Below are 115,343 nucleotides of genomic sequence, written 5' to 3' on the forward strand. Positions count from 1 at the left end.
ACTCTGGTGATTTCGCAGAACTAGAAGGTTTAACCTTTGAAGCAGCATTTGATGCCGTTGAAGCTAAATTAGTCAGTGAAAATAAAGGTAAGCGTCAAGTTAACTTCCGTCTACGTGACTGGGGTGTTTCTCGTCAGCGTTACTGGGGTGCACCAATCCCAACATTAACACTGGAAGATGGCACAGTTGTACCTGTACCAGAAGACCAACTACCTGTTGTATTACCTGAAGATGTGAAAATGAATGGTATTACTTCACCAATCAAAGCAGATTTAGAGTGGGCAAAAACAACTTACCAAGGTCAACCTGCGACACACGAAACAGATACTTTTGATACCTTTATGGAATCAAGCTGGTACTACGCACGTTACTGTTCACCACAAAGTGATGATCAGATGCTTGACCCAGAAAAAGCAAACTACTGGTTACCAGTAGATCAATACATTGGTGGTATTGAGCATGCTATTTTACATCTTCTATACTCGCGTTTCTTCCACAAGTTATTACGTGATTTTGGATTAGTAAACAGCGATGAGCCATACAAAAAGCTATTAACGCAAGGTATGGTTCTAGCAGACGCTTACTACTACGAAGACGAAAAAGGCGGTAAAGTTTGGGTTGCACCAACTGATGCAATCACTGAAACCGATGACAAAGGTAAAGTGATCTCAGCGAAAACAGCTGATGGTCAAGAATTGGTTTATGACGGCATGAGCAAGATGTCTAAATCAAAAAATAACGGTATTGACCCACAGTTGATGATTGATAAATACGGTGCGGATAGCGTACGTTTATTCATGATGTTTGCTGCACCATCTGACCAAACACTTGAGTGGTCTGACTCTGCATTAGAAGGTTCTTTACGCTTCCTTAAACGTTTATGGAAATTAGCATTTGACCATGTTCAAGCTGGTGATGTGGCTGAATTAGATGTGAAAGCATTCAATGACAACCAAAAAACATTACGTAGAGAAGTACATAAAACGATTGCTAAAGTAAGTGATGATGTTGGTCGTCGTCAAACATTCAATACTGCAATTGCTGCGGTAATGGAGTTGATGAACAAACTAACTAAAGCACCAACTGCTGACGCACAAGATCGTGCTATTTTACAAGAAGCATTAGTGGCTATAACTAAACTACTTTCGCCAATCACCCCGCATATTTGTGCAGAATTGCACACATTGCTAGGATCTGAAGATGATATTCTATCAGCACCTTGGCCGACAGTGGATGAATCAGCGTTAGTTGAAGATTCAAAACTGATTGTAGTACAAGTAAATGGTAAATTACGTGCGAAACTAACAGTGCCTGCAGATGCTTCGCAAGAACAAGTAGAAGCTCAAGCAAACGCTGAAGAAAACGTAAATAAATTTACTGAAGGTAAAACGGTACGTAAAATTATTTATGTACCTGGTAAGTTACTGAATATTGTAGCTAACTAGTTTGTTAGGCTATTGGTAACAGTAGCCTAACCACTCAAGCCATAAATCGTTTTTAAGCGGTTTATGGCTGTTTAACTTTATTCAACACATCAACCTGTTTGATTTTATTAATTGTCATAGACATTACAAAAGGCTTTTTTATGTATTCTCTTCGCCCTCAAGCTTTTTATCGCCGCTTTATGTTATTTGCGACTTTGGCAATGACTGTAGTGCTTTCTGGTTGTGGATTTCACTTGAAACACAGTGATGGTTTAGTTGAAAAGTTTCCAGAAGTATATGTACAAACAAATAACCCTAAAGGCGAACTTGCACGCCTAGTTAAATTGCGTCTAGTGGGTGCTAATATCAAAGTATTAACGACACCCAATGAAGAGACTGCAATCATAAGATTGATTTCAGAAAAACAAAGTAAACGTACTATCTCTCTATATGCAACAGCACAAAATGCGGAAAAAGAGATTGGTTACATTATGAAATATTCTCTTAAAATGCCAAATTACACGCCGAAAAACTTCAGCGTAAATTTATACCGAGACTTTTTATATGACTCGACTCAAGCATTAGCGAAATCTCGTGAAGAAGAGCAATTAATCGAAGAGCTACGTGTAGTAGCCGCAGATCATATTATCTCAACCATGCTAAGTATCGAAAACAATTCTGCAGAGTAACGGTTAATGCGCATTTATCCAGAACAGTTATTAAAGCAGTTGCAACAATCACTACCTAGCTGCTGCTTAATCTTTGGTGATGAAGCTTTATTAACCATTGAAGCGCTTGAGCAAATTCAAGCGCAAGCTAAGCAACAAGGGTTTTTAGAGCGTTTTAGCTATAGCCTAGATGGCAGCTTCGACAAAGACCAAATATTCAGCCAGTTCAATACCCTATCTCTTTTTTCTGAGCGACAGATCATTGAATTATCCTTGTCTAAAACGACTAAAGATAATACCGATTTTATTAAAGAGATCACTCCGCTATTAAACCCTGATACTTTGTTAATATTAAAAGGACCTAAGCTCACCACCCAACAACTGAAAAGTACATGGTTTACCAAATTAGAGCAGCAAGGTTTATTCGTTTCCACTAATGCATTACTGCCACAACGTTTTCCTCAATGGTTGTATCAACGCTTAAAAGTAGTTGGTTTAACTGCGGATAATGAAGTGATTGATTTTCTGACCTTGCATTTTGAAGGTAACTTGCTAGCAGCTAAGCAGGAAATTGAGAAGCTGTCTATTTTGTTTCCTAAACAGCATTTACACCTACCGCAAGTTGAACAAAGTATTACTACTCATAACCATTTCAGCCTTTTTCAATGGGTTGATAGTTTGTTAGCTGGTGACAAAGCTCGTAATGCTCGAATTATTAAACAGCTTAATGCAGAAGGAACTGAACTACTTTTGCTCAGTGCTACCTTGAGTAGTGAAGTGCAAAAACTACTTAATTACGCTTATCAATTAACGACTATGCCATTGAGTCAGTTACTTGCCCAACAAAAGCCTAAGTTATGGCCTGCGAAACAAGCTTTAATTACTCAAGCTCTTACTCGCTTACAAATACCCCAATTAGAAAATATTTTAATTGCTTGTGCCGATTTAGAAGTTTCAGTTAAAGTAGAAAACCGATCTGATACTTGGTTACAACTTGATGCCATCTGTTATCAGTTTTTCAAATAAAGGAATTGAATGAACAAAAAACACGAGTCTGCGATTGGCTTTCTGGGAGGGACATTTGATCCCATTCATTTTGGACACTTACGTCCTGCATTAGAGATCCAAGAAGCACTGCAACTCCAGTCTTTATACTTAATGCCAAACTATATTGCGCCGCACAAGGCAACGAGTTTAGCGAGCACAGAGCAGCGCATTGAGATGGTTAAATTAGCCATTCAAAACACCCCTAGCCTACAATTAAATACAAAAGAATTATTACGTGACTCACCTAGCTACACTGTTGAAACCTTAGCGTTATTAAGAACACAATATCCAAATACACCGATTTGTTTCATTATGGGGATGGATTCACTGATTAATTTTGATAGTTGGTACCGCTACCAAGATATTTTAAAATACTGCCATCTTGTTGTGAGCCACCGACCAAGCTGGTCACCACAATTTAACGAAACTGTCTCAACAATGCTCGACGAGCACCAAACAACAGATGCAGCTGCACTTCACTCATCTCTTAATGGTTATATCTATTTTCAAAGTACCACTCAGTTGGATATTTCTTCATCGCAAATTCGTAAGCTATGCGCCACTAATCAAGGCATAGACTTTTTAACACCCCACCCTGTCTGCCAATACATTAAGGAGCAAAACTGTTATACCTGACTTTTACCTTCGATAATAAATCTACACAAAAATAAAGGAATAGTATTATGTTAGATCTGATCAAAAATAAAATAGCTAAGCCTATTAGCTTATTAGTTGTCTCCACTTCATTTTTATTAACTACACCGGCAATACATGCTACAACCAACTCCCAACCAGCTATATTTAGCCAAATGGCTATTCATCATCCAGTTTGGGCAAAGAGTGGCATGGTGGCAACGCAAGAAGCGATAGCCACTAAAATTGGTGTTGAGATCTTAAAACAAGGTGGTAATGCTGTCGATGCAGCTGTTGCTGTAGGTTACGCACTTGCAGTCACTTTGCCGAGAGCCGGTAACCTTGGCGGTGGTGGTTTTATGCTGGTTTATTTAGCAGACAAAGAGCAAGTAATTGCCATCGATTATCGAGAAAAAGCGCCAGCAACGGCATCTCGTGACATGTATTTAGATGAAAATGGTGATGTGGTACCGGGTCTATCTAAATTCCATGGTTTAGCAATTGGCACACCAGGCACTGTGATGGGCTTAGAGCATGCTCGTAAAACTTATGGGACGCTTTCAAGAGAAGCATTAATCGCCCCGGCAATTAAATTAGCAAAAGATGGCATTATCGTTACGCCTGATTTAGAGAACTCATTAAACGCGATGCAAGAACGTTTAAGCAAATGGCCTAATACCAGCAAAATATTTTATAAAAAAGATGGTTCAAACTACCATGCTGGTGAGCTACTTAAACAAACTGACTTAGCTAAAACACTTTCTTTAATCAGCGAGCAAGGTGAAAAAGGGTTTTATCAAGGTCCAGTCGCTGAAGCTATTGTATCGAGCATCAAAGAGGCTGGCGGTACAGTTAGCCAACAGGACTTAATTGACTACAACTCTGTTGATCGTAAGGCCATTGAAGGTACATACCGAGGTTACCAAATCTTCTCTATGCCACCTCCATCTTCAGGCGGTGTACACATTGTACAAATCCTTAATATGCTAGAAAATTACGATATTAAAAAGATGGGGCACAATAGCGCTCAACATATTCATACCATGGTTGAAAGCATGCGCCGTGCCTATGCTGACCGAAGCTTGCACCTAGGTGACAGCGATTTTGTTAAAGTTCCTGTTAAAACGTTAACCAGTAAAAAGTATGCAAAACAGCTCGTTGACGGTATTGACCCAGGCAAAGCCACACCAAGCTCTGAGATTCTTCCTGATGCAGACTTGCCCTATGAAAGTAACCAAACGACTCACTTTAGTATCGTTGATAAATGGGGCAATGCAGTAGCTAATACTTACACTTTAAACTATAGCTATGGCTCTGGCATTGTCGCCGAAGGTACCGGTGTTTTATTAAATAATGAAATGGATGATTTCTCTTCAAAACCAGGTGTCGCTAATGGTTATGGATTGATTGGTGGTGAAGCAAATGCCATTGAACCGGGTAAACGCCCACTGAGTTCAATGAGCCCAACAGTTATCCTAAAAGACAATGAGTTATTCATGGTAACTGGAACACCAGGTGGTTCAAGAATTATTACCACGACTTTACAAGTCATCTCTAATGTTATCGATTTTGATATGAATGTTGCCGATGCAACCGCAGCGCCACGAATTCATCATCAATGGTTACCTGATTACATCCGTATGGAATCTGGATTGAGCTTGGATACGATCAAACTACTGGAAGCAAAGGGACACCAACTAAAAGTTGAATCTGCAATGGGAAGCACGCAAAGCATTATTAAGTCTGAAACTGGCTTATATGGCGCGTCTGACCCACGTCGACCTTCTTCTCTTAGTGAAGGTTACTAATACCAATAAAAACTAAGCAGTTTACCTTCAGATCATCGATAGGATTCAAGGTAAGCTGCTTTATTGTTAATCAGTAATGGAATAAAGTTATTTTTGTAAATAGTGTAAAAGTAACTGCTGAATTGCAGATTGAACATGTTCAGGGGAGGTAAATACTAAACCATACTGTACTTCATCATTAACACCTAGTTCTTTGCAACTCTTTAACGCTACTGATAATGAAACTTTTGAACTACCATCTCCTAGATCAATCAATAATTGATAAATTCCACCCATTGAAAGGCTAGTCTGCTTTTTACAAACAAACGCACAGCCTTGAATAGAGACATCAATCAATACTCCATTTGCTAACACTGTATCGCTTTCAGAATTGACTATGGCAGCTTCAATGCTCACATCAACACGCCGATGTTTACGCAAAGGTACTGATTCTATGCTTTTAGGATAATCCAACACTAGCCAACGTCCTGTAATGGTCATAATTTTTTGAATTGAAGTACGAAATGCAGTGATATTTGCTTGCTGTTGTTCACTATTCATAAAGCGGACAATGACATCATTAGTTTCTTTAAGGTGAGGTGAGGCTTTGATCCAGGATGCGTCATTTCCAAGTGCTAAAATAACAGACATGTTCGGATCGATGCCTATTAAGCGAGTTTTTAAACGGATAGGTTTAGTGGGTGTAACCACTTGAAGATGCACAACTTCACCACAATTAACATGATTTAAACGAGTCAATTCTCGATTATCAATCTTAGTCACTCACCTTCCCCTGTATTAAAATCCTGTCCTTTAGCATTTTATGTTACCACGCTTCAAAGATCATAGAAGTGTCTTTATAACAGGAATATCAATTATTAAGTCTATATTCATTGTAATACTGGATAAGAAAAGCGAGTCAACACCGCTATTTATATGGATTTCTGCGACAAATCGCTTCTGAGTAAACAGTTTAACCAGAACTGAGGTTATATTAATTTAAAAAGGTTGGCTTAGGTGGTGATAGGGGAATTGATCAGTTATGATCTCAGTTAAGTTTAATCAATGAGAAAAACCATGACACAACCAGTTATCAGCAAAAAACAACTTACCGATACCTTGACGCTTTGGCATCAAAAGAAAATCGATAATGAACAATTACAAGATTGGATGGTGACACATTTTGATCCACCAGAAACATTAATTGGCGAAGATGAGCCTGAATTAGTTCAAGAAGCAATGCACGTGATCATGAATGAATATGAACTTGCAAAGTTAGATAAGTTTAAGGAACAAGGCTACGAGTTTGCGATGCAATTTCTACAATGTAATGAAGACAATTTTACCCAGCTTAGACAGCAATTTATCCATCAAGGTTTCAGCGATTAACCAATAAGATCAAGGCAGTTTAAATCAACTGCCTCAATTTTAATTAATCTAAAAATGACGAGCCATTTTATAATAAGCGACATCACTTTTATAAAATAACTCCCCTTCCACTTCAAAACCAAAACCCTGATAAAAAGCTAAAGCAGACTCCCTTGCATCAAACCAAAAGTAAGTCATTCCTGCTTCTTTTAGTTTATCAAGGATAAATCTTAGCATTAAGCTACCAGCACCTTGTCCTTGATAATCAGATAAAGTTGCAAACTTTCTTAATCGAACACCATCAGCATCACGATAGATAGATGCGACGCAAATCAATACTGCGTTTAATTCGACGGCATAATGTGTCGCTTGTTGATCACCTTCGACAATACAAAACTCAGGCGGCTTATTTGGCCATAAGACTTGATGACGAATAGCAATTGTCTGTTGCCAATCAATTTCGATAATACGCAAATCAACTTCCTATCAGCGACTTAATCCTAAGATGGCTTTGCATGCTGGCATTGCCAACAAAAATCAAAAGATGCGTCATTACTTTCATTACAACAATCACAAACCCAATCAGCTGCTTGTGTATCTTGTTGTGCTTGTGTTGCTATTGCTAAAGCTTGTTGATGATCATTATCGTCAAACACCCAGATTTCAGGCCAACTATCTATGGCTGACGTTTCCCCCATTGCACCTTGCGTAAACTCATTCTTAATAAACGTTTTTATACCTTGTGCTTCTATCAGATTCTTTATATTACCGACAATAAAATGGTTGTCATGGCTGTACACTAGTTTCATTATGGCCACCTAGTTATTGATTAATGGTAAATAGACCGGAATTAATCGACATATATTTCCATCTCTTCACCAATCTTTTTGCGCATCTCCATTAGTTTAACAGCCGTTTCATGTTGTTTAATATCTTCATCATTTTCTGGTACCCATTGCGGTACAAGCTCAGATTGACCATTTTGGTCAACGGCAACCATGATAACAATGCAATGTGTTGTAGTACGTTTATTTAAAGATTTAGGGTCACAAGCATTAACCTCTAGCGCAATATGCATTGAGGTTTTCCCGGTATAAACAACTTTCGCTTTTACTTCGACTAAGCTACCGACATGGATCGGTGCAACAAAACGTATACCACCAGCATAAGCAGTAACACAATAACGACCACTCCAACCAGCAGCACAAGCGTAAGCAGCAAGGTCAATCCATTTCATTACTGCGCCACCGTGCACCTTCCCACCAAAATTAACATCCTGTGTTTCAGCTAAAAATCGAAGTGTTATATCACGTTGTGGTTTTTTCATTATTCTTCTCAATAAGTAATAGGTTATTTGAATTTATATCGTAAACAGTGGCTTAGCAAATATTTAATCGTTTATTAATAGCCAACTCAGATTAGTTTGTTATGCCAGTTCTTAAAATTTAATCTATATATTTCAATAAAATACTGAAGTCGGGCTGATAAAAAAAATTGAAAATAATTTATTTATCTATCGCATTTTTAAAATAAAACTGACCAAGGATCATAAAATACTCATATATTGGTAGTGTTTGCTGTTAAAATAGTACGTAGAGTTACGTTAATTATTAACTCGTTTCGCCAAAACTATAACTGTTAATAATATAATTGGACTTTTATGCAGGTAAATATTAACCAACTTCATACTGCTATCTGGATTTATGATATCGATGCTTATGCCATAATATGGGCGAATCCTGCCGCATTAATATTATGGGACAGCCCGAGTATTGACGATCTATCAAAACGTGACTTTAAAATAGGTCAATCTGAAGCGATCTCTGAAACCATTGAACAATATCGAACTGCATTTAAAAACAATAAAACAGTGTTAGAAAATTGGTATTTCTCACCTAAGGGCAATGAAACCGAAGCCTTATGTCAATTTTCAGGTATCACCCTAGAAGATGGGCGATTAGGTATGTTAGTCGAAGCTACTTCTACTTTACCTCACACAAATATACACTTTAAAAGTGCAACCATTATTTCCATGTATAGTTTAAGTGGCAGTTTTTTAAGCGCAAATACGCCTTTCTCAAAAAACGTTAGTCGCACCATATCACATTTAAATGACCTATTTTGCCACCAGGAAGATGCGCTTAATTTACTGCAAACAATTAATCATGAACAACAGTTTGAGTCAGATATTTTGATGAAAACGAAGCAAGGTGATAATTGGTTTAGAGTCATTGCTAATAAAGTTAAAAACCAAGATAACTCTGCACATATATTGTTAAACCAATATGATATTCATGAAAGTAAAATTGTTGAACAAGATTTGCGTCAACAAGCTTCGGCCGATCCATTAACCAATTTAGTAAATAGACGTGGCTTAACCGATACACTAAAACCAATGTTTGAGCAGCAGACTCCTTTTACCTTGCTATATATCGACCTTGATGGTTTCAAAATGGTAAACGATTCATTGGGGCACAAACAGGGTGATGATATTTTAATTAAAGTCAGTGAGCGATTAAAGGAACATCAGCAACAAGGTGATATTATTTGTCGTTTTGGAGGTGATGAATTTATATTTATAATTGAAAACACCTCTATTCAAAGCGATATCTCTACTACCTTACGATGCCAAGCAATTATTGATTCCCTGAGTGAACCCTATCAAAGCTTTCACGGGCGAGAGCTTTTGTTATCAGCCAGTATTGGCGTTGCAGACTATCCGAATGATGCAGAAAACTACGAGAACATCTTAGCCTACGGTGATGCTGCTATGTATCACGCTAAAAAACATGGAAAAAAGCAATGGGTACAATACAAAACGGGAATGGAGAATAATCAAAAGCGTTTAAGTGTCATTGCCCAACAATTATCCTTTGCGTTAACTAATAAGGAACTTAGTTTACATTACCAACCTGTAATTGATTATTCTACTGGTAAAATTGCTTCCTTTGAGGCCCTGTTAAGATGGTACAACGACGAGCTAGGTTTTGTCTCACCAGAAGAAGCGATTAGTGTCGCAGAAGAAACAGGCTTAATATATGAAATTGAAAATTGGGTATTAGACCAGGCATTACACGACCTGCTCATTTTCAAGGATCTATTTCATACTAATATCACTATGGCAGTTAATTTATCAGGGCTGCATTTAGTTAACCCTAATTTAGTCGATACCATTTTATACATGCTCGATAAACATGATTTGCAGCCTCATGATTTAACCATTGAACTGACCGAAAGTGTTTTATTAACAGATGTTAACCATAGTAACAGCCCTATTAATGCATTAACCAGCCGCAACATAAAAGTCAGTATTGATGATTTTGGAACAGGTTATTCTTCTTTAGCGTACCTACACACTATTCCTGCTACCACGGTAAAGGTCGATAAATCATTCTTAGAAAATATCAATAGCACCTTAACTCTTGAATGTATTCAACGTTTAGTTACGGATCTATCCATGCTTAACTTAATTGAAGGAATTGAAACGAGAGAGCAAGCTGAATTATTAAACTCATTAGGCTACCACTTACAACAAGGCTATTACCATGGGCGCCCGAAGCCAATTTCATACTACTTAAGTGCAGATACACATAGGCAGTCTGGTGTTTGTGATTGTTGACACTGCTCCACCAATGTTAATAGCTGACTCTCTAGCTTTTCTAGTTGTGTTATTTTTTTTCTTACATCAGTTAAATGACTCAACACAATCTGATGGGATTGATGGGCACCATCAAATTGGCCATTTTGTAATTTAATTAATTGTTTAATCTCTTTGAGACTAAAACCTAACGCACGACTATGGCAAATCAAATGTAAACGATCACAATGCATTTGGGTATATTGTCGCTGATTACCTGCACTACGTGATGCTTTATCCAATATCCCAATCTCTTCGTAATAACGAATAGTTGGTATTTTACATTGTGTTGCTTGACTCAATTGACCAATCGAATAAATCATATTTTATCCTCTATTTATCAAAATAAAGCTTGAACCTCTAGTTACTAGAGCTTGTAGACTATCTTATAGTTTCTGAGTTCATTTATCAAAGAGGTATAAACTATGGCTGGATGTTGTAATCACAAAGCAGACTTCACAGGAATTGATCCTGTTTACAAGCGTATTTTAATCGCCGTAATTTTAATCAATGCGGTTATGTTTTTAGTAGAGATGTTCGCTGGTGTAAAATCTAACTCGCAAGCTCTTCAAGCCGATGCATTAGATTTTTTAGGGGATACTCTGACTTATGGTATTAGCCTTTGGGTTATTGGTAAATCATTAAGCTTACGCAGTAATATTGCCCTTATAAAAGGCGTTAGCTTATTGTTGATGGCAATATATGTATTAGCGTCTACATTCTACAAACTTTGGTTTTCTGTCACTCCTGATGCCAGCATTATGGGTAGTATTGCAATATTAGCGTTCGCTGCCAATGTGCTAAGTGTTTTATTATTAATGAAATATAAAGACGGCGACGCGAATGTCCGCTCAGTATGGCTATGCAGTCGTAATGATGCCATTGGTAACTTAGTAGTGTTATTAGCAGCATCAGGAGTATGGGCAACGGAAAGTGCATTACCCGATCTGATTGTCGCAGCTTTTTTAGCCACTCTCTTTTTAAGCTCAGCAAAACAAATTATCCAACAAGCAAGAGAAGAGAAAAAACAAGCCCTTAACAATAATAGCTGCTCATAATTTTTCGCTAAGCGACTACCTTTAGTCGCTTAGCTTTTATTTCCCAATTCATAACAAAAGCATAAAAAAGTCCAGAAAAGCGATATAAATAACGTAAACACCCTTTTACAAAAATTTAGCCTGCCCTTATGATGGAGAATGAAACAATTAATTATCATTCATCATTGGGAATTGTTATGCAGCCTATTTTATATTCTTTTAGACGTTGCCCTTATGCAATGCGAGCAAGGTTGGCAATTGCCGTTAGTCAGCAAACAGTTAGGCTACGCGAAATTGTACTTAAACATAAACCTAAAGAGTTGTTAGCTATCTCGCCTAATAAAACCATTCCTGTTTTACAATTAAACGATAACAGTGATAACTCAGTATTAGATGAAAGCTTGGAGATAATGGTATGGGCACTATCTAAAAATGACCCTGAGCAATGGTTAAACGCAGATCTAGAAAAAATGTTGGCATTAATCGATATCAATGATTATGAATTTAAAGCTTGGTTAGATAAATACAAGTATGCAGATCGATACCCAGAAAACTCACCAACTTATTATCGTCAACAAGCAGAAGATTTCATCGCCTTATTAGAAACTCACTTAATTAAGCAACAGTACTTATTTTCAAACAATATCACGCTCGCTGATATGGCTATTTTTCCTTTCATTCGCCAATTTGCAAGCGTCGACAAACCATGGTTTGAACAAACTGGTTATAACAATGTCAAACTGTGGTTAAATAAATTAATAGAAAGCGATATTTTTACTCATTGCATGAAAAAATATCCAACCTGGTTAGTTTCCGGCGAAGAAATAACTTTTCCTTAATAAACACGTCTTATTAAAAGAACGGCTAGCTTCACTTGAAAAGAAATTGTTAATGATATTTGCGCATGGAAGATATGATGAAAAAATATAATACGCCTGCAAGATTATTTCACTGGGCTTCAGCAATAATAGTTGTTGGTTTATTCGCAGCTGGATATTGGATGGTAGACTTAAGTTATTATAGTGAGTGGTATCAAACAGCCCCGCATTGGCATAAATCTGTTGGTTTATGTTTTGTTGTGCTAACACTCGCCCGGTTTATTTGGAAGCTCATATCAAATACACCAGCAATTGAAGGCTCTGAAGTTGAAAAGAAGGCTGCGAAAGGTGCTCATCACCTCGTTTATTTACTCTTATTAATTATGTTTTTATCTGGATATTTGATTTCAACTGCTGATGGTCGAGGTATTGAGGTTTTTAATTGGTTTACGGTACCTGGTTTAGGATCATTTGTTGAAAATCAAGAAGACTTAGCGGGTCAAATACATGAGTATGCTGCTTACATATTAATAGGTTTATCCAGCTTACATGCTCTTGCAGCATTGAAGCATCACTTCATCAATAAAGATAACACCCTAAAGAAAATGCTTTAATTACTCTACAACCTGTTCAACATTATATTTACTCAATAAGGAAGCACCATGAAAAAAGTACTGATCGCATCAGCGTTAAGCGCAGTTATGGCTTTACCCGTGAGCGCAATAGCAGCAGATTACAAGATAGATACGACACATGCCTTTGTTAACTTTAAGGTCAGTCACTTGGGTTATAGCTTTATCCAAGGCCGCTTTAATAAATTTGAAGGTAACTTTAGCTACGATAAAGCTGATGTAGCAGCTTCATCAATCACTTTTGAAGTCGATACAACCAGTTTAGATTCAAACCATGCTGAGCGTGACAAACACTTAAAAGGTTCGAAATATATTGGTGCCGACAAATACTCAACTGCTACTTTTGTTAGTACAAGTATCGCTGAAAAAGCAGATGGTGGATTAACCGTAACGGGTGATATGACCTTCCACGGAGTTACAAAACCAATTGTTGTTGACGCTAAGTTAGTTGGTGAAGGTGATGATCCATGGGGCAACTACCGAGCAGGTCTAGAGGGAACAACTCGCCTAGAACTAGCTGAATTTGGTATGGATGTAAAAGGTGCTTCTACCTATGCTGACTTAGACATTGTGTTTGAAGGTATACGCCAGTAACATTTTCGGCATTAATAGGACTCAGCTCCTAAGTATGTCGTCGATATTTTGTATTAAAGAAATATCGACGACATTTAAAGAGAAGTTAAGTTAGACAATTGCTCATTTTATTTAATCTGCACTTAATTAACGGCCTTTATTAAGCAGTAAAATTTACCACCTACATTTATCTGTTGCCTGTCCGTGAAAAAATTTCAATCACCAGATCCAAGCCTCCTCATTGTTAAAATATAAAACTTCAATCACTTAGCTATATTTTTCATCCTAAAAACAAGCTACACTTTTTATGTGATTAGCAAAACGAGGGTGAATATATGACTTTAGAGACAAACACAATAACAACGAATAACCTGCAAGAAGCTAACGACACAGAATTACATTTAGACCAAAAAAAGTCTGCTCTTAGTGTTTCAGATAGTTGGCTAGAACGATTAACAGCAGAGCCTAATAAAAATAGACGTTTAGACCAGCGAAGCGCATTCCAGCGAGATAAAGCTCGAGTATTACATTCCGCAGCTTTTCGCCGACTACAATCTAAAACGCAAATTCACAACAATGGGCTAAGTGACTTTTATCGTACTCGATTAACTCACTCCTTAGAAGTGGCACAAATTGGCTCTGGTATTATTGCTAATTTGAAACTTATTCAACCAGAATTTCGTCCTTTATTATCAGGCTACAACTTAATAGAGACTATTTGCCTAAGCCACGATATCGGCCACCCGCCCTTTGGACATGGTGGTGAAACTGCACTTAATTATATGATGGCTAAACACGGTGGTTTTGAAGGTAATGCACAGACTTTTAGAATACTGACTCAACTAGAACAATATACCGAACACAATGGCATGAACCTGACTCGCCGAAGTTTATTAGGCGTTTTAAAATATCCATTATGCTTAAGTGAATTAAGCATGCCTTATCCTATCGATAACTTACGAAATTTTCGTCAATTGAACACCGAAGAGTGGATGCCAGCTAAAGGGATTTATGACCACGACAGACATTTATTAGAGGCCGTATTATCGATATTATGTGAAAGTGATCGAAGTCTGTTTGCCAGTACTAGGACGCCAGATGCAAAGGCAGAAAGTAAACAGCACTTGAAAACAAAATATAAATCCTTTGATTGCTCCATCATGGAAATAGCCGATGATATAGCCTATGGCGTGCATGACCTGGAAGATGCGATCGCGATGGGGATTATTAACAAAGCGTTATGGCAAGAAAAAGTAGTACCGCAACTAGCTGCAATAGAAAATTTTTGCTTACATGAAAAACTTCAAGAATTGACCGACAACCTTTTTTCTTCGCAGCACTTTAAACGTAAAGATGCGATAGGCTCTTTAGTGAATGCGCTTATTACTTCTATTACTATTCAACGTGTTGATAAACAGTTTAAAGAGCCATTACTGGCTTATAATGCTTATTTAGATACTGCTATGTTTAAAACCTTAGAAGTATTAAAGAAATTTGTATTAACCTATGTTATTCAAAGTCCAGATTTACAGATCCTAGAATACAGAGGACAACAAATTGTTATGGAGTTATTCGAAGCTTTTGAATCAGGTCCTTTACGTTTTTTACCAGAAAGAGCAAAACACTTATGGAAGTTGCATGAGGGAGATGTATCACGCCAACAACGTGTAATTGCTGATTATATTTCAAGCTTAACCGATAATCATGCATTACGATTACACGCTAGTTTATTTAGCAGTAACCAAACGGCACCAATGATCGGTGAACATGCTTTTTAATAACTAGGCTTTTAATAAGTATACTTAATAAAACGGTGCTTAATAGCACCTTTTTTGTTTAATTAAAAACTCGACTTACTGACATTGTTTTCTTATAAGTTATTGGATACTCTAAAATAAACTTAAATGAGATTTGAACAATGAAAACTATTCTATGCTTTGGTGATTCTAATACTTGGGGATACTCCCCTTCTCTCACTCGTCGTTATAATGAATCAGAACGATGGACAATGTTACTGCAATCCCAATTGCCTAATGAATATCGCATCATTGAAGAAGGCTTGAATAGCCGCACTACCGTATTTGAAGACCCCATTGAAGCGGGTAAAAAAGGATTAGATTACCTTCTTCCTTGTTTAGGCAGTCATCACCCTGATTTGATTATCATTATGCTGGGCACGAACGATGCTAAGTCGAGATTTAATCTCACTGCAAGCGACATTTCTAAAGGTGCGGCACGTTTAGTTGAGGTTGCTAAAAGCTTTAATCCTGGTTTTACCAAAAAAGCACCGGATGTTCTTTTAATTTCGCCAGCACAGATATTAGAGTTGGAAAATGGTAAAGAAGGCTGGGAAGGCGCTCAAGCTAAATCCAAACAATTTGCGCACTATTATGAACTCCGTGCAACCGAGTTAGATTGCCACTTTTTAGATGCAGCTAAGTTTGTTGAGCCGTGTCAAAAAGAAGGAATACATTGGCTTGAAGAAGAGCATAAAAAACTAGCTAATAAACTGAGTGAATTAATCCCTACAATTTTGCCATTGGATGGGTGAAACTTAACTTATAAATGCTAAGCAACCTAGACATTAGAGTTTATGAAGGCCACCTATTCTGTATTTATAAATATTAATACCCTATTTTATATTTTTATTCTCACACATCTAAGAGACATACTATCTTCTAATGGACCACTAAAGCAGAGGCTTCCCTTAACTTTTTTCGGGCGCTCTTGTCCGTAATATGGATTTTTAAAATTTTCCATTTTTTGATCAAAATGATAGATTTGATTAAAAAGTGCCAACTTTGCTTCTAAATCGAAAAACCTAGCAGCATATTCATCGAATGATGGTGATGCGATTCCCAATAATATATTACCGGTATAGTTTCTTACCATGGAAGAACTTGGTCTTAAAGCACTCTCAACTTCAATATATTTTACAAAATCATGTGGAGGCATTTTTGTTAGGGATTCAATTTGTTGATACATAGGAATGGTTGCATTGATTGTCATGTTTGGCTTATACAGCATACGGATCACCCACCCAGGAAAGTTGCTATCTTCCTGAAAAAAATCTGGGGCTTTATCTAAGTCTAAGAATGAATAATAACCTATTGCAAACTCTCTTGCCGCTACCATGTAAAAACTTTTTTCTGAATCAGTTAAATTAGGGAGTTCATCGGTATTCAGGCCTTCTTTAGATAAAACAATACTATAAACATCTATAATTTCTGAGAGTTTTGAAAGGTACACAAGCTTTCCAATCATGGTATCTTGCAACTCCATGGCTTTTCTTAGCTTATTGAATTGAGTTAATAATAAATCAATAGCCTTATCTGTCTCTCCATTTTTAAATATTGATATCGCTTTAAGTACTTTAATACGTTCAGCCTTACTAATATATTGATATGGGGGAAATAACTCAGTAATTGTTGGCTTTGATAACGTACTGTATTCATCAAACTCCAAGAATCTATTCGAACGAGAAATTAAAACTCGATGTTTGTCTAATAGCTTTTCAACATTAACCTTAGAAGAAAACATGAATGCTAAGCAACCCTCTTCCCCTAAAGTACAAAACTCATCTCCTTGAGGTAAAGGTAACTTTTCTGATTCTGGATAATCAATGACTTGGTAATTTGTATCGATATTCAGTTTCTGGTATTCCTCTAGAATATTTTTACCAGTCTTTATCGGGTCTTCATTTTCTTTTGCAAAAATCCCATAAAGATATAGGAAAGATTCGCTATTCCTATCAGTATCAATACGATTAATAAAGTTTTTAGCATCATCACTTAGTTCATCATCTATTTGACTTAACAAAATAAAAATAATGAAAATGGAAATAAGAATATAAACGACTTTCTTCATGAATAAATATAATCCTAGCTAATAAGCATAAACACGTAATAAGCACTAACAAAAAGAATTAGCTTTAATCATCAAAAGCACCCAACTGAGATAGTTCTCAAGTTACTTTAAATATCAGACAACAAGCCTTTAGGATAAAACTCGTTATTACCTATAGGGTTAGACAAGTTAAATAAGCTCACCACTAAAGCGGCTTCAAAACACCAATATCCAATGTAGTAATCTGTATAAACAAATTCACAATCGCAATCATGATTTTCGTACCAATCGGCCTCTTCTAAACTGTCATACCATTCATTAATAAACTTACCGAGTAACGCAGGCTGCTCCAGAGGTGAAGCTGTAATTGCGTCATATAACGACTGATAAGTTTCTGGATAGTATAAATTATCAGGACAAGCCGTGTTAACACGCCCTAATTTACTCGTAATACGGGCTAATAGCGCATCATTTTCATCAACACAAACAAGCTCTAGCACACTATCAATATGTGATTGTTCTACATCACAGGCAGTTAACAACGTTAGCCACCACAACACATAAATATAACGATTAATATTAGCAGAGCCACAAGCCTCGCCCCATTCACCCAATTTTTCAAAGTCATAACGGTAACATTGGTGTGCAGATGGCAATTTATCGGCCGTAGTCGATAATTGACGGCGGTAATCCAATATTGCTAATACCGCGGTTTTAATCGTAGCAAGCTCACTACCGGCAGAATAATGCGCAACCGCACGCATAATGGACAATTGAAACAACTGCTGGGCTGCATCAACTTGCAGAGAAATAGAGGTAAAAACCTTATCATCCAAAGCCTGCTGTGTTTCTTGCAACGCAATATCTAAATCAATCAACAATTTGTTGAAATAAGTTACATCTCGACGACTATCTCTAATCACTGCTCGCTCCAATGTACTAAATCTTTCGGGTAATATTCATGGTCAATGAATAAGCTGTCGTCAATTCCGTAAAGTTTAGTGACCAAAGCGGCTTCCCAACTCCAGTAACCATAATATGAGTCATTAGTCATTACGTGAAACTGAGGGCTACCTTCTAATTTATACCAGGCATCCAAATACGCTAACATTAATTTAGGTCGTTTATCAGGTGCGGCCTTTATTACTTTATAAAGTTTATTAAAACGCGTTTTATATAATAATGACTCACTAACAGATCGTTCAGTATCACCAAGTTGTACGGCGATTTCATCTAATAAAGCATCTTGCCCTTGATTAGCGATTAAATCGAGTACTTGTTTATAATAAACTTCCCCCATATCGAGGCAGTAAGCAAAGCTTAACCATTTAAGAAATAGATTACCCATATGATCCTTTCTAATTTCTTCCCAGCCGATACGTTGCTTTTGTTCCTTAAGTGGTAATGCATCAGCGCATTGCTTTTGTTGGATACGGTAAGAAAGCAATGCTTGAAGTTCGGCTTTCAAATCAGATACTTCATCGCCACGGGTATAACGCTGATGTATTAAATACATTACATCTTCGATACATCGATAAGCCGCTTCCAGCCTTTGGGCGGAAGTATATTGCTCTGCTATTATTCTAGATGCCCATTTATTAACATTCGAGACTGACTTTTCAACTCTTGTATTAAAATAAGTTAGATTTTTTATTGTATCTCGTAACATATCATTCTCTTTTGTGTGGGATCTTGAATCACTGTTTATGACAATGTACTAAATCTTTAAGATAAAACTCATTAAATCAAAAACCTATATTACTGGTTAAAATTAAATGCATTAATTTGACAAGGTAAAATAAAAATATTTATAACACATAAAAATCAAACAATTAAGGCTTTCGATTACACTTTAAATCTATGACAAATAAAAATCACTTATTAACAATAAAGATGAAATATGAGCTGCGCAGACTGTTAAAACAGTTTGAAATAGTAAAGACAATAAACAAAAAAATCCCATGACTTGTTAAGTCATGGGATTTTTATTTGAAGCTAGGTATTCGATAAGCTTATTATCTAAACGTAAGACACTTCTTCTTGCTTGATATTACGATAAGCTAAGGCAATCGGATAACCGCGTTCTTGGGTATAAACTTCAGATCGTTGTGTAATCGCTTCATCATTAATCGAGTCAGTGATTGGGAACAAACGAGCACCTACCTTCTGTTTATCGACAAAACCTAGTTCAGCTAACTTTTCAGTTAATGCATCAGCACAGGTTAGTACCGAAGAAGCTTTCACTATTTCACAACGCGCATAATGATTACCTTCAAAAGAGATACCTGCGGTACGTAACGTTGAGTCATCACCTGGTATTTGCTGCGCACCAAATAAAGGCTTACCTGCAACGCTAGCATTTTTAAAAGCAGGTATATACTGTGATAGAAAATCTATCGACAACTGTCCTCTTGCAGTGATTTCTTGCTCTAACCAACCTTTATCTATTTTTCGTAAAAACTTAGCATCTAGCTGGGGCTGAGAGCTATTTTCAGTATTTTCAACTAAACCGTCTTTAAATAAAGTAATATCCTCAGTCATGCCATGCAATTGCACTAGATTACCCGGGTATGGGGTAAATTGAGCCATCCCCTGAGGCGTGCCACGTGTGCCATGAAAAATAACTTCAGGCCAGAAGCCACCAGTACCTTCCCAATGCGTAACGTAAGCGGCTTTAAATTCTACTAAACGATCTCGATGAAATCCTGCTAAGTCATCAATTTCACCGGTTCTAAAACCAGCAGCATTGATCACATAATCAAATTCATACTCGCCTTCTACACTATCTTCAGTGTAATTTAACTGCCATTTTTCTGATTGCTGCGTTAATTTGGTTACCTTGCTGTTAAGATGAATTTGACAGTTACTATTCTTCTCTAAAGACAACGCAGCCGTTGCACCTAAACGGAATACATTCCAGCCAAACTCTTGCACCAGTACGACTGGGAACTTAAGCAAAGATAAGTCAGTATGTTTAGCAAAAGGAATCAACCATTGGTCAGCAGTAGTTGGAACCTCTTGCTCCTCTAGCGTTGCAAGGTGCTCTAACTCTTCTAACTCGACTAAACGGTAGTATTCATTTACTTCGCCTAATACTTTATTACCACTGTCTTTATCGATCAGTTTTTGATACTCATTCTGTAATAAAGTTAACCTTGGTAATAGATCCAATGGTTGCCCAGGATCATGCTTAGGTATTGCAATTACCGTTGGTCGATAATCAATAGAATCAGGATACAAACGTAGCGCTTCAATCGATTCCTCTAATAGAGTAACGCATTGTTCGTCAGGTATCTCTCTGTATAGATTGCCGCCCGCATGTAGGTGACAAATTGGTGGACCATTGACTAGGCTTGTACCCTTTTCAAATAAATCTATTTTTAAGCCAATTTCACTCAAGTACAGAGCAATTGATGCTCCTGCAATGCCACCGCCTATTACTGCAATTTTTTTATCAGACATATCGCTTCTAGTCACTATTAAACCGTTCATATTTGCGTAAAAAAGAGGGAAACCAATCAGTTAAATTTGATTAGTGTCCTAAAGTGTAGCAATGATATTTGCAAAATCATCAAAGCTAACATCAGGCCCATGCTCGTTAATATCTTCGCCGTAGTTATAACCATAAGTTAAACCAATACTCTGCATATTCGCTGCATTAGCGGCTAAAATATCGTTTTTAGAATCACCTACCATGACACACTGCTCTGCAGTTACACCTAATTTCTCACAAGCGTAGTGTAAAGGTAGTGGATCAGGTTTACGTTTTTCTAGGGTATCTCCACCAACTAATAACGAAAACAGTCCGTTCAATGATAAACCATCAAGGATTGGCTGTATAAAGTCATAAGGTTTATTGGTCACAATTGCAAGTTGGTAGCCCTTGTCTTTCAATGCGTGAAGAGATGAAACCACATTAGGATATATCACTGTATCAACACAAAGGTTTTTAGCGTAAAAATCTAAGAAAATGGCTAAAGACTTTTCTAATAATACAGGATCTAAATCTGGGTCAATTTCAGTTTGCCCAGATAAACCGCGTTGTACTAAAACGCTTGCTCCGTTACCTACCCAAGAGCGAATAATAGCAGGTGATATTTCCTCTCGACCAATACTGGTTAACATGTGGTTGATAGCTAATGCTAAATCTGGTGCGCTATCAATTAAAGTACCATCTAGGTCAAACAAGATTGCTTTTTTATCCGTGAATTTCAAAAATAACTCCTACAACATTTTTATTTTTTAGTGTGTGTTCATCTAAGCAGAATGTGTTTAAGAACGCCAATAAAATTTGATATTTATCACAATTATTCATTATTTGTGCATCTTATAAGTGATACGCAGACTCGTTAGATTAAGTTCACTGTTTTTTAGTTTATTTAAATAGATTTAATCAATGACTTAGTTAGTTTTAACCAATTAATCATAAAAATGAGATCGTTGATAGTTATTAAAAAATAGAGTGATTTTTATGGAAAGAGATAAATAGGTATTAAGTACAGTAAAGAAATGTATCACTAAGGGTAGAGAGGACTCGTACCCTTAGGAATAATCAGTTTAAGCTTCAAAACCGCCATGTCGAGAACCGGAGCTTGAATCAGAGCCAGAGCTATCATCAGGACCAGAATCATGATCATTTGTATCGGTCACTGCAATGCTGACCCCACATATTTGGCGATAAACAATCCCTAATACATTAATGCAGTAAGGAATGACAAACAATAAACCAATGCCAGAGGTAATCAAACCAAATACAAATAACACGCAAAAAATAACCAATAACTGTGTAAATTGACCAATGTTTTTATGTACTAATTTAAAGGACAATTTTAAAGCCGTCACAGGAGATGCTTTCTTTTCTGCAATTAATGGATAGACCAAGCAGAATGACATTTTTAAATAAAGTAAAACAAGTACAGATAATACAAACCCTGCACTACCAAATATTTGTCCAAACACCATACTAACGGCATTGGTCATTAAATTAACCATCATCGCAGCCAATGACAATTTTAATAACATTTTAAAGTAATGAAAAAGATGGAAAGAGTTGGTTTTAAGCCCTACCGAATGATGAACGCCCATCATAATTAAACCCGTCATAAGCGGTGGCGCTATTAGCAATGCAAATACAAAAAATAAGGCAATAACTTTAGGGTCGCTTAATGAAGTATCAGTATCTATAAATAAGCTTAACAAAGAGAAAGAGGCTAACATGATAAAAAGGCATGCAGAGACAAGCGGTAAAAAATGTTTACGAGTGACCTTGAAGCCATCGCTTAGCAATTTTTTTAAATCTAAATGGTACCCTTCAGTCAGCGATTTTTTAATATCACCGCCCAATACAAAATATTTTGAACTCATAATCTAGTAACTTCCCTAAATGAAATAACAGCTGTTCAGCAGCGAGTCATTGTAGGGGGTTCTGATAGCATTTCAAGTTTATTCATACTTGGCTAAGTCGATTTAAATTTTTAATAAAACTACCAAGACCTAGCAATTAACTTAAAATTTGTTTAACCAATTCTGGTACTAACTGCGATGCTTTACCTTGTTTAACTTGGTCAAAGTGGCTATGTACTTCACTGGCTTCAAGGTTAATCTCAATGGACTCCGCTCCGCTACTTTTTGCTTCTTCTACAAAACCAGCAGCCGGATAAACTGTTCCTGAAGTCCCAATGGCAATAAATAGGTCTGCTTCAGATAAATGATGATAAATCTTATCTAAACCTATCGGCATTTCACCAAACCAAACAATATGTGGGCGCAGTGGAGATGGATACTGACAACAAGTACACAGATCATCACTATTTAAATCACCTAGCCACTGCACTAATTGATTAGAACTAGGGCAACGTGCTTTTAATAACTCTCCATGCATGTGTAACACACTTTTCGATCCCGCTTGCTCATGTAAGTTATCGATATTTTGTGTTACCAATAAAAAGTCTCCATCAAATTTTTGCTCTAATTCAACTAAGGCATGATGCGCGGCATTAGGGAGGTTAATACCCGAACAAAACTGTTTTCGACGCTGATTATAAAAATCTAAGACTAATTTAGGATCGCGATGGTACCCTTCCGGCGTGGCCACATCTTCTAGTCTAAATTTTTCCCATAAACCATCTTTACTACGAAATGTATCAATACCTGACTCGGCTGAAATGCCTGCTCCAGTTAATACCACTATTTTTTTATATTCGCTCAAATCTTCGGCCCTGATTGTTTATTACCAATAACATTAATTATTCGCTCTAGTTAATTTGCTAATATTTAATGTTCATTACTAGCTTGGGAAGGTTGAAAGTGCAAAGAGGTCACCTTCACTTTCTATAACATTGTAATCTGAACAGTATGACAAATGTGTGTCTGAGCTCATGTAATACCAATGGTATATATTGAGAAAGCCAAATTTTAGGTAAAAAAAAAGCCGCAAAGCGACTTTTTCTAGATAGCAAATGGCTAAACCAGATTTATAAATAATAGCGAAATGCTAATTAATTATTTGTTAGGTTTGTCTGATAAGCTAGTTTCAACTAACTCTTTCAGTTTCTGACCCGCTTTAAAGGTAACAACTCTTCGAGCCTCAATCGGGATATCTTCTCCCGTTTTAGGGTTACGACCAGGTCGTTCGCCTTTGTCTTTTAGCTCGAAACCACCAAAACCAGAAATTTTAACTGGTGAACCAGATTCAAGTGTTGATTTAATTTCCTCAAAGAAAGATTCTACAAACTCTTTTGCTTCTCGTTTGCTTAATCCAATTTCTTCCGATAAGTGTGCTGCTATTTCAGCTTTTGTCAGTGCCATAAATTAATCTCTCAAAGATGCATTAAACTCCGTAGAAACCGCTTCAACTATCGAGCTAACGCTGTCAGCAATCTCTTGTTCTTCCAAGGTACGTGTAGAATCTTGTAATATTAAGCCTATTGCTAAGCTTTTCTTACCTTCTTCAACGCCTTGACCTTGGTACACGTCAAACAAGTTTATGCTAACTAGTTCAGAACCGCCAATTTTTTCTATAAATTTTAGGACCTTACCTGCATTTACTTGTTCATCTACAACAAAAGCAAGATCTCGGCTGTTCGCAGGGAACTTAGAAATATCACCAGCTTGAGGTAGTTGTCTAGTTAATATACTATCAACTTCTATTTCAAAAACAATAGCTTGTCCATTTAATGCAAAAGGTTTCTTCAAACTTGGGTGTAAGCTACCGATATAACCAACATTTACACCATTACGGTAAATACCCGCTGATTGTCCTGGATGCAATGCACTGTGTTTTTCTGCCTTAAACTCAAAACTAGCATCATCAACCGTTAAATCCAATACGGCTTCTAAATCGGCTTTAAGATCAAAGAAGTCTGCAGCACGTGTTTCTATTGACCAATGTTCATCACTAACATTACCGATAATTACACCTGATAACATTGCTTGTTGACGAATACCGTTTTCAGCTTGTTCATCTTTAATGAAACGTAAACCTGTTTCAAATAGACGCACACGATTCTGCTGACGCTTTTGATTTTTAGACACACTTTCTAATAAACCAGTCCACAAACTAACACGCATTGCTGACATATCTTTAGAGATTGGATGCGGTAAAATAAGCGCATCTGCTTCTGGATGTAACTTAAGTTGTTTGTCAGGGTCAACAAAGCTATAAGTAATTGCTTCTTGATATTCACGGTTCACTAACACATCACGGATTTTAGATAATTTTAAACGTGATTCATTGTGAGCAGGCATGGTTAATGCAGCTTGTGGCGCAATATTTGGAATGTTGTTGTAACCAAAAACACGTGCTACTTCTTCGATTAGGTCTTCTTCAATTTCCATATCGAAACGGTAGCTTGGTGCAACTGCAGACCAACCTTCGGTCGTTTCAGTTACTTCACAGCCTAGTTGCGTCAAGATTTGCTGAACACGCTCTGCATCAATTGAAATACCGATTAAACGATCTAGTTTGCTACGACGTAATTCAATAGTTGCTTGTTTTGGTAAGTTTGCTTCGCTCACAGCTTCTGTGATTGGACCAACTTGACCACCACAAATTTCAACTAATAACTGCGTTGCACGCTCCATTGCAGTTACTTGCAATAATGGATCAACACCACGTTCATAACGATGGGAAGCATCTGTGTGTAAACCGTAACTACGTGCACGACCTGCAATTGCTAGCGGAGCAAAGAAAGCGCTTTCTAAGAAGATATCTGTTGAACCTTCTTGTACACCAGAATCTTGACCACCAAAAATACCTGCCATCGCTAGGGCTTTTGATTGGTCTGCAATCACTAATGTATCTGCATTTAATTTAACTTCTTTGCCATCTAATAATGTAAGTTCTTCATCTTGATTAGCTAAACGAACTTCAATACCGCCTTCTAATTTTGATAAATCAAAGGCATGCATCGGGTGACCTAACTCTAGTAAAACATACTGAGTAATATCAACCACAGCATCAACACTACGCACACCACAACGGCGTAGTTTTTCAACCATCCATAATGGCGTTGTTGCATTTTGATTAATGCCTTTGATTACACGACCAAGGTAACGAGGACAAGCTTCAGGCGCTTGTAAGTTGATAGCCACTTGGTCATCAATTGATACCGCAACGTTTTCCCAAGTTGGTTGTGTTGCTTCAATGCTATTTAATACTGCTACTTCACGAGCAAGGCCAGCAATGCCTAAACAATCTGCACGGTTTGCTGTTAAATCAACATCGATAATCACATCATCTAGTTGTAAGTATTCACGAACGCATTGACCAATAGGCGCATCTAAAGGTAGTTCAATGATACCTTCAGCACTTTCTGCCATGCCTAACTCAGACTCACTACACAACATGCCAAAAGATGGCTGACCGCGTAGTTTTGCTTTTTTTATTTTAAAGTCACCCGGTAAAACAGCACCAACAACCGCGACTGCTACTTTAAGACCTAAACGACAGTTTTTAGCACCACAAACGATATCGATTAACTCTTCTTCACCGATATTGATTTTAGTCACTTGTAATTTGTCTGCATCAGGGTGCTGGCCACATTCAACCACTTCACCAACTAATACTTTAGTAAACTCACCAGCAACAGGATCAACGTCGTCGACCTCAAGACCTGCCATAGTGATTTGATGTGTTAATTCATCACGTGTAATTTCTGGGTTAACCCACTCGCGTAACCAAGCTTCACTAAATTTCATTATTATTAACCCTTATTTGAATTGCTTGAGGAAACGAAGATCGTTTTCAAAGAATGAACGTAAATCGTTAACGTTGTAACGTAGCATTGTTAAACGCTCAATACCCATGCCGAAGGCAAAACCTGAATACTTTTCAGGATCAACACCCATTGATTTTAATACGCTTGGGTGAACCATGCCGCAACCTAGTACTTCTAACCAACCGTTTTTACCTTTCACATCTACTTCCGCAGAAGGCTCTGTGAATGGGAAGTAAGATGGACGGAAACGAATTTCTAAATCTTCCTCGAAGAAGTTATGCAAAAAGTCATGCAAAATACCTTTAAGCTGTGTAAAGCTTACGTTTTCCGCAATCATCAAGCCTTCTACTTGATGGAACATTGGTGTGTGTGTTTGGTCGTAATCATTACGGTAAACACGTCCAGGAGAAATAATACGTACTGGTGGCTTCTGCGCTTCCATAGTACGGATTTGCACACCTGATGTTTGTGTACGAAGTACTAAATCAGGGTTGAAGTAAAAAGTATCGTGATCAGCACGTGCAGGGTGATGCGGTGGAATATTCAATGCATCAAAGTTATGGTAACCATCTTCAACTTCAGGGCCATCTTTTACTTCAAAACCTAGCTCACTAAAGAACTCAACAATACGATCAGTGGTACGAGTTACAGGGTGAACGTTACCTTGCTTACTACCACGACCAGGTAGTGTTACGTCAATCGTTTCTGAGGCTAGTTGGGCATTTAAAATTGCCTCTTCCATACCTTTTTTACGTTCAACTAATACCGCTTGAATCGCTTGTTTTGCTTTATTAATTAATTGACCTGCAGCTGGTTTCTCAGCAGGTGGTAATTTACCTAAGCCTTTCATTTGCTCAGTCATTAGGCCTTTTTTACCCAGATACTGTAAACGAATCTCTTCTAATTCATTAGTATCTGCGGCGTTTTCGATCTGTTGTTGCGCGTTAGCAACGATTTCATCTAGATGCTGCATTCAATTTACTCTACTTTATACAAGTGATAAAAAATATGGCTGTAATTTTACGCAGATCAAATAGATATGGCTAGTGCTGAGGTGTGTTTGCGGTAGATAAAAGGCTGGAAATGCATAATTATTTTGTGCATTTCCAGTGCCTAATAGGATGAGTGCTTAATACACCTTATAAGACTGTCCAACTTTGCGAGACTAAAAGTGTGTCTTGAGAAAAAATTTGACCGGTGAATTTATCACCTTGGTTAATTTTACCCACTCCTTTTGGTGTACCAGTCATTAAAATATCATGCTTTTCAAAGGACATAAACTCATTCACTGCTGTGACTATCTCAGCAGGTTTGTAGATCATCAATTGATAGTTGGCCTGTTGAATCACTTGGTCATTAATCGATAACACTAAACTTAATGAATCCACTGGCAGCTCAAAACTAACAAACTCTGAAAATACCGCAGAAGCATCAAAAGCTTTAGCACGCTCCCAAGGTAAAGATTTACTTTTAAGCACACTTTGTACTTCTCGCTTGGTTAGGTCTAAGCCAACGCCAACACCAACAAACTGATTATCATCCATCAAGAAGGAGATTTCTGCTTCATAGTGAATAGCGTCCACCGCATGAGTTTTAATTTCAGTGCTGATCGCAGAGTTCGGTTTCACAAAAATAACTGGCTCTGTAGGCACTTCATTATTTAATTCAGCAATATGCTCAACATAATTACGACCAATACAGACTACTTTTGAAGGGCTAATAGGTTGTCCATCGAATAACACTGTTTGCATGAAAACTCCTAGATTATAATCGGCTAATTAACGTTTTGCGTTTTTAAATAAGGTGAAGTAGTTATTAGTGGTTGCTGCAGCTAGCTCTTCAAATGAAACGCCTTTTAGGTCAGCAACAAACTCCGCTACGTTGTAGGTGTAAGCTGGTTCATTTTCTTCACCTCGATGTGGCACAGGTGCTAAATAAGGCGAGTCAGTTTCTACTAACAACCGATCTAGCGGCACTGCTTTTATCACAGCTTGTAATTCTTTGGCATTTTTGAAGGTAACAATACCAGACACTGAAATATAAAACCCCATTTGCATCGCTTCTTCAGCCATCTCGATAGACTCGGTAAAGCAATGTAAAATACCACCGACTTGTTCAGCGCCCTCTTCTCGAAGAATATCCAAGGTATCTTCACGTGCGCCACGAGTATGGATGATTAGAGGTTTGTTAAGTTTTTTCGCGACACGGATCTGCTTACGAAATGCATCGATTTGCCACTCTTTTGTCTCTGGAGAATAGAAATAATCTAAGCCGGTTTCACCAATAGCAATCACTTTTTCAGCACTTGCATACTCAAGCAATAAATCTTCATTCATCACTGCTTCTTTATATAAAGGATGCACACCACAGGTACTTGACACTTGATCGTAAGGTTTGATCATTTCAGCCATCGCAGGGTAATCTTCTAATGTAACGCAAACACTGAGTAGGTGATTAATCCCTTTTGCTTGTGCCTTTTCAATCACGTCGGCAATACCCGTGTGCTTTTTGGTGTAATCTAATCGGTCAAGGTGACAGTGAGAATCAACTAACATAATGTGTTTCCTTAAATTCGTTCTTTATTTTAATCAATAAAGCGCTTATCAATAACTCTTTCTTTAATGCATTGTGCTCGGTTAATAAGCTACGTGTTTTTAATATTTCTTGGCTTAACATTCGCAAACTTTTAAAGCTTAACTGGGCTTGCCAAAGTTGTAACTGTGGTAATGCAAAGTAATAGATAGCATCCTGATTAAGCTGCTCAGTATTAAGCTTTAACTTATGAGTATCATGTAATAGATGAAAAAGCAGTAATAAATTTTGCTCTGCATCATTGGCCAATAAGCGTGAAAAACTAAATAACTGTTGTGGTTGATAGAGCATATTAAAAACACCTTCCACACATTGCCTACGTGTATCTAAACTTGCATCTTGTTGCAATGCTTTCAAATGGTTTAATAATGCTAACGGACTATTTTGAAACCAACGTAACACGCCTAGGTCGCTCACTTGATAACCCAATTTATACAACCAATTAATTAAGGTTTGATCATCCGGGCTATGTAAATGAGTTTGCTGTAATCGGCTTAGTAACGTTGGCATTAATTGATGATGCGTTCTTGCTAGCAAAATCAGATAACTATCACCCTGCGGCTCTTCTAATGTTTTTAATAAGGCATTTGCAGCGGCTTCAGTAAGTTGCTCAGCACCTTTAATTAATACTACTTTGTTATTGCCTAACTGAGGTCGCTCATTGAGTTTTTCTGTCAGCAAACGAACTTGGTCAATACCAATCGATTTGTTTTTTTCAGCAACTAAAAAATGATAATCAAGATGATTATGAGCACTAAAAAGCTTGCAGGAATGACATTCAAAGCAAGCATCATCATGCTGCTTGTTAGTACATAAAAGATACTGTGCTAATTGTTGCGCTAACTTATATTTACCAATACCAGCACTGCCTGTAAATAACAGACCATGTGCAAATCGTCCCTGCTGATAAGTCTGCTGTAACTGTTGGTAGAAAGGCGTCAGCCAAGGTGTTGACACTTGTTCAAAGCTCGATTCAATCACCTCTGATGTTGCTTTTATATTAGCCATTTATAAACTCGCGTACCAACGATCAAGTTGCAGGTGAATCGCTGCTTTTACTTGCTCAAAATCCTGGCTAGCATCGATACATTCAGCATTTTCTTCTTGTTCTGTGAGCTGTTGAAACACTGCTCGAGAGCGATTAAAAAAGTCGATAGCTAATCGTTCAATACGATCTAACTCTCCACGTCCTCTTGCTCGACTTAACCCTAATTCTGGTTCAATATCTAAGAACAGCGTGTAGTCAGCTTTGAAATCACCTAAAGCTACTTGTTTTATATCATTAATTAATTGTAAGTCGATACCGCGCCCACCACCTTGGTAAGCTAAAGAGGACCAATTATGGCGGTCACCAATCACTACTTTTCCTGCTGCTAAAGCCGGTTTAATTTTATGTTCAACTAGCTGTACACGTGCCGCATACATGATTAACAGTTCGGCTTTATCATCAAGCTGCTCACCTACAACATCCATTTTGACAATATCTCGCATTTTCTCGGCAAGGACTGTACCACCTGGTTCACGGGTTAATTCAATATTTTGTTCGGTGATCTCTTTTTGTTGCAACCAATCCTGAATGTATTGAATAGCTGTACTTTTACCAGCACCTTCTAACCCTTCAATAACAATAAATTTACCCGCTAATTTTTGTAATGCTGGCATCTTATTTTCCTCGGATATATTTATTGACGGCATTGTTGTGTTCTCTTAAATTTTTAGAAAAGTAAGAATTGCCATCACCTTTACTAACAAAATACAGATATTTAGTATCAGCAGGGTGTAAAGCAGCATAAAGTGCTTCTTCGCTCGGCATTGCAATTGGTGTTGGAGGTAATCCAGCTATAGTATAAGTGTTATAAGCCGTTTTCTCTCTTAAATCTTTACTACGAATACGCCCATCATAGCGGTCACCCATACCGTAAATAACGGTTGGATCGGTCTGTAAACGCATCCCTATTTTTAAACGATTAACAAATACCGAAGCAATTTTGTCCCTGTCATTCGCTAGGCCGCTTTCTTTCTCAATAATTGAAGCCATGATCAGAGCTTCATAAGGTGTTTTATAAGGTAGATTTTTATCTCTTTCTGCCCATAGTTTTTCAACGACCGTTTGTTGATGTAAGTAAGCTTTTTTGATAATACTAAAGGCACTCATATCAGCAGAATAATGGTAGGTTTCAGGGAAGAGTAACCCTTCTAATTTAGATGATGTACTACCTAACTTAGCTAAAATAGCCTGTTCATCTTCTACAATAGGTTTAATTCTTTCAGCTTTACTTAACGTTTTCAGCCAATCTTTATAGGTACTGCCTTCAACAAAAGTGACTTTAAACTGATAACCTCGTCCACTGTTTAAAATGGTTAATATCTGCTGTAAAGATGCGGCTTCAGGTAGTTGATAAGTACCTGATTTAAGATGTGTTAATTCAGGGTGTAACTTAGCGACCACTTTCCACCAACGGTCCGAATCTAATAAACCTTGCTCCATTAATTGTGGTGCTAAATGTGAAAAATAACTTCCTTCGGCCAAGGTAAATAATTGTGTTTCAGCCACTCGAGGAGTGTTTAAATAACTATCGACTTGCTGTTTTGCCCAACCAATCATGCCTATTACAATAACAATTAATAAGGCTGCTGCTAAACCAATTTTCTTGATCATATAAATTAACTTCCTTGCTTAAGCAATGTTTGTAGTTCAGTGACAGGCTTAAGATCCTCTACTGAATAATGTCTATCTTGATATTGTCTGACCGCAACAATGCCCATAAGTGCATTAGTTAAACATAAGCATGTTGCTTGATGAATGTCAGCTAAGGTGATCTCTTTTTCAATTACACATATGTGTTCTAGGTTTAAAATACGTGCTCTCATTACGCCAGCGACACCGCTATAATTGAGCTTTGGAGTGATCCATTGCCCCGCTAAGTAGATAAAAACATTTGCACTACAAGCTTCAATAACGTGGCCAAGTTCATCGCAAACCAAGCCTTCTACAGCGCCTAAATCTACTAACTCTTGCTTAATAAATACTTGCTCTAATCGTGCTAATGACTTTAAACCAGCAAGCTGTTTATTGCGCCCTAATTGACTTTGACATTGCACTACTGTAATCCCTGATCGTTGCCATATAAGGTATTGCTCCGGAAATGCTGACAAACTGATAATTCGCACTGTTTGATTGCAACCACTTGCACTATAACCTCGGCCACCACTGCCTCTCGTCAAGATCACCTTTAATACATGATGAGGATGTTCTGCAACTGATTGCGCACTGCTGAAGACTTCTGATTCTAATAATTCCCAATTAACATCAGGAAAAAATAAACGCTTAGCTCCGTCTTTAAGTCGTTGCAAATGCAATGACCAATCACTCACGTCACCGTGTTCAATTTTGATAGTAGAAAATAATCCATCACCATAAGCTAAACCACGATCAGTAGCATCAATGGCTTCGCTGATAATACCGTTAATTAACATGAAGTTACTCATCCAATGTAAAGTTGAATAAAGGATTATACGCATAATCACTGCTTCACTAAATAGCCGATTAAAAATAATAGTCATCGTACTAATTAGCAATACATCATTACTGCATCTAAACACTTTTAAAGGACAATTTTTAGGTATAAAAAAACCCGAACTTATGTATCGGGTTTTTAAAATCAGCAACCAACAAACCGTTGATTTAATCTTACTAGATGCGTTTGAAGATCAACGTGCCGTTTGTACCGCCAAAGCCAAATGAGTTTGACAGTGCATACTCGATATTCGCAGGACGTGCTTTACCATCTGTTACATAATCTAAGTCACAACCTTCGCTTGGGTTTTTAAGGTTGATCGTTGGTGGAGCAACTTGGTCTTTCAGTGCCAATACACTGAAGATAGCTTCGATTGCACCAGCAGCACCTAATAAGTGACCTGTCATTGATTTAGTTGAACTCATCATTACTGAATTTGATGCATCACCCCAAATACTTTTTACTGCTTGTGTTTCAGCAATATCACCTGCTGGTGTAGATGTACCATGTGCGTTGATGTACTGAATATCAGAAGCATCGATACCTGCATCACGAATAGCATTTTTCATTGATAATGCTGCACCGGCACCGCTTTCTGGTGGTGACGTCATGTGGTAAGCATCACCACTCATACCAAAGCCAACCATTTCAGCGTAAATTTTTGCACCACGTGCTTTAGCATGTTCGTATTCTTCAATAATTAATACACCTGCACCATCACCTAATACAAAACCGTCACGAGATTCATCCCAAGGGCGGCTTGCAGTTTCTGGTGAATCGTTACGTGTTGAAAGTGCACGTGCAGCACCGAATCCGCCCATCCCCATTTCAGTTGATGCTTTTTCAGCACCACCTACAAACATCACATCAGCATCTCCATGTTGGATCATACGTGCGCCTAAACCAATGCTGTGAGTACCTGTAGTACAAGCTGTCGTTACGGCGATGTTTGGACCTTTGAGGCCTTTATTAATTGATACATGACCTGAAATCATATTGATGATAGTTGCTGGTACAAAGAAAGGACTTATTTTACGTGGTCCTGTTTTATTATAATTATCTTTGTTTTGCTCGATAACACCTAAACCACCAATACCAGAGCCAATTGCAACACCAATTCGCTCTGCATTTTCTTCTGTAATTTCTAGGCCTGAATCTTGTAATGCTTGTTCAGAAGCTGCCACACCGTATTGGATAAATAAATCCATTTTACGTGCTTCTTTCTTCGGCATATATTCTTCGACGTTAAAGTCTTTAACTAAACCAGCGAATTTAGTTGAAAACTTTTCAGTATCAAAGTGTTCAATATTTGAAATTCCACTTTGACCAGATTGAATAGCCTGCCATGATTGCTCAACCGTATTACCTACTGGTGAGATTATCCCTAAACCGGTTACTACAACGCGACGCTTTGACACTAGACTCTCCTAAAATAAAGCTATAAAAATAATAACTAAAAATTTTTTATACCAATGTATATTAAATCCATGTTGTTAATATTACATAAAATAAAAAATGGCTTAATTTGTGAGGTAAGTTAATGAAATAATGTATTTTTCACAAAACTTACAACAAGAAATAATTTATTTTAACCAGAAATATAGAACACGAGATTAGTGTGATTGGTGTTTTAAAATACTTAGCTATTATTTAAGGTCAATTTATTAATGTTTAAATAGACAAAAGGCGGTCACAAGACCGCCTTTAGATATTTCTGCACTTATAGTGAGAAATTAACCGTTGTTAACAACGTAATCAATCGCAGATTGAACAGTAGTGATTTTCTCTGCTTCGTCATCTGGGATCTCTGTATCAAATTCTTCTTCTAGAGCCATTACAAGCTCAACTGTGTCTAGTGAATCAGCACCAAGATCGTCAACGAAAGAAGCTTCGTTTTTAACTTCGTCTAGTTGAACACCTAATTGCTCAACGATGATGTTCTTTACGCGTTCTTCGATATTGCTCATTTTTTATCTTCCTATGTAATTACGCATTTGCGTTAAGTTGCGGTAGTTTATTCTATCGCGTTTAATATTCAAGTATTCTATCACTGGTTAGACCAGTATTTTAAGGTTTTAATCAATAAATTAATAGAATATCTATCTTTTTGAGTTAATTGCTTATTTGCTCAACAAAGTTAGGCAAAAAATTAAACCATGTACATGCCGCCATTAACGTGAATTGTTTCACCGTTAATGTAAGCCGCACCTTCAGAGGCTAAAAATACAACAGTAGCAGCAATCTCTTTTGGATCACCTAAACGGCCAGCAGGTACATTAGCTAAAGTAGCTGCACGTTGCTCTTCATTTAGTGCTTTAGTCATATCTGTTTCAATGAAACCAGGTGCAACTGTATTAACAGTAATACCACGGCTTGCAACTTCACGTGCTAATGATTTAGTGAAACCAATTACGCCTGCTTTAGCAGCCGCATAGTTAGCTTGACCAGCATTACCCATTGTACCAACTACAGAGCCTACATTAATAATACGTCCAGCACGCTTCTTCATCATAGGACGAAGTGCAGCTTTACTCAATTTAAAGATAGGCGTTAAGTTAGTACCAATGATGTCATCCCACTCTGCGTCTTTCATACGCATTAATAGGTTGTCACGTGTGATACCTGCGTTATTCACTAACACATCCACACTACCAAACTCTTTCTTAATGTCAGCAAATAATGCTTCAATAGACTCTGTTTCTGTGACGTTTAAGACAAAACCTTTACCAGCATCGCCTAAATATTCACTGATTGCTGCAGCACCGCTTTCGCTTGTTGCTGTACCTAAAACTGTTGCGCCTAATGCGACGAAGCTTTCAGCAATTGCTCGGCCAATACCACGGCTAGCACCTGTTACTAAAACAACTTGATCTTGCATACTCATTCTTATTCTCCTTTAACAGCAGCTAATGCAGCCGCTAAACTTGCTGTGTCGTTGATTGCTTGTGCAGTAAAACTTTTTTCGATACGACGAACTAAACCACTTAATACTTTACCAGGGCCTGCTTCAACTTGTAAGTTGATACCTTGCTCAGCCATTTTTACTACTATATCAGTCCAACGAACTGGACAATATAATTGACGTACAAGCGCATCTTTGATTTTGTCCGCATCAGTTTCAATCGCTACATCAACATTATTAATCACCGCAATCGTAGGGGTATTAAAAGTAATATCTTGCAATGCAACCGCTAACTTATCTGCTGCCGGTTTCATTAATGCACAATGCGAAGGTACTGATACTGGTAATGGCAATGCTCGTTTAGCGCCTGCTTCTTTACATAATACACCAGCACGTTCAACGGCGTCTTTATTACCCGCGATAACGACTTGACCAGGTGAATTAAAGTTTACTGGAGAAACCACCTCACCTTGTGCAGCTTGCTCACAAGCTGCTTTAATTTCCGCATCACCTAAACCGATAATTGCGTACATTGCGCCAACACCAGCTGGAATAGCCTGTTGCATTAACTGACCACGTAACTCAACTAACTTGATTGCATCTTTAAAATCAATGACACCAGCACATACTAATGCAGAGTATTCACCTAAACTGTGCCCTGCAATCGTTGTTGGTTTTTCACCACCGATTTCAGCCCACACTCTCCAAATAGCAACAGAAGCGGCTAATAATGCAGGTTGTGTTTTATCAGTTTGATTTAATGATTCTGCAGGCCCATCTTGGCATAATGTCCAAAGATCGTAACCTAACACATCACTTGCTTCTTTAAATGTATTAGCTACTACAGGGTAAGTAGCAGCTAAATCAGCCAACATACCTAAGCTTTGTGAACCTTGGCCAGGAAAGGCAAATGTAAAGTTTGTCATGTTTAATTCCTAAAATTAATTCTTACGATCTCATTAATGTATCGCTTATCTATTTTGTTACTTGAAATATGCCAGTTGTTACATTACGACTAATGCACTTCCCCAAGTAAACCCACCACCAAATGCTTCTAATAACACTAATTGGCCCGGTTTAATTTTTCCACTTTTTACCCCTTCATCCAGGGCGAGTGGTACTGAAGCAGCTGAGGTATTACCATGTTTATCAAGTGTTAAGATAACTTGATCCATAGACATACCTAGTTTTTTAGCTGTTGCAGCAATAATGCGTTGATTAGCTTGATGTGGTACTAGCCAATCTAATTTGTCTTTTTCAATGTTGTTTGCAGCTAATGTATCCACTACTACTTGGCTCAGTTTTTTCACCGCTACTTTAAATACTTCATTTCCAGCCATTGATAAATATGAGTTAGTTAATGTTTGGTCATTCCCACGCTCAACATTTGGTAACTTTAATAAATCACCAAAACGACCATCTGCATTGATATGAGTAGATAAAATACCTACTTCTTCAGTCGCTGTTAGTACAACAGCGCCCGCACCATCACCAAATAAAATAATAGTACTACGATCTTCTGGATCACATGTAGCGGCTAATGCATCTGCCCCAATCACTAGCACATTTTTTGTGCTACCTGATTTGATAAAATTATCAGCGACACTCAGCGCATAAGTGAAACCTGCACATGCAGCTGATACGTCAAATGCAGGAATATCATAAATACCCAATAGATTTTGAACTTCACAAGCAGCAGATGGGAAGGCATTATGATTACTTGTTGTAGCAACAACAATTAAGTCCAAATCACTTGCAACTAAACCAGCAGCTTCTAACGCTTGCTCACCAGCTTTCGTTCCCATAAACGCGATCGTTTCTTGTTCACTTGCAATTCGACGTTCTTTAATCCCAGTGCGTACGGTAATCCATTCATCACTAGTATCGACCATCTTCTCTAAATCTTGATTGGTGCGTACTGTTGTTGGTAAATAACTACCCGTACCTATAATTTTGCTATTCATGTAATAAACAATCTCGCTCTGCTAAGACAGACGCCAACCTTTCGCTAATACTAGTTGGTATCTGCCATTGAATTTCTTTAATGGCTTGTTCTATTGCACAAGTGAATGCTTCAATATTCGCGCCCCCGTGACTTTTTACAACAATGCCACGTAACCCTATTAAACTGGCTCCATTATACAGATCTGGGTGTAAATGTTTTAATTGGTTTTTTATCAATGGATTTAATAACTTACCAAGTAAACGGCTATACCAAGTTGCATTCATGGCTTTTTTTAATTGTGCTATAAAAACACGTCCCATGCCTTCATAACTTTTTAATGCGATGTTGCCACTGAATCCGTCAGTGACTACAACATCAGCTGGACTATCAAACAGCTCATTTGCTTCAATGAAACCAATATAGTTAATATATTTAGTTTTGTTGAGTAAACTTGCACAATGTTTGATCTCATCGCTTCCTTTGTTACTTTCTCGCCCTACATTCAATAGAGAAATAGATGGTGAACTCACTTGTTCTACCTTCTCACAAAGTACACTACCCATTAATGCAAAGTTAAATAAAGTATCACAACCGCACTGTAAATTTGCTCCCAAATCCATCATGTAACTGTGTCCACCACGATTATTCGGTAACGCAGAAACAAGTGCAGGTCTTGATATTCCCTTTAGCGTTTTCAATATATGCTTAGATAGCAACATTAATGCGCCAGTATTACCCGCACTAACACATGCATCAGCTTCTCCATCTGCTACTAATTGTAGTGCAATTAGCATTGAAGAGGGTGAGCGATGACGTAACACTGAAACAGGATCATCTTCCATTGATATGGTTTCAGGTGCATGCATTAATTTAACACGAGGGTGTTCGAGTAAATGATATTTTTTTAATAAGGGGTTTATTTGCTGCTCATCACCGACAATTATGATGACTAAGTTTGAATGAAGTTGTAGGGATTCATAGCTTGCGGGTAAAGAAATATGGGGGCCAAAATCACCCCCCATGGCATCAAGCGCAATAGTAAAGTTACGCAAAGTAGTAACTTACTTTTCGATTACTTTTTTGCCTTTGTAGAAGCCGTCAGCAGTAACGTGATGACGACGGTGAGTTTCACCAGAAGTACTATCAACAGTTAAAGTAGGTGCACTTAGTGCATCATGTGAACGACGCATACCGCGTTTTGAAGGAGTCTTACGACTTTTTTGTACTGCCATTTTAAAAATTCCTGCTTGTTACTTGAGCTTTAGCTGAGCTAGAGCATCAAATGGGTTAGGACGTTCTTGTTCTTCTTCAATTTCGCCAAAGCTACTTTCGTAGTCACTGTATTGACAATCCTCAATTGCATGCATTGCAATCTGTGGAAGTGTTAACAACAGTTCGTCTTCAACTATTTGATGAAGATTTACCTCCCCATTTTCATCGTAATAAATGGGTTCATAAACGTCTGGTAAATTATTTTCCTGCTCTTCATTCAGAACAGGACAATACGTAAATTCAGCTTCACATTGATAAGTCATAGGCTCATTGCACCGTTGACAAGTGAGTTCTACTGCGACGCTTGCTTTACCATGAAATATTCTCAGCCTTTGCTGATCAACTTCAAAAGAAAAGTGTACATCGATATCAGAGTGAATACTGTTTGTTGACTCTCTTAATCTGCTTAATAAAGATTTTTCGAGGCTAGCATTTAGCTCCAATCTATTATTAGCAGCGCGAACAGAATCAACGCTAATCGGTAGTTTAACCTTTTGCATGGTCGCGAATAATATAGATAGAGTTCAATATAGTCAAAGAAAAACCGTTATTTTTCTTAAGTTTTTATTCAACTATCGCTTTATTCTTTCACAGTCCTTAAAATAAACTTATTTTCACACATAATTAGGATTCAATATGCCACAAAAGCTAGTATTAGCATCGACTTCGCCATTTCGAAAACAACTGTTAGAAAAGCTACATATAGACTTTTCCACAGCTAACCCACAGGTTAACGAAGATGAATTACCCGGTGAAACTGCCATTCAATTAGTAGAAAGACTAGCAATAGCAAAAGCAAAGGCAGTAACCAGTGATTTCCCTAATGCTTTAATCATTGGTTCAGACCAAGTGTGCTTAAACAATGGTCACATTTTAGGTAAGCCAGGTAACTTTGACAATGCCTTTAAACAATTAAAAGCAGCTAGTGGTCAACACGTCACTTTCTATACGGGTTTAGCTTTAGTGAATAGTGTAACCGGTGAAGTGCAGTCTTTAGTTGAACCTTATGATGTCTATTTCCGTGAACTATCGGATGAAATGATCACTAACTACTTACACAAAGAAGAACCATACAATTGTGCAGGTAGCTTTAAGAGCGAAGGCTTTGGTATTAGTTTATTTAGCCGCTTTGAAGGTAAAGATCCAAACAGTTTAATCGGGCTGCCATTGATTTCATTGATTGAGATGTTGGAAAAAGAATCTTTTGAAGTGCTTTAAGTAAAAAAGATGCTAAGCAATGTCGAGTGATTTATATTTTTATAAAAAACTAAAACTCAACATTGCTTACTTTTCTTAACTAAAACTAATTGTTACTAGGTAAGCGTCAAAAAAGAAAATAAAAATAAGCAATTGAGTTGTATCCTTAACTATTAACTCGCTTCATTAATTTCTTTCCATTCATTAAATGAATCCCCAGATTTAAAAATAGACTTGATGATATACATATTTTTATCTGCTTTATGGATGAGAGAATCTGGAGAGCAAAATTCACTGGGTCCAGTTTGAGCATAACCGATGCTCATGGTTAATTGATTTAAACTTAAATTAACTCTTTCCGCTAGGCGTACACCAAAAGTTTGTCGGACCTGTTCGTGCACACAATTAGGAAAAATAATACAAAACTCATCTCCTCCGTAACGAAACGCGTAATCTTCAACTCGAGTCAATTCTGTGATGATATTCGCAACAGAAAGTAATATTTCATTGCCTTTTTGATGCCCTAATTTATCGTTAATTAGCTTAAAATCATTAATATCAATATAAACTAAGGTAACAGGATAAGAATGTCGTTGTGCAGTTTTTAGGGTATCAGCAAGCGTGTCATTTAATGCTTTTACATTAAGCAAACCAGTGAGAGGGTCTTTTCTCGCCTGCTCTCTTAAATGATTAAAAATATACTCTCGTTTGGATTCATAGACATATACCATCGACCAGATAGTTGCGAGTGTAAATCCTACATTTCCCATAACAATCCAGTGCATACCATGGTTATTAACCAAAACCATATTACCCAAAACTGCTAAACCACCAGAGACACTGATAAAAGTGATCCAAGTACCTGCTTTTAAGCCTAATAATAGATATGACAGAATAGGGAAAATAAATAGCCAGGAAAATAACCCTGCTTTAAAAGTGGTTATCATTATACCGTAAATCACCAAAAAATAAAAAGTACACAAATAAACAAAAGACCACCGTTTTAGATGTTTTGTACTTTTAGCAATAACTAAAATCACACACCAAAAAGCAGCAACAATCCCTTCTATAACAGCAAAAAGATTAAAGCCAGCTATCCAGTTATTCACTGCAAAAAAACTTGCAGCGAAAATGGTTACAATTAGTAAAACGCGTAATGTGGTACGGCGATATCCATATTCTTCGTTATCAATCATCAACATCCTGCTTATGAAGATTATTTCCTTTCAACTATTATTGCTTATATTGAGCATTTTTCCTGTTAAACAATCAGTAATGATAAAAAAATAAGTTTTTGAACCGTTTTAACAAACTCATTGCATTATTTAATGAAATGAGTTTGTATTTTGTTGCAGATAGTTAATAATTTTTAAATTTAACCTGTAGCAATAAGTTGCTCATGTAATTTAGATACTTGATCACGTAGTTGAGCAGCTTTTTCGAACTCTAGGTCCTTAGCAAAGGCAAACATTTGCTTTTCTAATTTAGTAATTTCTTTCAAAATATCTTGCTCTGAACGCACTCCTTCAACGGCAGAGTATGGGGCATCAGTTTCAGCTACTTTATTCAGTGGAGTAATAGTTGATTTAGGTTGTGGGTTTTGCCCTAGTTGCATGACATCAGTAATAGACTTCGATAAACCTTTAGGAGATATGCCATTTTCTTTATTAAAATTATCCTGCAGCTCCCTTCTATCTTCAGTGGTTTTAATCGCTTTTTTCATTGAGTCTGTAATTCTATCAGCATATAAAATTGCTTTACCTTCAAGATTACGTGCTGCACGACCCATGGTTTGAATCAATGAACGCTCTGAACGAAGAAAACCTTCTTTATCAGCATCTAATATGGCCACTAAAGAGACCTCTGGAATATCCAGTCCTTCTCGTAACAAGTTAATACCAATTAACACATCAAACACGCCTAGTCTTAAATCACGAATAATCTCAACACGTTCCACGGTATCAACATCAGAATGCAGATAACGTACTTTAATACCGTGTTCGTTTAAATATTCTGTTAAATCTTCTGCCATACGTTTGGTTAACGTTGTTACTAATACGCGTTCACTTTTAGGAATGCGAATGTTAATTTCAGAGAGGAGATCATCAACTTGAGAGCTCACAGGGCGCACTTCAATAATAGGATCCAATAGACCAGTGGGACGTATCACTTGCCTAATGATATCACCTTGTGATTTATCTATTTCATAATCACTAGGTGTTGCCGATACGTAAATAGTTTGTGGAGCAAGTTTTTCAAACTCTTCGAATTTAAGAGGACGGTTATCTAATGCAGAAGGTAATCGGAATCCATAATTCACCAAATTTTCTTTACGTGATCGGTCACCTTTATACATGGCTCCAATTTGTGGCACAGTCACATGACTTTCATCCAAGATTAATAAACCATCTTTTGGTAGATAATCAAATAAGGTTGGCGGTGCTTCGCCCTGCCCTCTGCTAGATAGATAACGTGAATAGTTTTCGATACCTGAACAATAACCTAACTCATTCATCATTTCCAAGTCATATAAAGTACGTTGTGAAATACGCTGCTCTTCTATCAATTTGTTTTCTGCTAAAAATTCTTTTTTACGTTCCTGTAACTCTTCTTTAATCCCTTCAATGGCATTTAAGATTTGCTCCCTTGGGGTCACATAGTGAGTTTTAGGAAAAATAGTAGTACGTGATAGTTTTTCTAACTGTTGCCCTGTTAATGGGTCGAAAACGCTAATACTTTCTACTTCATCATCAAACAATTCAATACGTATTGCTTGTTTTTCAGAATCAGCCGGGAAAATATCAACAACTTCACCACGTACCCTAAATGTACCACGGCTTAATTCTGTTTCATTTCGAGTGTATTGAATATCCACTAGTCGCTGTAAAATATCACGGCTTGAAATTATTTCACCGACACTAATGTGCAACATCATTTGTAAATAAGATTGCGGGTCACCCAATCCATAAATAGCAGAAACAGAGGCCACTAAGACAACATCTTTACGCTCTAATAAGGCCTTAGTCGCTGATAGACGCATTTGCTCGATATGCGCGTTCACTGCTGCGTCTTTCTCGATAAAAGAGTCTGAGCTAGGAACATAAGCCTCAGGCTGATAATAATCATAATATGAAACAAAATATTCAACAGCATTGTGCGGAAAGAATGCTTTCATTTCTCCGTATAATTGAGCCGCTAGGGTTTTATTAGGTGCTAAGATCAACGTTGGTTTATTCAATTGTGCAATAGTATTCGCCAATGTAAATGTTTTACCAGAACCAGTTACCCCTAATAAAGTCTGGTAAGCTAGCCCAGACTCAATTCCTTCAACTAATTGCTCTATTGCTTGCGGTTGATCTCCAGCTGGAGAAAATGGACATACTAATTCAAATGACTTACTCATAAACCCTCTTTACAACCTGTTAATACTATTCACTCGAAACGTTGGTAGTACAAATATGTTTTTATCTTACCATCACAGCTCCCCAACTAGATGATCCTTTACCAATAAAATTAATGAATTAATATTCATTAAAATAGAAAACCATAAAAATGCAAAGTATATGCATTTATTAACACCAAACCTCTATTTTTATTAACAACAATGATACAAAGTAAGCTTAAATCGCTACTTTTATTTATTGAATGTTATTTACTAGCCAACAAATAACACCTTAAAAACATATATTCTGTGAAAATAGACTGTAGATTAAATAGACAATATAAATTCTGTCATGTAAAAATTTGTCAATAAAAATAAATAAATATTTTTTTAAATAATGCACATATAGCTATTGACAGATTAACAAATAAAGAGGCGCTCTAAATTAACTCACCCTCCATAATAAAAACCACTTGACGATTATAAGTCATTGATAAAAAAGGTTAATTTATTGCGGTTAAAAATAACTCTATTTAACCTAAACCGAGGTATAGCAAGGCTTTCAGACACTTCTCACTGAACTTCCCACAGAGTTATCCACAGAAAAAGTGGATAACCATCGCTAGCCTAGAGTTAATCAGTGTTACAGAAAGATTAAGGTAATATGACGAAGATCTCACAATAAAAAAAATAGTCTAACTAGGTCAAATTTCATGCAAAATGTTTTTAAGCTAGTTATCGCTCATTTGACACAGCAAGCCGTTAAATACTTGCTCATAATAGGTAAACAACCTCTTTAATAGATAAAAATACCCTATGAGAAATAAGCCTTGCTTAAAATAAGATCAATTACAGGCATTGCATTAGATAAATTAACTGCCTTATATAATAGGTTTGCTATGATGTACCTTTATTCACTCAATCAGGATCTAAAATGTTTAAAATGTGTTATAAATGGCTTTTAGTCAGTATCAGTTTATTCACTTTATGGGGATGCTCTTCCACTCCAACCTATACTAATATTACGCCTCAACTTAATCTTGAAAAGAATGGACAAACATTCACTAACCTCCAACCTTGGAAAATAGATAGTAAAGATTTACGTATAGCTCGACACGTGATTGAAATAACAGATGGCGATGGTGTTGCCAAATTAATCAACGAACAGCAATCATTACGTTTGCTAGTTGAAAAAAGTTTAACTCAAGCATGGATAGATCATGGTTTAAAAACGGATTCAAATAGTGACTACCAAATAGAAATTAAATTAGTTAAGGCATTAGCTAAAGTGACGGAATCAACTTTTAGTTACGATACATCATCACAAATGGTAATAGATGTTGCGTTGAGTCATCAAGGAAAACATTTCCATAAAATATTCCGCTCCACGAAACAGTGGGATGGAGCTTTTAATAATCAAATTGCTGGCATTACAGATCAACTGAACAAACAACTGTCTTTAATATTGAAACAAATTATTGAAGATCAAGAATTAAATAGCCAACTACAAGCATTTTAACTATCGACTCTTAGACAAGGACCCAACATGAAATTTATAGCAGCATTATTTCTTTTAGTGACAAGCAGTATCGCACTTGCCGCAAACCCGACAATATTAATTGATACTAATAAAGGTCAAATAACACTTGAACTGTATCCGAATGAAGCACCGAAAACGGTAGAAAACTTTTTAACTTACATACAAAAAGATCAATTTAAGGGGACTGTTTTTCATCGTGTTATTGATGGATTTATGATCCAGGGTGGCGGTTTTTTAACATCAGGACAACGTGCTGAAACACTTACCTCTATTACCAATGAATCAAAAAATGGATTGAGTAACGAACGAGGAACTATCGCCATGGCACGCACTAACTCACCTCATTCAGCTTCTCGTCAGTTTTTTATTAATCAAAAAGATAATGGTTTCTTAGATGCAAAAGGAAGCCAATGGGGTTATGCAGTGTTTGGTAAAGTGGTTAAAGGTATGGATGTAGTTGATAGTATTGCTAAGGTGCAGACAACATCACAGGACAAGCCTTTGCATGATATCGTAATCAATAAAATTATTGTTCAATCGAGCCAATAAAACAGCTGCGGAAGGTTTTATACCAATTAGATTAAATAAGTGACCTAGATTTTACGCAGAAAAAATGACTGAGTTCAAGGCGTAATTTAAGTTAAATAGTTGTTCTATTTGCGAAAATTACAACGAAGAAATAAGTTATTTTAACAAGTAAAATAGATCAGTTAATTAGTGTGATTGGTATTACATTAAATAAAAATGCGACTTTTCAGTCGCATTTTTATTTAATGAGTTTTATCTATTCAAGAATTGCTTAGAGCGATCACGCTAATTGAGCAATTCATTGTAGTTGTTAAAACAACTTACTCTTTCGTTATAAGCTTCGCAAAAGGAGTAGCCATTAGAAAATTAAATGGACTACTTATCCTTCGCATAATTTAGAACGCTCATTTCAAGTAATTGTTATTATTTTTGTTTTGGTAAAGTAACATTCACTTCTAAAACAGATAATTCATCTTCTTCTTTATCACTGAATTCACATTTAACATCCCCTGTTGAAATATCCATATATTTACGAATAACAGCAACAAGTTCTTTTTGTAATTCAGGCATGTAAGATGGCACATCAAAACTAGAGTGTTCGTGTGCAACAATGATCTGTAAACGATCTTTAGCTAATTTAGCCGTACCTTTTTTTGGTTTGTCCTTAATAAAGTATTGTAATAATCCCATCTTATCCCCCAAATATACGACTTAAAAAGCCTTTCTTTTCAACAGTTACAAAACGCAAGTCGCGTTTTTCACCTAATAGTCTATCTACTGCATCTTGATATGCTTTACCTGCATCACAGTCTTGATTTAAGATCACAGGTTCGCCTAAATTTGATGCACTTAATACATCTTGAGACTCAGGAATAACACCTAATAAATCGATACCTAGTAGATCATCAATATCTTCAATACTTAACATTTCTTCACGCTCAACTCGTTCCGGAGAGTAACGCGTAATTAACAGATGAACCTTCACGGGTGCCATTTGTTTTTCTGAACGATAAGATTTACTAGAAAGCATACCAGTAATACGGTCAGAATCTCGTACAGAAGAAACCTCTGGGTTAGTCGTTACCACCGCTTCATCGGCGAAATACAATGCCATCATTGCACCTTGCTCAATACCCGCTGGTGAATCACAAATAATGTAATCAAAACCATCAGCTTTTAATGCTTCAATAACTTCCGCTACACCTTCTTTGCTTAGCGCATCTTTGTTACGTGTTTGTGAAGCAGGTAAAATGTATAAAGTTTCAACACGCTTATCTTTAACTAATGCCTGTTGTAGGTTTGCTTCACCATTAATAACATTAATTAAATCGTAAACAACGCGTCGCTCACAACCCATAATGAGATCTAGGTTTCGCAAACCAATATCGAAGTCGATAATAACTGTTTTAGCGCCTGTTTTTGCTAATCCCGTACCAATAGCAGCACTACTAGTTGTTTTACCAACACCGCCTTTACCTGATGTGACAACAATTACCTTTGCCATATAACTTTCCTTTGAATTTTAAATTTTATTTAAACTTGAAAAGACCAAATTTTGGTCCTCTAAAGAAACAGAACAAGAGGTAGACCACATATCCTCTGGTAATGTTTCACTTAATTTATAAACACCTGCAATTGATACCAATTCAGGCTCTAATACAGTACAAAAAATAGCTGCACTAGTGTTGCCCATGGCACCTGCTAATGCTTTACCTCTTAATGTGCCGTATACATGAATGTTGCCATCAGCAATTACTTCTGCGCCAGCGCCCACATCGCCGTTAATGACCAAATCACATTCTTTTGCATAGATTTGTTGACCAGAGCGAACTCGACCAACATGCACTTTTGTTTTCACTTCGCTGACCACATATTCAGAGTCATCTAAAGTAGCTTCAGTGCTTTGTGTATTTTGTTGTTCTGATTCAGTTGATTGTTCGGCGACTTTTTCTGGAGAAGTCGCTTTCACTACCTGCCTTTTTGAACCATGTAATAATGCAATCGAGTGTTCAATTGCTAACTGTTTTTGTGCTTCTGATACGCTTCCAGTAATACCGACTAAAATGAAGCCATGGTCTGCAACTGTACGCTTTAATTGAGAAAAATCGATATTTAATGAAGATTCTTCTATATTTACCACCATGGGAGTATTAGCAAAAAACTCAGGTGCCATCAGTCGTCTTTTATTCAACTCTTCAGCTAATGCTGAAAGTGATTCACTTTCAAGATTGACGACCAATAAGGTAAAATTCAACGATTTTAACGTCATAATTGTCCTTTCTAATTAAATCTTTCTGTTTTGACATAAAATTCAGTCAATTTCTATAAAAAATAAATGCTTATGCATGTTATAGTTTGCGCCAACATTAGGCAAGTAAAGGGCTCGATAAGTATTATGTTATGTGCTGTATATAAAAGTATCCGTAAACCGCAAACCTATCTTTTTATTGCAAAACGAGACGACTTTTCACGCGTCCCGACTCCTTTGCTAGAACAATTTGGTCCGCCACAATTAGTCTCAGTACTAAATATCACAGATTCAACTAAAATGGCGATGTCAAAAGCATCTAAAGTGATCAGTGAAGTATCTCAGTCTGGTTTTTATTTACAGCTTCCGCCACCACCTGTAGATTATTTAAAAGACCATAAACAACGTAAACAACAGCAACTGGAATCAGATTCATGAATGTAAAGAATGTATTACTTAGCAATATCAATCGCTCACTTAAAAGTTTATCTGCAATCACTTTGTGCTGTTTTTCTATCACTAGTTTTGCAGCAGCAGAGCGTGACATTTCATTTACACAATATATCGAGAATTTAAAACAAGAAGCTACTGAGCTAGGTATCGATAAAAATACTGTCGATAGTGCTTTTCAAAATGCAAAATTCCTAGCGCGTAGCGTTTCCTCAGATAAGCAACAACCTGAATTCAAAATGACTTTGGATACTTACATTCCTCGAGCAGTACCTGAATGGAAAGTTAAACAAGCACGAGAAGCTTATAAAAAACATTACAAGCTTCTACATAAAATAGGTGATGAATATGGTGTTCAACCTAGTTTTATTGTTGCGCTTTGGGGGATTGAAACTAATTTTGGACGTTTAACTGGCCGTCATTACGTAATCTCATCTCTAGCAACTATGGCTTATGAAGGACGCCGTGAAGCACTATTCAAAAAGCAATTATTTGCTGCTTTAACTATTTTAGAGCAAGGGCATATCACCCAGGATAAATTTATTGGTTCATGGGCTGGCGCAATGGGGCAAGTTCAATTCATGCCAACTTCTTATCTAAATTACGCAGTAGATTACGATGGTGATGGCAAAAAAGATATCTGGAACACTCCTGGTGACGTATTCGCCTCTGCTGCTAATTACCTTAAAACAGAAGGTTGGGATAATCGTCATATATGGGGACGCCAAGTTAGTATCCCTGAAGACTTCGATACTGATTTAGCAGGCATAAAACAACAAAAATCATTAGCAGAATGGCAAGCATTAGGTGTTCGTCGTTATGAAGGTCAGGATCTGCCAGATGTTGATTTACAAGCTTCATTGGTTATTCCTGATGATAAAAATGGCCGTGTTTATCTGGTTTACAATAATTATAAAGTCCTGATGCATTGGAATCGTTCTTATTACTTTGCAACAGCGGTAACCTATCTTTCAGAACGTATTATGTCACCGCTAATTGTGGTTAAGTAAGGAAAAGTAAATGGACAAATTTTGGGAAACCAAAACACTCTCGCAAATGTCACAACCAGAATGGGAGTCACTTTGTGATGGTTGTGGTAAATGTTGTCTTAACAAGATAATTGATGACGATACTGAGGAGTTACATTTTACCAATGTAGCCTGTCATCTTTTGCATACCAAAACATGCCGATGCAAAAAATATGAAAAGCGTTTAAAAATAGTACCTGAATGTGTGAAAGTCTCTTTAGATGATATTGAACAGTTTCATTGGTTACCCGCAAGTTGTGCGTATAAATTATTAGTGGAAGAAAAGCCATTACCTGAATGGCACCCGTTATTAACGGGTAGCCAATCTGCAATGCATAAAGGCGGCCACTCAGTGCGTGGTAAAATAATCTCAGAAACGCAAGTTGATCCAGATAATTTAGAAGACTATATCGCTATTTGGCCAGCAGAATAACTAAAGATAAAACAGAGGATGATATGACAGATATTACTTTTTACCACAACCCTCGCTGCTCTAAAAGCCGTGAAACGTTAGCTTTAGTAGATAATGAACAACATCAAGTGGAGGTTATTAAATATTTAGTAACGCCTCCTTCAGAGGAAACAATTACGCAATTAATTAAACTGTTAGGCTTTGATTCAGCTCGTCAATTAATGCGAACTAAAGAGCCTTTGTATAAAGAGCTAAATCTAGCTGAAGAGCAAAATGAGGTAGCATTAATTACAGCAATGCAGGCTAACCCTAAATTAATTGAGCGACCAATCGTAGTCGCTAATGGTAAAGCAGCCATTGGTCGTCCTCCTGAATCAGTTTTAAGTATATTATAAGCACTAGCCAACACTAAAATGCCAATGATATATGTTCATCTCATTGGCATTTTGTCACTCAATAAATAGCAAAACTAATACCAGTAAACACTCTATAATCGTAATACTTCTTTAACAAAAGGGATGGTTAATTTACGCTTAGCTTCGAGTGACGCATTATCTAATTGGTCTAGTGTATTGAGCAACATGCACATTTCACGAGACAAACGATTTAATAAAAAACGCCCTACATCGATTGGTAAGCGCATTCCTTTTAGCTGTGCGCGTAATTGCAATGCACCTAACTTTTCTTCATCATTAAGCGACTGCAAATGATGGCAAGCTCCCCACTCTAAACGAGACACTAAATCTACTAGCTCAATACCAATTTTTTTCGGTAAATCACTCGCAGAAATAACAAGGTTTGCACCTGGTACCCGGTTGTCTTTATTATCCAGCCAACGGTTATAAAAGTCGAACAGTGCTTTTTCCCATTGTTTGTTACCTGCAATGGCATCTACGTTATCAATACATACCAAGGTAATATTTTCCATATTCTCGAAAATATCTAGGGTCATGCTACGGTGATGATGTAAAGGAATATAAGCAACGCTTTCCCCTATTTCATCAACTTCTGAACATAAGGCATGTAAAAGGTGTGAGCGACCACTACCAGATTCACCCCACATGTACAAAATAGGTTCGCCGATCCCCACCACATTATTTTTGAGTAAAGTTAATAACTCAGCATTTTGGCCAGGATAAAAACTCGCAAAGGTCTCATCATCAGGAAACTTTAACGCCAATAAAGGGTATTGAAATCTTAATTCATCTTGAGGCATTAAATACTCTACTGTCGCCAGTTATAATAAAAAGGTGCGTCGCTAATTAAATCTTGTTGTAATTTGGGCTGTGCATTGAGTGCATTTTTTAGGCTCGTTGCGCTGCCTTTTAAAGTTACTAATACTTGCACTTTTGTACCACTTAAACTCAATATTTCAAAGCTGTCTACTGCATTTAAATTATTCAATATATTATCTAGTGCTAGCAAGCCGCTTAATGAGCTTAAATTACTAATATTAACAACCTGTGTAGTTCGCTCACCATCATTTTCTAAAATGGCAAATTGCTTAGCATAATAATCAGCAATATCTCCCATCATATTAGCTATAACGTTAGACTTTTCACCTTGATTAACTTGTTTCACAACTACTTGGCTTTGTTTATTTTGTGCGTTGTATTTTACAAGTTCCCACTTTAACTGCCATTCTCCGCCAGCGGGGGTTAAATTAGCTAACACAAAATACTCTGCATCATAGCGAATTGAAGCTTGTGCAACAGTTTGGTAAAAGCGCCCACTTACATCCGAAACTGAAACAGCTAATGAATCATCTAAATCAACTAATGGAAAGTTAGCAGAAATACCCCGAGCAAGTTGTGCACTATCTAACCCAATAGAAAGCGAATTATCTTGATTACTGGTTATCATATTATCTGAAATTAACTGTCTGTTTTCATTAACTAACCAAATCAGAGGATTAGGACGTGTTTCTCCCCAGATAGGTTGTTGCATTTCAATCAATGCTTGATTGATTTTCTGTTTATCGAATGAAGCGGAGTAATAGCGTTCGCCTTCAATCTCCTCATAACCAAACTTAGTCAAGATTGATGGGATATCTTTCGCTAATAGCTGTGTTTCATCTAAGTTAACCACACCTGTATTACCAGACACTTTAACTAGTACTTGTTGTAAAGCTTGTTCACGCAATTGTGCTTCACTGTTTTCTTGTTCAGGTACTAAGCCTTGATAAGCACTGATTTGAGGTAAAGCAATACTGTGTGCAGAAAACAACACACTTACCACCAACATAAAAGCAATCAACACATTATTTTTCATCTACTTATACAACCATTCAACTTTGTCAATATTAAGAGATCATAAGCAGATCTTCTACTAATGCAAGTATCATGCATTAAATATATAAACGTTTGACTATTTAACCTGCTTTTTAATGAGTTACGCGCGTAAATCAAAAAAGTTTAGACAAAAGAGACAATTCTTTTCAGAAATAATTCGACCCTCGTCGTATAGATGTTAAAATACGCGCAATTTTTTACCTTCTAAACTTTTAAAGCGATATTCGCTTTTAACTTCTATCTGTGGGGAAACCAAGTGAGCAACCAAAAAACCTCTTTAAGCTACAAAGACGCTGGTGTTGATATTGACGCGGGAACAGCATTAGTTGAACGTATTAAAGGTGTAGCAAAAAGCACTAAACGCCCAGAAGTAATGGGCGGACTAGGTGGTTTTGGCGCATTATGTCAACTACCAACGGGTTACAAAGAGCCGCTATTAGTTGCTGGTACTGATGGTGTTGGTACTAAGTTACGTCTAGCTATCGACCTTAAAAAACACGATACCGTTGGTATCGATTTGGTTGCTATGTGTGTTAACGACCTAATCGTGCAAGGTGCAGAGCCATTATTTTTCTTAGATTACTATGCGACTGGCAAGTTAGACGTTGATGTTGCTGCTGACGTGGTAACGGGCATCGGTGAAGGTTGTTTATTATCAAACTGTTCATTAATCGGTGGTGAAACTGCTGAAATGCCTGGTATGTATGAAGGTGACGATTACGATATCGCTGGTTTCTGTGTTGGTGTAGTTGAAAAATCTGAAGTTATCGATGGTACTAAAGTTGCTGCTGGTGATGCATTAATCGCTGTTGCTTCAAGCGGGCCGCACTCAAACGGTTACTCGTTAGTACGTAAGATTTTAGAAGTATCTAACGCTGATACTAATGCACCATTTGGTGATTCAACATTAGGTGAAACATTATTAACACCTACAAAAATCTATGTTAAATCTACATTAGAATTAATTAAAAATTGCCCAGTACATGCTATTTCTCATATTACTGGTGGTGGCTTCTGGGAAAATATTCCTCGTGTATTACCAGCAGGTAGCAAAGCAGTTGTTGATGGAAAAAGTTGGGAATGGCCTGCTATCTTCGATTGGTTACAAGAAAATGGTAATGTTGAAACAGAAGAGATGTACCGTACCTTTAACTGTGGTGTTGGCTTAATGATTGTTGTGCCTGCAGCAGAAAAAGAAAAAGCAGTTGAGATTTTAAATGCACAAGGTGAAAACGCTTGGGTATTAGGTCACATCGAAGATGCTGCTGAAGGTGAATCTCAAGTAGAGATTAAATAATCAGATGAGCATTAAAAAAGTCGTTGTACTTATTTCTGGAAGTGGTAGTAACTTACAAGCATTAATGGATAAGTTACACCAACAACAGGTAAATGAACAACAAGTTGAAGTGGTTGCTGTGATCAGCAATAAAGCAGATGCCTACGGTTTACAACGTGCAACTGATGCCAATATTCCTGCTATCTTAGTAGAGAGTAAAGGTGTTGCTTCGCGTGAAGAGTATGATGCTTTATTAGCTGCTGAGCTTGATAAATTACAACCTGATCTTATTTTGTTAGCTGGGTTTATGCGTATTTTAACGCCTGATTTTGTTAATCAATACCAAGGTAAAATGCTTAATATCCACCCTTCTTTACTACCAAAGTACCCAGGTGTTAATACACATCAGCGTGCTATTGATGCAGGTGATAAAGAACATGGAGCAACTGTACACTTTGTGACACCAGAACTAGACAGTGGTCCTACAGTGCTACAAGCTAAAGTGCCTATTTTCACTGAAGATAGTGCGCAGGATCTAGCTGAACGAGTGTTAACGCAAGAACATCAAATTTATGCATTAGCTGCTTCATGGTTTATTAGTGAACGTTTAACTATGCAGGGACAATGTGCATTTTTAGATGGAAAACAACTTACTGAATTTGGTTATGCTGCTGATTAATTTCTGCACTCTCTAAATAATAAAAAACCGAAGCCTGCTTCGGTTTTTTTTCATCTATTTTTCGCCTACTTAATTTCAAATTAATGTTTATAGCGATGAATTGTAACGGGTATTATTGTATCAACCACTGATATAACATAGGCATTATTAGGGCGGATAAAATTGCACAAATAATTAATGCGATCGAAGAAAAGGCGCCAGACTCTTCGTTTTCTTCTAATACTTTTGCCGTTCCTAATGCATGAGAAGCACAACCAATCGCGACTCCTATAGCTTGAGCGTTTTTAACTTTACATAGTTTTAAAAATGGTAAGCCAATACTCGCACCAATAATACCTGCAAATATCACCATTGCAGCAGTTAAAGAGACAATCCCTTGCAAGTTTTTACTGATTTCCATCGCTATTGGTGTGGTAACTGACTGCCCTGCAAAAGAAGCTGCAGTAATAAGGTCCGCACCGAATAAAGGCATAACGTAAAAAGCACAGAAAAATGCCACTAACACAGAGACTAAGCAACTTAGTAAAATATATTTCAAACGTGCTTTTATTACTTTTAACTGTAAATAAAGGGGAACAGCTAAAGCCACAATGGCGGGCTCTAATAAAGCGGTAATAACCTTGGTCCCTTGTTGGTAATCTTGATAAGGAACAGCAAATACCAAAAGTACTGAAATTAAACTAAAAATACTTATCAGCACTGGATTTAATAACGGATGTGGAGAAATACTATATAGCTTTTTAGCCAAGAAAAATAACAGCAATGTTAATGGCGTAGCAATATAAACAAACATTAACTTTTCTCCCTAGTTAACCACTGATAACAATGCCCCACTACAAATAGAGTGACTAAAGTAGTAAAAAACAATGAAAATATTATGACTAACCAATGTGCTGCAATTAACTCAAAATAATTAACTAAGCCTACCCCTACCGGAATAAATAACAGCGCTAAATACTTGAGCACTAAGTTACCAGTAAATTCAATCCAACTTAATTTTATAACACCTAAATTTAATGCAACAAAAAGCATTAACATCCCTAAAATAGAAGCAGGAAACGTGCTATCAAAGTAATGAATAATCAACTTAGCAACGGCTAAAAATGAAAATATAATGAATAAACCTAAACATAGTTGTAGACTATTTTTGAGGAGTTTCATCATTTTTTCTTGGGAAGTTAATGTGACATGGTCTTCAGTCGCCGAAGGAGATAAGTCTGCTTGTGTTTTTTGTGTTTTAGAAGGCTCTTTCATGATATCAATTCAACTAAATTAAATGAGCTGTTACTATATCAAGTTACATCCTCAGTGTTAAAAACAATTACAAATAAGTCACTAATATGCCCTTACAATTACAGCAATATGTCACCGAAAGTCGTAATCAAGCGAGTATTGATATTGATATAGTCTCTACGGAAACAATGTTAACCATTATCAACAATGAAGATAAAAAGGTAGCTTTGGCCGTTGAGTCAATTTTACCTGATATTGCTGAAGCGGTTGACCTAATACACTCTGCTTTTAGTCAAGGTGGACGTTTAATCTATTGCGGTGCAGGTACATCTGGGCGCTTAGGTATTTTAGATGCAAGTGAATGCCCGCCAACTTTTGGTAGTCCTGCTGAACAGGTTATTGGCTTAATAGCAGGCGGACAACCTGCTATTTTAAAAGCGGTTGAAAATGCAGAAGATAATCAACAAGCAGGACAACAAGACCTAGTAGATATTAGGTTAACTTGCAAAGATATACTGGTTGGAATAGCAGCTAGCGGCCGTACACCTTATGTGATTGGTGCAATGCAATATGCGCAACAACAAGGCTGTAAAGTAGTAAGTTTAACCTGTAATCAAAATAGTAAAATGTCAGAAGTGGCTGATGTCGCACTAGAAGTCATAGTCGGTGCGGAAGTCGTAACTGGATCATCCAGATTAAAAGCAGGCACTGCGCAAAAAATGGTATTGAATATGTTAAGTACTGGCGCGATGATCAAAAGTGGTAAAGTATTCGGTAACTTAATGGTGGATGTCCAAGCAACCAATGCCAAGTTGATAGAGCGACAAAAGAAAATAATTATGGAAGCTACCGAGTGCAGCAGAGAAACAGCTGAATTAGCATTAACAGAATCAGGAAATCACTGTAAAACGGCGATAGTAATGATATTAACCGGCGTAAATGCGCAACAAGCTCAAGATAGTTTACAACAACATCAAGGTTTTATTCGAAAATGTATCTAAAACACATTAGATTCGATAAGTAATCTAAATGTTACACAGAAAAAATAAGGTAGGTTAAATCAAAGATTAAAATTTTTAACCTTAATCATCTAACAAAGCGTTAAGCAAAATCATTAGTTAACTAATTGATAAAAAAATGCCGTTCATAATGAACGGCATTTGCAAATATCAGTTTATAACACTCACTAAAGACTAGTCTTCGTATAGGTTGTCATAAACATAGTTAGTCGCTTCGATGTAACCAGGTACGCTACCACAGTCAAAACGTTTACCTTTAAATTTATAAGCGAGCACACAACCACGTTTAGCTTGCTCTAATAACGCATCGGTAATTTGAATTTCTCCACCTTTACCAGGTTCTGTTTGCTCAATAATATCAAAAATATCAGGTGTTAAAATATAACGACCAATAACTGCAAGATTACTTGGTTCTGTGCCTGGAGCTGGTTTCTCAACCATATCGTCAACACGATAAATATCATCGCGGATCACTGACCCCTTAATTACACCGTATTTATGAATCTCTTCTTTAGGTACTTCTTGCACAGCAACAATAGAGCAGCGGAATTGTTCGTATAATGCAACCATCTGCTTTAGTACGCCATCACCATCAGGATTAATACATAAGTCATCAGCTAGTACAACAGCAAAAGCTTGATCACCAATAAGTTCTTTACCAATTAAAATAGCATGACCTAAACCGCGCATTTTACGTTGACGAATAAAAGAAAATCTAGCGCTATCCATAATTTTACGGATATCTTTTAGCTTTTCTTCTTTAGCTGTACCGCTAATTTCATTCTCTAATTCATAATTATGATCAAAATGATCGGCAATTGAATGCTTACCACGACCAACTACAATTCCCATACCCGTCATACCGGCTTCAAGCGCTTCATCAACACCAAACTCAATTAACGGTTTGTTAACTAGTGGCATCATCTCTTTTGGCATAGACTTAGTCGCAGGTAGAAAACGCGTTCCATATCCAGCAGCTGGAAATAAACATTTTTTAATCATAATCCCTCACCTTATTAATACATTTATTTGACATAGATCTACTTTATCATTGTTTTAAAGATAAAACACCTAATCATAATCTATTGTTTTTTAACTTCTTGTACGTGTTACACGACGTCTTTCACCCGCTTTACGATGTTGATTATGTTTTTTAACCGCTCGACGAATTCGTGCTTGAGGGTTAGAGACTTTATTGGTCTCAATACGTACTTTTGTTTCCGTTTCACGCGGCATATCAACCATTTTACGTAAATAGTTAACTTCTTTAAGAGTTAGCTCTTGCCAACCGCCCTGTGGTAATTGGTTATTAAGCATAATATTTCCGTAACGCACACGCATTAGACGGCTAACTTGTAGGCCTTGGCTTTCCCATAAACGACGTACTTCACGGGTTCGACCTTCTGTTAGTACTACGTGGAACCAACGGTTAATACCTTCACCACCGTGTTCTTTAATATCTAAGAATTTGGCTTCACCATCTTCAAGTTGTACACCAGTACGTAAACGATTCAGAATAGCTTCAGTTACATCGCCAAATACACGTACAGCGTATTCACGCTCAACTTGCTGGCTTGGATGCATCATTTTATTTGCAAATTCACCATCAGTGGTGAATAACAATAAACCTGATGTATTAATATCTAAACGACCGATAGAGATCCAACGTGCACCTTTAAGTTGCGGTAAACGATCAAAAACCGTTTTGCGCCCCTCTTCATCACTGCGAGTACACACTTCACCTTCAGGTTTGTTATAAGTTAAAATACGACAAACCACATTTTCTGCAGCTTGATACTTAACAACATGCCCATCAACACGGATCACTTGTTCTTGTGTAACGCGCTCACCTAACTCTACAATCTTACCGTCTAAACTAACTCGACCTTCCGAGATCACGGTTTCCATTTTACGACGAGAGCCTAATCCCGCTCGCGCTAATACTTTTTGTAATTTTTCGCTCATATTACTTCCTTTGGGTAATTCACATTATGCCAACTGTTTTTATCTGTTGAATAAAACTGAACAGATAAAGACAACATTGTTTCTGTATTGTTTCAATTAAATTTATTGGAATGGGCTCAAATCGCCCGTTCCTTCTCTTATTATTACGACATCGTCTTCAGATAAATCAATCACAGTCGTTGGTGATTCACCTAAATATCCACCATTAATTATCAGATCTACTTGATGCTCTAACTGATCTCTGATTTCTTCAGGATCAAACTCAGTACTTGTATTGCCAGGCAGTATTAAACTAGTGGTCATTAACGGTGTTTCTAACTCTTCTAACAATGATAATGCTATCACGTTGTCTGGGATGCGTATCCCAATAGTCCGTTTGCTTGGGTTCATCAAACGTTTTGGTAAATCTTTTGTCGACTTAAAGATAAAGGTATATGCGCCTGGTGTATTATTTTTCAACATACGGTACGCGCTATTATCAACTCGCGCGTATACAGCAATTTCTGCTAAATCTTTACACACTAAAGTGAAGTTATGCTTTTTATCTATCTTCCTAATTTGGCACATACGCTCTAATGCGCGTTTATCATCAAGTGCACAACCTAATGCATAGCCAGAATCCGTAGGGAAAATAATAACACCACCCTTGTTTATTATTTCAGCCGCTTGTTTCATTAACCTTTTTTGTGGGTTTTCTGGATGCACATAAAAAAATTGACTCATATTGTCCTGTAGCCTTTTATTAAAATCACTGAGTAGAACGACTCACCTATTGACGGAACATTGTGATTAAGCGCTAATCTCAGTTTTATGACAGAGATCCCAATTATGCCAAATTGGCTGACAAATATCAGGTAAAAATAGACTTTTTCCTAAATCTCTCCAACGCCCAACAAAATGGAAGTCACTGCCTTGAGACGCTAATAGTTCATATTCTTGACTCCACATGCCCAATTGCAATCGCATTTGTGGTGACTGTTGTCCGATAGCAACTTCCATCGCATCACCACCAGCGCTTTTAAAAGTAACAAATAACTTTCGTAACCATTTGTTAGATAACTGATAAGCATCTGGATGAGCCAGTACAGCTTGTCCTCCGGCAGCTTGAATCGCTGCGATAGCATCGGCTAAATCGACCCAATCGTGAGGCACATAACCAGTATTGCCGCGACTTAAATATTTATCGAATACTTTAGGGAAAGTTGGCGCAACACCAATATCTACAAGGTATCGTGCAAAATGAGCACGCGTGATCGCACCGTCACCAGCTAATGCTTTAGCACCTTCATAAACATTTTCAATATTTGCCTTTGCTAAACGTCGCCCCATTTCAATGGCGCGTTGCTCTCGTTTCTGCTTTTGTATTTCAATCAATTCAGTTAAAGCAGGATGAGTAGGATCAATATTAAGACCAACAACATGAATCTCATGATTCAACCAATTGCTGGTTATTTCAATACCGTTAATTAACTGTAATTTTAATTGGTGATCTTGAATATATTGTGACGCCTCAGCTAAACCATCAATTGTGTCATGGTCAGTGATGGCTAAAAAGTGAACTTGTCTATTTTCAGCACGTTGCACTAATTCACTAGGGGTAAGTTGTCCATCTGAAGCTTTCGTGTGCGAGTGAAGATCAATTAACATGAATATCCTAAAAATAACCTTGACATTAGGAGCAGAATGCAAAAAAATAACTCCTAATTAATACGGGACGCATAATATATGATTTTTAATACAATTACTCTTAAAGATTCTTGGTGGCACTCATTCTCATAAGCGAGCAATGAGGTTTTTGTATATTTAATTTCCCAGAAAAACCTATTTTAAAGCTCGCATATTGCGGGCTTTTTTCATATTTGGAACACACAAAAGTAAAACAGGTAAACCATGATCATTTTAAACACAGCCCTTACTTGGCGATGGCAAATAAAACTTAGATAACCACTCTATTTGCAATCACTAATTTTTAAGGACTTAATTATGAACACGCACCACCCAATCGGCACATTAAAAACGATCGAAGCACCCTGTCACTATATCCAAGACTCATTGGGGCTATTTCAAAAAATCAGTGCTGACAGTCATCATCACCTTCTTTTTGATTCAGCAGAAATAGAAAGTAAAGCACACTTAAAAAGCTTAATTTTGGTCGATGCTTGTTTAAAAATTACCTGTCATGGTCTAACCGTTACGCTAGACGCGTTAACCGATAATGGTAAAGACCTACTTACTTTCATTACACCTAAATTTTCAACGCAATTAATTACCGCACAGCAGCCAAGTCAGTTACAACTTACTTTCCCACAGTCAGATACCAGTGGAGATGAAGACCAACGCCTGAAGTCTGCATCGCCAATGGATGCCATTCGCTGTATCGTAGAACGCATTAAAAAAGCATCAACACACTCAGAAGCCTTATTTCTTGGTGGTGTATTTGCTTATGACTTCATTGCAACATTCGAACAGCTATTAGATGTGCCTGATGGAGAAAATACAACGCCTGATTACCTATTTTATGTTGCAGAAACATTAATGCTACATGATCACCAAACCCAACAAGGTGAAATACTGGGCAGCGTGTTTGGAGGCTTATATTCTGATGAAAGCGAAGCTCGTATTGCAAAACGTATCAATCAATTACAAGGTTTCTGTACTGATTTCATTGCTCCTGTTAATCAACAGGTAAGCATTAATGCCCATGTAGAAGTTGATATTAGTGATCAAGAATACTGCGCCATCGTAGATGAGTTAAAAACTAACATTGTAAAAGGTGATATCTTCCAAGTTGTTCCTTCTCGAAGCTTTTCATTGCCTTGCCCAGATCCTATTTCTGCTTACCAAAAATTAAAAGAAACGAATCCTAGCCCGTACATGTTCTATTTAAAAGACAGTGATTTTGTTCTATTTGGTGCGTCACCAGAAAGTGCGATTAAATTTACGAAGAGCACGGGTGATGTAGAAATTTACCCTATTGCAGGTACGCGTCGTCGTGGCTTTAACCCTGATGGAAGTATTAATAAAGATTTAGACGGTCGTTTAGAACTAGAACTACGCCTAGATAAAAAAGAAACTTCAGAACATCTTATGCTAGTTGACTTAGCGCGTAATGATGTCGCTCGTATCAGCCAGCCTGGTACTCGTCACGTAGCAGATTTGTTACAAGTTGACCGCTACAGTCATGTTATGCACTTAGTCTCACGCGTTGTTGGTAAATTGCGTGAAGATTTAGATGCCTTGCATGCTTACCAAGCTTGCATGAATATGGGGACATTGGTCGGAGCACCAAAGATCAGCGCTTCAAACTTAGTACGTAAAGTAGAGAAAAAGCGTCGTGGCAGTTATGGAGGTGCCGTCGGTTATATTAATGGTAACGGTGATATGGATAGTTGTATTGTTATTCGCTCTGCTTTTGTAAAAGAAGGTATTGCCCATGCGCAAGCGGGTGCAGGTGTTGTTTATGACTCTGTTCCACAATTAGAAGCCGATGAAACACGTAGTAAAGCCGCAGCGGTCCTTAATGCAGTGGCACTTGCCCATGGCACCACACTTAAAGCAGTGACAGCCAATGCCACTGAGCAAGGAGAATAAACCATGACTTCTACTGTAACTAATAAAGCAACCTTATTCTTTCTTGATAACTTTGATTCGTTTACTTACAACCTAGTAGACCAATTTAAATCATCAGGTTACCCGGTGAAAATCTACCGTAATAGCCAAAGTGCAGCGCAAATTAAAGCGCATATTGATGCCTGTGAAGGTGAAGTAGTATTAGTATTATCACCAGGCCCAGGCACCCCGAGTGCTGCAGGTTGTATGATTGACTTAATCTCCCTATGTAAAGGACAAGTGCCTATATTAGGGATATGTTTAGGGCACCAAGCTTTAATCGAACAATATGGTGGTATTGTTGGACAAGCTGATGAAATTCAACATGGTAAGTCATCATTGATTAACCATTGCGCTGACAAAATGTTTGCAGGTTTATCTTTACCGTTATCCGTAGCACGTTACCACTCGTTAGTAGGCACTCAAGTACCAAGTGCATTACAAACTGTGGCAGATTATAACGGCATGTGTATGGCAATCTATCAAGCACAAGATAAGGTGATCGGTTTTCAATTCCATCCAGAGTCTATTTTGACCTGTGAAGGCGCACAATTACTAGAAAATAGCCTTAATTTATTGACTGAATCGGAGAATCATTAAATGAGTGAATATAATGTATACCCAACGTTAGAGCTGCTATATCAAGGGCAATCTCTCTCTGAATCAGAAAGCCAAGCATTCTTTGAACAAGTAGTCTTAGGTGAAATTGACCCAATAGTACTTTCTTCTGCATTAACTGCGCTTAAAATGAAAGGGGAAACGCCTGAAGAAGTAACTGGTGCTGCGAAAGCATTATTGGCACAAGCGAAGGCTTTTCCTCGTCCAGATTATCCGTTTACCGATATTGTTGGCACCGGTGGTGATGGCCTAGGTACTATCAATATTTCAACAGCGAGTGCATTTGTTGCAGCAGCTTGTGGTGTGAAAGTATGTAAACATGGAAGCCGTAGTGTTTCTAGTAAGTCTGGTTCATCGGATTTATTGGCTGCATTTGGTGTTAATTTAGACATGTCACCAGAAACAGCACGACAATGTTTAGATGACTTGAATGTATGCTTTATTTTTGCACCAAGCTACCATGCAGGTATGCGCTTTGCTGCTCCAGTGCGTGGCGCATTAAAAACTCGTTCTATCTTCAATGTACTAGGGCCTCTGATTAATCCAGCCCGACCTGAATTTGAATTAATGGGTGTGTACGCGCCAGAACTACTTAAACCGATTGCGCAAGTGCACCAACAATTAGGTATGAAACGTGTAATGGTGGTTTACGGCAGTGGTTTAGATGAAGTGGCGTTACATGGAGCCACTCAGGTAGCAGAATTACACAATGGTGAAATAACTGAATACACGCTTACCCCAGAAAACTTTGGTGTTGAACACCACCCTGTTGAAAGTATTTTCGGTGGTACTCCAGAAGAGAACAAGCAAATTATTGAACAAATTTTACAAGGTAAAGGTACTGAAGCACAGCAATCTGCTGTCGCAATTAATGTATCGGCATTACTCGTTTTAAACGGTAAAGCAGAAAACTTTAAAGAAGGCGCTAAAATGGCCCTTAACAGTATGAAATCAGGTCAACCTTTAACACTATTAAAACAACTTGCGGAGCAAAGTAATGCTTAATGACCAAAGTTTACAAGATACAATTTTAGGCAAGATTGTTGATGACAAATTAATCTGGGTTGAACAACGTAAACAACAACAACCTTTGATTAGCATTAAAGACAAGCTAATAGAAAGTGATCGCCATTTCTACCAGGCGCTGGACCAAGACGACAGTGTATTTATTCTAGAATGTAAAAAGGCATCTCCTTCAAAAGGATTGATTCGTGAAGAATTCGATTTAGATTTAATTGCCAGTACTTACAAAAACTATGCCTCTGCTATTTCAGTTTTAACCGACGAAAAATACTTCCAAGGTGATTTTGAGTATATAAATACCGTACGCTCACAGGTGTCTCAACCGGTTATCTGTAAAGACTTTATTGTTGACCCATACCAAATCTACTTAGCAAGATACTACCAAGCAGATGCAATTTTGTTAATGCTATCAGTATTAGATGATGATGCTTACCAAGCTTATCGAGATACGGCTCATAGCTTAAACATGGGAGTATTAACTGAAGTCAGCAATGAGCATGAATTAGTAAGAGCTATTGCCTTAGGTGCTAAAGTAATTGGTATTAATAATAGAGACTTACGTGATCTGAGTATTGATCTAAACCGTACCAAAGAGTTAGCAGTTAAGATTCCACAAGACCGCATTGTTATTTCTGAATCAGGCATATATAACCATCAACAAATAAAAGACCTTAGTGCTTACGCAAATGGTTTTTTAGTCGGTAGTTCAATCATGTCACAGGCAAATATCGACCTTGCTTGTCGTAAATTGATTTTAGGTGAAAACAAAGTATGTGGTTTAACACATGCACGTGATGCTGCAGATGTACATAAAGCAGGTGCGGTTTACGGCGGATTAATATTTGCTGAAAAATCACCTCGCTACGTGGAATTAGAGCAAGCTCGATTAGTCATGTTGGGTGCTCCACTTGCTTATGTCGGAGTTTTCCAAAATGAAGAAGTTGAGTTGGTCGCTTACACTGCTAAAAACCTAGGATTAACTGCAGTACAACTACATGGTGATGAGTCACCTAAATACATCAAAGAGTTACTTACAGTCTTACCTAGCACTTGTGAGGTTTGGAAAGCACATGGTATTACTGACAGTTTACCCGAGTTTGAAAAATACAATGTGAGCAAACACATTTTAGATACACGCGTTGGCGAACAAAGTGGTGGTACTGGGCAACGCTTTGACTGGACGTTACTTAATCAACAAGAGTGCGATAAAAACAGCATTATCATCGCTGGCGGCCTAAACCCTGATAATGCACAACAAGCTGCATTAATAGGATGTGCCGGATTAGATTTTAATTCAGGTGTTGAATCTGCTCCAGGTAAAAAAGACGCTGAAAAATTGAACCGCAGCTTCTCTGAAATTCGTCGATACATGACGCGATAAATAATGTTGGTATTAGACAACATTAAACCGATTAAAAGGTAATATAAAAATGGAAACATTAAACGCTTATTTTGGTGACTTTGGTGGTATGTATGTGCCACAAATATTAGTCCCAGCACTAAAACAACTCGAAGCTGAATTCTTAAAAGCGCAGCAAGATGAATCATTTCAAGAAGAGTTTAAAGAGTTACTAACAGAATATGCTGGTCGCCCTACTCCGCTAACTTTATGCCGTAATCTAACCAAAGGTAAAAAAACCAAATTATACCTAAAGCGTGAAGATTTATTACACGGTGGAGCGCACAAAACTAACCAAGTATTAGGTCAAGCTTTATTAGCAAAGCGCATGGGTAAAACAGAAATTATTGCTGAAACAGGCGCTGGCCAACATGGTGTGGCAACGGCCTTAGCTTGTGCATTACTTGGTTTAAAATGTCGAGTTTACATGGGAGCAGTAGACTGCGAACGTCAAAAACCTAACATGTTTAGAATGCGCCTAATGGGTGCAGAAGTGATTCCAGTTACCTCTGGCTCTTCAACATTAAAAGACGCATGTAATGAAGCACTTCGAGATTGGGCTGGTAGCTACGAAACTGCTCATTATCTATTAGGTACAGCTGCAGGACCGCATCCTTTCCCTACTATTGTGCGTGAATACCAAAAAATTATTGGTGAAGAAGCTAAGAAGCAATGTTTACGCAAAGAAGGCATCTTGCCTGATAAAGTGATCGCCTGTGTGGGTGGTGGTTCAAATGCTATTGGTATTTTCGCTGACTTTATTGAAGATGAAAATGTCCAATTAATTGGTGTAGAACCTGGTGGTCATGGAGTAGAAACAGGCGAACATGGTTGTCCGATTGCTTGTGGTACAGACGGTATTTTCTTTGGTATGAAATCACTAATGATGCAAGATAACCATGGTCAAATTCAAGAGTCTTACTCAATTTCTGCTGGTTTAGATTTCCCATCAGTGGGGCCACAACATGCTCATTTAGCAAAAATAGGCCGAGCAGAATATGTTAATGCAACCGATGATGAAGCACTACTTGCATTCAAAGCATTAGCCGAGCAAGAAGGTATTATCCCTGCTTTGGAATCATCACATGCCTTAGCACACGCATTAAAAATTATTGAACAAGATGATAAAGAGCAAGTCATTATCGTAAATTTATCAGGACGTGGTGATAAAGATATCTTTACCGTCGCAGACATATTTGAAGAGAGAGGTATGATCTAATGGCACATGCTCTACAATCACAACGATACGCAAAATTATTTGAAAAACTAGAAAAAGCGAACCAAGGTGCCTTTGTTCCATTTGTGACAGTTGGTGACCCTGATCGCGAACAGTCTTTGAATATTATTGATACTTTGGTTAAAGCAGGCGCCGATGCGCTTGAGTTAGGTATTCCGTTCTCTGATCCCGTTGCCGATGGCGTGGTGATTCAAGATGCTTCAATTCGAGCACTAAATTCTGGTACAACACCGCAAGTATGCTTTGATATCATTAAAGAGATTCGAGCAAGACACCCTGAAACACCTATTGGGTTATTATTGTATGTTAACCTTGTATATCGTAATGGCATTGAATCCTTCTACGAAGAGTGTAAAGCCGCTGGCGTTGACTCTATTTTGATAGCTGATGTGCCTTTACATGAAAGTGCAGCATACCGTGCCGCGGCAGATAAAGCTGGTTTACAACAAATCTTTATTGCTCCACCTAATGGCGACAAAGCAACCTTAAAACAAGTCGCTGAATATGGACAAGGCTATACTTATCTACTCAGCCGTGCCGGAGTTACTGGCGCAGATGCTAAAGCTGGAATGCCTATTGAACATATGCTTGAAACTCTAGGCGAGCATAATGCACCACCTTCGCTATTGGGTTTTGGTATTTCCCAACCTGAGCAGGTTGCAGACGCTATCAAATCAGGTGCAGCTGGTGCTATTTCTGGTTCTGCTGTGGTTAAAGTAATTGAGCGTAATCTAGGTGATCCAGATAAGATGCAGTCAGAAATGACTGAATTTATCAGCGCAATGAAAGCTGCAACATTAAAATAATAGCGACATAAAGAGAGTGACATGAAACAATTTTTTGAATTTATACCTTTAATTATCTTTTTTATTGTTTATAAAATGGTTGATATCTATGCTGCGACTGGCTCGTTAATTATTACTACGGGTTTGTTGCTAGCTTATAACTACTTTAAACACGGTAAAGTAGAAAAAATGCACGTGATCACTTTTTTAATGGTGCTAATCTTTGGCTCATTAACGTTAATTCTTCACGATGATCTTTTTATTAAATGGAAAGTAACCGCGGTTTATGCGCTCTTTGCTATTGCTCTACTCGCGAGTCAATATATATTTAAAAAACCAATCATTAAACAAATGTTGGGTAAAGAAATTACTCTACCTGAAAACGTTTGGAAGAATTTAAATTTCGCGTGGGCTGTATTCTTTTTTATATTGGGTTTATTAAATATTTATGTGGCTTTTTATATGGCGGAAGATGTCTGGGTTAACTTCAAGGTATTTGGCCTATTAGGCGCAACCATTGTCTTTACATTGATTAGTGGTGTTTATATTTATAAATATTTGCCTAAAGAAGAAGATAAAACAAAAGACCAAATAGATGCTGATAGTGAATAATTTTTATAATTGGTTAATTTAGTTATAAAGTATCCACATTAAACTCGTAGATTATAAAATCCAATACAGTAACGTATTGGATTTTTTTTAAGAAAGAAAAGTAAGCTTAAAATCACTTCCTATTCCCCTTTTCAAGATTTCTGTGACAGAACAATTATTATGCATATTTCAAAGTGAATATCTAATACCCATTAAAAATATAAGTCTATTAAGATTAAAACGCTAAATTTAATGTTATTTTTAGTGTTTTATTCTGAAAGAAATGTAAATACAAACATTAATAATGATCAATAGCCATTACTATGAGATTTCTAATGGATGATTATTTTTGGAATAATAATGAAAGTTTTAATTTTAGGTTCTGGTGTAATAGGCGTAACAAGTGCATGGTACTTAGCTAAGTCCGGCCATGATGTAACTGTCGTTGATAGACAATCTACAGTTGCTAACGAAACTAGTTTTGCTAACGCAGGACAAATTTCACCTGGATATTCAGCACCTTGGGCTGCACCAGGCATTCCAATCAAAGCAATGAAGTGGTTAATACAAGAACTAGCTCCTTTAAAAATTAACTTTAAAGATCTCGATACAGAAACGATGCTTTGGATGACTAAAATGGTTGCCAACTGTAATACGTCTGATTACCACATCAATAAGTCTAGAATGATGCGTGTTGCTGAATACAGCCGAGACTGCTTACGCGATATTCGTCGTGAAATTAATATCGAGTATGATCATAGAACTCAAGGTACTTTACAAGTATTCCGTACAGATAGCCAAGTACAAAGCGCTAAAAAAGATATTCAAGTTCTAACTGAGTGTGGTGTTGACCATACAGTTTTAAGTGCTGATGATTGCTTAGGTTATGAACCAGCTCTTAAGCACACAATTAATAAAATTGTTGGCGGTCTACATTTACCGAATGATGAAACTGGTGACTGTCACCAATTTGTAACTGAGCTATCGAAAGATTGTGAGCGTATGGGTGTTAAATTTATGATGGACACCAACATCCAAAAGCTTAATAAACAAGGTGGTGAAATTGTTAGTGTATCGACTGATAAAGGCGAACTCACTGCAGACAGTTACCTAATGGCGCTAGGTTCATATTCAACTCACATGTTAGCTAACGTAGGCATTAAAGTACCTGTTTACCCAATTAAAGGTTATTCACTTACTCTACCTATCGAAGATTTTTCTGCTGCCCCTGAATCGACAGTAATGGATGAAACCTATAAAGTAGCGATCACTCGTTTAGGTGACCGAATTCGAGTAGGTGGTACAGCTGAAATTAGTTCTTACAATATGGCGTTATTAGAAAAACGTCGCAAAAATATTGAATTTTCTATCGCAGATCTATTCCCACATGCAGCTGACTTAGCGAAGGCAGAGTTTTGGACTGGTTTACGCCCAATGACGCCTGACGGCACACCTATTCTAGGTAAAACTAACATCGATAACTTATTCCTCAATACTGGTCACGGCACATTAGGTTGGACCATGTCCTTAGGCTCAGCAAAATTTGTTAGCGATGTGATGAATGATAAGCAACCAGAAATTGATGATGCTGGTTTATCAGTTGACCGTTACGCGAAATAGGATTCAAAATGGCTAGACCTGCAACGGCAGTTATTAAATTAAGTGCAATTAAACAAAATTATTTATATGCTAAATCATTAGCCACGCCCGCTAAAGCAATTGCAACGATTAAAGCAAATGCTTATGGGCATGGTGCAATCCAAGTAGCCAATGAATTAAGTGATGTCGCCGATGCTTTTGCAGTGGCGTGCATCGAAGAGGCAAAAGAGTTACGCGATGCTGGTATTGAACAGCCTATCTTATTATTAGAAGGCTTTTTTACTGCTGATGAATTAACTTACATCAGTGAGTATAACTTATGGTGTGTTGTACACAGCCAATATCAAATAGATGCAATTAAGCAAAGTAACGTTCAAAAACCGATTAATGTATGGTTAAAAATGGATACTGGTATGCATCGTTTAGGTTTTTTACCTAAGCAGTACGCAAATGCATGGCAACAGCTTGAAAAGGTGGCACAGGTAAATAGCCTTACGCATATGACACACTTTTCTTCTGCTGATGATTTAAGTTCATTACGTACTCAACAGCAAACTGAATTATTTTTAGAAACAGTTGGAGACTTACCTGGCGACATTAGTATTGCAAACTCATCAGCAGTATTAAGCAAAGCGATGCCAGACAGAGTTCAATGGGTTCGTCCAGGCATCATGCTATACGGCTCTTCTCCTATTGATACCCCTGAAATGGCGAAATCATTAGCACCAGCAATGACATTTAAAGCAAAAGTTATTTCTGAACGTATTATCGAAGCAGGTGAATGCGTTGGTTACAATGCTCTTTGGGAAGCAGACAAGCCGAGTAAGATTGGTACAGTATCTATTGGTTATGCAGATGGCTACCCGAGACATGCTGGCACTGGTACACCGGTTTTAGTAAATGGCCAAAAAAGCCAATTATTGGGGCGAGTGGCAATGGATATGATCATGATTGATCTGTCTATGTTTGAAGACCAAGATTGTATTGGTTATGAAGTAGAGTTTTGGGGAGATAACATTCCAGTTAATGAGATTGCACAATGTGCTGATACCATTGGCTATACTTTACTTTGTGGTATATCACGCCGTGTAAATAAGCAGTATGTAAAGTAATTATAAGATCGATTAAATTTAGTTTGTTCAATCTTAGTTATAAGAAAGACCTGTCAGTAAAACTGATAGGTCTTTTTTTTAAGCAGCTAACTGGTCACTACTATCTTGGAACTGTGCAGCAATTTCTATAAATTGGTCTTCTACCGCTAAAAAAGCCGCAATAACAGCTGGATCGAAATGTGTACCCTGCCCCTCTAAAATAATGCCCTTTGCTTTATCATGGGAAAAAGCAGGCTTGTATACTCGCTTACAAATTAATGCATCATACACATCAGCTAAAGCCATTAATCGACCTGATAGAGGAATATTTTCACCTTTAAGCTGGTTAGGATAACCTGAGCCATCCCATTTTTCATGATGCGTTAGGGCTATCTCTTTTGCGATCTCTAAAAAGGAGCTACTTCCTAATTGTTTCTCTGCAATAGATAATGCATCAGCACCAATTTGCGCATGTCCTTTCATGATCACAAATTCCTCATCTGTTAATTTACCTGGTTTGAGTAAAATTTTATCCGGTATACCAACCTTACCAACATCATGTAAAGGAGCAGATTTATATAATAAATCAATATAATTAGGTGTTAATAATTCCCTGTATTTTTCAGTTAAACTTAAATTTTTAGCCAATACTTTTACGTACTCTTGCGTGCGTAAAATATGCGCACCTGTTTCATTATCGCGTGATTCAGCTAAGGCTGATAAGCTGACAATGGCAACATCACGAGTTGTTTGCACTTCATTTTGAGCAAACTGTAAACTATCTAACATCGAGTTAGTGAGAGAAGCTGTGGAACCAAACTCGTCAAAACCAAATACAGGTAAACGTGTATCAAGTTTCCCCTGTTTAACGTTGGATAATGCACTTTCTTGACTTAATAAAACCTGTCTAATGACTTTAGCCCATAAACGCATTACAGCTATCGCATACCCAGTGACAATAGCAGCAATAAATAGTAACTCTTTAATGACACTAATTTGTCCACTGCCATCTGCCACTAACTCGGGATTATGCTTTAGCCAGAAGATATCTTTCACGGCAACCATAGTTAACGCACCAGTTAAAATAAGTAATAGAAATACAACTAAAGCAATCATTTGGTTAACTATCGAAGTTCGGTTGCCTAATAATTGATAGCTGAAATCTCCCTTTTCTTGCATCTCATTCATATGAGCTAATTTGGCAGAGAGTTGCAAAATACAACCAGTGAAAAAACCAAATAAGGCCATTCCAAATAAGACTTTGGCATTACTATCTAAACCAAAGTCATAAAAAATATTGTAAACAAGCGTTAAAGGAATACTGGCAATGAAAAAACACCAAGTGTCTAATTTAATTTGCTGGTTACTTTTATTTAAATAGTGATCTGCTAATAAAAAGTGGCGTACTAAAAAAAGGCTGGTAAACATCAGTGCAACATGAACAAATACTTCGGTAAAGGTTAATGTGGCTAAGAAAGGGCAAACTTTACCGCCATAGCTACCAAATAAAATAGCGGCAAGTGCATATAACTTCAGCGTAAGTGATGCATTATAGTGAGTCTTATCCATTAAATTTCCTCTTCTTATTTTCCATTTGACACTCTACTTCATCAGTACAAAGATGAGTATAGGCACAAATAAACCAAACTACCTCTTTTGTACTATATATAGGCTAAGTTAAAAATACTAAGCAAATGCATCTCAAAATAAAATCAGAAGATTACGGAGGAGATTAATACGAGAAAATGGAGCGTTTTAACAAACAAAATAGATTAATCTATTTATTGTGATTGGAATAATAGTAATTATTTCTTCAGTTATAAAAAAGGCTACCCGAAGATAGCCCTAGCACTAAATAATATTTATTTAGTTTGAATGCAGCATGCTGTTTAGTTCAACGGCACTCTTGTTAGCCAAGCACTCGATTTGACCTGTGATCGAGTTACGACGGAACAATAAATCATCTTTATTCGCTAGGTCACGTGCTTTAACAAAACCAGCATCATTACCTTCATTATCTAACATTTTAACTTTAGATCCTGCTGTTACGTAAAGACCTGATTCAATTGTACAACGGTTACCCATTGGGAAGCCTAAACCAGCATTTGCGCCTAATAAGCTATTTTCACCAATCGCAACAACCATTTTACCACCGCCAGATAAAGTACCCATGATTGAAGCACCACCACCGATGTCACTACCTTCACCAACCATTACGCCAGCAGAGATACGGCCTTCTACCATGCTAACACCCGAAGTGCCTGCGTTGAAGTTAATGAAACCTTCGTGCATTACCGTTGTACCTTCACCAACGTGCGCACCTAAACGTACACGTGATGTATCTGCAATACGAACGCCTGCAGGTACTACGTAATCAACCATTTTAGGGAATTTATCTACGCAATCTACAATGATAGTTTTACCTTTTAGTCGAGCTTCAATTTGACGATCTTTTAGTTCAGGAAGATCGATAGCGCCTTTATTAGTCCAAGCGATGTTATGAAGTAGACCAAAGATACCATCTAATACAACACCATGTGGTTTAACTAAACGATGTGAAATAAGTTGTAATTTTAAGTAACCTTCTGCAACGCTTTGTGGCGCTTCGTCTGTTGCTAAAATAACTAATACTAAAGTCTGTTTTGACTTTGCAGCCGCCACAGCAAAGTCAGCATTATCTGAATCATTTTCGCCATTGAAGGCAGCTGCTAATTGTTCTGTTAGAGAACGATCAATTTCGATAACTTGGTTGCCACCTTGGTAACCAACGATAGCAGCAATCGTTGCCACTAAATCTTCATTTGGGTTTAAAATAGGATTTGGGAAAAACGCTTCGATAATTTTTTGATCGCGGTTTTTAGTAGCAGTACCAAATGCAAGAGAGAAAGTAGACATGATTTAAGCTCCGATTTAAAAGTCTATTAGAAATAATAAAGTGCTAATAATAGAGAAGCCACGCAATAGATGCAAAACTAAAATGCCATAAGCAATAACTATTTAGAGAAGCTTGATAATAAATCATTTCTGTTCTGGTTAACTGAAGCCAAAAATAATATAAAATCAGAGAGTTAGCTTATTGATTAGGTAATACTGTTAGTGATAAACAGTGAAAGACAAATTGTTTATCAAGAAAAATTTATTGATAAACTTTAACCCAGAAGCCTGTATGAGTAATTAGTTAAGTGTGACGTTAAAGCGACGAAAAACATATGAAATAGCGTATTTAAACAGGCCTAACATTATTTCTAGAATAACCATTAATATAATTGCAACACTCACCCCAACAACTATAGCCTGTTGATTCAGTACAATATTTGCTTGATAGTTTTGCCAGGTTTGCTTAACAATCGGTGAATTGACGTGTTGTATTAAGTTCAACAATCGATGCCATAAAGGTTGTTGCAGTTGATCAATTTGTATTTGTAATGTTTTTACCCGTTGATAATTAGCAGAAATGACTTTGGCCTCATCTCGAAACACATTTTCATTACTATTGAGGTGCTGTTGAATAAGTGCGGTTAAATTACCTTCAAAGTACAAATCTGCTAATGACTGAAATTTAGCAAGCTGAGCTTGAGCTTCAGTAAAATGTCCTTGTAAACGTGTTTCATATTGATGTAAAAAACTCGGTAATTGCAAACCAATCAGTAAACTAAAAGTGAAGACCAATTGTAAGCTATAACGCTTAATTACCGAGTACATTATTTATTTAAAACCACGTTTATTTAAACACACTGTTATTTGAAACCGCGGCTAGTACGTAGGACTTCATAAGCTTTTTGAATATCCTGTGCCTTTTCTTTAGCAAGCTCCATCATCTCTTCAGGTAGACCTTTTGACGCCAATTTATCGGGATGATTTTGACTCATCAATTTACGGTAAGCTCGCTTCACTTCTTTATCTGTAGCACTGCTTTCTACGCCTAAGACCTTATACGCATCAGCTTCTGATTCAGCCTTATTGTATTGTTGCCCACCTTGGCTACCACGATGGAAATGTTGTTGACCTTGAATCATTTGAATTAATCTATCTAATTCAAAACGAGAAAAGCCTAACGTTTCAGCAATAGTGTATAAAATTGCTTGTTCATTTTGGTCAATTTCACCATCAGAACATGCAACTTGTACTTGGATTGCCAAAAACATTTGTAATACGTTACGCTCACCATGCAGACCACGTTTAAACTCTTGTAATCTATCCACTAAAGCAAAATCAGCGCTTTTACCTTCAGTAAACGCAGTTTGTGCTTGGGTACGGGCTTCACCATGCAAGTTCATTTGATCCATGTAAGCGTTTGCTACTTGGATATCCGTTTGTGTAACCTGACCTTTAGATTTTGCAACATGTCCCATTACTGAAAAAGCAGTAACAAAGAATAGCTTTTGTTTTTCTGCGCTATTTCCACGACCGCCTAAAATACCATCTTGCATATTAAAGTTACGTCCCACAGCAACATCAAAACGATGGCCCAACCACACACCTAAGATCAGACCTAAGAAATGTCCGAACATAAATCCAAAAAGACCACCTAATAATTTGCCCCATATGCGCATAACTAATAATTACCTATAAATTAAGAAAAAATTCAATCTGTTTATTATTTTGACTAACTCTGAAACGATTTGCCAATTATTTGTACTAAATAACAAAAATACACACGTATTAATCAATCAAAGATTGGAGCAAGCATCAGTTTACTCTATTATATACGCCATATTATTGTTTCTGCTTAGCGTTTATTATTATTCTTCTAAGCACTTGTTGTGAGTTATCCATGCTAAAACTACTACCTTTATTGTTTATAATCTCCCCCATTGCAAGTGCAATAGCACAGGAAGTTGATAATAGTGAGTTAAAAGACCATGTAAATAATACAGATAATGGCTCAGAAAGTTCAGAAAACCCTGAGCTTAATGAGCAAGAGCTTTTTTTCCAACAGTGTTATCAGCAGGTTCCTCGTATTACAACACGTACTAGCAACTTAGACAGTACTCAAATTCCTGTAAGTGTTGATGCAGATTCACTTAAAGGACTCGATGGTGAAATTATCTATCAAGGCGATGTGAACCTAGTTCAAGGTGACAAAAGTCTGAATACAGATAAATTAGTTTATAATCGCAACACAGCTCAGGCTAATGCGATAGGTAATGCTCGCTACGTGGATGGGCAGGTAACTTTATTAGCTGACCAGATTGATACCAACTTTAAAACCGATGAGTCTTCAATATTCCAAACAGAATTCCAATTCCATGGCCAAGGCGGCCGCGGTAGTGCAGATGAGGTACATGATAACGGCAAAGGCTTTTACGAACTAAAGTCATCAAATTACACTGCTTGTCCACCTAACGATATTACCTGGAGCTTAGATGCCTCAACGTTATATATCGACCAAGAAGAAGATATGGGCACCGCTTGGAACGCCGTACTAAGAATTAAAGATGTGCCGGTTTTCTATTTCCCTTATATCAGTTACCCATTATCTGATACGCGTAAAACAGGTATTTTATTCCCTACTTATGAATACTCGTCGGTTAATGGGTTAACCTACAAGCAGCCTATATATATCAATATTGCACCTAATCAAGATGCAACAATCACTCCTACTTATATGCAAAATCGTGGCATGTTAGTCGCCGCTGAATATCGTTACCTGTTTGGGATTGGTTCAGGGACTGCTCAGCTTGAATACCTCTCCGATGACCGTATTCGTAAAGATGACGATGGTAATGACATTGGTGACCGTTATTTAGTGCATCTTGATCACTCCGTTGACTTTGGACAAAACTGGGGCTTTGAGGCTGACTACAACAAAGTTAGTGATGAATATTACTTCAGTGATATCAGTACTGATTACGGTACACGTAGTGATAACCAATTATTACAAACCGCGCAATTAAGTTACACAGAAAACAACTGGAATAGTGAATTAGAAGTAAGAAATTTCCAAGTACTAGAAAGTGATGATGACGATGATTCTTCACATATTGTGTTACCTAAACTTGCTTTCAATGCGCACAAACCACTGAACTGGAAAAGCTTACAGTTTGATTTGTATTCTGAAGTTACCCGATTTACTCATGATGACGATGACGTATACACAGGTACGCGTGTACATGTAGAGCCTAAAATATCTTTACCTTTATACTATGATTCAATGTTTGTTAACACTGAACTGAAATATATGTTGAGTTACTACGAACAAGATTTAGATAACGCAACCAAGTATGACTGGTATGACGATTTAGAAGAAAATGAAGTGCGTAACCTGCCTTCTTTCAAAATTAACTCAGGTATTAACTTAGAGCGTGACTTAACTTGGTTTGGCGATGATTACCGCCAGACATTAGTACCTCAACTTCAGTACTTATATGTGCCTTACCAAGATCAATCTGGTATTGGTTTATACGATACGACCACTCTTCAACAAGATTACTACGGTCTGTTCCGTGATAACCGTTATTCAGGATATGACCGTATTGCAGAAGCAGATCAACTTACTTTTGGTGTTTCAACAAGCTTCTTAAACGCACAAGGTAAAGAGAAATTACGCTTTGCAGTGGGCCAAAACTACTACTTTTCACAATCACGCACCGTGTTACCAAGTGACGATGACGACGATGATGATACTGAACTAAATAAATCATCGATAGTAGCAGAGCTAGATGTTAACTTTGAAAATGACTACTTTTACCATGCTGGTATCGAGTGGAATAGTGATCAAAACTTTATCCGACGAGCTAATACTACTTTCGAAAAACGCTGGGTTGGCGACAACTATATGCAACTAAGTTACCGTTATTACAAAGATGACCAAGATGCAGACTGGGATGAAATCGTTAATCAAGTGGGGACAAAAGTAAACTGGTCTCTAAACACTCAATGGTCAACATTTGCGAGTTATTACTACAATGTCGACTATGACAATAGTTTTGAAAGTATTATCGGTGTTAAATATCAGTCATGTTGCTGGGCAATTGGTTTAACGTATGATCAACATTTACTTTCTTATTATGGTGACGAGAACAGTTACGATGATGATATTGAAACAGAAAGAAGTGTTAGTTTAACATTAGAATTAAAAGGTTTAGGTGGCGTTGGCACTTCTGGTGCTGATGATGGTCTATTCGACTATGGCCGTCCATTTTATTTAAAGTAATAGGTAGAAAATGAATTTATCAAAACGAATTTTAAGTGCTCTTATTGTAGTAAGCACATTATCGCCATTCGCGAATGCAGCAGAAATAGAAGTCGATAAGATCGAAGCCGTGGTTAATAATGAGTTAATACTCACCAGCGATATGATTAGCATGAAACGTGATTTAACAAAACGTTACCAGGAGAGTGGACAAAGCCTACCTGATCCCAAAAACTTAGATAAACAAGTATTGGATAAATTAATCAGTGATCGCCTACAACTTCAAATTGCAGAGCGCATTGGTCTGCGCATCAATGATTCTCAAGTTGATCAAACCATTGCAGAAATAGCAAAAAATCGTGGTACAACAGTTTCTGGTTTACGTGAAGAACTTGCGTCTTCAGGCATCAATTACAAAGCATTTGTAGGTAATATTCGTGACGAATTAACTATTAATGAAGTGCGCCAAATACAAGTACGTCGCCGCATTAGCATTTCCGATCAAGAAGTAGAACAAGTAATTAACCGTATTAAACAAGCTGGCGAAGAAAAAACAGAATTGCGTTTCGCACATATATTATTAAAAGTAGCTGAAGATGCATCACCTGAAGAAAAACTAACAACTGATAAAAAAGCAGAAAAATTAGCAGAACAAATAAAAAATGGAGCAAACATTCAAACACTTGCAGTGGCTAACTCAGAAGGTCCAAAAGCTGGAGATGGCGGTGATTGGGGTTGGAGAAAGTTAGACGATATACCGAGCCTTTTTGCTGAACAACTTTCAGAAACTAACACCAAAGGTGAAGTAGTAGGTCCTTTCCATACAAGATTAGGTGTTCATATCATCAAAGTATTGGATAAAAAAGGTGGCCAAAATATTATGACTGAAGAGGTTAAGTCACGTCATATTTTAATTAAACCAAGCATTATTTTAAGCGAAGAAAAAACCCAAGCTTTATTAGCAAAATTACGCCAGCAAATCTTAGATGGAACAAAAACCTTTGAAGAATTAGCGAAACAATATTCACAAGACCCAAGCTCAGCTGTAAGAGGTGGTGATTTAGGTTGGGCTGATCCAAATGTTTATGTACCTGAGTTCCGAGATATTGCACAAACTCAAGAGATAGGTGAAATTAGCCAACCTTTTCAAACTACACATGGCTGGCATATTCTGCAAGTGTTAGATAAGCGAGAGTCTGACACCACTGAAAGTGCTACCAAACAAAAAGCCTATAACTTAATTTACAGACAACGCTTCCCTGCTGAGGCTTACGCCTGGTTAAATGAATTGCGCCAAGAGGCTTATATTAAAATCACCAATCCTGAATACATTATCGAGGAGTAAATATGTTACCTCGTATCGTAGTTACCGCTGGTGAACCTAGCGGTATTGGACCTGATTTAATTCTACAACTTGCGGACCAAATATGGCCTGTAGAATTAGTAATTTGTGCTGATTTAAATGTATTAAAGTCACGTGCAGAATTACTTAACAAACAGATTAGCTTTATTGAATACCAAGGTGATGGTCAACAAGTAACACCTAACATTGGTCAACTAACTGTGGCACATATAGCAGCGCCTGCTGATGTCGTTGCGGGTCAGTTAGATGTGGCTAATGGCGCCTACGTATTAGATACTTTACGCTTTGCCAGTCAAGGATGTTTAAGTGGTGAATTTGCTGCGGTAGTCACTGCGCCAGTGCATAAAGGCATTATTAATGATGCAGGTGTCGCATTTAGTGGTCATACCGAGTTTTTTGCTGAACAAGCGGATGTGGATTTAGTTGTCATGATGTTAGCTACAACTGGCTTACGCGTTGCACTTGCAACCACTCACCTGCCTTTATCAGCGGTGCCAGCAGCTATTACCGAACCATTGCTCGATAATATTATCAGCATCTTAAACGCAGAGTTAAAGAACAAATACGCAATACAAACCCCTACTATCTATGTCTGTGGATTAAACCCTCACGCTGGTGAAGGTGGACATATGGGAAGAGAAGAGATTGAAGTTATTGAACCCGCTTTAGATAATATTAGAGCAAAGGGCATTAATTTAGTGGGGCCACTTCCAGCCGATACCCTCTTTCAAGAAAAATACTTACAAAATGCTGATGCCGTATTAGCCATGTACCATGACCAAGGTCTACCAGTACTTAAATACAAAGGCTTTGGCCAATCAGTAAACATTACACTAGGCCTGCCTTTCATCCGCACCTCGGTTGATCACGGCACTGCATTAGATTTAGCAGGAACAGGAAAAGCGGACTCTGGTAGTTTAATATGCGCCGTCAATGAAGCAATTACCATGGTCCAAAGTAACATCAACAAGGTTAACTAAAAAATGAATGATAAAACCCACCTAGGCCATACTGCCCGTAAACGTTTTGGACAAAACTTCTTACATGATGATTACATCATCGATTCGATTGTTGCGGCTATCGCACCACAGGCAGAAGACAATATTGTAGAGATTGGCCCTGGTTTAGGTGCTTTAACAGAGCCCGTAGCTCGCAAAGTAAATTGCTTAAACGTAGTCGAATTAGACCGTGATTTAGCGGCTCGTTTAGAAGAGCATCCAACCCTACGTGATAAATTGAAGATTACCCAAGCCGACGCAATGCGTTTCGATTTTGGTCAATTAGCACAAGGTAACAAGCAACTACGTGTATTTGGTAACTTACCTTACAATATATCTACACCACTCATGTTCCACTTATTTGAATTTGCAGACAGAATCTCTGATATGCACTTCATGCTACAAAAAGAAGTTGTAAATCGTTTATGTGCAGGTCCTGATTGTAAAGCGTATGGACGTCTGAGTGTTATGGCACAATACTACTGTAATGTTATTCCAGTACTAGAAGTTCCACCAACAGCGTTTAAACCTGCGCCAAAAGTAGACTCTGCAGTAGTACGTTTAGAGCCTTACGACACACCACCATTTATTGCTAAAAGTATCAAAGTATTAAACCAAGTATGCTCAATGGCCTTTAACCAACGTCGTAAGACAGTGCGAAATGGCTGGCGTGAAATATTAACTGCTGAAGAACTAACTAGCTTAGATATCAATATTGGTAGTCGCGCAGAAAATATCTCAGTTGAAGAGTATGTTCGAGTTGCTAACTACGTTTTTGATCGCGAACAAGATTAATTACTTATGGCAACCTATATAGTTGGTGATATTCAAGGCTGTTACGAAGAATTACGCCAGTTACTTGACTTAGCAGAATTTGATACTCAACAAGATGAGCTATGGGTAACGGGTGATTTAGTGGCGAGAGGTCCTAAATCACTGGAAACACTACGTTACATAAAAAAAATAGGTGCGAAAGTCATTCTTGGGAATCACGATTTACACCTGTTAGCGACTTCACTAGGTATTCACCCGTTTAAAGAAAAAGATAAAACCGCAGAAATCGCAACTGCAAATGATAGCCAAGAATTACTCACTTGGCTAAGAATGCAACCACTTTTACTGCAACACCCTGAGCATAAATTTATCATGGTCCATGCTGGTGTATTACCTGCTTGGACCATTAAAAAAGCTAAAAAATTAGCCAAAGAAGTAGAAGCGCAATTACACGGCGATAATTATAAAACCATGTTGAGAGATATGTACGGCAATCATCCAACACGTTGGAACGATGCACTGCAAGGTATCGAGAGAATGCGCTTTATTGTCAATGTATTTACTCGTATGCGCTACTGTACTATTGATGGTGAGTTAGAGTTTAAAAACAAGCGCTCGCCTAGTGAAGTGCAAGACAATCAATTAAAACCTTGGTTTGACATTACTCCGCGTGATCACAAAAGACCGATTCTATTTGGTCACTGGGCCGCTTTATTAGGTAAAACTCAACAACCAGATATTTATCCACTAGACACGGGGTGTGTATGGGGAAACAGTTTATCTATGATACGTTGGCAAGATAAAAAAATGTTCTCTCTATCTTGCCCTGCTTACGGTTAAGCCCAGAAAGGCTATTTAGCTAAACCTATTTAAAGTAAGCTTATTTGTGCTTACCTTAAATTCTATCTAAAGTGACAAACTCTAAGTTATACCCATTTTTTTCGTCAGCACTATAATGTTCACTACTGACCTTTTTCCATTCCCCCTGAGCTTGATAGTTAGGAAAATAAGTATCACCTTGAGTTTTTAAATCAATTAAAGTCAAATATAAACGATTAGCAGATGCTAAAAAGTGCTCGTAAATGGTTGCACCACCAATAATCATCACTTCATCAACGCCTTCGGCGGCGGCAATCGCTTGCTCTACAGTAGTTACACAAGTAACACCTTCAATAGCTAAATCTTTATCTCTTGATACCACAATATTTAAACGCCCAGGTAAAGCTCTACCAATTGAGTCATAGGTTTTCCTGCCCATGATGACAGGCTTGCCTAAGGTAGTTTTTTTAAAGTGTTGTAAATCCGCAGGCAAATGCCAAGGCATATCGTTGTCTAGACCAATTACGCGATCTTCAGCCATTGCTACTATCATTGAAATTTTCATGTGGAGCCCAAATGTAAAGTGAATATATAAATAATCTGTATGGTGTAAGTTTAACAATTAAGTTTTAGAATTCATCTATTAATTAGCCTAACTTCTGATATACGAAAGCGAAACGTTATCTAAAATTAAATAGTTAGAGTATTTACTGGACAATACTGACAGTGATTCCTAGTTTAAGGTTAGTTATTTAAGCAATAACTGATGACGACTCAATCATTTTTACAGTCATCTATGTAAATAACTGTGTTAACTCGCTTTTCTTAATCAGTATTGAGGTTAATAATTTCTGCAAAGGATAATTCTTAGCCTGATTATGCTACAGTCATAATATAGTCAACACTGAAATAGGAAGCCCATAATGCTTACTTCGCTAAAGAAAATTGCAATCCCCTTTTTAATCATCGTTATATTTGTCTCCTGGATACTGTCAATTTGGTGGGGCTGGATGCCATCGTCTTATAACGTGAAATCACGAGTTCAAGAAGCAGCGCAAGAAGAAAATGTTGAAATGGTGCCTGGTTACGCTACCGTCACTACCCTAATTGATATGACTGAATGGTTAGTGAATAAGCCTGGTGGATTACTATCAAATGACGTAACGCCTCCCGGTTTGTTGATGGATAATATGCCAGCCTTTGAATATGGTGTATTAGAGCAAGTTCGTGATTTAGCATTAGTAATGCGATTAGACTTTAGCCGTTCACAATCTCAATCAACAGGTGATAAAGATCTCGAGACAGCACAAAACAAAGTCAATATCTCTTATAAAAGCTGGGTATTACCGAGTGCAGAGAATGAATATAAAGGAGCGATTAAAGCTTTTAAACGCTACCGTAGTCGTTTAAGTGCTGAGGATGAAACTGAAGCACAGTTTTATACTCGCGCCGACAACCTAGGTGATTGGTTACGTGAAATAGAAAAACGCTTAGGCTCTATATCACAAAACTTAAGCGCAAGCGTTGGTAATGATATTTTTGATACGAACCTAGCAGGCGATACCACAGCGAAGCAATCAACAAGAACCTCTGACCAATTAAAAATACAAACTAGCTGGTTTAAAATTGATAATGTATTTTATGAAAGTCGCGGTTCAACTTGGGCTATTTTACATTTCCTAAAAGCAGTGCAAGTTGATTTTGCAGATGTACTAGAAAAGAAAAATGCAGCCGTCAGTTTAAAACAGATTATCCGTGACTTAGAAGGTACTCAACAAGCAGTATGGAGCCCAATGGTGCTAAACGGTAGTGGCTTTGGCTTTCTAGCGAACCATTCATTAGTAATGGCTAACTATGTTTCACGAGCAAATGCAGCACTAATCGACTTAAGACGTTTATTAGAGCAAGGTTAAGGCTCTTTAATAACTAATTGTAAAAACAAAAAACGAGCTTCTAGGAGCTCGTTTTTTTATTTAAGTTGAGTGTTAATGCGTTATGGTTATGCACCACAGCACTTTTTATATTTTTTACCACTACCACAAATACACGGTTCATTACGTGCAGGTTTTTTCTCAAAACGCGTAGTCACAGGTTTATTAATTAATACATCTAATTCTGTCGTATTTTCTGCTTGTTCTGCATCTACAGTTACCGCCACAACTAACTCATGTTGTTCAGCTAAAGCTTGAATCTCTTCACTGCGAGCTTCACTATTTACTACAACCTGCAAAGGTAACTCTTCAGTTCCCGCTTTTACAGCACGTTTTGTATTAAAACCATAACTTGAATGTTTTGGCTTTTTCTCTTTTTTACCTTTGAAGAAGAACTTATCTGACATATTTAACCTTTGTAATTTTATTCTTTATTAATACTTAATCTGTTACGCATATGTACGGGAACATTATTTACCGACCACGCATTTTGCCGACAGTGTACAGTATTATTAACACCAATCTAGCCTAATCTATAGGCAGGCTTAGATTAAACAATAGGTCGTCCGCGATAGATAAGAATAGACGGTAATGCCAACCCAAAACTTAACGCAGTTAAGATAAATAAGGTACGTAAGCCATTCTCCATCACCAATTGCATTAACTCTAAACTGTATCCCGTGGTATTGATTTCCACCAAAGCAATCATTGCCGTAAAGGCATAGCTGCCTGGAATCATTGGAATCACTGAAGCAACAGTAAATACTGGCCTTGGAATCAGGTGTTTACGTGACCAATACAGACCTAAAAACCCCATATTAGCCGAAACAATAAAGGTCGCCCACTCAATTGGCATGCCATACTGCATTAATAAGAAGCGTGAACTATGGGTTAAAGCACCACCGATAGCACAGTAAATTAACATATGGCGCGGCACATTAAACACCATTGCAAAACCGACTGCAGGTATCCAAGCAAACCATGCATCTTCTAATAATAGATAAAGTAATTCAATCATTAGCTAGTCCACCCTGACACACCCACTAGCGTCATCGAAGCAACAATACCAATCGATACACTAATAGCTAAGAGTGTCGCAAATACCCAACGGGCTATGCCCATATTTATATGGCCTTTAAGCATATCCGACACGGAGTTAATTAATGGAAAACCGGGCACCAAAAGTAAAACGCTGGCAGCCATTGCAATTTGAGGGTTCTCACCTGCTTCAAAAATCACACCAAAACTGGTAATGGTGGTTGCCGCAAAGGCTGCAGCGGCAAAGTTAACAAAGGGGTTGTGATGTCTATGAGCTAGCTCTTGACGGAGGATCATAGCCACAGCAGCGGCGACAAAAGTAACCCAGTAAGCGGCACGGTCACCGCCGAAAAAGTGGCTAAAGCTAGCACATGAAAAACCAATCATTAACACCACCAGCCAGCGATTATGTTTAAACGGAATTAAACGCTTTAAACGTTTTTTTACATCTTTCACATCTAACAACTGCTTTTCAGCCATGACACAAATACGTTGTACTTCACAAACCATTTGCATATTGATACCACGGTCAAAGCAGCGTCTTGTCGTCGTCACACAATGGCCGTCTGATAAACTAGTAATAACAATCGCATCAGGGCTCACTGATAACTCTATATTATCGGCACCTAATGCTAAACCAATACGCTGTGTGGTTTGTTCAATTAAGCGGCTTTCTGCGCCATGTTGATGTAAAATTTGTCCTGCAAACACGGCTACCCGTGTCAATTCCGTTTGTGCTTCCTTCGACAAGCTCATGGTGTACTCGACCTATAGTTGAGATTCAGCCAGTTTTAGATCCAACGTGGCTTTAAGAAGTTTGAATAGTAATATAGCAGCATCTATCTCTTCTTTGCGATTAGTTAAACTTTCTATGTTTAAACCAAGCGGGATATTAAAAGGTAATACTGCCTGCAATATTTGCTCAAAATTATTACGGCTAATTTGTAACGACTCTTTTAGTGGATTATCCGACTCAAGAATGCGCAGTGATGTCGCTTCAGGTACAGAGATACCTAACCATTCGATAAACTCTAACGTTTTAGCGCTACCACAAGGAGAAAAAGTCAAAATAACACGTTTGGGTTGAACGCCCTGCTGCTTACATTCACTCGCATAACGCGTTAATAAATCAATAGTGGCTTGCGCGTTGTATACCGCTTGTGTAATAAAATACTCACAACCTTGCTCTTGCTTATTACGCAAACGAATATGTTCATTGCCTTTTGCTACATGGCGCTCTGCAATAGTTACTCCACCTAAGTAAAAGTCTTGAGGGTGATCAGCAAGTGTTTTGTAAGCATCATTCAAAGATAATTTAATATCCCCTTCTGAAGATGGCGAACCCACTAACACTAAATCACGTACAGAAAATTGATGCCAAGCATCCGATAACCATGCAGAGAAGTCAGCGGCATCTCGTTGCGATACACTCTTGTAAGTGATCACAGGTTTATTTACCTTATCGTGCAATAACTTTGAATATAAACGTGAATCATGAGTATATTTAAAAGGAAATGGACGCGGTTTATCGGTACGGGACGTCTCATCCTGAATATCATATACGATTAAACCATCGTATTCGATCTCATCTAAACGGCCAAGTAACTTATCAGCAATGCCAGAAACCAGCTCTAAATCAGTATCTTTTTTTGGAGGTGTGGTCCCAATGAAATAAACGCCACGTTTTGGATCAGTGGTAATACTTTTTAACTTAGAGTTAGACATATCAAGTTCCCAGACTTTACACAGAAAATAAAAGAGAAAAGTATCCCATATCTTGCCATCAATTGGTATTAAGGAAAGTAGATAAAAAGCAAGCACTCAAAGTTGATTGTGCTAAAAATCAACGAATAAACTAAAAGCTTGTATTGAATAGGAATAATTGACCTTTCATCGATAGCGACATAGAAAGTTTTCGCGCTATACTAGTTAATATTTACAACACAAAAGACTGATTATGCGTAACCCTCGTTTTTATGAACCACAACCGTTAGCAGAAAACAGCACCATCACTCTCTCTGATGATGCAGCTCAACATATTCGTGTTTTACGTCTTAACCCAGACGATCAAATTACTTTATTTAACGGTCAAGGCGGGCAGTTTTCAGCACACCTTTCTGAGGTACAAAAACGTAGTTGTAAAGCTCACATAAATACATTCCAAGCAACTGATAATGAAAGCCCACTGTATTTACACTTAGGACAAGTTATCTCACGTGGTGACAGAATGGAATTTGTGGTACAAAAAGCAGTAGAGTTAGGCGTTAACGAAATAACACCATTAATCAGTGAACGTTGTGGTGTTAAATTAAATGCTGAACGCATGGCTAAAAAACAGCAACAGTGGCAAAAAATCGCCATTGCAGCTTGTGAACAATCAGGTAGAAATATCGTCCCTACTATTCATCCTGTTATCTCCTTAACAGAATGGAGCGAAGAGGCTGTGGATTGCTGTAAATTAACACTGCACCCACGTGCTAAATATTCAATGAATACTTTACCCGATGATATCCAGCATGTGCGTTTACTTATTGGACCAGAGGGTGGATTTAGCGATGAAGAAATTACCCTGACTGAAACCTTAGCATTTACAGAAACATTATTAGGACCACGCGTTTTACGCACAGAAACAGCGGCATTAACTGCCATTACAGCATTACAGTGTCGCTTTGGCGATTTAGCTTAATTTATTATCAATAGGAAATTATATGACCATTAAAATTGGTATCGTGATGGATCCCATCGCTGACGTTAATATTAAAAAAGACTCAAGTTTTGCGATGTTATTAGAAGCTCAATCTCGTGGTTGGGAATTATACTATTTAGAAATGAAAGACTTGCACTTAGAAAATGGTCGTTGTTTTGCAACTAGTAAAAAGTTAACTGTGCAACGTAAAGAAGGTGATTTTTATCAATTAGAAGAATCAGTAACGCATCCATTATCTGATTTAGACGCAGTATTAATGCGTAAAGATCCGCCCTTTGATACAGAATATATCTATGCTACTTACCTATTAGAACGTGCTGAAGATGAGGGTTGTTTAATTGTTAATAAACCACAAAGCCTTCGTGATGCAAATGAAAAGCTGTTCACTGCTTGGTTTAGCGAATTCACTCCAATTACTTTAGTGACACGTAGTGCTGAAAAAATTCGTGAATTCCATGCTAAACACAAAGACGTTATTTTGAAACCATTAGACGGCATGGGCGGCGCATCTATTTTCCGTATTAAAGAAAATGATAGCAATGTAGGTGTGATCATTGAAACCCTAACTGAACATCAACAACGTTACTGTATGGCTCAAGCATTTATTCCTGAAATTAAAGAAGGTGATAAGCGCATTCTGATCGTTGATGGTGAGCCGATGCCTTACTCATTAGCACGTATTCCAGCAAAAGGTGAAACACGTGGTAATTTAGCTGCTGGTGGTCGAGGTGTTGCACAACCGTTATCTGAATCAGACTGGCATATTGCAAATACGATCGGTCCTAAATTAAAAGAAAAAGGGTTAATCTTTGTTGGTTTAGATGTTATCGGCGATAAAGTCACTGAAATTAATGTGACAAGTCCAACTTGTATCCAAGAGATTGATAACGCTTATGGTACTAATATTAGCGGTAAATTAATGGATGCCATTGAGAAGCGAGTAAAAGGCGTTTAAATTGCCGTAACCCCCTATCAATTTGAATACATTGTTATATTCTAATTATTCAGAATATTGTCAATGTATTCAAAATTCGTGGAGAAGCATATGACTATCGATAAAACAAAATCCCCTTTTGCCGACCCAGAGGTTGAGTCTGTACTAGAAGCATCCGCAGTTGATGCGGATATGAAACTTACCGATGAAAATGCACAAACAGAGATTGTTGCCTCTTTAAAAAACCATTTTCTGATTGCAATGCCTTCTTTAACTGATCCCTACTTTAAGCAGTCGGTCGTTTATCTCTGTGAGCACGATGAATTGGGTGCAATGGGGTTTATTATTAACTACCCCGTTAAACTAACTGTACAAGAGCTATTAAAAAATGCGGAAAGTATTGAACATCAGCCAACCCCACCTATTAAAAAACCAGTTTTTTTAGGCGGGCCATTAGATATGGACAGAGGTTTTGTACTACATAGCCCAACCAATGATCCCGAATCACAAAGCACTCTGTTAAATAAACACTTGATGATGTCGAACTCAAATGCAGTACTATCGTCTTTAGGAACTGCTAATGAGCCTGCTAACTATATGGTTACACTAGGCTATGCGAGTTGGGACTCAGGACAATTAGAAGAAGAGATGAACAAAAACCAGTGGCTCACCATTAACTTTGAAAATGACATTATCTTCAACACCCCCGTAGAACAACGCTGGGCTAGCTCCTTACAAAAATTAGGCGTAGACCCATTACAATTAAGTAGCGAGATAGGTCACGCATAATGACGATAGAAACAAAAGCTCCCAATGCCCTACTTGGGTTTGATTTTGGTACCAAAAGTATCGGTGTTGCAACAGGACAAATGATCACTGCTACAGCACAACCTCTCTCAGCGATTAAAGCCAACGATGGCATCCCTAATTGGGAAACTGTCGAGCATGTCATTAAAGAATGGAAACCAGACCTAATAATTGTTGGTTTACCGTTAAATATGGATGGTACAGAGCAACCTATCACTCAAAGAGCAAAGAAATTTGGTAACCGCCTATCAGGTCGATTCGGTGTAAAAATAGCATTTCAAGATGAACGTTTGACGACAGCGAGCGCTAAAGAATTTATTTTCGAACGAGGTGGATTCAAAGCATTAGAAAAAGGCAAAGTTGATAGTGTTTCAGCTGCCTTAATCCTTGAGAGTTGGATGGAAAGTTATTATCAATAAAAAATAACCTTAATAGTTTTTTTAATTTAGATATCCTATCTCACTGACTGGATATCTGCCTTTTACCTTCATACTCCGATCCCTATAAAATCATTTCAATTATCTCTTTTATATTATATTGACCTGTTTAGTATTCAGTTTTATATTAAACCGTTGCCTACCAAATCTTATATGAAACCAGTTATACCGATTACATAAAATGCGTTATCTAAATTTTTAGCTGGAGAACAGGCCATTTCAATGCGTAAATAGTTGTTCTATTTTCGAAATTTATAACGAAAAAGAGTGCTGTTTTAACAAGTAAAATAGATTAGCTATTTATTGGGATTAGTATTATCTATATTTATGCTTAAACAAAGGCAACTCAACATGGATGCTGCATTACTAGTTTAGGATGCTAGCTTTTTGATAATTAAAATAACAATAAAATGGACTGCCAATGCCAATCTTACATATTGAAGCTTTTCTGATCGCTATTACCATCTTAACTCTAACACCTGGACTCGATACGGCATTAGTCATTCGTAATACCACTCGAGGTGGTGAAAAAGATGGGTTTGTTACGAATGTCGGTATATGTTTTGGACTCTTTTTTCATGCCACCCTATCCGCGGTAGGTATCTCTTTGTTACTCTCTCAATCACCGCAATTATTCCAAGCAGTGAAGATGATTGGTGCCCTGTATATTCTGTATTTAGGGATACAAGGCTTACGCCATAGTTTTTTTGCTTCAGCCAAAGATCCTGAAAAGTTAGGGAGCCAGGGTAGTTTTAATGCAACAAGAAGCTTTCGCGAAGGTTTATTGTCAAATGCGTTAAATCCAAAAACAGCCATTTTCTATCTCGCATTTTTACCGCAATTCATTAACCCAGAGTATTCTGCTTTCATGCAATCTTTACTAATGGCTGCTATTCACTTTGTTATCGCACTATGTTGGCAAGCCTTTATTAGCCGTATGATTGTCGCTGCTAAGAAACGTTTTGATGGTGGTAAAACACAATTAATGATGGAACGTTTAACAGGAGTAGTACTGATCGGTTTGGCGGTTAAACTGTTAATGGAGAAATAGTGACAGTAAGTGTATTACTCGTCTATTGGACTGGTAATACACTTATATCTGATATTAAGATCTGCTTTCTTACCTCAATACTAAATACAATCCAGCTAGTATCATAATACTCCCTGCAACACGGTTTAATCTTTGATGGGCAACAGGTGTTTTTAGCAAATTCGCCATTCGACTAGCTCCAATCGCAATCAACATTAACCCTGCAAACAATGCCAATGCAGAGAGTACTGACACTAATAAAATATCCGTAGAGGTCAGTACATTTAAATTAATAAAAGTAGGCAAAAATGAAATATAAAACAGAATAACTTTCGGATTAGAAATTGAAATCAAAAAACCTTGAATAAAACCAGATAAAAGCGCTGATTGCTTTGTAACAACGCCTTCTACTTTTATATTATCCTTAGGCTGAGGTAATGTATTGAGCATCATATAGCCTAGATAAATAAGATACCCAGCACCGACATAACGAATAGCAATAAAGACTTCCGACCAGTTATTCGCGACTGTAGCTAACCCCAAACACGCTAAAATAAGATAAAGCACATCACTGCATATCATGCCTAAAATGAGCATGATCGAACTTTTCGGGCCGCTTATCATTGCTTTTGCTAAAATAGCAAACACTCCAGGGCCAGGTGTAATACCAAAAATAAAAATCGCAATAAAAAATGTAACGGCAGATTCAAATGACATAGTAATCCTTTACTTGTTAACACCTTGGATAACAAGGCTATTTTGGCGATTTAAAGGTTGAGTATAATTTAAACCAAACAATAGTAACGTTGTTTTTTATAATACTTCCTGATAGTTTGTTGAACGATTGTTCTTTTTATTTCCGATATATTAATGAAAAGAACTTACCTTCAACTTCTATCAAATGATTAGGAAAAAAGATGACAACATTAAGAGAGCAAACTGACGCTAAAATTGCAGCAGGCCGTAAAGGTAATCCTGAATTTATGAAAGGCATTGATGACGTTATCAAGGAAGCAAAAGTATTCAAGGAAGGCAGTAATGCACTGAAGCTAGGTGATAAAGCACCCAGTTTTACTTTACCAAATCAACAAGGCACACTAGTTTCATTAGACAACTTATTAGCTAAGGGTCCAGTTATTGTCACTTTCTACCGCGGTAGTTGGTGCCCTTACTGTAACCTACAATTAAAAGCCTTACAGTCGCGTTTAGAGCAAATCCATGAATTAGGTGCTCAATTAGTCGCAATCAGCCCAGAAGTTCCTGATGATTCGTTAACAGAGAATGAAATCAGTGAAATGAATTTCGAAGTTTTATCGGATCAAAATGCAGATGTAGCAGGACAATTTGGTGTCGCTTGGAAGGTACCTGACTTTGTATTAGACCACATGAAAGTTGATCGTCATTTAGATATTGAAAAAATTAATAACGGTAACGCTAACATTATGCCAATTCCTGCCACTTTTGTATTAGATAAAGCAGGTACAGCAGTATGGCGTTTTGTAGACGTTGATTATCGTGTTCGTTCTGAGCCACAAGATATCATTGATGAACTAAAAAAACTCGCATAACCTGATTTGTTAATTAAGTTCGCTTAATAATTTTGATTACATTAAATATGTTATCTATTTATTCGGATTAGTATAAATGTCGAAGTCAGTCTACACGCTGACTTCTTATTATCCTCAATGCTATAACACTAACGTGGTGGATCAACTCGAACAGAAACCGACGTATTTACTCTAAACCAACCTGCAATCGAATAACGATTACGATTTGCCGACAAGACTTCATGTGGAAACTCTTCACTTAAAAAAGCGACGATAGTGCCCATCAAAGGAACCACTTTTGTACCAACTTGATCATATTGATTCTGATATAACACTAGTTCACCACCATCACTTGCAAGCCAATGGCTGTTAAAGTAGACAATCAATGATAAAACACGATTCGACTCACCTTTAAAAGCATCATAATGACGTTTGTAATAATCTCCAGGACTATAATGAGCAAAATGGCTTTCAAATGAGAATAATCCTAAAAATAAACGACGGTTTAAATAACTTTGTAAACCTGACACCCAATTTAACCAGTCTTTTCCTGCATCCGTTTCCCCTGTGATCCAACTAATAGCATCAGTCCTCACAAATTCATTTTTTAGATACTCGTTACCCCGGCCTATTCCAGCATTTTCAAATTTATCTGCTTCCATCTGTTGTTGATGAATAAACAACTTATCAGTTAATGTTTCAGGAAAAGCAGCTGGTAAAATAGTATATCCTTTGTTTTCAATCCCCTCTGCGATTAATGCAAATAAAGAGTCATCATTGAAATGACTTTCAGAAAATTGACTGACATTTTTTAGCGCTAACAATTCGCTACCCTTATTAAATAAATGAATAATGCTAACTAAAAGGTTTTGTCGGCTTAATTAAGCTAACGACACTGCGTCTTTGATTGGAGAGAATAAAAAGATCTCTTTTTATCGTAATATGAAGTGGAGGCGCATAGTGCCTGTTTTTCTGAAAAAGGAAAGTAAATTAATGATGATCAGGAAAATACAACTATTTATAGGTTCCGATCATCATAAAATGATATTACGAATGAGTATGTTCCTCAATTTTTTACAGTCTCTTTTGCCAATAGGATAGATTTATTAGTTAACGGTATTACTATAAATATGTTCAGACAAATTTTTAAAGCGATCACTAATACTGTCACCAAATAAAGGATCAACATATTCTTTGTGCTTCCATTGTAAACTCAAATGCGCCCAATCATCTTCTGTTAAGCTAGCTTGAATCGCTGGTAAAATAGATAACTCTTCATAGCTCAAATGTTGTTTTTGCTTATTCACAAAAGTTTCAAGCTTCTCTATAAAAATATCTTTAGGGATAATCGCGTCCAACAATATCATATTTAACATATCGTCTAACTCTGTTGTTAAGTCACTTAATTGCTGGTGGTCCTCTTCCAAACGATTAGCCACTTGGTCTGATACGACTCTGTATTTTAAATAATAAGCGTAGATCAAATCTTCCATGGGGTGATGGTATTTGTCTGCATAACTTTTAAGATAATCGGTAATTGACTTTAATAATTGATAATCAATACTGCCATCAATCTTTAACATGGCGATTTTATTTTCAATCACCTTTAATAACTGCATAATATTAATATGATCTTTATGAATACGATTAATCATGTCACTTCACCTATTAATGAATGTATTAATAGATAATAAACACATTTACTAAGTCAACTTATGCGCCATATCAATAAATAATCGATCAAAATTTAAACGCCCTATTCACCAGTTAATAGGCGTTTTATCTTGCTCAATTAATAATTGATTAGTTTTCGAGAAATGCTGACAGCCAAAAAATCCACGATAGGCAGATAAAGGGGAAGGATGAACAGCAGTTAATACATGATGTTTCTGTTGATTAATCATGTTAGATTTTTTAATCGCGTAGCTCCCCCACAATAGAAAAACAACTCCTTCTGCTTGGTCGTTAATATGCTGAATCACATTATCTGTAAATTGCTCCCAACCTTGTTTTGAGTGGCTACCTGCATTCGCTTTTTCAACGGTTAACACTGCATTCAATAACAAAACTCCTTGCGAAGCCCAATGCCTTAAATCTCCGTTTTTTGGCATATCACTCCATCCCAAATCACTAACTAATTCTTTGTAAATATTACGTAATGAAGGCGGAATTTTTACACCAGGCTGAACAGAAAAGCTCAAGCCATGTGCTTGTCCTTCTCCATGATAAGGATCTTGACCTAAAATAACGACTTTAACTTCATCTAATGCAGTTAATGAAAAGGCATTAAAACGATCTTTTTCTGCAGGATAGATAGTTTTACCCTCTTTACTTTGATGATCGATAAACTGCTGAAGTTGTTTGAAATAAGGTTGCTGTTGTTGCGTTGCTATAAATTCTGACCAAGACATAATCACCTACAATTTATTTAAATTTCAATAGCACAATATAGCATATAAGCTATTGTTAAATATTAAGTTTATTTTTTACTTTTAAGTAACATAAGTTTTTTATAAAAAACAAATAGTTATTTAGTTTCTTTGATGCAGCTCAATTTACGCTCAAATAAACCTTAAATAAAGTAAGTGAATAGTGTTGTACATACCTTAAAACCAACCCTATAATCATTAATAGATTAATTAATCGACAGTTAAGATCATTGAATTTAACTGGCATATTCATTAAACAAAATTAAGGGAAAGATTATGGCTTTAGGTATCCAAATTACACAATCAGATAACGCAGCATTACTAAATTCATTCTGGTTATTAGACCAAGAGAATGCACAGGCTCGTTGTCTATGCGTAAAAGATAACGCCTATGAAGAAGATCAAATTATCTCTTTAGCAGAGTTAGGTGATATTCAATACAAAGAAGTCGCTATTGAAGCACCAACAGCTCAGGAAGGTGGTCAACATTTAAATGTAAATGTATTACGCCGTGAAACATTAGAAGATGCAATTAAACACCCAGAGAAATACCCGCAATTAACCATTCGAGTATCTGGTTATGCGGTACGTTTTAACTCATTAACGCCAGAGCAGCAACAAGATGTGTTAACACGTACTTTTACTGAAAGTTTATAATAAACATCTTCAATAAATACGTAATATAAACCAAATAAGGACTCTATTTACAAATATTACAACGAGATCTTAAGATAAAATATAGCTATCTAAAAGCCTAATAGGTGACTATTAGGCTTTTGTGTTTATTCAGCATATTACTTTTAATGCCTGTGATTAGTATATTAAGTTACTTATTGATGATTAACCTTATTGATCAGTATATCTAGGTCTTTTGGTGGGATCGGCTTACTAAAATAAAAGCCTTGGAAAATAGATAAACCAAGCTGGGTTAATAAATCTAATTGTTGTTTTTCTTCAACGCCTTCTGACACCACTTTCAAATTAAAATTATCAGCTAAGCTAATAATTGACTTAACCATCATCAATGCTTTCTTATCATTATGAATATCAAACATAAATGAGCGGTCAATTTTAATCTCATCAATGGGTAAGTCTCTTAAGTAGCTAAGTGATGAAAAGCCAGTACCAAAATCATCTAATGAGACTGAAATACCGATACTTTTAAGTTTGTTCAGCTTTTTCGTAGCAGCTTTAATATCCTTAAGAAAGATTGATTCAGTGACTTCGACAATTAATTTACTTGGATCTATCTGGTGGGTATTAACCACCTCAATAATTTTCTCTGCAAAGTCTTTTTGCCAAATCTGTTTTGCACTTAGATTTACCGCAATACTTAGGCTTTTCGTAGTTGGAGAAGCTTGCCACTTTTGTAATTGTTCGCAGGCTTGTTCAAGCACTTGCATGCCGATTGGGATTATTAAATTACTCTCCTCAGCCATCGTAATAAAATGATAAGGAGCTAATAAGCCTAAAGTAGGATGTTGCCAACGCACAAGTGCTTCAGCACCGATGATTTTCTGCTCATTTGAGAATTTCGGTTGTAAATAAATACAAAACTCACTGTCATCAATCGATTGACGCATTGCCTTTTGCAATTCACCACTATGATTGAAATCGTTTTGAGTCTGAGGGTCGAGAATAATAGCTTCATTCCCTCCATTTGCTTTTGCTCTATATAACGCCATATCAGCTAGCTGTAGTACTTTATTTTCATGGAGTTCACTGGAGTTAAAAATAATTCCCCCCATACTCGCAGTGACTTCATATTCAATGTCAATATCTTGTAAATCACTTTTTAGGGCTACAGCTTCAGATAACACTTTAATGAGTTGGTTCGCGTATTCAGTCGTGTAATTGGTCGCCGCACTTAAATGCTTTTCAATGAGCGGTAAAATCACTACGAACTCATCACCTCCAAAGCGAGAAATTAATTCGTTTCCTCGTCTATGGCGTAATAATTTTTCAGCAATAATCTTTAAAAGCTTATCCCCCATATAGTGTCCATAGCTGTCATTAAGCAACTTAAACTTGTCTATATCTAAGAATAATAACGCACTATACATATTCTGTTGATGACTCTGTTTCACCGTATCACGTAAATGCAGCTCGAACTGAGTACGATTGTATAAACCAGTTAATTGATCATGATAAGCCAGTTCTTGAATTCTTTGTTGATTAAGCTTCTCTTGAGTTATATCGAGGGCAAGACCGACGACTAATGTGGGGTTATTATCTTTATCTCGTTCGGCAATCCGTCCTCTATCCCATATCCAGACGACCTTGCCGTCATGGCGCTTCAAACGATATTCGATATTAAAAGAAATATTATCAGTTAGTAATGCAGTAATCGCATCTAGTACAATACTTTTATCCTCTTCAAGAATACAATTTTCATATTCTTCAAAAGTTTGATTATCCCCATAAAGGCCAGACATCTCTTCCCAGCTTTCATTGTAAGTAACCTCACCCGTTTGTGGATTCCATTCCCATAAACCTTCTTCAGATACGCCTAAAACATGTTGTAAACGAGATTTATTTTTTTCTGATTCTTCTTTTAATTGAATAATATCAGTGACATCTTTTGAGATAATAAATAATCTTAATTGGTTTTTTGTATTGTAGAATGGGATTTTAATAGAGTGGAAATGATGTGTTTTATTTTCTTTAGTATCCGTTGAAACATCAAACGTTTCTACCGTTTTAAAGTTCTTCAAAACGGACTTCGTATTATTCAAAATAGCTTCAGACTGCTCAAGATTACCAGTAAAGTCATAATCAAGTTTACCAACCAATCCTGATTCTGTTGTGCCGTAAAGTTTAGTTACGCTTTTGTTACCATAAACAAAACGCCCTTTTTCATCTTTTATCACCACAAAATCAGTGATATTTCTTAAAATATTATGGGCAACGTTAAATGATAAACGATGCTGTTGTTCAGCAATTAATAATATACAGGTTAGGCTAATTAATATAACGACAAATAGAGTCAAAACACTCGATAGCTGACCAAATTGAATAGACAAATAAAGATGAGAAACAGTGATAAGGAATGATGCAACACAAGCGATGGCCAACACCCAAATAGACTTTTTTACGGACGTCGATCCCAAGATATCAGACATACCTACTCCCCATAACTTGCATACTTTAATTTTATATAATAATCACATTCACAGCAAATAAGTACTAATATTTAAGTATTTAAGTTAATAATATTATCCAGTTCATAATTAAAGTCAAAAATTGAAGTTAAAACTAGAACATTAATAGACTAAGTTGAATCATGCTAAATGCACTTAAAAAGTGAAATTATAAAAACTAGAAAATATTAATTTCATATAACGCTTAATTATTCAGCAATAACGTTTTTATAATCAGATGCAATTAAACTTAACCTAAAGTGGTGTCTAATAACATCATTAGCGCAAAACCAATCATTAAGCCTATTGTTGCAACGGTTTTATTACCATTACTATGTGTTTCTGGAATCACTTCATTCGAAACAACAAATAACATTGCAGCACCAGCTAACCCCAGACCAATTGGATACGCAACGATAAACCCACCAGCTAAACTAACCCCCAGTAATGAACCTAATGGCTCTAACAAACCAGTCGCCATAGCTATCAAAACAGAAAAGCCAGTATTGAAACCAGTGGCGCGTAAAGTTAATGCAACGGCCAATCCTTCTGGAATATCTTGTAAGGCTATGGCAGTTGTTAAAGGTACACCGACAGATAAATCACCCTGCGCATAACCCACACCAATCGCCATGCCTTCAGGAAAATTATGCAATGCAATAGCAAACACAAACAACCAAGCACGACTGCAGGCTTCATGCCCTGCACCACATGGCCCTGAATCCATGTGCTCATGGGGCACAAATTCATCTAACCCCATCATCAAAGCAACACCAATGATCATACCAAATAATACAACCATACCGCCTAAGAAGGTGCTATCAGTAAAGTCAATCGCCGCTTCAATGCCAGGTAACAACAATGAAAAAGCGGAAGCTGCTAACATCATACCAGCAGCAAAACCAAGCATAGCGTCTGAAAGTTTACGTGGAATCTCTTTAATAAATAGTGCAGGTAAAGTCCCAACTGCAGTAGCAACAAATCCAGCAGTACCACCTAATAAAGCATATTTTACAAAAGCCTGATTACCTACATGAATAGAATGTAAAATCATTAATATGATTAAGATAACCGAAGCTAATAACACGAGAATAAGATAAGGATGGTTTTTACAGTGGTGTTTAAACCCAGATAACCAGGTTTCAGGTACGGTGATTTCCATAATAAAGCTCCCCATTTTGGGTTTAATAGCAACCATACCATTAAGATAGTTACTAGTGCGAATTCATACTATGGCATAAATGAATAATTTTAGCGCCGCCAGCCTAAAATTCAGGTTCGCATTAATTCTCCTTTATAAAAAGTCGTTAAAGCTATCTTGAATAAGATAAATACAACATTAAAAAACATCAGACATGACTATTAAGCGACCGTAAAAGATAAATAATTTGCTTTCAAAAACAATTAATAGCAAGCGGCCTTATAGAGCATCGACATAGGTGCGGTGCTTTGGTTAGTGAATTACCTGTAGATATGTTAGTTGCTAAAATGGAAGCTTTATGCGCTCGATTGGCCTCTATAAATATGACTCAACAAGAACGTATAGAGCTTTTAGCAATACACTTAGATAGCCAAAAATACTTGGTATCTGGTGACATAGATGCCTATGATAGAGCAAATATTAAACTTCATAGTGTATTATTTAAAGGTTGTCATAATCGTTATGTTGAAGAGGCAGTTATTCGTGCTAGAGCTAAAGTTGCTCCCTATCGTAAGGTTCAGTTTAATGTAGTTGATAGGATGAAATCATCCTATGCTGAACATGATCAAATAATAAAAGCAGTTATTAAAAGAGAGTCTCATGAAGCTTCAGATATTATGCTTTTTCATATTCACCAATCTTTAATAGCATCTTCGAGCTATATAAAAACATAGAAGATAAATCAAAAGTAAAATAATATTACAAACTTGGTTCAGGTAGTACCGGTGGCGTGCTATCCATGTAAGTTAGAAAATTTTCCCATATTTCATGTGTTCGCGCTTTGGTTAATTTAGTTTGACAATTTAACCCCATGACGCCTCTAATTGTCCCTTCACGCCACATTGTATAAATTGAGTCACAATGCGCATCAGCATATAGTCCCCATGCTTTTTGCGCTTCTTCGATAGACTTAATCAATTCAGAGTCATTGCTGTTGTGTTTTTTACTTTCAGATAAATATTCATTCATTATTTTTTCTGCGCTTACTAACTTTACGCCTGCACAATAGTTGATATCGATTGTACTAATTACTTTTGTGCAATCAATATCATCACTTAAGGCAAACGTTGAGTAAAAACTTAAAACTAGAAAAATTAACTTAATCATTGGCGTCCAATTATTAGATAAAAAGCGATTAAATAGGCTGACTTATTATGCGGCTCTAGGATTTCAATAAAAAACTAAAAACACAACAAAAAATCAACTTTATATCCTTTCAAATGTTTAATCAAACAATTAAAAGCTGGCGATATGGAGAACGAATTTCAAGAAGGTTGGCCCGCTTCTTCTCTACGGTCAGTTTACATCAACACTTGTCTGTTAAGTTCTATAAATAATGAGCCATATCAAAACCTAACTTCAACACTCTGGATAATATTAATCTCATCAAGTTTCCCCTAAATTAAGGATATTTATGACACTAGCTGAAGCTGTTACTCAAATTATGTTACCAAGCGTCCTAGCGCTAGTAATGTTAGGAATGGGTTTAAGTCTACAAGCCAAAGATTTTAAGTCGGTCGTAAATGCCCCTAAGGCCGCGATAATTGGTTTTTTATTACAACTATTTTTACTACCAATCCTTGCCCTGCTTATTATTGAGGTTCTTGCACTTAATCAAACTACAGCTGCTGGTCTTTTTTTGTTGTCATTATGTCCAGGTGGTGCGACATCAAATTTATTTTCTTTTATTGCTAAAGGTAACCTTGCTTTAAGTGTCTGTTTAACAAGTATTGTTAGTATGTTATCCCCATTTATTCTGCCCATCATTTTTGTTGGATTTATTCATTTCAGTAGCAATGCCGATAGCGAAATTTTTAACTTGCCTTTATTACCAGCGATGAAACAACTCGCTGTCGTAACCTTACTACCAACTATCATTGGTATGAGCATTCGCTACTTTTTTAATGATTGGTCTCAATCTGTGATGCCTTTGATAAAAAAAGGATCAACTATTGCGATGCTGCTTGTGATTAGTGCGCTTGTCTTAACTAATGTAGATATTATTCCTGCGATGTTTTCTTTACAGGGTGTGGCTGTGATCAGCTTATGCGGATTAGCATTAATAATTGCCTATTTAATTGCAGGAAAATTGAAGATTAACGATACAGATAGAAAAACCATTGCCATAGAAGTGGGTGTTCAAAATGCAGGAACAGCGATGATGATTGCATTCACCATTATGCACCAGCCTACTTTAGCAACTATTCCTTTATTGTATGGTCTGTTAATGAACATACCAGCATTCATCTTTGTGTATTGGCTTTTAAATAATGGCAAAATGGCGATGCCATTAAAGCTGACTTCTTAGGGAATTTAACAATGCAATAAGGGGTAACTTCAACGTTTATAGTGGCTAAATATTATAAAAATACATTAGCTTCTATTTTTAGACAAGAAGCTAATGTATACCTACTTATAATAACTTAAACCTTATTACTATCCATTATCGCCTTTGGGCTTGTTTGGTGATAAGTTTTTTCCATGGTCAAATGAGCAATTAATTTGATAATAGGCTCTGGAATTTGAAAATAAAATCCCTGAACAAGATCACACCCATTTACTTTCACAAACTCAAGTTGCTCTTTAGTTTCAATACCTTCAGCCACACTTTTTAACCCTAGTGCTTTAGCAATTGAAATAGTTGCTTTCACTACTTCCTCGGCTGTTCCAACTTCACCTATCTTAGCTATAAATGCGCGATCTATTTTTAATTGATCAAAAGGATTATTAATAAGGTAGCCAAGATTCGAATAACCGGTACCAAAATCATCCATTGAAAATGATACATTTAATTTTTTATATCTCGCTAAATGTTTTTGGTTTTGTTCATTAGATAAAATAACTTTTCTTTCTGTTATTTCAAGCGTGATTGCACTGCCTGGTATATTAAATTGTTGAAGATATTTTTTGAAGGTAAAAAATAGTTCATTACTTTCTAAATCTTTCAATGAGTAGTTGATCGCGACCTTACACTGGTAATTGTTGGATTTACTTAATTCACTAATTGTTTTCATTACATTGAAGGTAACGTACTTTGTAATTTCAGTAATAAGTTCTGATTCTTCAGCCAGTGGGATAAACTTATTAGGCATGATTAAACCAAGCTTAGGATGGTTCCAACGGATTAGCGCCTCTAAATGTGAAAGCGTCATGGTTTCTACATCTACAATGGGTTGATAATAAACTTCAAACTCATCATTATTGAGCGCATCTCTGATTGAGCTTTCCATTGTTGCTTTTTCAAAGGCATCCGATGAAAGCTCTTGTGATATATAACGATAAATATTACGTCCATGCTCCTTCGCATCATACATAGCTATATCAGCCTGACGGATTAATTCATCGCCTGAAAGACCATCATTAGGATAAATACTAATGCCAATACTCGCACCAATTTTTATCTTATGGCCTTCAATACACATCTCTTTTTGAACCGATTCAAGTAAATTAGTAGCAATTTTAGAGGCATCTAATGCTGATTCTAAATCCTGAGCAATAACGATAAACTCATCTCCGCCAACTCTTGCTACAGTATCTTCGGAACGTAATACGCTAGAAAAGCGATTAGCAACCTCAACTAATACTCCATCGCCAACATTATGCCCCAAGCCATCGTTAATAATTTTAAAGCGATCTAAATCAATGAAGAAAACTGCAAGATGTTTCATTGAACGGCGTGCTTCTTGTAATGCATGTTCAATACGATCAGACAATAAAGTTCTATTAGGTAAACCAGTTAAAGAGTCATGATTAGCAAGGTACTGTATTTTATCTTGAGACTGTTTAATTAATGAAATATCTGTTAGTACAGCGACATATTGAATATTATTATCATCATCGTCACGCACAGCGCTTATATTAAGGTAGACAGGAAATACTTCATCATTTTTAGACTTACAAATAACTTCACCAGACCAAAAACCACTCTGCTTATAAGCACGCTCCATATCATTGTAAAACTGATCACTATGCATGTCTGAACGTAATACTGATAAAGTTTGGTCTTTAATATCATTAACAGAGTAACCAGTTAAATTTTCAAAAGCTGGGTTTACGTTAATAATCTTCGTATCTTTGTCTGTTATGACAATACTTTCTTGCGTAGTGTTAAATACGGTTTTTGCTTGTATATTTTCTAAAGACACACTTTTTTGTGTATTAATATCTTCAATAACAGAAATGAAAAATACAGGTGTCCCCTGCTCTCGAATAACCGCGACCGACAGCATTGACCAGAATAACTCGCCATTCTTTTTATAATAGCGTTTCTCAACTTTATAAGAGTCACTTTTACCATCTAGCAATTCTTGAAAGTATTCTAAATCATTTTCTAAATCATCAGCATAAGTGATATCTTGGAAGGTTAAATTCATTAACTCTTCTTCACTATAACCCAACATTGTTGAAATGGATTTATTCACTGAAATCCATTCACCATTCAAGCCCACATGTGCAATACCAATATTCGCATAATCGAATGTAGCCTTGTATTTTTGCTGGCTTAATAATAACTCACGACGTGCATACGTTTCTTTTGATATATCCGATGCAAATGACCAAATCTGTGAATTTCCCTTTTCATCTCGACTTAAATAATCTGCGACTTCAAGAATGGTATCCATTCCATTAGCTGACTTAATATTAACTTTGTAAGGGCCATACTTACCTTTTTCTGCTAATTCTTTTTCTCGAAGTAAAAGGTCGACGTCTTCGTGCAATGGGGTCAACGTTATCCAGTGCTTAGCCAATAATTGCTCTCTAGATAAGTCATAAAATTTTTGCATCGCCGTATTTGTTTTGAGAATAATGCCTTCCATATTAGTAATGACCACGCCATCATTAATATTATCTAATACTGATTCATATCGAGAATTTAATGCACCATAGCTTTCCTTTATATTAGTATTCTCGTGATACATTCCTTTCAGTTCAGCATATGCAGTATGCAATTCTTCATTTGTTGACTGTAATTCCTCGTTACTCGTTTCCATTTCTTCATTAGTTGCCTGAAGTTCTTCATTGGCACTTTGTAGCTCTTCATTGGTTGATTGAAGTTCTTCATTTGAAGTTTCGAGTTCTTCAATAAGCGTTTGCATGTGCTCTTTAGTACGTTGTAACTCGAACTCTAACTCTTGAGAAGATGAAGGTAACGGTACTCCTTCCGCTTGATTCAAAAATGGGAAGTCTTCGCCTGAAATGCTCTGAAAATAGTAAATATAGGTTTGATTACGCCCATTTAATACCGGTACTAAATAAACTTTGATGAATCTAGGTACGCCATTTTTATGCGGTAAAAGGATATAATTGCTAACGGCAAGCGTAGCTCCCTTTTTAATATCACTAAATAACTTTCTCAAGTCCATTGCCAAACGAGAGTCGACAATTTTATAGATATTATAAGAAACATAACCTTCAGGAATCGTTAAAAAGTCTAATTCGCCCTTTTTATAAATCACATCAAGCTGCTCATTGGTCACAATCATATTTGGCATTAATAATTTTGTTGCTTCAGCTATGATTGTATCTTGCAAAGGCCTATTTACTTGCTTTTCCGTAACGCTATCTAACTCTGGCTGGCTGTATTTAGGTGGTTTAACAGTGATTGCAGCATAACTTTTTTTATGTGATGCCACACTTTTAAATATTTTATTTGTTTTATCAATAGGAGCAAAAGAGTCTTCAAAGTTAGTCGCATTCTCAGACTTTCCAAGGAAAAGTAATCCATTATTTTTCAATGCATAATGAAAAGCAGGCATGATCCAGTTTTGTGCATCAAGATTAAAATAAATCAATAGATTGCGACAAACGATAAGGTCCACTTCTTTAAATGGAGGATCTGATAACAGGTTATGATAAGAAAATACTATATTTTGACGCAGTGTTTTTGTGACTTCGAATTCATCATCTGAAATGGTGAAATAATCTTTAATATACGTATCAGATACTTTATTAATTGATGCCTGACTAAAAACACCTTTACGCGCAATTTTTAAAGCATCTTCATCAATATCAGTTGCAAAAATCCTCAAATCAAGAAATTGCTGTCGCTCATTTAATAACTCATTCAATATAATGGCGACAGAATAAGCCTCTTCCCCCGTCGATGCTCCTGGCATCCAAATTCGTAATTCTTTTAAGTCAGGTGTTTGATCTAAATAAGTATTTAAGTGATTCTCGAGAGACTCATAGGCTTCATTATCTCGGAAAAAGCTAGTCACTCCGATTAAAATATCTTTAAAAAGTAGTTCAACTTCTTTAGGGCTACTCGAAATTAATTTAACGTATTCATTTAGCGTAGTCACTTTTAAAGCAACCATTCGTCGCTCAATACGTCGACCAATGGTAGCTTTCTTATAAACAGAAAAATCGACATGTTTTGCTTTATGTAATAACTCAAAAATAATCGAAACATAATCATTTTCAGGCGTTACTTGATGTCTTTTTAAGACATTTTGTCGTGGAAAATTAGCCAGAGCAACCAACTCTTTACCAATTTTTTCAGGCTCAATTAAAATATCAACTATTGAACCATTGATTGATGCCATTGGCATACCATCGTATTTTGCCGTACTAGGCTCTTGAACAATAGTAATGCCTCCTTCCGCGTTAATCGCTCGCATTCCTTGAGTACCATCTGAGCCTGTGCCCGATAGTATAATCCCAACCGACTTTTCTTTTTTATATTTAGCGATGGAAATAAACAGTTGATTAACTGAGGGTTTGGGCAAGAAGGAATGTTTTTCAGGGGCAGATAAAATAAGTTGATTATGCTCATTTATCTCAACATTTGTATTGGGTGGTGTGATATAAAAAACATCACTTTCGAGTTCTTCACCACTTTCTACCTCTTTAATACGTAAGTTACTTTCTCTAGAAAGTAACTCCACTAACATTGTATTATGTTTTGGACTAAGATGTTGAGCAACAATATAAGCACAGTTATTACTTGCAGGTAATCCTCTGATTAGCAAAGTCAGCGCCTCTAACCCACCAGCACTTGAACCAATACCAACAACCATTGAGTTATTACTTCCTGAAATCAATTTCTCTCTTGGAGAAATGGCAAATTTATCTCTTTCAGATGACATTTTCTTTTCGTCAATGGATGCTTGGTAATTACCACCAGCTAAAACCTTATTAATCGCACGATCTAATGTTTTAGTATCTGTAGGTCTATTTACAAAACCATTAATTTTGTCTTTAACGGTATCGAATAGGAAATCTTCTTGGACATAAGCACTAAATATGATGATCGGTGTGCTTTTATTTGTTTTACGAATGTTGTGGATTAATTCAACACCACTCATTTCTGGAAATTCAATTTCAGTAATAATTAACTGTGGATTATGGGTCAAAAACTTTGATACGCCATCTACTCCATCATGAGCCTCAATAACCGTTGCAAACTTTTTACGAAGGAAATCTGAATATACTTTCCGGTTACTCTCTTCATTTCTAACATAAAGTATGGTTGCATCGTATTTCATTTAATCACCTTGACAAAGGCCAAATATATATTTAGCTAAATTTAAATCAGAGTTAGGAAAAGTCTATAGTTAAAAGGATGCCCAATTTAACGTGTCCCTACGTTTCATTCTATCAATACTAGAGAATAGAAATGTTGTCTAAGCCATCTTAATTTTTCACATTACAGTTGGCACAACATCATAATTTTCGATTTTTATGTTTAATTTTCTTTAAATGGTTAACCATTACGATAAATTTCAGCTAATTAGACTAAAAAATGGTACATAATATTAACGATTTAATACTTCGATCCTTAATAACCTGATGTTTGTAATATGCATAACCAAAATTAAGTAGGTAATTAAAAATATTAGATAGTAATTTTAGACTAATTTGACATGGGTAGCTAGAAACATCATGGTTTAATTGTTTTTCTTAGAAAGAGGTATTTAGATAGTATCTGGTTACTTTCTTTTAAAGCAGATTAGAAATCTATAATAATTACACTTTTACATCAATAAGTTAATGTTTTATACCAAATCAACTTTTAGACTTTTCTCAAATAAAATGAGACCTATATAGGCTTAATATTAACTTATATTCACTTGAATTACGCTTAATAAAAGCGACTATTTCTTTATTGAACTCTATCAAGTAACTTATCAATTTATAATCAATCTAAATGGAATATTTGAAGTTGATAGTAAAAACACATCGAAGTGCAAGATTATAAAACAGCTTAAGTCTACATCTTTGAATTAGTTATAAAATTAACAGAAAGAAAAATGAAGTTATTAAAAAGAGAAAGGTTTTGTAAAGAACAAATAAGATGCTCTTATCAGGATAAAAAAATTAATGAGAGTTATGATTTAACCTCATTTCTGATTAGCGATGGTGAAGCATCATATAAAATACAATAGTAAGAATATCTATTAGGCAATATTGCTATTCCAACCTGTATTGGAATGATTTGAACAAACATTCCCATGTAAAGCATGGGAATGTTCTGAAAGTGTTAACCTTTCAACTCCGTCAATTTCAACCTTACTCGCTTAGCTGATACTGGATAAGGTGTTCCTAACTGTTGAGCAAATAACGAAACACGAAGCTCTTCCATCATCCAATACACTTCCGCTAAACCTTGGTGCTCTGTTTCATTGCTTAATAGCTGCTTGCACAATGCTCGATAACGCTCTTCTAGCTCATGTAACTCGATAGTGTTCAATCGGTCTTGATTAGGGTTTACCGGTAACTTCTCTAAGCGTTTCTGTAAAGCTAATAAATAACGCTTTATGTCATTTAACTTAGCTTCGCCGACTTGGCATACAAAACCTGGGAAGATCAAACGCTCAAGTTGCGATTTAATATCTCCCTTTGCCACCAGCATAGTTAAATCAGCTTTGCCTTTGAGCTGCTTATTCACCGCATGAGCAAGCGTTAACACCTCTTCAACCTGTTGCGTAATCTGTAGAGTTTTATCAGCTAATTCAGCGCGCACTTTCTCTTTTTGAGCTTCAAATTCAGGTGCTTCTTGCGGGTGAACTTCTCCGTCTAAAATGGCATCGACGGCACAACTAATACAATCATCGATTAAGTCTTTAATTTGCCCAAAAGGATTAAAGTACAAACCCAGCTTCGCTTTATTCGGTAAGCTTTGTTGTAAATACTTAATCGGTGATGGCACATTCAATAGAATTAAACGGCGCACCCCAGCTTGATTAAAGCGTTGCGCTTTGTCTTCAGTATCAAACAGCTCAATCGCAACACTTTTATTTTTATCTACTAGTGCAGGATAAGCTTTAACTTCATAACCACCATGATCTTTCTTAAAGGATTTAGGTAATTTACCAAAATCCCACTCGACTAAATCAGACTTCTCGATACCTTGTTTCGACACTTTAGATAAAGTCTGCTTTACCTTACCTTTTAAGTCATGCTGCAATAATTTCAGGTCAGTACCTACAGCAACAGTTTTTTGCTTGTCATCGACAACATTAAACTTCATACGTAAATGTGTAGGCAATGCATTCACATCCCAAGAATTCTCTGGAATACGAACACCCGTCATGCGTAATAATTGCTTTTCAAAAGCCTCTAATAAAGGTCCTTGTAATGGCACTAAATTAGCCATTACCGCTTCAGCATAATTAGGAGCAGGTACAAAATTACGACGTATTGTTTTTGGTAAGGTTTTAATTAAAGCCACTAACAACTCTTCGCGTAGTGCTGGGATTTGCCAATCGAAACCTTGATCTGAAATTTGATTTAGTAGCGCCAGTGGGATATTTACTGTCACACCATCTTGACTCGTTCCCGGTTCAAAAGCGTAATCAAGCTTTAATCTAAAATCACCTTGTTGCCATGAATCAGGATACGCATTCGCAGTGACTTTATCAGCATCGTGTGCCATCACTTGTTCGCGTTGATAATTAAGTAATTGTGGTTGTTGTTTCTTTTCACGATTCCACCAACTATCAAACTGCTTAGCACTGCAAACCGTTTGCGGGATAATTTCATCGTAAAATAGGAACAATGTTTCATCATCAACTAAAATATCGCGGCGACGTGATTTATGCTCTAACTCTTCAATATCATTTAATAATGCTTGGTTATCTTTGAAGAATTGATGACGTGTTTCAAACTCACCTTCTACCAAAGCATGACGAATAAACAGCTCACGACATAACACCGGATCGATTTGAGTGTAGACAATTCGACGCTTGCTGACGATAGGAATTCCATACAAAGTTTGTGTTTCAAAGGCCCCTACTACGCCCGACTTTTTCTGCCAATGCGGTTCTGCATAACTGCGCTTAATTAAATGTTGAGCCTGTTTCTCAACCCATTCCGGTTTAATTTTTGCTGCAACACGAGCAAATAATTTAGAGGTTTCTACTAACTCAGCAAACATCCCCCATTTTGGCTGTTTTTTGAATAGGCCAGAACCAGGGAACATGTAAAACTTACTATTACGTGCTCCTAGGTATTCAGCATCTTTATCTTTTAAACCAATATGGGATAGTAAACCAGCGAGTAAAGCTTGATGAATGGCATCAAAGCTTGAAGGCGCATCGCTCACTTTAATATCTAATTCATCAGTTACTTGTTTAATTTGCGTGTAAATATCCTGCCATTCACGCACGCGCATGTATGCTAAGAAATCTTTCTGACACATTTTACGGAAGTTGTTATTGGTTAACTCTTCACGTTGCTCATTAATGTAATTCCATAGGTTTACATAGGTAATGAAATCAGACTCTTTATCGTAAAAGCGACGATGTTTTTCGTCAGACGCTTGCTGTTTATCCATCGGGCGCTCACGCGGATCTTGGATACTTAACGCCGCACTAATTACCATGACTTCATGGACACAGTTAAATTCTTTTGCCGCTAAAATCATACGTGCTAAACGTGGATCTACTGGTAACTTCGCTAATTGGCGGCCTAGCCCAGTCAATTTTTTACGTGGGTCTTTGGCTTTTAAGTTAACCGCGCCTAATTCTTCTAAGAGGTTTAAACCATCTTTAATATTACGATCTTCTGGTGGCTCTACAAATGGGAATTTATTTAATTCACCTAAGCCAAGCGATAACATTTGTAAAATAACAGACGACAAGTTAGTGCGTAGTATTTCTGGATCAGTAAATTCAGGACGACCATTAAAATCTTCTTCGCTATATAAACGAATACACACACCTTCACTAACACGACCACAACGCCCTTTACGCTGATTAGCACTAGCTTGTGAAATAGCTTCAATAGGTAAACGCTGCACTTTAGTACGATAGCTATAACGACTAATACGTACTGTCCCCGTATCAATCACATACTTAATACCAGGAATGGTTAATGATGTTTCAGCTACGTTGGTGGCTAAGACAATACGCTGCCCTCTATGACCTTGGAATATTTTATTTTGTTCTGCGACACTCAAGCGTGCAAATAATGGTAATACTTCGGTATCTCGTAATTTACGCTTAGTTAATGCTTCTGCAGCATCTCGAATTTCACGTTCACCATTCATGAAGATAAGAATATCGCCACGGCCTAAACGTTGTAACTCATCCACAGCTTGGAAAATACCTTCAATTTGGTCACCCGCCGCATATTCATCTAATGGGCGATACAAGGTTTCCACTGGGAAAGTACGGCCAGACACTTCAATAATCGGTGCTGGTTTACCGCGTTTATCTGAAAAATGATTAGCAAAACGCTCTGGATCGATAGTCGCTGAAGTAATAATGACTTTAAGGTCAGGACGACGAGGTAACAGACGTTTTAAATACCCCATTAAGAAGTCGATATTTAAACTACGTTCGTGCGCTTCATCTATGATAATAGTGTCGTATTGACTTAAAAAACGGTCGTTTTGAATTTCCGCTAATAAAATACCATCGGTCATCAGTTTGATATACGACTTGTCACTCACTTTATCGGTAAAACGAACGCGATAACCAACGGTTTCACCTAGCTCTGAATCCAACTCATCAGCAATACGATTCGCAACAGTTCTTGCGGCTAAACGACGTGGTTGTGTATGACCAATTAAACCAGAAACGCCACGACCTAATTCTAAACATATTTTAGGAATCTGAGTGGTTTTACCTGAGCCTGTTTCACCTGCAATGATAACCACTTGGTTATTGGCAATTGCTTCGGCTATTTCATCTTTTTTCTGGCTTACCGGTAGGTCTGGATAACTCACTTCTGGCAAGTTATCTAAGCGCTGTTTGCGCTTATCCATTGATACCTGAATATCAACAGCTATTTTAGTCAAACTTGCTTCTACTTTTTCGGGGGCTTTTAGATTACGTAAATCATCAATACGGCGCTTAAAGCGGAACTGATCTTTATACAACACGTCATTTAAATGGTCTTTTAAAGTAGTAGCAGAAATGGTCAAAACAGGTACCTAGCAGAAACAAAAAACCGATCCTAGCAAGGCTAATGGCAAAAGGATAGAGGCAGTTAAGGGATTGAGAATGGTAATCTTAATAAACATTCATTTTTTACCCATTTAAATACTCTAAACGACTTAAGTAAGTGGTCATTACTCAACAAATCACACTTACTTTTACACTACTTTATAGTTCGATAGATTCGGCAATAACTTTCAGAGTTAACCCTGCTTTATGTTGTTGCGCGACCTCTTTTTGTAGCATAGTAAATAGATCATTCTCTTTGAATAGCACCGCGGGTACGTCAAGTTGCAACTTATCGCCATTAAACTTTATTTTTGCTACTTGTAATGGAAAGTCTCGACGGCCTAGCGTTAGGATAATTGCAACTCTTAATAGTTGCACTAATTGATAATATTCACTTTCAGTGATCATATCTGATACAACCGCTTGTTTAATTTTACCTCGGTGATCACCTACCATAGTAGCGATTATTTCCTGTCCCTGCTCGCTGAAACCTGGCATATCAGAATGATGTAAAATATAAGCACCATGATGTTGACGTTTTTTAGAATGAATATTAATACCAATTTCATGCAGTAAGGCCGCGTAACGCAGAAACATTAAATGCATCTCATCGAGTGCTTTACCTTGCTCTGCAAGTTGCTGATTAAATAATTGTAATTGTAATAATACGCGTCTGCTAAATACTTGGTCGATACGATGCAGGTGCAATAGGTTATTCACCGTACGATCGCGTGGCGCCATATCCTCTTCAGTACTACTTAATCCATATAACACCCCTTCTCGTAACGCAGAAGTACAAACATTAATGTTCTTAATGGCAAACTCATCCATAAAGCTACTGACGATAGCTAATGCCGAAGCGGTTAATGCGAAACGGCTTTCTTCAACGCATTCTAAGCCTAATTTATCAAAGGTTTTAGCACCGACAAATTGCGCAATTAAACGACGAACGCGCTTTTCAGTAATATGGCTATCACCGTACAGCTCTAACATACATTGTTTAATTGATTTATATGATCCTGAAGTACCCAATACCCCTTTCCAACCAAGTTTCAAACACTCTTCAACAATAGGAGATAAGGTTTGTCTTGCTTCAGCCTGAGCAAGACGCATCCCCTTACGAGTGATTTCACCTTTCTCAAAATAGCGTTGGGTAAAAGATCGAGAGCCCATCTCTAAGCTTTGTGCAAACTTGATTTTAAAGCGCTTACCAATAATAAATTCAGTACTGCCTCCACCGATGTCCATTACAAAGGTCGAGCCTTTAAGAGGGTAAGTATGTGCAACACCTTGATAAATTAGTTTAGCTTCTTGTTCTCCACTAATTATTTCTATCGGATAAGGGAAAATACTTTTAGCGCGTTCAATAAACTCTTCACTGTTGACGGCAACGCGGAGACTATAAGTGGCAACAATACGCACTGCACGACAAGTTAATCCTGATAATTGTTGGTTAAATTCAGCAAGACAATCTAGCCCTCGTTGAATCGCTTCCTCGGATAAAACTTTATTATCATCTAGGCCACTGGCTAAGCGAACGCTCTTCTTATTAGTGAATACGGTTTGAATGCAGCCAGTTAACTCTCTAGCAACAATCAAATGGAAACTATTTGAACCTAAGTCAATAGCAACTAAGTGACAGTCATCGTTCATATTTATTCCTCATTGTTTTACCGATCTCACTAACCAAGTATTCGGTATTATTTTAGCGCTTTAGCTTCTTCTTTATTGTGTTGCTTAAGATAGTCATAAATAACCATCTGTGAGCGTAATGTTTGCTCACCTTTGTTTTGCGTTAAATATTGATTGGACTGATCTGCATTAAGGATCCTTGCCTTACAGTTATCAGCTAATTGAATATTGATAATATCAAGAATCATTTTTTGCACTTTAGGGCAGTAAATCGGACATCCTACTTCAATACGTCTTTCTATGTTGCGCGTCATCCAATCCGCGGAAGAGATATAAATGCGTTGTTTACCACCATTTGAAAAAATAGAAACACGTGCATGTTCTAAATAGCGGTCAACAATACTGACAGCGGTAATATTCTCACTTTGGCCGGAAACACCTGCCACCAATGCGCAAATACCACGAACGATTAAAGTGACTTTAACCCCAGCGTTGCTTGCTCTATACAGTTGTTCAATGAAGATATCATCAACTAAATTATTGAGCTTAAGTATAATTTCACTTGGATAGCCTTGCTTCGCGTATTTAATCTCTTTATCAATTAGCTCTATGACTTTATCGCGAGTATGCGTTGGCGATACAATCAAATGCTTATATTTAAACTGTAGGTAAGGTGACTTAATAAATTCAAATACCTGAGCCGACTCAGTACAAATATCGACATCCGAAGTAAACAAACTAAAATCAGTATAAATTTTTGCGTTACTTTCATTAAAATTACCACTGCCAACATGCGCGTATCGGATAATTTCCCCATCTTCTTCACGAGTAACCACGCATAGCTTAGCGTGCACTTTCAAGTTACTCACACCATAGGTCACGTGTACTCCGGCATTCGATAATTCTTCAGCCCATTCAATATTTGCTTCTTCATCAAAACGGGCTTGTAGCTCTATATTAACGTGAACATGCTTACCATTTTTTACTGCTTCAATTAACGCTTCAATTACCGCAGATTTTTTTGCAACACGATATAGACATATCTCGATCCTGATAACTTGTGGGTCAAAGGCCGATTGTCTTAGCCATTCAGTAAAGTAACTAAATTTATGATAAGGGTAATACAGTAAAATATCTTGTTCTTTGATCGCCTGAGTAATATTACGGTAACTATCTAATACCGTATGAGGTAAAGCTGGTAATTTTTTGTAGCGTAACTCTTTACAGCCAATTGAAGGGAATTCAATAAAATCTTTAAAACTTAAATAACGACCACTCTCATTTAAACGCTTATTAGATTTTATTTTTAACCCTTTTTTCAATACTTCCACCATAGCTTCAGGCATTTTTCTGTCATACAACAAGCGCACTGGCTCTGCATTTAAACGTGAACGAAGCCCGCTTGACATACTTTCTAATAAGCTTTGGTTTATCTCTCCGTGCACTTCAAATTCAGCGTCACGGGTTAACTTAATAGAGAAAGCACGAATATGGCTAAAATCATAAAATACGCTAAATACTGACTGCAAAGAATGGCGAATAATATTGTCGATTAAAATAATATTTTTTTGTTTACTGTTTTGATCAACGGGTAGCTCTACAAAGCGTGGCACATCACTAGGCACTTCTACTAAGGCATAATGGTCCTTTAGATCTTCTTCAGCCGTCCGCATTTCGATCATTAAATAGGTACAATCATTTTTAATTTGTTCAGTTAAATTGATCTTAGCGGTAATGATTAGAGGAAAAACGTGGCTACTTAACTCATTTTTAAAATACTCAGTTAGCCATTGTTGTTGATATTCATTGAGCTGTTTTTCATTAATTAGATCAATATCGTGATCACTTAATTGAAATAATAAATCTTGATAGGTTTGGTCAAACTCATTTTGAAGTTGCTGAACCTTTTCTTGGATTTCAACAAATAACTGTCTGGCTTTATCTTTTTTCTGGAATTGACTTAAATACGCTACGCGACGGACATTGGCCACTCGCACTTGATAAAACTCATCAATGTTACTTGAGTAAATACCTAAAAAACGTAATCGCTCGATCAAGGGAACCGTTTTATCTTGTGCTTCTTGTAGCACTCTTTGATTAAAGGATAACCAACTAAGTTCTCTGTCGAAGTATTGCTGTTGCGATATTGACATAATATTTTGAATTCCATTTTATTAAGCGTAAGACTTTTCAAACTAATCAAAGAAAATGACAAGGGTATGGCTAAAATATGAAATAAAAGTGATATAAATTTAAATGAGTTAAGTAATAAATATAAGGTGAAAGAATCGAGTAAGCAAACGATAAAAGAGTATGACTGCTATAAAATGTTAAATGATAGACACAAAAAAAGCAGGCGAACCTGCTTTTTATAATCAACAACTAAAGTCGTAGTAAACTACTTTTTAGACATTACTTTCATCGTCGCAATGACAGCGATAAAGGCAATACTTGCAGCAACCAACGAGATCATAGTAGAGCCTGTAAAGCCAATAACAACGAAACCAACAATAGATACAAACGCCATTGATAATGCATAAGGCAATTGAGTTGCAACATGATCAATGTGCTTACAACGCGCACCTGTAGACGATAAAATAGTTGTATCAGAGATTGGAGAACAATGATCACCGAAAACTGAACCAGCTAATACTGCGCTTAACATAGGCAGCATCATCGCTAGATCAGTTGCACCAGCCATATCACCAGCAATCGGTAACATAATACCGAACGTCCCCCATGAGGTGCCAGTTGAGAAAGCCATCGCTCCAGATAATACAAATAAAATCACCGGTAACCAATGTAAACCAATGTTACCTTGTACCAGTGTCGATAGGTAAGTACCTGTATTCATATCACCAATTACACTACCAATTGACCAAGCAAAAAATAGAATAATGATAGCGCCAAAC

Annotated in this window: 110 protein-coding genes (2 of these 110 cut by a window edge); 47 read left to right on the forward strand and 63 right to left on the reverse strand. The window is 37.0% G+C overall.

The genetic code is table 11. From position 1 onward, the window contains the following. The 5 genes from leuS to ggt all read left to right on the forward strand — a co-directional run. A protein-coding gene (leuS, locus tag V5290_RS04295; protein WP_333382242.1) for a leucine--tRNA ligase crosses the window boundary here: on the forward strand, positions 1–1,445 show its 3' portion. Its footprint begins 1,144 nt before the window's first position; only the last 1,445 of its 2,589 coding nucleotides appear in the window; its start codon lies beyond the left edge, outside the window; the stop codon is at positions 1,443–1,445. Positions 1,446–1,585: 140 nt separating this feature from the next. Continuing rightward, positions 1,586–2,113 carry an LPS assembly lipoprotein LptE gene (lptE, locus tag V5290_RS04300; protein ID WP_333382244.1) on the forward strand — a complete coding sequence of 176 codons (528 nt, stop codon included), beginning with the start codon at positions 1,586–1,588 and terminating at the stop codon, positions 2,111–2,113. Positions 2,114–2,119: 6 nt separating this feature from the next. Next, on the forward strand, positions 2,120–3,118 hold the full coding sequence (gene holA, locus V5290_RS04305) for a DNA polymerase III subunit delta (protein ID WP_333382246.1): 999 nt from the start codon (positions 2,120–2,122) through the stop codon (positions 3,116–3,118). Positions 3,119–3,127: 9 nt separating this feature from the next. Then, entirely contained in the window at positions 3,128–3,775 is a 648-nt protein-coding gene (nadD, locus tag V5290_RS04310; protein ID WP_333382247.1) for a nicotinate-nucleotide adenylyltransferase, read from the forward strand. A gap of 47 nt (positions 3,776–3,822) precedes the next feature. Next, on the forward strand, positions 3,823–5,580 hold the full coding sequence (gene ggt, locus V5290_RS04315; protein WP_333382249.1) for a gamma-glutamyltransferase: 1,758 nt from the start codon (positions 3,823–3,825) through the stop codon (positions 5,578–5,580). An 87-nt stretch (positions 5,581–5,667) separates the two neighbouring features. On the opposite strand, the gene V5290_RS04320 is transcribed toward ggt, so the two are convergent. Further along, a complete protein-coding gene (locus V5290_RS04320; protein WP_333382251.1) occupies positions 5,668–6,342 on the reverse strand; it encodes a PilZ domain-containing protein in 675 nt (224 codons plus the stop codon). A 294-nt stretch (positions 6,343–6,636) separates the two neighbouring features. Here V5290_RS04320 and V5290_RS04325 point away from each other — a divergent pair, with 294 nt between their 5' ends. Next, entirely contained in the window at positions 6,637–6,948 is a 312-nt protein-coding gene (locus V5290_RS04325; protein WP_333382253.1) for a hypothetical protein, read from the forward strand. A 48-nt stretch (positions 6,949–6,996) separates the two neighbouring features. On the opposite strand, the gene V5290_RS04330 is transcribed toward V5290_RS04325, so the two are convergent. The 3 genes from V5290_RS04330 to V5290_RS04340 are packed head-to-tail and all read right to left on the reverse strand — an operon-like array spanning position 6,997 to position 8,254. Beyond that, the gene (locus V5290_RS04330) at positions 6,997–7,401 is read right to left on the reverse strand and encodes a GNAT family N-acetyltransferase (protein WP_333382255.1); all 405 of its coding nucleotides are present in this window, start codon (positions 7,399–7,401) and stop codon (positions 6,997–6,999) included. Positions 7,402–7,427: 26 nt separating this feature from the next. Beyond that, a complete protein-coding gene (locus V5290_RS04335; RefSeq protein ID WP_333382257.1) occupies positions 7,428–7,736 on the reverse strand; it encodes a DUF2007 domain-containing protein in 309 nt (102 codons plus the stop codon). Between the two features lie 41 nt (positions 7,737–7,777). Beyond that, positions 7,778–8,254, reverse strand: coding sequence for an acyl-CoA thioesterase (locus V5290_RS04340; protein WP_333382258.1), 477 nt, complete (start codon positions 8,252–8,254; stop codon positions 7,778–7,780). Between the two features lie 333 nt (positions 8,255–8,587). Between V5290_RS04340 and V5290_RS04345 the strand changes: the two genes are divergently transcribed. Next, positions 8,588–10,546 (forward strand): sensor domain-containing protein, encoded by a 1,959-nt coding sequence (locus tag V5290_RS04345; protein WP_333382260.1) that lies wholly within the window; start codon positions 8,588–8,590, stop codon positions 10,544–10,546. Here the strand turns inward: V5290_RS04345 and V5290_RS04350 are convergent. Beyond that, positions 10,498–10,887, reverse strand: coding sequence for a MerR family transcriptional regulator (locus tag V5290_RS04350; RefSeq protein ID WP_333382262.1), 390 nt, complete (start codon positions 10,885–10,887; stop codon positions 10,498–10,500). The two genes, V5290_RS04345 and V5290_RS04350, sit on opposite strands and share 49 nt — an antisense overlap. Before the next feature lie 102 nt (positions 10,888–10,989). Between V5290_RS04350 and V5290_RS04355 the strand changes: the two genes are divergently transcribed. From V5290_RS04355 to V5290_RS04380, 6 genes are all read left to right on the forward strand, one after another. Beyond that, positions 10,990–11,622 (forward strand): cation transporter, encoded by a 633-nt coding sequence (locus tag V5290_RS04355; RefSeq protein ID WP_333382264.1) that lies wholly within the window; start codon positions 10,990–10,992, stop codon positions 11,620–11,622. 176 nt (positions 11,623–11,798) lie between these two features. Next, positions 11,799–12,440, forward strand: coding sequence for a glutathione S-transferase (locus V5290_RS04360; RefSeq protein ID WP_333382266.1), 642 nt, complete (start codon positions 11,799–11,801; stop codon positions 12,438–12,440). Positions 12,441–12,514: 74 nt separating this feature from the next. After that, positions 12,515–13,033, forward strand: coding sequence for a cytochrome b (locus V5290_RS04365; RefSeq protein ID WP_333382267.1), 519 nt, complete (start codon positions 12,515–12,517; stop codon positions 13,031–13,033). 48 nt (positions 13,034–13,081) lie between these two features. Next, positions 13,082–13,645: a YceI family protein gene (locus V5290_RS04370; RefSeq protein ID WP_333382269.1), complete on the forward strand. Its 564-nt coding sequence runs from the start codon at positions 13,082–13,084 to the stop codon at positions 13,643–13,645. Positions 13,646–13,959: 314 nt separating this feature from the next. Continuing rightward, positions 13,960–15,402 (forward strand): anti-phage deoxyguanosine triphosphatase, encoded by a 1,443-nt coding sequence (locus V5290_RS04375; protein ID WP_333382271.1) that lies wholly within the window; start codon positions 13,960–13,962, stop codon positions 15,400–15,402. A gap of 140 nt (positions 15,403–15,542) precedes the next feature. After that, positions 15,543–16,175, forward strand: coding sequence for an SGNH/GDSL hydrolase family protein (locus V5290_RS04380; RefSeq protein WP_333382272.1), 633 nt, complete (start codon positions 15,543–15,545; stop codon positions 16,173–16,175). An 86-nt stretch (positions 16,176–16,261) separates the two neighbouring features. Here the strand turns inward: V5290_RS04380 and V5290_RS04385 are convergent, their stop codons facing one another. The 24 genes from V5290_RS04385 to yceD all read right to left on the reverse strand — a co-directional run bounded on the left by V5290_RS04385 (position 16,262) and on the right by yceD (position 39,417). After that, positions 16,262–17,491 (reverse strand): hypothetical protein, encoded by a 1,230-nt coding sequence (locus V5290_RS04385; RefSeq protein WP_333382274.1) that lies wholly within the window; start codon positions 17,489–17,491, stop codon positions 16,262–16,264. A gap of 107 nt (positions 17,492–17,598) precedes the next feature. Continuing rightward, positions 17,599–18,393, reverse strand: coding sequence for a PoNe immunity protein domain-containing protein (locus V5290_RS04390; protein WP_333382276.1), 795 nt, complete (start codon positions 18,391–18,393; stop codon positions 17,599–17,601). Further along, on the reverse strand, positions 18,390–19,139 hold the full coding sequence (locus tag V5290_RS04395) for a PoNe immunity protein domain-containing protein (RefSeq protein WP_333382278.1): 750 nt from the start codon (positions 19,137–19,139) through the stop codon (positions 18,390–18,392). Before V5290_RS04395 ends, V5290_RS04390 begins: the two co-directional genes overlap by 4 nt. Positions 19,140–19,489: 350 nt before the next feature. Beyond that, the gene (locus tag V5290_RS04400) at positions 19,490–20,932 is read right to left on the reverse strand and encodes an FAD-dependent oxidoreductase (RefSeq protein WP_333382280.1); all 1,443 of its coding nucleotides are present in this window, start codon (positions 20,930–20,932) and stop codon (positions 19,490–19,492) included. A 78-nt stretch (positions 20,933–21,010) separates the two neighbouring features. Next, on the reverse strand, positions 21,011–21,685 hold the full coding sequence (locus tag V5290_RS04405) for a phosphoglycolate phosphatase (RefSeq protein ID WP_333382281.1): 675 nt from the start codon (positions 21,683–21,685) through the stop codon (positions 21,011–21,013). Positions 21,686–22,027: 342 nt separating this feature from the next. Further along, positions 22,028–22,834, reverse strand: coding sequence for a hypothetical protein (locus V5290_RS04410; protein WP_333382283.1), 807 nt, complete (start codon positions 22,832–22,834; stop codon positions 22,028–22,030). A gap of 136 nt (positions 22,835–22,970) precedes the next feature. Beyond that, positions 22,971–23,678 carry a Sir2 family NAD+-dependent deacetylase gene (gene cobB / locus V5290_RS04415; RefSeq protein ID WP_333382284.1) on the reverse strand — a complete coding sequence of 236 codons (708 nt, stop codon included), beginning with the start codon at positions 23,676–23,678 and terminating at the stop codon, positions 22,971–22,973. Positions 23,679–23,971: 293 nt separating this feature from the next. Beyond that, complete coding sequence (locus V5290_RS04420; protein WP_113820660.1) at positions 23,972–24,277, reverse strand: integration host factor subunit alpha; 306 nt, start codon at positions 24,275–24,277, stop codon at positions 23,972–23,974. Positions 24,278–24,280: 3 nt separating this feature from the next. Further along, a complete protein-coding gene (gene pheT / locus V5290_RS04425; protein ID WP_333382287.1) occupies positions 24,281–26,668 on the reverse strand; it encodes a phenylalanine--tRNA ligase subunit beta in 2,388 nt (795 codons plus the stop codon). Positions 26,669–26,680: 12 nt separating this feature from the next. Beyond that, positions 26,681–27,661, reverse strand: coding sequence for a phenylalanine--tRNA ligase subunit alpha (pheS, locus tag V5290_RS04430; RefSeq protein WP_333382289.1), 981 nt, complete (start codon positions 27,659–27,661; stop codon positions 26,681–26,683). A 166-nt stretch (positions 27,662–27,827) separates the two neighbouring features. Further along, positions 27,828–28,439 (reverse strand): fumarylacetoacetate hydrolase family protein, encoded by a 612-nt coding sequence (locus tag V5290_RS04435; RefSeq protein ID WP_333382291.1) that lies wholly within the window; start codon positions 28,437–28,439, stop codon positions 27,828–27,830. 27 nt (positions 28,440–28,466) lie between these two features. Beyond that, positions 28,467–29,243, reverse strand: coding sequence for a TatD family hydrolase (locus V5290_RS04440; RefSeq protein WP_333382293.1), 777 nt, complete (start codon positions 29,241–29,243; stop codon positions 28,467–28,469). Then, positions 29,233–30,288 (reverse strand): DNA polymerase III subunit delta', encoded by a 1,056-nt coding sequence (gene holB / locus V5290_RS04445; RefSeq protein WP_333382294.1) that lies wholly within the window; start codon positions 30,286–30,288, stop codon positions 29,233–29,235. Before holB ends, V5290_RS04440 begins: the two co-directional genes overlap by 11 nt. Beyond that, positions 30,289–30,942, reverse strand: a complete 654-nt coding sequence (gene tmk, locus V5290_RS04450; protein WP_333382296.1) for a dTMP kinase — start codon at positions 30,940–30,942, stop codon at positions 30,289–30,291. A gap of 1 nt (position 30,943) precedes the next feature. Next, a complete protein-coding gene (gene mltG, locus V5290_RS04455) occupies positions 30,944–31,939 on the reverse strand; it encodes an endolytic transglycosylase MltG (protein ID WP_333382298.1) in 996 nt (331 codons plus the stop codon). Between the two features lie 5 nt (positions 31,940–31,944). Next, positions 31,945–32,802 (reverse strand): aminodeoxychorismate lyase, encoded by an 858-nt coding sequence (pabC, locus tag V5290_RS04460; protein ID WP_333382300.1) that lies wholly within the window; start codon positions 32,800–32,802, stop codon positions 31,945–31,947. Positions 32,803–32,974: 172 nt separating this feature from the next. Next, positions 32,975–34,216, reverse strand: a complete 1,242-nt coding sequence (fabF, locus tag V5290_RS04465; RefSeq protein WP_333382302.1) for a beta-ketoacyl-ACP synthase II — start codon at positions 34,214–34,216, stop codon at positions 32,975–32,977. A 315-nt stretch (positions 34,217–34,531) separates the two neighbouring features. Further along, the gene (gene acpP / locus V5290_RS04470) at positions 34,532–34,765 is read right to left on the reverse strand and encodes an acyl carrier protein (RefSeq protein ID WP_025562459.1); all 234 of its coding nucleotides are present in this window, start codon (positions 34,763–34,765) and stop codon (positions 34,532–34,534) included. A 182-nt stretch (positions 34,766–34,947) separates the two neighbouring features. Continuing rightward, complete coding sequence (gene fabG, locus V5290_RS04475; protein ID WP_220149731.1) at positions 34,948–35,682, reverse strand: 3-oxoacyl-ACP reductase FabG; 735 nt, start codon at positions 35,680–35,682, stop codon at positions 34,948–34,950. Positions 35,683–35,684: 2 nt separating this feature from the next. Beyond that, a complete protein-coding gene (gene fabD / locus V5290_RS04480; protein ID WP_333382307.1) occupies positions 35,685–36,626 on the reverse strand; it encodes an ACP S-malonyltransferase in 942 nt (313 codons plus the stop codon). A gap of 78 nt (positions 36,627–36,704) precedes the next feature. Next, positions 36,705–37,664 carry a beta-ketoacyl-ACP synthase III gene (locus V5290_RS04485; protein WP_333382309.1) on the reverse strand — a complete coding sequence of 320 codons (960 nt, stop codon included), beginning with the start codon at positions 37,662–37,664 and terminating at the stop codon, positions 36,705–36,707. Next, on the reverse strand, positions 37,657–38,697 hold the full coding sequence (plsX, locus tag V5290_RS04490) for a phosphate acyltransferase PlsX (protein ID WP_333382311.1): 1,041 nt from the start codon (positions 38,695–38,697) through the stop codon (positions 37,657–37,659). Before plsX ends, V5290_RS04485 begins: the two co-directional genes overlap by 8 nt. 9 nt (positions 38,698–38,706) lie before the next feature. Then, positions 38,707–38,877, reverse strand: a complete 171-nt coding sequence (rpmF, locus tag V5290_RS04495) for a 50S ribosomal protein L32 (protein WP_025562454.1) — start codon at positions 38,875–38,877, stop codon at positions 38,707–38,709. 18 nt (positions 38,878–38,895) lie between these two features. Continuing rightward, positions 38,896–39,417, reverse strand: a complete 522-nt coding sequence (yceD, locus tag V5290_RS04500; protein ID WP_333382313.1) for a 23S rRNA accumulation protein YceD — start codon at positions 39,415–39,417, stop codon at positions 38,896–38,898. A gap of 136 nt (positions 39,418–39,553) precedes the next feature. Here yceD and V5290_RS04505 point away from each other — a divergent pair, with 136 nt between their 5' ends. After that, entirely contained in the window at positions 39,554–40,135 is a 582-nt protein-coding gene (locus tag V5290_RS04505) for a Maf family protein (protein WP_333382315.1), read from the forward strand. Between the two features lie 152 nt (positions 40,136–40,287). Here V5290_RS04505 and V5290_RS04510 read toward each other — a convergent pair whose 3' ends face one another. Both V5290_RS04510 and uvrB read right to left on the reverse strand, forming a co-directional pair. Further along, positions 40,288–41,310 (reverse strand): GGDEF domain-containing protein, encoded by a 1,023-nt coding sequence (locus tag V5290_RS04510; protein WP_333382317.1) that lies wholly within the window; start codon positions 41,308–41,310, stop codon positions 40,288–40,290. A 179-nt stretch (positions 41,311–41,489) separates the two neighbouring features. After that, positions 41,490–43,517 carry an excinuclease ABC subunit UvrB gene (uvrB, locus tag V5290_RS04515; protein WP_333382319.1) on the reverse strand — a complete coding sequence of 676 codons (2,028 nt, stop codon included), beginning with the start codon at positions 43,515–43,517 and terminating at the stop codon, positions 41,490–41,492. Between the two features lie 913 nt (positions 43,518–44,430). On the opposite strand from uvrB, the gene V5290_RS04520 reads away from it, so the two are divergent. Continuing rightward, the gene (locus V5290_RS04520) at positions 44,431–45,015 is read left to right on the forward strand and encodes a YajG family lipoprotein (RefSeq protein WP_333382321.1); all 585 of its coding nucleotides are present in this window, start codon (positions 44,431–44,433) and stop codon (positions 45,013–45,015) included. Between the two features lie 27 nt (positions 45,016–45,042). Beyond that, on the forward strand, positions 45,043–45,585 hold the full coding sequence (locus tag V5290_RS04525; RefSeq protein ID WP_333382323.1) for a peptidylprolyl isomerase: 543 nt from the start codon (positions 45,043–45,045) through the stop codon (positions 45,583–45,585). Positions 45,586–45,987: 402 nt separating this feature from the next. Here V5290_RS04525 and minE read toward each other — a convergent pair whose 3' ends face one another. From minE to minC, 3 genes are read right to left on the reverse strand one after another with little or no spacing between them, the layout of a single operon-like run. After that, a complete protein-coding gene (minE, locus tag V5290_RS04530; RefSeq protein WP_333382325.1) occupies positions 45,988–46,254 on the reverse strand; it encodes a cell division topological specificity factor MinE in 267 nt (88 codons plus the stop codon). Between the two features lies 1 nt (position 46,255). Beyond that, positions 46,256–47,068, reverse strand: coding sequence for a septum site-determining protein MinD (gene minD, locus V5290_RS04535; RefSeq protein WP_333382327.1), 813 nt, complete (start codon positions 47,066–47,068; stop codon positions 46,256–46,258). An 18-nt stretch (positions 47,069–47,086) separates the two neighbouring features. Continuing rightward, positions 47,087–47,833 carry a septum site-determining protein MinC gene (gene minC, locus V5290_RS04540; protein WP_333382329.1) on the reverse strand — a complete coding sequence of 249 codons (747 nt, stop codon included), beginning with the start codon at positions 47,831–47,833 and terminating at the stop codon, positions 47,087–47,089. Positions 47,834–47,959: 126 nt separating this feature from the next. Between minC and V5290_RS04545 the strand changes: the two genes are divergently transcribed. Genes V5290_RS04545 through arsC form a run of 4 tightly spaced genes read left to right on the forward strand, consistent with a single transcriptional unit; the run spans position 47,960 to position 50,097 of the window. Beyond that, positions 47,960–48,250 carry a YcgL domain-containing protein gene (locus tag V5290_RS04545; RefSeq protein ID WP_333382331.1) on the forward strand — a complete coding sequence of 97 codons (291 nt, stop codon included), beginning with the start codon at positions 47,960–47,962 and terminating at the stop codon, positions 48,248–48,250. Beyond that, complete coding sequence (locus V5290_RS04550) at positions 48,247–49,272, forward strand: lytic murein transglycosylase (RefSeq protein WP_333382333.1); 1,026 nt, start codon at positions 48,247–48,249, stop codon at positions 49,270–49,272. Before V5290_RS04545 ends, V5290_RS04550 begins: the two co-directional genes overlap by 4 nt. Positions 49,273–49,282: 10 nt before the next feature. Beyond that, positions 49,283–49,723: a YcgN family cysteine cluster protein gene (locus V5290_RS04555; protein ID WP_333382335.1), complete on the forward strand. Its 441-nt coding sequence runs from the start codon at positions 49,283–49,285 to the stop codon at positions 49,721–49,723. A gap of 23 nt (positions 49,724–49,746) precedes the next feature. Then, complete coding sequence (gene arsC, locus V5290_RS04560) at positions 49,747–50,097, forward strand: arsenate reductase (glutaredoxin) (protein ID WP_333382337.1); 351 nt, start codon at positions 49,747–49,749, stop codon at positions 50,095–50,097. 92 nt (positions 50,098–50,189) lie between these two features. Here the strand turns inward: arsC and hda are convergent, their stop codons facing one another. Further along, positions 50,190–50,918 carry a DnaA inactivator Hda gene (gene hda / locus V5290_RS04565; protein WP_333382339.1) on the reverse strand — a complete coding sequence of 243 codons (729 nt, stop codon included), beginning with the start codon at positions 50,916–50,918 and terminating at the stop codon, positions 50,190–50,192. 8 nt (positions 50,919–50,926) lie between these two features. Then, entirely contained in the window at positions 50,927–51,973 is a 1,047-nt protein-coding gene (locus V5290_RS04570) for a DUF2066 domain-containing protein (protein WP_333382341.1), read from the reverse strand. A gap of 276 nt (positions 51,974–52,249) precedes the next feature. On the opposite strand from V5290_RS04570, the gene purM reads away from it, so the two are divergent. Together purM and purN are read left to right on the forward strand one after the other, a co-directional pair. Then, the gene (gene purM / locus V5290_RS04575; RefSeq protein WP_333382343.1) at positions 52,250–53,290 is read left to right on the forward strand and encodes a phosphoribosylformylglycinamidine cyclo-ligase; all 1,041 of its coding nucleotides are present in this window, start codon (positions 52,250–52,252) and stop codon (positions 53,288–53,290) included. A 4-nt stretch (positions 53,291–53,294) separates the two neighbouring features. Beyond that, on the forward strand, positions 53,295–53,948 hold the full coding sequence (gene purN, locus V5290_RS04580; protein ID WP_333382346.1) for a phosphoribosylglycinamide formyltransferase: 654 nt from the start codon (positions 53,295–53,297) through the stop codon (positions 53,946–53,948). 112 nt (positions 53,949–54,060) lie between these two features. Here the strand turns inward: purN and V5290_RS04585 are convergent, their stop codons facing one another. Together V5290_RS04585 and V5290_RS04590 are read right to left on the reverse strand one after the other, a co-directional pair. Further along, a complete protein-coding gene (locus V5290_RS04585) occupies positions 54,061–54,741 on the reverse strand; it encodes an LrgB family protein (RefSeq protein ID WP_333382348.1) in 681 nt (226 codons plus the stop codon). Continuing rightward, positions 54,741–55,202, reverse strand: coding sequence for a CidA/LrgA family protein (locus V5290_RS04590; protein WP_333382349.1), 462 nt, complete (start codon positions 55,200–55,202; stop codon positions 54,741–54,743). Before V5290_RS04590 ends, V5290_RS04585 begins: the two co-directional genes overlap by 1 nt. Positions 55,203–55,288: 86 nt before the next feature. On the opposite strand from V5290_RS04590, the gene murQ reads away from it, so the two are divergent. Next, a complete protein-coding gene (gene murQ, locus V5290_RS04595) occupies positions 55,289–56,182 on the forward strand; it encodes an N-acetylmuramic acid 6-phosphate etherase (RefSeq protein WP_333382351.1) in 894 nt (297 codons plus the stop codon). A gap of 192 nt (positions 56,183–56,374) precedes the next feature. On the opposite strand, the gene galU is transcribed toward murQ, so the two are convergent. The 4 genes from galU to rnm all read right to left on the reverse strand — a co-directional run bounded on the left by galU (position 56,375) and on the right by rnm (position 59,812). Then, positions 56,375–57,202 (reverse strand): UTP--glucose-1-phosphate uridylyltransferase GalU, encoded by an 828-nt coding sequence (galU, locus tag V5290_RS04600; RefSeq protein ID WP_333382353.1) that lies wholly within the window; start codon positions 57,200–57,202, stop codon positions 56,375–56,377. Between the two features lie 90 nt (positions 57,203–57,292). Then, positions 57,293–58,165 (reverse strand): 23S rRNA pseudouridine(2605) synthase RluB, encoded by an 873-nt coding sequence (gene rluB, locus V5290_RS04605; RefSeq protein ID WP_333382355.1) that lies wholly within the window; start codon positions 58,163–58,165, stop codon positions 57,293–57,295. A 102-nt stretch (positions 58,166–58,267) separates the two neighbouring features. Then, positions 58,268–58,888, reverse strand: a complete 621-nt coding sequence (locus tag V5290_RS04610; protein ID WP_333382357.1) for an L-threonylcarbamoyladenylate synthase — start codon at positions 58,886–58,888, stop codon at positions 58,268–58,270. A gap of 66 nt (positions 58,889–58,954) precedes the next feature. Then, positions 58,955–59,812 (reverse strand): RNase RNM, encoded by an 858-nt coding sequence (gene rnm / locus V5290_RS04615; RefSeq protein WP_333382359.1) that lies wholly within the window; start codon positions 59,810–59,812, stop codon positions 58,955–58,957. A gap of 336 nt (positions 59,813–60,148) precedes the next feature. Between rnm and V5290_RS04620 the strand changes: the two genes are divergently transcribed. The 9 genes from V5290_RS04620 to alr all read left to right on the forward strand — a co-directional run bounded on the left by V5290_RS04620 (position 60,149) and on the right by alr (position 70,138). After that, entirely contained in the window at positions 60,149–61,756 is a 1,608-nt protein-coding gene (locus tag V5290_RS04620; RefSeq protein WP_333382361.1) for an anthranilate synthase component 1, read from the forward strand. A gap of 3 nt (positions 61,757–61,759) precedes the next feature. Next, on the forward strand, positions 61,760–62,374 hold the full coding sequence (locus V5290_RS04625; RefSeq protein WP_333382363.1) for an aminodeoxychorismate/anthranilate synthase component II: 615 nt from the start codon (positions 61,760–61,762) through the stop codon (positions 62,372–62,374). Further along, on the forward strand, positions 62,375–63,397 hold the full coding sequence (trpD, locus tag V5290_RS04630) for an anthranilate phosphoribosyltransferase (protein ID WP_333382365.1): 1,023 nt from the start codon (positions 62,375–62,377) through the stop codon (positions 63,395–63,397). It abuts the gene before it with no gap. After that, on the forward strand, positions 63,390–64,796 hold the full coding sequence (gene trpCF / locus V5290_RS04635; protein ID WP_333382366.1) for a bifunctional indole-3-glycerol-phosphate synthase TrpC/phosphoribosylanthranilate isomerase TrpF: 1,407 nt from the start codon (positions 63,390–63,392) through the stop codon (positions 64,794–64,796). Before trpD ends, trpCF begins: the two co-directional genes overlap by 8 nt. A 49-nt stretch (positions 64,797–64,845) precedes the next feature. Further along, positions 64,846–66,033, forward strand: coding sequence for a tryptophan synthase subunit beta (trpB, locus tag V5290_RS04640; RefSeq protein WP_333382368.1), 1,188 nt, complete (start codon positions 64,846–64,848; stop codon positions 66,031–66,033). Further along, a complete protein-coding gene (gene trpA, locus V5290_RS04645) occupies positions 66,033–66,857 on the forward strand; it encodes a tryptophan synthase subunit alpha (RefSeq protein ID WP_333382370.1) in 825 nt (274 codons plus the stop codon). Before trpB ends, trpA begins: the two co-directional genes overlap by 1 nt. 21 nt (positions 66,858–66,878) lie before the next feature. Continuing rightward, positions 66,879–67,448, forward strand: coding sequence for a septation protein A (locus V5290_RS04650; protein ID WP_333382372.1), 570 nt, complete (start codon positions 66,879–66,881; stop codon positions 67,446–67,448). Between the two features lie 339 nt (positions 67,449–67,787). After that, positions 67,788–69,047, forward strand: a complete 1,260-nt coding sequence (locus V5290_RS04655; RefSeq protein WP_333382374.1) for a D-amino acid dehydrogenase — start codon at positions 67,788–67,790, stop codon at positions 69,045–69,047. A gap of 8 nt (positions 69,048–69,055) precedes the next feature. Beyond that, the gene (alr, locus tag V5290_RS04660; RefSeq protein ID WP_333382376.1) at positions 69,056–70,138 is read left to right on the forward strand and encodes an alanine racemase; all 1,083 of its coding nucleotides are present in this window, start codon (positions 69,056–69,058) and stop codon (positions 70,136–70,138) included. Between the two features lie 78 nt (positions 70,139–70,216). Here alr and V5290_RS04665 read toward each other — a convergent pair whose 3' ends face one another. The 4 genes from V5290_RS04665 to djlA all read right to left on the reverse strand — a co-directional run bounded on the left by V5290_RS04665 (position 70,217) and on the right by djlA (position 74,670). Next, positions 70,217–71,686 (reverse strand): HD-GYP domain-containing protein, encoded by a 1,470-nt coding sequence (locus V5290_RS04665; RefSeq protein WP_333382378.1) that lies wholly within the window; start codon positions 71,684–71,686, stop codon positions 70,217–70,219. Positions 71,687–71,983: 297 nt separating this feature from the next. Further along, on the reverse strand, positions 71,984–73,012 hold the full coding sequence (dapD, locus tag V5290_RS04670) for a 2,3,4,5-tetrahydropyridine-2,6-dicarboxylate N-succinyltransferase (RefSeq protein WP_333382380.1): 1,029 nt from the start codon (positions 73,010–73,012) through the stop codon (positions 71,984–71,986). Positions 73,013–73,291: 279 nt separating this feature from the next. After that, the gene (locus V5290_RS04675; RefSeq protein ID WP_333382382.1) at positions 73,292–73,819 is read right to left on the reverse strand and encodes a DUF2937 family protein; all 528 of its coding nucleotides are present in this window, start codon (positions 73,817–73,819) and stop codon (positions 73,292–73,294) included. Positions 73,820–73,854: 35 nt separating this feature from the next. Then, a complete protein-coding gene (gene djlA / locus V5290_RS04680; RefSeq protein ID WP_333382383.1) occupies positions 73,855–74,670 on the reverse strand; it encodes a co-chaperone DjlA in 816 nt (271 codons plus the stop codon). Positions 74,671–74,891: 221 nt separating this feature from the next. Between djlA and lptD the strand changes: the two genes are divergently transcribed. Genes lptD through V5290_RS04705 form a run of 5 tightly spaced genes read left to right on the forward strand, consistent with a single transcriptional unit; the run spans position 74,892 to position 81,227 of the window. Further along, positions 74,892–77,273: an LPS assembly protein LptD gene (gene lptD / locus V5290_RS04685; RefSeq protein WP_333382385.1), complete on the forward strand. Its 2,382-nt coding sequence runs from the start codon at positions 74,892–74,894 to the stop codon at positions 77,271–77,273. A gap of 10 nt (positions 77,274–77,283) precedes the next feature. After that, positions 77,284–78,597: a peptidylprolyl isomerase SurA gene (surA, locus tag V5290_RS04690; RefSeq protein ID WP_333382387.1), complete on the forward strand. Its 1,314-nt coding sequence runs from the start codon at positions 77,284–77,286 to the stop codon at positions 78,595–78,597. A 2-nt stretch (positions 78,598–78,599) separates the two neighbouring features. After that, positions 78,600–79,595 carry a 4-hydroxythreonine-4-phosphate dehydrogenase PdxA gene (gene pdxA, locus V5290_RS04695; RefSeq protein WP_333382390.1) on the forward strand — a complete coding sequence of 332 codons (996 nt, stop codon included), beginning with the start codon at positions 78,600–78,602 and terminating at the stop codon, positions 79,593–79,595. A 3-nt stretch (positions 79,596–79,598) separates the two neighbouring features. After that, positions 79,599–80,408, forward strand: a complete 810-nt coding sequence (gene rsmA, locus V5290_RS04700) for a 16S rRNA (adenine(1518)-N(6)/adenine(1519)-N(6))-dimethyltransferase RsmA (protein WP_333382392.1) — start codon at positions 79,599–79,601, stop codon at positions 80,406–80,408. A 6-nt stretch (positions 80,409–80,414) separates the two neighbouring features. Beyond that, complete coding sequence (locus V5290_RS04705; RefSeq protein ID WP_333382393.1) at positions 80,415–81,227, forward strand: symmetrical bis(5'-nucleosyl)-tetraphosphatase; 813 nt, start codon at positions 80,415–80,417, stop codon at positions 81,225–81,227. A 55-nt stretch (positions 81,228–81,282) separates the two neighbouring features. Here V5290_RS04705 and folA read toward each other — a convergent pair whose 3' ends face one another. Then, positions 81,283–81,771, reverse strand: a complete 489-nt coding sequence (gene folA, locus V5290_RS04710; RefSeq protein ID WP_333382395.1) for a type 3 dihydrofolate reductase — start codon at positions 81,769–81,771, stop codon at positions 81,283–81,285. 358 nt (positions 81,772–82,129) lie between these two features. Between folA and V5290_RS04715 the strand changes: the two genes are divergently transcribed. Then, positions 82,130–83,119, forward strand: a complete 990-nt coding sequence (locus V5290_RS04715; protein ID WP_333382397.1) for a DUF2333 family protein — start codon at positions 82,130–82,132, stop codon at positions 83,117–83,119. Positions 83,120–83,205: 86 nt separating this feature from the next. Here the strand turns inward: V5290_RS04715 and V5290_RS04720 are convergent, their stop codons facing one another. The 4 genes from V5290_RS04720 to V5290_RS04735 form a co-directional block, all read right to left on the reverse strand. Next, positions 83,206–83,544 (reverse strand): PBPRA1643 family SWIM/SEC-C metal-binding motif protein, encoded by a 339-nt coding sequence (locus tag V5290_RS04720; RefSeq protein ID WP_333382398.1) that lies wholly within the window; start codon positions 83,542–83,544, stop codon positions 83,206–83,208. Between the two features lie 143 nt (positions 83,545–83,687). Next, on the reverse strand, positions 83,688–84,155 hold the full coding sequence (locus V5290_RS04725) for a threonine/serine exporter family protein (RefSeq protein ID WP_333382400.1): 468 nt from the start codon (positions 84,153–84,155) through the stop codon (positions 83,688–83,690). Further along, a complete protein-coding gene (locus V5290_RS04730; RefSeq protein WP_333382402.1) occupies positions 84,155–84,931 on the reverse strand; it encodes a threonine/serine exporter family protein in 777 nt (258 codons plus the stop codon). Before V5290_RS04730 ends, V5290_RS04725 begins: the two co-directional genes overlap by 1 nt. 12 nt (positions 84,932–84,943) lie before the next feature. Then, positions 84,944–85,900 (reverse strand): hypothetical protein, encoded by a 957-nt coding sequence (locus tag V5290_RS04735; RefSeq protein ID WP_333382404.1) that lies wholly within the window; start codon positions 85,898–85,900, stop codon positions 84,944–84,946. 232 nt (positions 85,901–86,132) lie between these two features. On the opposite strand from V5290_RS04735, the gene rsmE reads away from it, so the two are divergent. The 5 genes from rsmE to V5290_RS04760 all read left to right on the forward strand — a co-directional run bounded on the left by rsmE (position 86,133) and on the right by V5290_RS04760 (position 90,111). Beyond that, positions 86,133–86,861: a 16S rRNA (uracil(1498)-N(3))-methyltransferase gene (rsmE, locus tag V5290_RS04740; protein WP_333382406.1), complete on the forward strand. Its 729-nt coding sequence runs from the start codon at positions 86,133–86,135 to the stop codon at positions 86,859–86,861. A 22-nt stretch (positions 86,862–86,883) separates the two neighbouring features. Continuing rightward, positions 86,884–87,837: a glutathione synthase gene (gshB, locus tag V5290_RS04745; protein ID WP_333382408.1), complete on the forward strand. Its 954-nt coding sequence runs from the start codon at positions 86,884–86,886 to the stop codon at positions 87,835–87,837. A 90-nt stretch (positions 87,838–87,927) separates the two neighbouring features. Next, positions 87,928–88,605: a YqgE/AlgH family protein gene (locus tag V5290_RS04750; RefSeq protein ID WP_333382410.1), complete on the forward strand. Its 678-nt coding sequence runs from the start codon at positions 87,928–87,930 to the stop codon at positions 88,603–88,605. After that, on the forward strand, positions 88,605–89,042 hold the full coding sequence (gene ruvX / locus V5290_RS04755) for a Holliday junction resolvase RuvX (protein ID WP_333382411.1): 438 nt from the start codon (positions 88,605–88,607) through the stop codon (positions 89,040–89,042). The genes V5290_RS04750 and ruvX overlap by 1 nt, the downstream gene beginning before the upstream one ends. A 439-nt stretch (positions 89,043–89,481) precedes the next feature. After that, complete coding sequence (locus V5290_RS04760; RefSeq protein WP_333382413.1) at positions 89,482–90,111, forward strand: LysE family translocator; 630 nt, start codon at positions 89,482–89,484, stop codon at positions 90,109–90,111. Between the two features lie 69 nt (positions 90,112–90,180). On the opposite strand, the gene V5290_RS04765 is transcribed toward V5290_RS04760, so the two are convergent. Further along, positions 90,181–90,807: a LysE family translocator gene (locus V5290_RS04765; RefSeq protein ID WP_333382415.1), complete on the reverse strand. Its 627-nt coding sequence runs from the start codon at positions 90,805–90,807 to the stop codon at positions 90,181–90,183. A gap of 200 nt (positions 90,808–91,007) precedes the next feature. Between V5290_RS04765 and V5290_RS04770 the strand changes: the two genes are divergently transcribed. Further along, positions 91,008–91,658, forward strand: coding sequence for a peroxiredoxin-like family protein (locus tag V5290_RS04770; protein WP_333382417.1), 651 nt, complete (start codon positions 91,008–91,010; stop codon positions 91,656–91,658). A 128-nt stretch (positions 91,659–91,786) separates the two neighbouring features. Here the strand turns inward: V5290_RS04770 and V5290_RS04775 are convergent, their stop codons facing one another. The 3 genes from V5290_RS04775 to ung form a co-directional block, all read right to left on the reverse strand. Next, a complete protein-coding gene (locus V5290_RS04775) occupies positions 91,787–92,461 on the reverse strand; it encodes a 2OG-Fe(II) oxygenase (RefSeq protein ID WP_333382419.1) in 675 nt (224 codons plus the stop codon). 282 nt (positions 92,462–92,743) lie between these two features. After that, positions 92,744–93,292, reverse strand: coding sequence for a hemerythrin domain-containing protein (locus V5290_RS04780; protein WP_333382421.1), 549 nt, complete (start codon positions 93,290–93,292; stop codon positions 92,744–92,746). A 105-nt stretch (positions 93,293–93,397) separates the two neighbouring features. After that, positions 93,398–94,051, reverse strand: a complete 654-nt coding sequence (gene ung, locus V5290_RS04785; RefSeq protein ID WP_416351597.1) for a uracil-DNA glycosylase — start codon at positions 94,049–94,051, stop codon at positions 93,398–93,400. 291 nt (positions 94,052–94,342) lie between these two features. Between ung and grcA the strand changes: the two genes are divergently transcribed. Next, positions 94,343–94,723 carry an autonomous glycyl radical cofactor GrcA gene (gene grcA / locus V5290_RS04790; RefSeq protein WP_333382424.1) on the forward strand — a complete coding sequence of 127 codons (381 nt, stop codon included), beginning with the start codon at positions 94,343–94,345 and terminating at the stop codon, positions 94,721–94,723. Between the two features lie 173 nt (positions 94,724–94,896). Here the strand turns inward: grcA and V5290_RS04795 are convergent, their stop codons facing one another. Both V5290_RS04795 and V5290_RS04800 read right to left on the reverse strand, forming a co-directional pair. Next, positions 94,897–97,188, reverse strand: coding sequence for an EAL domain-containing protein (locus V5290_RS04795; protein ID WP_333382426.1), 2,292 nt, complete (start codon positions 97,186–97,188; stop codon positions 94,897–94,899). A 268-nt stretch (positions 97,189–97,456) separates the two neighbouring features. Next, positions 97,457–98,368, reverse strand: a complete 912-nt coding sequence (locus tag V5290_RS04800; RefSeq protein ID WP_333382428.1) for a ZIP family metal transporter — start codon at positions 98,366–98,368, stop codon at positions 97,457–97,459. A gap of 287 nt (positions 98,369–98,655) precedes the next feature. On the opposite strand from V5290_RS04800, the gene V5290_RS04805 reads away from it, so the two are divergent. Continuing rightward, entirely contained in the window at positions 98,656–99,081 is a 426-nt protein-coding gene (locus tag V5290_RS04805; protein ID WP_333382430.1) for an FCD domain-containing protein, read from the forward strand. 25 nt (positions 99,082–99,106) lie between these two features. Here V5290_RS04805 and V5290_RS04810 read toward each other — a convergent pair whose 3' ends face one another. Further along, positions 99,107–99,514: a lysozyme inhibitor LprI family protein gene (locus V5290_RS04810; RefSeq protein WP_333382431.1), complete on the reverse strand. Its 408-nt coding sequence runs from the start codon at positions 99,512–99,514 to the stop codon at positions 99,107–99,109. A 307-nt stretch (positions 99,515–99,821) separates the two neighbouring features. Between V5290_RS04810 and V5290_RS04815 the strand changes: the two genes are divergently transcribed. Next, complete coding sequence (locus V5290_RS04815; RefSeq protein WP_333382433.1) at positions 99,822–100,715, forward strand: bile acid:sodium symporter family protein; 894 nt, start codon at positions 99,822–99,824, stop codon at positions 100,713–100,715. A 115-nt stretch (positions 100,716–100,830) separates the two neighbouring features. Here V5290_RS04815 and V5290_RS04820 read toward each other — a convergent pair whose 3' ends face one another. The 5 genes from V5290_RS04820 to V5290_RS04840 all read right to left on the reverse strand — a co-directional run. Beyond that, complete coding sequence (locus tag V5290_RS04820) at positions 100,831–105,894, reverse strand: EAL domain-containing protein (RefSeq protein WP_333382435.1); 5,064 nt, start codon at positions 105,892–105,894, stop codon at positions 100,831–100,833. 995 nt (positions 105,895–106,889) lie between these two features. After that, positions 106,890–110,777 carry an ATP-dependent RNA helicase HrpA gene (gene hrpA, locus V5290_RS04825; RefSeq protein ID WP_333382437.1) on the reverse strand — a complete coding sequence of 1,296 codons (3,888 nt, stop codon included), beginning with the start codon at positions 110,775–110,777 and terminating at the stop codon, positions 106,890–106,892. Between the two features lie 181 nt (positions 110,778–110,958). Continuing rightward, positions 110,959–112,452 carry a Ppx/GppA phosphatase family protein gene (locus tag V5290_RS04830; protein WP_333382438.1) on the reverse strand — a complete coding sequence of 498 codons (1,494 nt, stop codon included), beginning with the start codon at positions 112,450–112,452 and terminating at the stop codon, positions 110,959–110,961. 47 nt (positions 112,453–112,499) lie between these two features. Then, positions 112,500–114,584 carry a polyphosphate kinase 1 gene (ppk1, locus tag V5290_RS04835; protein ID WP_333382440.1) on the reverse strand — a complete coding sequence of 695 codons (2,085 nt, stop codon included), beginning with the start codon at positions 114,582–114,584 and terminating at the stop codon, positions 112,500–112,502. Positions 114,585–114,829: 245 nt separating this feature from the next. Beyond that, positions 114,830–115,343 carry the final stretch of a Na+/H+ antiporter NhaC family protein gene (locus V5290_RS04840; RefSeq protein ID WP_333382442.1) on the reverse strand. It continues 1,046 nt past the right edge of the window, so only the last 514 of its 1,560 coding nucleotides appear in the window; its start codon lies beyond the right edge, outside the window; it ends in the stop codon at positions 114,830–114,832.

This window comes from Psychromonas arctica, from assembly GCF_036697365.1.
Taxonomy (GTDB): Bacteria; Pseudomonadota; Gammaproteobacteria; order Enterobacterales; family Psychromonadaceae; genus Psychromonas; species Psychromonas arctica_A.

Excerpts from the sequence above, each read along its gene's own strand:
- ruvX (WP_333382411.1), top strand. The coding sequence starts at position 88,605 with ATGACGATAGAAACAAAAGCTCCCAATGCCCTACTTGGGTTTGATTTT.
- V5290_RS04505 (WP_333382315.1), top strand. The coding sequence starts at position 39,554 with ATGCCACAAAAGCTAGTATTAGCATCGACTTCGCCATTTCGAAAACAA.
- V5290_RS04765 (WP_333382415.1), bottom strand. The coding sequence starts at position 90,807 with ATGTCATTTGAATCTGCCGTTACATTTTTTATTGCGATTTTTATTTTT.
- ppk1 (WP_333382440.1), bottom strand. The coding sequence starts at position 114,584 with ATGTCAATATCGCAACAGCAATACTTCGACAGAGAACTTAGTTGGTTA.
- hda (WP_333382339.1), bottom strand. The coding sequence starts at position 50,918 with ATGCCTCAAGATGAATTAAGATTTCAATACCCTTTATTGGCGTTAAAG.
- V5290_RS04705 (WP_333382393.1), top strand. The coding sequence starts at position 80,415 with ATGGCAACCTATATAGTTGGTGATATTCAAGGCTGTTACGAAGAATTA.
- V5290_RS04800 (WP_333382428.1), bottom strand. The coding sequence starts at position 98,368 with ATGGAAATCACCGTACCTGAAACCTGGTTATCTGGGTTTAAACACCAC.
- V5290_RS04395 (WP_333382278.1), bottom strand. The coding sequence starts at position 19,139 with ATGTTACGAGATACAATAAAAAATCTAACTTATTTTAATACAAGAGTT.
- V5290_RS04520 (WP_333382321.1), top strand. The coding sequence starts at position 44,431 with ATGTTTAAAATGTGTTATAAATGGCTTTTAGTCAGTATCAGTTTATTC.
- gshB (WP_333382408.1), top strand. The coding sequence starts at position 86,884 with ATGACCATTAAAATTGGTATCGTGATGGATCCCATCGCTGACGTTAAT.
- rpmF (WP_025562454.1), bottom strand. The coding sequence starts at position 38,877 with ATGGCAGTACAAAAAAGTCGTAAGACTCCTTCAAAACGCGGTATGCGT.
- V5290_RS04485 (WP_333382309.1), bottom strand. The coding sequence starts at position 37,664 with ATGAATAGCAAAATTATAGGTACGGGTAGTTATTTACCAACAACAGTA.
- holA (WP_333382246.1), top strand. The coding sequence starts at position 2,120 with ATGCGCATTTATCCAGAACAGTTATTAAAGCAGTTGCAACAATCACTA.
- nadD (WP_333382247.1), top strand. The coding sequence starts at position 3,128 with ATGAACAAAAAACACGAGTCTGCGATTGGCTTTCTGGGAGGGACATTT.
- V5290_RS04830 (WP_333382438.1), bottom strand. The coding sequence starts at position 112,452 with ATGAACGATGACTGTCACTTAGTTGCTATTGACTTAGGTTCAAATAGT.
- pheS (WP_333382289.1), bottom strand. The coding sequence starts at position 27,661 with ATGCAGCATCTAGATGAAATCGTTGCTAACGCGCAACAACAGATCGAA.
- V5290_RS04370 (WP_333382269.1), top strand. The coding sequence starts at position 13,082 with ATGAAAAAAGTACTGATCGCATCAGCGTTAAGCGCAGTTATGGCTTTA.
- V5290_RS04435 (WP_333382291.1), bottom strand. The coding sequence starts at position 28,439 with ATGCAAACAGTGTTATTCGATGGACAACCTATTAGCCCTTCAAAAGTA.
- alr (WP_333382376.1), top strand. The coding sequence starts at position 69,056 with ATGGCTAGACCTGCAACGGCAGTTATTAAATTAAGTGCAATTAAACAA.
- V5290_RS04380 (WP_333382272.1), top strand. The coding sequence starts at position 15,543 with ATGAAAACTATTCTATGCTTTGGTGATTCTAATACTTGGGGATACTCC.
- ggt (WP_333382249.1), top strand. The coding sequence starts at position 3,823 with ATGTTAGATCTGATCAAAAATAAAATAGCTAAGCCTATTAGCTTATTA.
- V5290_RS04730 (WP_333382402.1), bottom strand. The coding sequence starts at position 84,931 with ATGAGCTTGTCGAAGGAAGCACAAACGGAATTGACACGGGTAGCCGTG.
- pheT (WP_333382287.1), bottom strand. The coding sequence starts at position 26,668 with ATGAAATTTAGTGAAGCTTGGTTACGCGAGTGGGTTAACCCAGAAATT.
- V5290_RS04815 (WP_333382433.1), top strand. The coding sequence starts at position 99,822 with ATGACACTAGCTGAAGCTGTTACTCAAATTATGTTACCAAGCGTCCTA.
- V5290_RS04360 (WP_333382266.1), top strand. The coding sequence starts at position 11,799 with ATGCAGCCTATTTTATATTCTTTTAGACGTTGCCCTTATGCAATGCGA.
- murQ (WP_333382351.1), top strand. The coding sequence starts at position 55,289 with ATGCCCTTACAATTACAGCAATATGTCACCGAAAGTCGTAATCAAGCG.
- V5290_RS04650 (WP_333382372.1), top strand. The coding sequence starts at position 66,879 with ATGAAACAATTTTTTGAATTTATACCTTTAATTATCTTTTTTATTGTT.
- V5290_RS04545 (WP_333382331.1), top strand. The coding sequence starts at position 47,960 with ATGTTATGTGCTGTATATAAAAGTATCCGTAAACCGCAAACCTATCTT.
- lptE (WP_333382244.1), top strand. The coding sequence starts at position 1,586 with ATGTATTCTCTTCGCCCTCAAGCTTTTTATCGCCGCTTTATGTTATTT.
- V5290_RS04555 (WP_333382335.1), top strand. The coding sequence starts at position 49,283 with ATGGACAAATTTTGGGAAACCAAAACACTCTCGCAAATGTCACAACCA.
- fabD (WP_333382307.1), bottom strand. The coding sequence starts at position 36,626 with ATGACAAACTTTACATTTGCCTTTCCTGGCCAAGGTTCACAAAGCTTA.
- V5290_RS04570 (WP_333382341.1), bottom strand. The coding sequence starts at position 51,973 with ATGAAAAATAATGTGTTGATTGCTTTTATGTTGGTGGTAAGTGTGTTG.
- fabG (WP_220149731.1), bottom strand. The coding sequence starts at position 35,682 with ATGAGTATGCAAGATCAAGTTGTTTTAGTAACAGGTGCTAGCCGTGGT.
- V5290_RS04550 (WP_333382333.1), top strand. The coding sequence starts at position 48,247 with ATGAATGTAAAGAATGTATTACTTAGCAATATCAATCGCTCACTTAAA.
- acpP (WP_025562459.1), bottom strand. The coding sequence starts at position 34,765 with ATGAGCAATATCGAAGAACGCGTAAAGAACATCATCGTTGAGCAATTA.
- V5290_RS04585 (WP_333382348.1), bottom strand. The coding sequence starts at position 54,741 with ATGTTTGTTTATATTGCTACGCCATTAACATTGCTGTTATTTTTCTTG.
- arsC (WP_333382337.1), top strand. The coding sequence starts at position 49,747 with ATGACAGATATTACTTTTTACCACAACCCTCGCTGCTCTAAAAGCCGT.
- V5290_RS04735 (WP_333382404.1), bottom strand. The coding sequence starts at position 85,900 with ATGTCTAACTCTAAGTTAAAAAGTATTACCACTGATCCAAAACGTGGC.
- V5290_RS04625 (WP_333382363.1), top strand. The coding sequence starts at position 61,760 with ATGACTTCTACTGTAACTAATAAAGCAACCTTATTCTTTCTTGATAAC.
- minC (WP_333382329.1), bottom strand. The coding sequence starts at position 47,833 with ATGACGTTAAAATCGTTGAATTTTACCTTATTGGTCGTCAATCTTGAA.
- rnm (WP_333382359.1), bottom strand. The coding sequence starts at position 59,812 with ATGTTAATTGATCTTCACTCGCACACGAAAGCTTCAGATGGACAACTT.
- V5290_RS04525 (WP_333382323.1), top strand. The coding sequence starts at position 45,043 with ATGAAATTTATAGCAGCATTATTTCTTTTAGTGACAAGCAGTATCGCA.
- pabC (WP_333382300.1), bottom strand. The coding sequence starts at position 32,802 with ATGCGTATAATCCTTTATTCAACTTTACATTGGATGAGTAACTTCATG.
- surA (WP_333382387.1), top strand. The coding sequence starts at position 77,284 with ATGAATTTATCAAAACGAATTTTAAGTGCTCTTATTGTAGTAAGCACA.
- pdxA (WP_333382390.1), top strand. The coding sequence starts at position 78,600 with ATGTTACCTCGTATCGTAGTTACCGCTGGTGAACCTAGCGGTATTGGA.
- galU (WP_333382353.1), bottom strand. The coding sequence starts at position 57,202 with ATGATTAAAAAATGTTTATTTCCAGCTGCTGGATATGGAACGCGTTTT.
- minE (WP_333382325.1), bottom strand. The coding sequence starts at position 46,254 with ATGGGATTATTACAATACTTTATTAAGGACAAACCAAAAAAAGGTACG.
- V5290_RS04510 (WP_333382317.1), bottom strand. The coding sequence starts at position 41,310 with ATGATTGATAACGAAGAATATGGATATCGCCGTACCACATTACGCGTT.
- V5290_RS04590 (WP_333382349.1), bottom strand. The coding sequence starts at position 55,202 with ATGAAAGAGCCTTCTAAAACACAAAAAACACAAGCAGACTTATCTCCT.
- holB (WP_333382294.1), bottom strand. The coding sequence starts at position 30,288 with ATGGCTAATATAAAAGCAACATCAGAGGTGATTGAATCGAGCTTTGAA.
- V5290_RS04770 (WP_333382417.1), top strand. The coding sequence starts at position 91,008 with ATGACAACATTAAGAGAGCAAACTGACGCTAAAATTGCAGCAGGCCGT.
- purN (WP_333382346.1), top strand. The coding sequence starts at position 53,295 with ATGAGCATTAAAAAAGTCGTTGTACTTATTTCTGGAAGTGGTAGTAAC.
- V5290_RS04795 (WP_333382426.1), bottom strand. The coding sequence starts at position 97,188 with ATGTCTGATATCTTGGGATCGACGTCCGTAAAAAAGTCTATTTGGGTG.
- V5290_RS04355 (WP_333382264.1), top strand. The coding sequence starts at position 10,990 with ATGGCTGGATGTTGTAATCACAAAGCAGACTTCACAGGAATTGATCCT.
- V5290_RS04440 (WP_333382293.1), bottom strand. The coding sequence starts at position 29,243 with ATGTTAGTTGATTCTCACTGTCACCTTGACCGATTAGATTACACCAAA.
- V5290_RS04340 (WP_333382258.1), bottom strand. The coding sequence starts at position 8,254 with ATGAAAAAACCACAACGTGATATAACACTTCGATTTTTAGCTGAAACA.
- lptD (WP_333382385.1), top strand. The coding sequence starts at position 74,892 with ATGCTAAAACTACTACCTTTATTGTTTATAATCTCCCCCATTGCAAGT.
- V5290_RS04610 (WP_333382357.1), bottom strand. The coding sequence starts at position 58,888 with ATGAGTCAATTTTTTTATGTGCATCCAGAAAACCCACAAAAAAGGTTA.
- mltG (WP_333382298.1), bottom strand. The coding sequence starts at position 31,939 with ATGATCAAGAAAATTGGTTTAGCAGCAGCCTTATTAATTGTTATTGTA.
- trpA (WP_333382370.1), top strand. The coding sequence starts at position 66,033 with ATGGCACATGCTCTACAATCACAACGATACGCAAAATTATTTGAAAAA.
- uvrB (WP_333382319.1), bottom strand. The coding sequence starts at position 43,517 with ATGAGTAAGTCATTTGAATTAGTATGTCCATTTTCTCCAGCTGGAGAT.
- V5290_RS04420 (WP_113820660.1), bottom strand. The coding sequence starts at position 24,277 with ATGGCACTGACAAAAGCTGAAATAGCAGCACACTTATCGGAAGAAATT.
- V5290_RS04665 (WP_333382378.1), bottom strand. The coding sequence starts at position 71,686 with ATGGATAAGACTCACTATAATGCATCACTTACGCTGAAGTTATATGCA.
- V5290_RS04725 (WP_333382400.1), bottom strand. The coding sequence starts at position 84,155 with ATGATTGAATTACTTTATCTATTATTAGAAGATGCATGGTTTGCTTGG.
- V5290_RS04350 (WP_333382262.1), bottom strand. The coding sequence starts at position 10,887 with ATGATTTATTCGATTGGTCAATTGAGTCAAGCAACACAATGTAAAATA.
- dapD (WP_333382380.1), bottom strand. The coding sequence starts at position 73,012 with ATGTCTACTTTCTCTCTTGCATTTGGTACTGCTACTAAAAACCGCGAT.
- grcA (WP_333382424.1), top strand. The coding sequence starts at position 94,343 with ATGGCTTTAGGTATCCAAATTACACAATCAGATAACGCAGCATTACTA.
- V5290_RS04780 (WP_333382421.1), bottom strand. The coding sequence starts at position 93,292 with ATGATTAATCGTATTCATAAAGATCATATTAATATTATGCAGTTATTA.
- V5290_RS04345 (WP_333382260.1), top strand. The coding sequence starts at position 8,588 with ATGCAGGTAAATATTAACCAACTTCATACTGCTATCTGGATTTATGAT.
- V5290_RS04655 (WP_333382374.1), top strand. The coding sequence starts at position 67,788 with ATGAAAGTTTTAATTTTAGGTTCTGGTGTAATAGGCGTAACAAGTGCA.
- folA (WP_333382395.1), bottom strand. The coding sequence starts at position 81,771 with ATGAAAATTTCAATGATAGTAGCAATGGCTGAAGATCGCGTAATTGGT.
- djlA (WP_333382383.1), bottom strand. The coding sequence starts at position 74,670 with ATGCGCATATGGGGCAAATTATTAGGTGGTCTTTTTGGATTTATGTTC.
- trpD (WP_333382365.1), top strand. The coding sequence starts at position 62,375 with ATGAGTGAATATAATGTATACCCAACGTTAGAGCTGCTATATCAAGGG.
- V5290_RS04410 (WP_333382283.1), bottom strand. The coding sequence starts at position 22,834 with ATGAGTTCAAAATATTTTGTATTGGGCGGTGATATTAAAAAATCGCTG.
- V5290_RS04810 (WP_333382431.1), bottom strand. The coding sequence starts at position 99,514 with ATGATTAAGTTAATTTTTCTAGTTTTAAGTTTTTACTCAACGTTTGCC.
- V5290_RS04365 (WP_333382267.1), top strand. The coding sequence starts at position 12,515 with ATGATGAAAAAATATAATACGCCTGCAAGATTATTTCACTGGGCTTCA.
- yceD (WP_333382313.1), bottom strand. The coding sequence starts at position 39,417 with ATGCAAAAGGTTAAACTACCGATTAGCGTTGATTCTGTTCGCGCTGCT.
- V5290_RS04720 (WP_333382398.1), bottom strand. The coding sequence starts at position 83,544 with ATGTCAGATAAGTTCTTCTTCAAAGGTAAAAAAGAGAAAAAGCCAAAA.
- V5290_RS04375 (WP_333382271.1), top strand. The coding sequence starts at position 13,960 with ATGACTTTAGAGACAAACACAATAACAACGAATAACCTGCAAGAAGCT.
- V5290_RS04760 (WP_333382413.1), top strand. The coding sequence starts at position 89,482 with ATGCCAATCTTACATATTGAAGCTTTTCTGATCGCTATTACCATCTTA.
- minD (WP_333382327.1), bottom strand. The coding sequence starts at position 47,068 with ATGGCAAAGGTAATTGTTGTCACATCAGGTAAAGGCGGTGTTGGTAAA.
- trpCF (WP_333382366.1), top strand. The coding sequence starts at position 63,390 with ATGCTTAATGACCAAAGTTTACAAGATACAATTTTAGGCAAGATTGTT.
- V5290_RS04620 (WP_333382361.1), top strand. The coding sequence starts at position 60,149 with ATGAACACGCACCACCCAATCGGCACATTAAAAACGATCGAAGCACCC.
- V5290_RS04335 (WP_333382257.1), bottom strand. The coding sequence starts at position 7,736 with ATGAAACTAGTGTACAGCCATGACAACCATTTTATTGTCGGTAATATA.
- V5290_RS04820 (WP_333382435.1), bottom strand. The coding sequence starts at position 105,894 with ATGAAATACGATGCAACCATACTTTATGTTAGAAATGAAGAGAGTAAC.
- tmk (WP_333382296.1), bottom strand. The coding sequence starts at position 30,942 with ATGCCAGCATTACAAAAATTAGCGGGTAAATTTATTGTTATTGAAGGG.
- V5290_RS04325 (WP_333382253.1), top strand. The coding sequence starts at position 6,637 with ATGACACAACCAGTTATCAGCAAAAAACAACTTACCGATACCTTGACG.
- rluB (WP_333382355.1), bottom strand. The coding sequence starts at position 58,165 with ATGAGCGAAAAATTACAAAAAGTATTAGCGCGAGCGGGATTAGGCTCT.
- rsmA (WP_333382392.1), top strand. The coding sequence starts at position 79,599 with ATGAATGATAAAACCCACCTAGGCCATACTGCCCGTAAACGTTTTGGA.
- rsmE (WP_333382406.1), top strand. The coding sequence starts at position 86,133 with ATGCGTAACCCTCGTTTTTATGAACCACAACCGTTAGCAGAAAACAGC.
- trpB (WP_333382368.1), top strand. The coding sequence starts at position 64,846 with ATGGAAACATTAAACGCTTATTTTGGTGACTTTGGTGGTATGTATGTG.
- V5290_RS04715 (WP_333382397.1), top strand. The coding sequence starts at position 82,130 with ATGCTTACTTCGCTAAAGAAAATTGCAATCCCCTTTTTAATCATCGTT.
- V5290_RS04675 (WP_333382382.1), bottom strand. The coding sequence starts at position 73,819 with ATGTACTCGGTAATTAAGCGTTATAGCTTACAATTGGTCTTCACTTTT.
- V5290_RS04750 (WP_333382410.1), top strand. The coding sequence starts at position 87,928 with ATGACTATCGATAAAACAAAATCCCCTTTTGCCGACCCAGAGGTTGAG.
- V5290_RS04385 (WP_333382274.1), bottom strand. The coding sequence starts at position 17,491 with ATGAAGAAAGTCGTTTATATTCTTATTTCCATTTTCATTATTTTTATT.
- V5290_RS04400 (WP_333382280.1), bottom strand. The coding sequence starts at position 20,932 with ATGTCTGATAAAAAAATTGCAGTAATAGGCGGTGGCATTGCAGGAGCA.